This is a genomic window from Prosthecobacter fluviatilis (assembly GCF_055388355.1).
Genome location: NZ_AP043782.1, coordinates 171,172 through 286,514, shown reverse-complemented (window position 1 = coordinate 286,514; position 115,343 = coordinate 171,172). Strand labels below are relative to the sequence as shown.

70 protein-coding genes and 1 pseudogene (2 of these 71 only partly in view) are annotated in these 115,343 nt (G+C 64.2%); 32 read left to right on the top strand and 39 right to left on the bottom strand.

What is annotated here, in order from left to right; all coding sequences use genetic code 11:
* Positions 1 to 312 carry the 5' end (the start) of an AAA-like domain-containing protein gene (locus ACZ5WW_RS01065; protein ID WP_377170282.1) on the bottom strand. The gene continues 6,060 nt to the left of window position 1, outside the view, so 312 of the gene's 6,372 nt are visible here — the first part of the coding sequence; its start codon is at positions 310 to 312; the stop codon falls past the left edge of the window.
* A 75-nt stretch (positions 313 to 387) separates the two neighbouring features.
* On the bottom strand, positions 388 to 2,430 hold the full coding sequence (locus ACZ5WW_RS01060) for an AAA-like domain-containing protein (protein WP_377170284.1): 2,043 nt from the start codon (positions 2,428 to 2,430) through the stop codon (positions 388 to 390).
* Between the two features lie 197 nt (positions 2,431 to 2,627).
* Between ACZ5WW_RS01060 and ACZ5WW_RS01055 the strand changes: the two genes are divergently transcribed.
* Positions 2,628 to 7,460 carry a TIR domain-containing protein gene (locus ACZ5WW_RS01055; RefSeq protein ID WP_377170287.1) on the top strand — a complete coding sequence of 1,611 codons (4,833 nt, stop codon included), beginning with the start codon at positions 2,628 to 2,630 and terminating at the stop codon, positions 7,458 to 7,460.
* A 275-nt stretch (positions 7,461 to 7,735) separates the two neighbouring features.
* On the opposite strand, the gene ACZ5WW_RS01050 is transcribed toward ACZ5WW_RS01055, so the two are convergent.
* Positions 7,736 to 10,327, bottom strand: a complete 2,592-nt coding sequence (locus tag ACZ5WW_RS01050; RefSeq protein ID WP_377170289.1) for a S8 family serine peptidase — start codon at positions 10,325 to 10,327, stop codon at positions 7,736 to 7,738.
* A 206-nt stretch (positions 10,328 to 10,533) separates the two neighbouring features.
* Here ACZ5WW_RS01050 and ACZ5WW_RS01045 point away from each other — a divergent pair, with 206 nt between their 5' ends.
* Entirely contained in the window at positions 10,534 to 13,296 is a 2,763-nt protein-coding gene (locus ACZ5WW_RS01045; protein ID WP_377170291.1) for a toll/interleukin-1 receptor domain-containing protein, read from the top strand.
* 60 nt (positions 13,297 to 13,356) lie between these two features.
* Here ACZ5WW_RS01045 and ACZ5WW_RS01040 read toward each other — a convergent pair whose 3' ends face one another.
* A complete protein-coding gene (locus ACZ5WW_RS01040; protein ID WP_377170293.1) occupies positions 13,357 to 14,832 on the bottom strand; it encodes a type II secretion system protein GspG in 1,476 nt (491 codons plus the stop codon).
* A gap of 323 nt (positions 14,833 to 15,155) precedes the next feature.
* Here ACZ5WW_RS01040 and ACZ5WW_RS01035 point away from each other — a divergent pair, with 323 nt between their 5' ends.
* Positions 15,156 to 19,169, top strand: a complete 4,014-nt coding sequence (locus tag ACZ5WW_RS01035) for a toll/interleukin-1 receptor domain-containing protein (protein WP_377170295.1) — start codon at positions 15,156 to 15,158, stop codon at positions 19,167 to 19,169.
* 75 nt (positions 19,170 to 19,244) lie between these two features.
* Positions 19,245 to 21,980: a TIR domain-containing protein gene (locus ACZ5WW_RS01030; protein ID WP_377170297.1), complete on the top strand. Its 2,736-nt coding sequence runs from the start codon at positions 19,245 to 19,247 to the stop codon at positions 21,978 to 21,980.
* Between the two features lie 1,796 nt (positions 21,981 to 23,776).
* Here the strand turns inward: ACZ5WW_RS01030 and ACZ5WW_RS01025 are convergent.
* A pseudogene (locus ACZ5WW_RS01025) lies at positions 23,777 to 24,058 on the bottom strand (RyR domain-containing protein); the annotation flags it as partial.
* A gap of 255 nt (positions 24,059 to 24,313) precedes the next feature.
* Between ACZ5WW_RS01025 and ACZ5WW_RS01020 the strand changes: the two are divergent.
* Positions 24,314 to 24,919 carry an alpha/beta fold hydrolase gene (locus tag ACZ5WW_RS01020; RefSeq protein ID WP_377170300.1) on the top strand — a complete coding sequence of 202 codons (606 nt, stop codon included), beginning with the start codon at positions 24,314 to 24,316 and terminating at the stop codon, positions 24,917 to 24,919.
* Positions 24,920 to 25,211: 292 nt separating this feature from the next.
* Here ACZ5WW_RS01020 and ACZ5WW_RS01015 read toward each other — a convergent pair whose 3' ends face one another.
* The 4 genes from ACZ5WW_RS01015 to ACZ5WW_RS01000 all read right to left on the bottom strand — a co-directional run bounded on the left by ACZ5WW_RS01015 (position 25,212) and on the right by ACZ5WW_RS01000 (position 28,855).
* Positions 25,212 to 25,883, bottom strand: a complete 672-nt coding sequence (locus ACZ5WW_RS01015; protein WP_377170302.1) for a hypothetical protein — start codon at positions 25,881 to 25,883, stop codon at positions 25,212 to 25,214.
* A 2-nt stretch (positions 25,884 to 25,885) separates the two neighbouring features.
* Positions 25,886 to 27,022, bottom strand: coding sequence for a hypothetical protein (locus tag ACZ5WW_RS01010; RefSeq protein ID WP_377170304.1), 1,137 nt, complete (start codon positions 27,020 to 27,022; stop codon positions 25,886 to 25,888).
* Positions 27,019 to 27,780 (bottom strand): hypothetical protein, encoded by a 762-nt coding sequence (locus ACZ5WW_RS01005; protein WP_377170306.1) that lies wholly within the window; start codon positions 27,778 to 27,780, stop codon positions 27,019 to 27,021. The genes ACZ5WW_RS01010 and ACZ5WW_RS01005 overlap by 4 nt, the downstream gene beginning before the upstream one ends.
* A gap of 223 nt (positions 27,781 to 28,003) precedes the next feature.
* Positions 28,004 to 28,855 (bottom strand): hypothetical protein, encoded by an 852-nt coding sequence (locus tag ACZ5WW_RS01000; protein WP_377170309.1) that lies wholly within the window; start codon positions 28,853 to 28,855, stop codon positions 28,004 to 28,006.
* Positions 28,856 to 29,040: 185 nt separating this feature from the next.
* Between ACZ5WW_RS01000 and ACZ5WW_RS00995 the strand changes: the two genes are divergently transcribed.
* The 4 genes from ACZ5WW_RS00995 (at position 29,041) to ACZ5WW_RS00980 (ending at position 34,517) form a co-directional block, all read left to right on the top strand.
* Entirely contained in the window at positions 29,041 to 29,871 is an 831-nt protein-coding gene (locus tag ACZ5WW_RS00995; protein WP_377170311.1) for an Npun_F0296 family exosortase-dependent surface protein, read from the top strand.
* Between the two features lie 431 nt (positions 29,872 to 30,302).
* Positions 30,303 to 31,730 carry a ParA family protein gene (locus ACZ5WW_RS00990; RefSeq protein WP_377170314.1) on the top strand — a complete coding sequence of 476 codons (1,428 nt, stop codon included), beginning with the start codon at positions 30,303 to 30,305 and terminating at the stop codon, positions 31,728 to 31,730.
* Positions 31,731 to 32,023: 293 nt separating this feature from the next.
* Positions 32,024 to 32,926, top strand: coding sequence for a PGAP-CTERM sorting domain-containing protein (locus ACZ5WW_RS00985; protein ID WP_377170316.1), 903 nt, complete (start codon positions 32,024 to 32,026; stop codon positions 32,924 to 32,926).
* Between the two features lie 25 nt (positions 32,927 to 32,951).
* The gene (locus ACZ5WW_RS00980) at positions 32,952 to 34,517 is read left to right on the top strand and encodes an exosortase/archaeosortase family protein (protein ID WP_377170318.1); all 1,566 of its coding nucleotides are present in this window, start codon (positions 32,952 to 32,954) and stop codon (positions 34,515 to 34,517) included.
* Between the two features lie 101 nt (positions 34,518 to 34,618).
* Here ACZ5WW_RS00980 and ACZ5WW_RS00975 read toward each other — a convergent pair whose 3' ends face one another.
* From ACZ5WW_RS00975 to ACZ5WW_RS00955, 5 genes are all read right to left on the bottom strand, one after another.
* Positions 34,619 to 36,073, bottom strand: a complete 1,455-nt coding sequence (locus ACZ5WW_RS00975; protein ID WP_377170320.1) for a DUF1501 domain-containing protein — start codon at positions 36,071 to 36,073, stop codon at positions 34,619 to 34,621.
* Positions 36,074 to 36,454: 381 nt separating this feature from the next.
* On the bottom strand, positions 36,455 to 37,084 hold the full coding sequence (locus ACZ5WW_RS00970) for a hypothetical protein (protein ID WP_377170322.1): 630 nt from the start codon (positions 37,082 to 37,084) through the stop codon (positions 36,455 to 36,457).
* A 340-nt stretch (positions 37,085 to 37,424) separates the two neighbouring features.
* Complete coding sequence (locus ACZ5WW_RS00965) at positions 37,425 to 38,621, bottom strand: SGNH/GDSL hydrolase family protein (protein WP_377170324.1); 1,197 nt, start codon at positions 38,619 to 38,621, stop codon at positions 37,425 to 37,427.
* Positions 38,622 to 39,092: 471 nt separating this feature from the next.
* Positions 39,093 to 39,230, bottom strand: coding sequence for a hypothetical protein (locus ACZ5WW_RS00960; protein ID WP_377170328.1), 138 nt, complete (start codon positions 39,228 to 39,230; stop codon positions 39,093 to 39,095).
* 17 nt (positions 39,231 to 39,247) lie between these two features.
* Complete coding sequence (locus ACZ5WW_RS00955; protein WP_377170330.1) at positions 39,248 to 39,748, bottom strand: hypothetical protein; 501 nt, start codon at positions 39,746 to 39,748, stop codon at positions 39,248 to 39,250.
* Positions 39,749 to 40,198: 450 nt separating this feature from the next.
* Here ACZ5WW_RS00955 and ACZ5WW_RS00950 point away from each other — a divergent pair, with 450 nt between their 5' ends.
* Complete coding sequence (locus ACZ5WW_RS00950; RefSeq protein WP_377170333.1) at positions 40,199 to 41,206, top strand: efflux RND transporter periplasmic adaptor subunit; 1,008 nt, start codon at positions 40,199 to 40,201, stop codon at positions 41,204 to 41,206.
* Positions 41,207 to 41,595: 389 nt separating this feature from the next.
* Here the strand turns inward: ACZ5WW_RS00950 and ACZ5WW_RS00945 are convergent, their stop codons facing one another.
* The 3 genes from ACZ5WW_RS00945 to ACZ5WW_RS00935 all read right to left on the bottom strand — a co-directional run bounded on the left by ACZ5WW_RS00945 (position 41,596) and on the right by ACZ5WW_RS00935 (position 43,647).
* The gene (locus tag ACZ5WW_RS00945; RefSeq protein WP_377170335.1) at positions 41,596 to 42,048 is read right to left on the bottom strand and encodes an RES family NAD+ phosphorylase; all 453 of its coding nucleotides are present in this window, start codon (positions 42,046 to 42,048) and stop codon (positions 41,596 to 41,598) included.
* The gene (parS, locus tag ACZ5WW_RS00940; RefSeq protein WP_377170337.1) at positions 42,045 to 42,542 is read right to left on the bottom strand and encodes a type II RES/Xre toxin-antitoxin system antitoxin; all 498 of its coding nucleotides are present in this window, start codon (positions 42,540 to 42,542) and stop codon (positions 42,045 to 42,047) included. Before parS ends, ACZ5WW_RS00945 begins: the two co-directional genes overlap by 4 nt.
* A 73-nt stretch (positions 42,543 to 42,615) precedes the next feature.
* Positions 42,616 to 43,647 carry a lipid A deacylase LpxR family protein gene (locus ACZ5WW_RS00935; RefSeq protein ID WP_377170339.1) on the bottom strand — a complete coding sequence of 344 codons (1,032 nt, stop codon included), beginning with the start codon at positions 43,645 to 43,647 and terminating at the stop codon, positions 42,616 to 42,618.
* 254 nt (positions 43,648 to 43,901) lie between these two features.
* Here ACZ5WW_RS00935 and ACZ5WW_RS00930 point away from each other — a divergent pair, with 254 nt between their 5' ends.
* Both ACZ5WW_RS00930 and ACZ5WW_RS00925 read left to right on the top strand, forming a co-directional pair.
* Positions 43,902 to 45,284, top strand: a complete 1,383-nt coding sequence (locus ACZ5WW_RS00930; protein WP_377170341.1) for a tetratricopeptide repeat protein — start codon at positions 43,902 to 43,904, stop codon at positions 45,282 to 45,284.
* A 37-nt stretch (positions 45,285 to 45,321) separates the two neighbouring features.
* Positions 45,322 to 47,280, top strand: coding sequence for a tetratricopeptide repeat protein (locus tag ACZ5WW_RS00925; protein ID WP_377170343.1), 1,959 nt, complete (start codon positions 45,322 to 45,324; stop codon positions 47,278 to 47,280).
* A gap of 725 nt (positions 47,281 to 48,005) precedes the next feature.
* Here the strand turns inward: ACZ5WW_RS00925 and ACZ5WW_RS00920 are convergent.
* From ACZ5WW_RS00920 to ACZ5WW_RS00895, 6 genes are all read right to left on the bottom strand, one after another.
* The gene (locus tag ACZ5WW_RS00920; RefSeq protein ID WP_377170345.1) at positions 48,006 to 48,686 is read right to left on the bottom strand and encodes a response regulator; all 681 of its coding nucleotides are present in this window, start codon (positions 48,684 to 48,686) and stop codon (positions 48,006 to 48,008) included.
* A gap of 17 nt (positions 48,687 to 48,703) precedes the next feature.
* Positions 48,704 to 49,381, bottom strand: coding sequence for a hypothetical protein (locus ACZ5WW_RS00915; RefSeq protein ID WP_377170347.1), 678 nt, complete (start codon positions 49,379 to 49,381; stop codon positions 48,704 to 48,706).
* 513 nt (positions 49,382 to 49,894) lie between these two features.
* Positions 49,895 to 50,608: a LuxR C-terminal-related transcriptional regulator gene (locus ACZ5WW_RS00910; RefSeq protein ID WP_464694203.1), complete on the bottom strand. Its 714-nt coding sequence runs from the start codon at positions 50,606 to 50,608 to the stop codon at positions 49,895 to 49,897.
* Between the two features lie 132 nt (positions 50,609 to 50,740).
* Positions 50,741 to 51,193, bottom strand: a complete 453-nt coding sequence (locus ACZ5WW_RS00905; RefSeq protein WP_377170351.1) for a hypothetical protein — start codon at positions 51,191 to 51,193, stop codon at positions 50,741 to 50,743.
* Between the two features lie 1,236 nt (positions 51,194 to 52,429).
* Positions 52,430 to 57,535, bottom strand: coding sequence for a PAS domain-containing protein (locus tag ACZ5WW_RS00900; RefSeq protein WP_377170353.1), 5,106 nt, complete (start codon positions 57,533 to 57,535; stop codon positions 52,430 to 52,432).
* Positions 57,532 to 58,089, bottom strand: a complete 558-nt coding sequence (locus ACZ5WW_RS00895; protein WP_377170355.1) for a heme NO-binding domain-containing protein — start codon at positions 58,087 to 58,089, stop codon at positions 57,532 to 57,534. The genes ACZ5WW_RS00900 and ACZ5WW_RS00895 overlap by 4 nt, the downstream gene beginning before the upstream one ends.
* Positions 58,090 to 58,329: 240 nt before the next feature.
* Between ACZ5WW_RS00895 and ACZ5WW_RS00890 the strand changes: the two genes are divergently transcribed.
* Positions 58,330 to 58,689, top strand: a complete 360-nt coding sequence (locus ACZ5WW_RS00890; RefSeq protein WP_377170357.1) for a nuclear transport factor 2 family protein — start codon at positions 58,330 to 58,332, stop codon at positions 58,687 to 58,689.
* A gap of 187 nt (positions 58,690 to 58,876) precedes the next feature.
* Positions 58,877 to 59,431, top strand: a complete 555-nt coding sequence (locus ACZ5WW_RS00885) for a hypothetical protein (protein WP_377170359.1) — start codon at positions 58,877 to 58,879, stop codon at positions 59,429 to 59,431.
* A gap of 109 nt (positions 59,432 to 59,540) precedes the next feature.
* On the opposite strand, the gene ACZ5WW_RS00880 is transcribed toward ACZ5WW_RS00885, so the two are convergent.
* Positions 59,541 to 59,807, bottom strand: coding sequence for a hypothetical protein (locus ACZ5WW_RS00880; RefSeq protein ID WP_377170362.1), 267 nt, complete (start codon positions 59,805 to 59,807; stop codon positions 59,541 to 59,543).
* Between the two features lie 298 nt (positions 59,808 to 60,105).
* Between ACZ5WW_RS00880 and ACZ5WW_RS00875 the strand changes: the two genes are divergently transcribed.
* The 7 genes from ACZ5WW_RS00875 (at position 60,106) to ACZ5WW_RS00845 (ending at position 71,148) form a co-directional block, all read left to right on the top strand.
* Positions 60,106 to 64,902: a hypothetical protein gene (locus tag ACZ5WW_RS00875; RefSeq protein WP_377170364.1), complete on the top strand. Its 4,797-nt coding sequence runs from the start codon at positions 60,106 to 60,108 to the stop codon at positions 64,900 to 64,902.
* 8 nt (positions 64,903 to 64,910) lie between these two features.
* Positions 64,911 to 65,156 carry a hypothetical protein gene (locus tag ACZ5WW_RS00870; RefSeq protein ID WP_377170366.1) on the top strand — a complete coding sequence of 82 codons (246 nt, stop codon included), beginning with the start codon at positions 64,911 to 64,913 and terminating at the stop codon, positions 65,154 to 65,156.
* Positions 65,157 to 65,377: 221 nt separating this feature from the next.
* Positions 65,378 to 65,620, top strand: a complete 243-nt coding sequence (locus tag ACZ5WW_RS00865; RefSeq protein WP_377170368.1) for a hypothetical protein — start codon at positions 65,378 to 65,380, stop codon at positions 65,618 to 65,620.
* Positions 65,621 to 65,656: 36 nt separating this feature from the next.
* The gene (locus ACZ5WW_RS00860) at positions 65,657 to 66,448 is read left to right on the top strand and encodes a hypothetical protein (RefSeq protein WP_377170371.1); all 792 of its coding nucleotides are present in this window, start codon (positions 65,657 to 65,659) and stop codon (positions 66,446 to 66,448) included.
* A gap of 514 nt (positions 66,449 to 66,962) precedes the next feature.
* A complete protein-coding gene (locus ACZ5WW_RS00855) occupies positions 66,963 to 68,591 on the top strand; it encodes a hypothetical protein (protein ID WP_377170373.1) in 1,629 nt (542 codons plus the stop codon).
* Between the two features lie 56 nt (positions 68,592 to 68,647).
* Positions 68,648 to 70,924 (top strand): hypothetical protein, encoded by a 2,277-nt coding sequence (locus ACZ5WW_RS00850; RefSeq protein ID WP_377170375.1) that lies wholly within the window; start codon positions 68,648 to 68,650, stop codon positions 70,922 to 70,924.
* Positions 70,921 to 71,148, top strand: a complete 228-nt coding sequence (locus tag ACZ5WW_RS00845) for a hypothetical protein (protein ID WP_377170377.1) — start codon at positions 70,921 to 70,923, stop codon at positions 71,146 to 71,148. Before ACZ5WW_RS00850 ends, ACZ5WW_RS00845 begins: the two co-directional genes overlap by 4 nt.
* Here the strand turns inward: ACZ5WW_RS00845 and ACZ5WW_RS00840 are convergent.
* Positions 71,139 to 73,133: an acyltransferase family protein gene (locus ACZ5WW_RS00840; protein WP_377170379.1), complete on the bottom strand. Its 1,995-nt coding sequence runs from the start codon at positions 73,131 to 73,133 to the stop codon at positions 71,139 to 71,141. The two genes, ACZ5WW_RS00845 and ACZ5WW_RS00840, sit on opposite strands and share 10 nt — an antisense overlap.
* Before the next feature lie 329 nt (positions 73,134 to 73,462).
* On the opposite strand from ACZ5WW_RS00840, the gene ACZ5WW_RS00835 reads away from it, so the two are divergent.
* From ACZ5WW_RS00835 to ACZ5WW_RS00825, 3 genes are read left to right on the top strand one after another with little or no spacing between them, the layout of a single operon-like run.
* Positions 73,463 to 78,133, top strand: coding sequence for a hypothetical protein (locus tag ACZ5WW_RS00835; RefSeq protein ID WP_377170381.1), 4,671 nt, complete (start codon positions 73,463 to 73,465; stop codon positions 78,131 to 78,133).
* Between the two features lie 16 nt (positions 78,134 to 78,149).
* On the top strand, positions 78,150 to 78,395 hold the full coding sequence (locus ACZ5WW_RS00830; RefSeq protein ID WP_377170383.1) for a hypothetical protein: 246 nt from the start codon (positions 78,150 to 78,152) through the stop codon (positions 78,393 to 78,395).
* A gap of 43 nt (positions 78,396 to 78,438) precedes the next feature.
* On the top strand, positions 78,439 to 78,618 hold the full coding sequence (locus tag ACZ5WW_RS00825) for a hypothetical protein (RefSeq protein ID WP_377170385.1): 180 nt from the start codon (positions 78,439 to 78,441) through the stop codon (positions 78,616 to 78,618).
* A gap of 417 nt (positions 78,619 to 79,035) precedes the next feature.
* Here ACZ5WW_RS00825 and ACZ5WW_RS00820 read toward each other — a convergent pair whose 3' ends face one another.
* From ACZ5WW_RS00820 to ACZ5WW_RS00795, 6 genes are all read right to left on the bottom strand, one after another.
* Positions 79,036 to 79,425, bottom strand: coding sequence for a hypothetical protein (locus tag ACZ5WW_RS00820; RefSeq protein ID WP_377170388.1), 390 nt, complete (start codon positions 79,423 to 79,425; stop codon positions 79,036 to 79,038).
* Between the two features lie 811 nt (positions 79,426 to 80,236).
* Positions 80,237 to 80,812, bottom strand: coding sequence for an RNA polymerase sigma factor (locus tag ACZ5WW_RS00815; RefSeq protein WP_377170390.1), 576 nt, complete (start codon positions 80,810 to 80,812; stop codon positions 80,237 to 80,239).
* Positions 80,809 to 81,285, bottom strand: coding sequence for a hypothetical protein (locus ACZ5WW_RS00810; RefSeq protein ID WP_377170392.1), 477 nt, complete (start codon positions 81,283 to 81,285; stop codon positions 80,809 to 80,811). Before ACZ5WW_RS00810 ends, ACZ5WW_RS00815 begins: the two co-directional genes overlap by 4 nt.
* Entirely contained in the window at positions 81,282 to 81,599 is a 318-nt protein-coding gene (locus ACZ5WW_RS00805; RefSeq protein ID WP_377170394.1) for a hypothetical protein, read from the bottom strand. The genes ACZ5WW_RS00810 and ACZ5WW_RS00805 overlap by 4 nt, the downstream gene beginning before the upstream one ends.
* A gap of 55 nt (positions 81,600 to 81,654) precedes the next feature.
* Positions 81,655 to 81,888, bottom strand: coding sequence for a hypothetical protein (locus ACZ5WW_RS00800; RefSeq protein WP_377170396.1), 234 nt, complete (start codon positions 81,886 to 81,888; stop codon positions 81,655 to 81,657).
* A 909-nt stretch (positions 81,889 to 82,797) separates the two neighbouring features.
* Positions 82,798 to 83,454 (bottom strand): transposase, encoded by a 657-nt coding sequence (locus ACZ5WW_RS00795; protein WP_377170398.1) that lies wholly within the window; start codon positions 83,452 to 83,454, stop codon positions 82,798 to 82,800.
* A gap of 642 nt (positions 83,455 to 84,096) precedes the next feature.
* Between ACZ5WW_RS00795 and ACZ5WW_RS00790 the strand changes: the two genes are divergently transcribed.
* From ACZ5WW_RS00790 to ACZ5WW_RS00770, 5 genes are all read left to right on the top strand, one after another.
* The gene (locus ACZ5WW_RS00790; protein ID WP_377170400.1) at positions 84,097 to 87,000 is read left to right on the top strand and encodes a tetratricopeptide repeat protein; all 2,904 of its coding nucleotides are present in this window, start codon (positions 84,097 to 84,099) and stop codon (positions 86,998 to 87,000) included.
* Positions 87,001 to 87,099: 99 nt separating this feature from the next.
* On the top strand, positions 87,100 to 87,393 hold the full coding sequence (locus ACZ5WW_RS00785; protein WP_377170402.1) for a hypothetical protein: 294 nt from the start codon (positions 87,100 to 87,102) through the stop codon (positions 87,391 to 87,393).
* Positions 87,371 to 87,829 carry a hypothetical protein gene (locus tag ACZ5WW_RS00780; RefSeq protein WP_377170404.1) on the top strand — a complete coding sequence of 153 codons (459 nt, stop codon included), beginning with the start codon at positions 87,371 to 87,373 and terminating at the stop codon, positions 87,827 to 87,829. The genes ACZ5WW_RS00785 and ACZ5WW_RS00780 overlap by 23 nt, the downstream gene beginning before the upstream one ends.
* A gap of 535 nt (positions 87,830 to 88,364) precedes the next feature.
* Entirely contained in the window at positions 88,365 to 89,561 is a 1,197-nt protein-coding gene (locus ACZ5WW_RS00775; protein WP_377170406.1) for an SGNH/GDSL hydrolase family protein, read from the top strand.
* Between the two features lie 66 nt (positions 89,562 to 89,627).
* A complete protein-coding gene (locus tag ACZ5WW_RS00770; RefSeq protein WP_377170408.1) occupies positions 89,628 to 93,869 on the top strand; it encodes a hypothetical protein in 4,242 nt (1,413 codons plus the stop codon).
* 489 nt (positions 93,870 to 94,358) lie between these two features.
* On the opposite strand, the gene ACZ5WW_RS00765 is transcribed toward ACZ5WW_RS00770, so the two are convergent.
* A complete protein-coding gene (locus ACZ5WW_RS00765; protein WP_377170410.1) occupies positions 94,359 to 95,723 on the bottom strand; it encodes a DUF1501 domain-containing protein in 1,365 nt (454 codons plus the stop codon).
* Positions 95,724 to 95,910: 187 nt separating this feature from the next.
* Here ACZ5WW_RS00765 and ACZ5WW_RS00760 point away from each other — a divergent pair, with 187 nt between their 5' ends.
* Positions 95,911 to 98,259, top strand: coding sequence for a hypothetical protein (locus tag ACZ5WW_RS00760; RefSeq protein ID WP_377170412.1), 2,349 nt, complete (start codon positions 95,911 to 95,913; stop codon positions 98,257 to 98,259).
* A 166-nt stretch (positions 98,260 to 98,425) separates the two neighbouring features.
* On the top strand, positions 98,426 to 100,111 hold the full coding sequence (locus ACZ5WW_RS00755) for a hypothetical protein (protein ID WP_377170414.1): 1,686 nt from the start codon (positions 98,426 to 98,428) through the stop codon (positions 100,109 to 100,111).
* A 1,615-nt stretch (positions 100,112 to 101,726) separates the two neighbouring features.
* Here ACZ5WW_RS00755 and ACZ5WW_RS00750 read toward each other — a convergent pair.
* The 7 genes from ACZ5WW_RS00750 to ACZ5WW_RS00720 form a co-directional block, all read right to left on the bottom strand.
* Positions 101,727 to 106,142 carry a DUF2610 domain-containing protein gene (locus ACZ5WW_RS00750; RefSeq protein WP_377170416.1) on the bottom strand — a complete coding sequence of 1,472 codons (4,416 nt, stop codon included), beginning with the start codon at positions 106,140 to 106,142 and terminating at the stop codon, positions 101,727 to 101,729.
* Positions 106,139 to 107,527 carry a toll/interleukin-1 receptor domain-containing protein gene (locus ACZ5WW_RS00745; protein ID WP_377170418.1) on the bottom strand — a complete coding sequence of 463 codons (1,389 nt, stop codon included), beginning with the start codon at positions 107,525 to 107,527 and terminating at the stop codon, positions 106,139 to 106,141. The genes ACZ5WW_RS00750 and ACZ5WW_RS00745 overlap by 4 nt, the downstream gene beginning before the upstream one ends.
* Before the next feature lie 823 nt (positions 107,528 to 108,350).
* Positions 108,351 to 109,280: a hypothetical protein gene (locus ACZ5WW_RS00740; protein WP_377170420.1), complete on the bottom strand. Its 930-nt coding sequence runs from the start codon at positions 109,278 to 109,280 to the stop codon at positions 108,351 to 108,353.
* Complete coding sequence (locus tag ACZ5WW_RS00735; protein WP_377170422.1) at positions 109,277 to 109,606, bottom strand: co-chaperone GroES family protein; 330 nt, start codon at positions 109,604 to 109,606, stop codon at positions 109,277 to 109,279. The genes ACZ5WW_RS00740 and ACZ5WW_RS00735 overlap by 4 nt, the downstream gene beginning before the upstream one ends.
* Positions 109,607 to 109,823: 217 nt before the next feature.
* On the bottom strand, positions 109,824 to 110,627 hold the full coding sequence (locus tag ACZ5WW_RS00730) for a hypothetical protein (protein ID WP_377170424.1): 804 nt from the start codon (positions 110,625 to 110,627) through the stop codon (positions 109,824 to 109,826).
* A gap of 357 nt (positions 110,628 to 110,984) precedes the next feature.
* Positions 110,985 to 112,592, bottom strand: a complete 1,608-nt coding sequence (locus ACZ5WW_RS00725) for a hypothetical protein (protein WP_377170426.1) — start codon at positions 112,590 to 112,592, stop codon at positions 110,985 to 110,987.
* 148 nt (positions 112,593 to 112,740) lie between these two features.
* Positions 112,741 to 113,946 carry a hypothetical protein gene (locus ACZ5WW_RS00720; RefSeq protein WP_377170428.1) on the bottom strand — a complete coding sequence of 402 codons (1,206 nt, stop codon included), beginning with the start codon at positions 113,944 to 113,946 and terminating at the stop codon, positions 112,741 to 112,743.
* Positions 113,947 to 114,599: 653 nt separating this feature from the next.
* Here ACZ5WW_RS00720 and ACZ5WW_RS00715 point away from each other — a divergent pair.
* Positions 114,600 to 115,343, top strand: partial view of a hypothetical protein gene (locus ACZ5WW_RS00715; RefSeq protein WP_377170430.1) — the 5' portion only. It continues 84 nt past the right edge of the window; only the first 744 of its 828 coding nucleotides appear in the window; the start codon lies at positions 114,600 to 114,602; its stop codon lies off the right edge, out of view.

Below are 115,343 nucleotides of genomic sequence, written 5' to 3'. Positions count from 1 at the left end.
GAAGTCGTCGCCGAGGCGCTCGAGCATGCCGTCGAACCACTGATGGGCGGTGAGGTTTTTGCCGAGGCCGGAGAGGTCGATGAAGCCGAAGCGGAAGCCTTCGCTGCGGAGGCTGCCGGCGGCGCGGGAGACGAGGGAGGACTTGCCCATCTGCCGGGAGGTGAGGACGTAGCAGAAGTCTCCGGCCTTGATGGCGTCAAAGAGCTCCTGGTCGGCGCGCCGCTCGATGTAGGAGCGGTTCATGGGGGGCATGGTGCCGCCGGTCCAGTAGTAGCGTGCGGTGGCGGGCTGCTTGCCGGGCTCTGTGCTCATGGGTGTGCGGGTGTGGAAGGTGCGTGCGGGGTCCCCCTGCCCCGCTGGGCGGCTGCTGCTGAGGTGGTGCGGTGGCTAGACGAGGTGGTCTTCGAGGTAGCGGCGGTAGATGCCGCAGCGTACCTGGGCCTCCTGGCGGATCTCTCCGACGATGAGGCCGGCGCTGCGGAGGCGGAGGAAGGAGTCGGGGTCGAGCTCCCTGCCCTGCTTGATGAAGCCGCGCACGGCGGCTTCGAGCTCGGGGTCGCGATGGAGGGCGATGAAGAAGCGGCGGAGGTGGTCGCCGAAGACGCCGCTGTCGCGGCTGGCATTGGCGATGAGTTTTTCGAATTCGGCGTTGGGGTCGCTCTCGGTGCGCTCGATGGTGAGGGCGTAGAGGCTGCGGCGCACGAGGAAGGGCTGGCCGCCGACGGCCTCCATGAGGCGGCGGATCTGCTCGTCATTGGCCAGGGGGTGGCCGTAGCGGGCATTGAGGTCTTTGACTTCCTCAAAGGTGAAATCCGCCAGGGTGACGCGGGTGCCGACATTGAAGGGGGACTGATTGACGTCTTTGATGAAGAGGGTGGCCTCGGTGGCGAAGCCGATCACGAGGGAGAGCTGGCTCCAGACGCTGGCGGGATTGAGCTGGCGGGCATTGTGCCAGGAGCGGAAGAGGCCGAAGACTTCGGTGCTGAAGCCGCAGGGGAAGAGGCGGTCCACCTCATCGAGGGCCCAGACGATGGGGGTCTGGGCGTCGCCGATGATGCGGCGCTTGACGAAGCGCTCGAAGCGCACATTGGGCGCGCGGCCTTCGGAGCCGGGCTCGTCGTAGGTGGCGTCGATGTCGAGCTGCTCGGCAAGCTGGTAGGCGAGGGCGCGGTAGAAGGTGTCGAGGGTGGCGAAGTCGCTCTCGTTGAGGGTCTGGAAGTCGATGATGACGACGCGGCTGCCGTTTTTGCGGGCGCGCTGGAGGCCGCGGGCGATGAGGGAGGTCTTGCCCATCTGGCGCGCGCCTTTGACGAGGACGATGCTGTCGCAGTGGTCGATGCCGGCCTCAAAGACGGCGTCTGAATTGCGCACGACGTAGAAGGGCGAGGTGAGGGGGACGGCGCCGACGGGGTTTTCCCGCTGCTGGGCCTGGGTGGCGGGCGGGGGCTGGGGGCGCTCGACGGCTTCGGTGATGGACTGGAGGAGGGCCTCATCGTCCTCGGGGCCGTGCCAGAGCTGGTACTGGAGGTGCTGGAGGGCGTGGGCCATGCCGGGGGGGAGCTCTCCCTCATAGGCGACGCGCACGGGGAGGATGCGCGGGGTGCCGCCGGGCGGGGTGTTCTGCCGGCGCTGGGCGATCTCGATCTCCTCTTCGAGCATTTCACTGCCGATGGAGAACATGGAGAGGAGCGGGATGACGATGTCTGCGGTCTCGACTTTCTCGCGGATGACGCGGCGCCAGTCTGAGCCGACTTCGAGATTTTTGTCCACAAAGACGCGGTGGCCGCGCTGCTGGAGGCGCTCGTAGATGAGGCCGAGGAGGCGCTCGTCTTCGACGACGTTGCGGCGGTAGAGGATGGCGACGGAGGATTTGTCTGCGGCGAGCGGTGGCTGGGCGGGTGCGGATGGAGATGCGGGCGCGGGTGCAGGCACAGGAGCGGGTGCCTGTGCGGGTACGGGCCGGGGCTTGGCTGCGGCGGCGGGCTGCTGGGCTTCGGACTTGAGCTGGCGGAGCTTGAGCTCGCCGATGAGCTGGCGGATCTGCACGGCGGCGCTTTCGAGCTTTTCGATGAGCGGCGGGGTGCTGGCGTCGAAGTGCTGGGTGGTGGCGAGGAGGAACTCGAAGACGCGGCAGGTGTCCGGCGCGGCGACGTAGAGGGGGACGACGGGGACTTTGTATTTGTCTGCGACGAGGAGCTCGCGCCGCTGCTCGTCGGGCTTGAGCACGGTGTTGTCGCTGATGAGGATGCACATGAGGAGGCTGTTGCAGATGGCCTGGGAGATGGAGTCGTCCCAGCGTGAGGCGAGGGCGATGCCTTCCTGGTCGATCCAGCAGCGCAGGCCATTGGCCTCAAGGACGGTGCGGAAGTTGTCTGCGCAGTCGCGGTCGCTGCTGCGGTAGCTGATAAAGACGTCGTGCTTTTTCATCATGCTCATATTTGAATGGCGGAGAGACGATCAGGGGTGAGGTGCAGTGCCTGCGCATTTCAGCGCGTTTTGCATGCCTGCGTCAAGCATTGGGAACGGATAAAGTCTTGCCATTTTCAAGAAATCTCAATAGTAGCTGCCGGGATGCCAGGTTAGCTCTCCGCCTGCCGAAGCCCAGACTTTATTTAATTGAACCATTGATGAGTGCTTCATCCACCTCCCACAATGAGGCAGGCCAGCGACATTACGCGGTCTTCATCTCCTACCGGCATGCGGACAACAAGGAGTCGGGCCGCCAGTGGGCAAACTGGCTGCACGACACGCTGGAGGGCTACGTGGTGCCGCCGGAGCTGGTGGGCACGGCGAATCTGCGCGGGGGCCAGGTGCCGGCCTCGCTGTACCCGGTTTTTCGGGATGAGGCGGAGCTGCCGGCGGATGCGGACCTGAGCAACAACATCAAGCTGGCGCTGGAGCGGAGCGATCTGCTGGTGGTGCTGTGCTCGCCACGGGCGGTACAGTCGCGCTATGTGGCGGAGGAGATCCGCTACTTCAAGGAGCTGGGGCGGTCCAGCCGCGTGCTGGCGCTGATGATCGACGGTGAGCCGAATGTGACGGATGATGCGGGAAAGTCCGGCCTGGAGTGCCTGCCGGAGCCGCTGCGCTACGGGGCGGCGCGGGAGGATGGCAGCGTGGACTGGAGCGTGCGGGTGGAGCCGATCGCGGCGGATGTGCGGCCGCAAGGGAGGCCGGAGCAGGGCTGGACGAGCGCGGCGCTCTACGGCCGTGAGCTGAAAAAACGGCAGCCCGCGCTGGGCAGCCGCGAGGTGCGGGAGGCGGTGGTGGAATATGAGAAGCGGCTGAACGAGGCGGTGCTGAAGATCGTGGCAGGGGGCCTTGGCGTGCCGTTTGGCGTGCTGACACAGCGCGACCAGGTGCGTGCGCTGGCGGCGGCGCGGCGGCGCGGGCGTGTGCTGATGCGGCTGGCGGCGGGCTTTGCCCTGCTGGCACTGGCGGCGGCGGTGGCGGGCGTGGTGGCGTGGCAGATGCGGGGGAAGGCGGAGCGCAGCGAGCTGACAGTGCGGCAGAATGCGGGCAGGTCTGAGTTTACGACGGCCACGGACTGGATGCGGCAGGGCGTGGGGGACAAGGCGCTGGCGCATTACGCGAAGTCGTTGAGGCTGGATCCGCACAACTCCTCCTCCGCCTTCTGCATCCTGACTCTGCTGGGGCGCAAGAGCTGGCCGGTGCTGCTGCGTGAGTTTGCCGGGCCTCACATGGTGCGCCGCATGCGCCTGCTGCCGGATGAAAAGCGCCTGGTGACTGCGCGGGCGCTGGATGCCTACAGCGTGATGGGCAAAGCAAGCCTGCAGGTGTGGGACTGGCGGACGAGCCAGCTGCTGACGAGGCCGCTGGAGGTGGGGCGCCGTGAGGTGGTGGACATGCGGGTGAATGCCGCTGGCACGAAGGCGCACCTCACGCTGGTGCACAAGGGCATCGATGAAACCCATGTCACGCCGCTGCCAGCGGGAGCCCTGCACCCGTTTTCTTTTGCGAAGGATGACGAGGCGCACGCGAAGCCACTGCAGTGGCTGAGTGCCGACGAGCCGCTGCCGCTGAACAAGGACATCGTGCCGGCGGGAGATCAGCGCGTGCTTTTCAAGACGGCGGCGACGGGGCTGCGCCTCTGCGAAAACTTCAGGCACGAGAGCGCGGTGACCGCGCAGGATGCGCTGCACGGCCATCTTTTCGCCACGGGAACGGCTCTGGGATTTGCGCGGGTGTGGACGCGCACGGACGCGCCATGGCCCACGGTGGCTGTGGCGGCCCGGAAGCCTGCCCAGGCCGGAAACACCGAGCCTGTGCCGCCGGGGCCGTTTCAGAGCGACTCGAACACCGAGGGGCAGGACGAGCTCTTTGCCACCGCTCCGGATGGCAAAACAAAAGTGTGGGGCAGGCGTGATGGCAGCCGCCGGAAGCCCTACCTGGAGCTGGACGGCAAAAAGGTGCCGCTCGACATCACCACCTATGGCGGAATGTATGTGGCCAATTTTTCCAACGACGGACGTCTGCTGGCGCTGCGCACCGCCTCCGGTCTCCTGGGGAGCTCAGCCTCCCTGAGCGGCCTTTATAACGACGGTGCCTCGCTCTACGATGCGCGGACGGGTGCGGTGCTGCGCTCCAAGCTGCCGCATGACGGCTGCTCGTGGACGGGTTTTGACCACAGCGGGCGCTGGCTCATCACGCTGGGGAATGGCAGCATCCAGTGCTGGGACAGCACCACGGGAGAGCGCAGCGGCCCGGCTTTCCAGCACCCCGGCGTCTCATGGATGGCGACGGACCCGAAGCGCCCGAACCGCCTGCTGAGCTTCAGCGAGCACGGGCAGCTGCGCATCTGGGACGTGGAGAAAGGTGTGATGCTTTACGAGTCCGACTGGCCGGCAGGTGACAGCGCCAAGGCGGTGCCCGGCGCGGAGGCACTGCACAGCGCGGCGCTGGACCCGGAGCGCCCCTGGTTCATCCAGCGGGAGCCCGGCGGCATGGTGTTTCGGAGTCTGGAGACGGGAGATCCGCTCACGGATGTGCTGCCGCATGTGTCGCTGGAAATGAATCCCGGCTACGAGCAACTGGTGCGCCTGCTGGGATGGGACGCAGTGCTGGCAAAGGACTTCTCTGCCGCTGCTGAAGCGCTGGCCACCGCCGCCGAGGCTGTCGCGGGCCTTTACGTGAACGACTTCGGCATCATAGCCCCGCTGCGTGACACCGCCGCGGCTTTCCAGAGGGTCGAAGAGCTTTTGAAGCCCGCACAGCCGGGTGAGAGCACCGCCGTGCATGCGCTGCTGGGAAAACTCACCGGCCAGCCGCAGCTGCGCCCGCTGCTGGAGACGCCGGCGGCAAAGCTCGCGGAAAATGCCGCGGAGGGCCGGGCGGTGATGATTCTGCAAAAAGCGGTGGAGGAGTCGGCCATGCAGCATTGGGAGGACCACACGGCGGAGCTGCGCTGGGCGGTGGACCAGGAGCGCATGCAGAACATGCGTGAAATCTTCCAGGAGGCACGGCGCGCCGCACCTGCGCCTGCGGAGCGCCTGATCCGCGAACTGCAGGCGCTGTGGGCTGAGCGCACAGATGCCATGGCCCTCTTTCTGCGTGTGGATGAAGGTGACCGCAGTCCCGAGGTGCTGGCGCAGGCGATGGAGTTGCTGGTGGAGTACCAGACGCTGCTGGATGCGGATGAAAGAACTCCTTTCAACTACGCCGCCCCCGAAGACCTGCGTGACAGGCGGCTGCGCTATGAGGAGCTGCAGCGCAGTGCTGAAGTGTGGAAGCTGCCCCTTCCCTCCGGTCCTTACGCTTCGGCGAAAACGGGCGGTCTGCTCGCGACGGGAGAGGAGCAGGTCTATCACGCACTGGACAAGGTGCTAAACACCCAGCCCTTCCCGAAACTGGACGTGGCCACGCTGCGCTCCTGGTATGAGCCGCTGCTGAAGGAGGCTGTGCTGCAGCCGGACCGGCGGGCGTCCAGCCGCTATTTCCGTGCAGAGCCGCTGCTGGAGTGGCTGGCACGGCCGGACGAGAAACCCGGCGCGGAGATGCTGGAGCGCCGCCTCGCCTTTGCGGAAAGCCTGATTGGCGATTTTACACGCCATTACCAGGCGCTGCTGCTTATCAAGGAAGGTGTGCGCCCGCATGTGTCTGCCAAGGAGCCGCTGGGAAAGCGTGCGCTGAGATCGCAGATCTGGATTTCGCGCCGCATCGCGCGGCAGGAGGGCTGGAGCGAGAGCGCCGCAGTCATGGACTCCATCTTTCCGCTCGTCTCCGAGTACCTGGGCAGCGGGGGCGCGTTTGAAGAGATCGTGAATGGCAGCACGGACGCTTTCGAGCAGAGCCTGGTCAGGAACCTGGTGGCGGACGTGAGATTCCCCTTTGAGCAGCTGCCCGCAGGACTCCAGACGAAGTATGCGGGCCTTCTGGCGCGCTATGGGGAGGACAGCCTGCAGCCCAGGGCCGCAGCCCTTCTGCAAGCCGCGATGAAAGCAGGCCCGCTCGTGCCGGAGCAGGTGGCTGCGCTGGGCTCCGCGCTCTACCGCGAGAAAAAATACGCCGAAGCCGCCCCGCTGCTGCGACAGGCGGCGGAGACGCTGCCCAAAAGCGGTGGCCTTTTCGAGCTCGCCCCCATCCTCTACCGCGAGTGCTACGCCTGGCTGCACACCGGCGCTGACAATCTGGTGGAGGCAGAGGCTGCGGCGAAGAGGCATGTGGCGGCATTTCCCGCCAAACCGGAGGGGCATTACTTCATGGGCCAGGTCCTGGAAAAGCGCGGGCTGCACGCCGCGCAGATGGCGGAGTTCGTTCTGGCGGTGAAGGCTGCGATCCGAGGCGGGCCTTCCTACTCCGACTATGTGGTGGATGTGCTGGGCAAGATTGACTCCGCCTGCACCAAGGCGGGCACACCGGCTGAAGCGGAGGCTGTTGCGAATCAGCTCATCGCTGAATTCCCGAAAAATCCCGAGGGTCATCGCTTCCTCGGAGGCATTCTGCAAGGTCGCGAACAGCCTGCCAAAGCGGCGGCGGCCTTTGCCTACGCCGTGAAATTTGCCCAGGAACAAGGCACGTACGCCTACCCTCTCACCTACGTGACCGGCGTGCTGCGCCAGCTGGGCACCGCGCTGGGCAAGGCGGGAAACCTTGCCGATGCTGAAAAAGCCTTTGACCATGCCACCGGCCTCCTGCCGCAGGATGGCGGAGTGGCGCGGCAATGCGGCTGGGCGGCCTTCAACGTGGGGCTCCACGCCAAGGCCCTGAGCTACTGGCAGACAGCCCACAAACTGCTGGGTGAAAAAAATGAGGATGCGATGGCAGGCGTGGCCGTGGGCCACTGGTCCACAGGAGACAAACCTGCGGCGGTGGCTGCGTACCAAAAGCTCATCGCGCTGAATGCGGACTACGGCAAAGCCGACTACGTGGCGAAGCTGGACTGGACAAAAGCGGAGGTCGCCGTCATGACGGAGATCCTGGCGGCGCTGCCGAAGCCGTGAGGCGCAGATTGCGCATGCACCAAGCTCATTCAGCGGGGCTGCCGCCCACATCCTGCGGCACGGCGCTCCCGGCTGAGATACCACGATCTATGGGAAACGGGTGTGAGCAGGCTTGTGCACGAGCAGCCTGGATGTCTGGACTGCAGGTCGGCCGTGTTTGGCGTCGAAGGCGTATTGCAACGAATGGCGGCATGGCAAGCTTTAGACCAGATGCCACTGGATCGTGCTATGAAGCGGCTTGCTGCTGGCGCGGGTCGTGCGCGGCGTGAGCGCTCTCAGTTTTTCCCGCGCCACTGCTCCTGCACCCAGGCGTCGTCCCAGGCGGTGCCGGGGCTGGGGGTTTGCCTGTCCAGGCTGGTATTTTGTGTCATGACGACGACCCAGTGGCTGTCGTACCCGGTGCAGTGGGTGATGCGGTAGCCTTTCTTTTCGTGCTCGGTGATCCACTCCTGCGGCCAGGGGCCGGGGCCGGTGAGGACCTGCTCTCCATACGCGGTGCCCTGGGTCATGATGACGGACCAGGTGTCCTGGCTGCGGTCTTTGCTGTACTCGTCTCCGGCGAGGCTGGTGATGCGGTAGCCGGCTTTCATGTTTTGGGAGATCCACCGGCTGCGCTCTTCATTCCAGGGGCCGGGGAGGTGGTAGCGCTGGTCCTTCCAGCCGGTGCCGGCGGTGAGGACGAAGACCCAGGAGGTGCTGAAGCCGGCGTGGCTGGTGATGTGGTAGCCGATGCTGCGGAGCTGGTCGATGGAGGAGGGGTCGAAGTCGAGGCCGAGGAGCTTTTGCTCGCGTGCTGTGCGGCCGGTGGCGGACATGACGACGCGCCATTTTTCGTTTTCGCCGCCGAGGCTGGTGATCTCCCAGCCGTCCTGCCACTTCTGCTTGATCCAGTCGAGCGGGAGCTTGCCGACGGGGTGGGCGGCCTGCTGGGTGAAGCCGGTGCCGGTGGAGGTAATGATGCGCCACTGAGTGGCGAAGCCGCCGATGGCGCTGATGCGCGCGCCTTTGTCTGCGGGGGTGGTGGTGAGGGCTTCGTCGTCGGTGTGGTCGGGGGTCTCGGGCTCCGGGGGGGCTTCGTCGCTTTTTTCTTCGGCGGCCTGACGTGGCGGGGTGAGGGCGGCGAGGGTGAGGTCGGCACGGGAGCCGGGCTGCCACTGCGCGGCGAGGGCGAGTGCGGCCTGCGGATTGACGACGCCACTGGTGGCGACCGCTTCCTGCAGGGACTCGAGCGCGGTGACGGAGCGCTCGAGGATGAGGCGCACATCCACGGCGGTGAGCTGCGGGTGCTCGGTGCGGATGCGTGCGGCGAGCCCGGCGACGGCGGGCGCGGCCATGGAGGTGCCGGACATGAAGCCGGCCTGGTCTGCGAGGAGGAAGGAGAGGATTTTTTCTCCGGGGGCGGCGACCTGGACGCTGGCGGTGCCGTAATTGGAGAAGTCGGAGAGCTTGTTCTCTGCACTCACGGAGGCGACGGTGATGACGTTGGGGAAGAAGCGGGAGAGGTAGGCGGGGGACGGGTAGCCGGCGTCGTTGTCTTCGCTGTCATTTCCGGCGGCGAGGACGAAGAGGACATCGGGGTTTTGATGGATCATGAGGGCGAGCTCGGCGGCGGCATTGACGAGGAGCTCCAGGCCGAGGTCTCCGCAGAGGTCGAGCCCGATGGGGCAGGTGTAGTTTTCGATGGAGTCGGGGTCCATGCCGTGCTCCTGGTAGATGTCCTTGATGTCTGAGGCGACGCCGGTGAACCATTTGCGCGACTGCATCCAGCTGAGGTTTGCGACGCCGGCGCCGGTGCTGCGGAGGTAGGCGCTGCGGCGTGCGCCGTGCTTCAAGGCGTCTGAGAGGAGGGTCTTGCGGAGCTGCATGACGAACTGCTCGTAGGTGACGGTGCGGGGGGCGAGGCGGTGCGCGAGGGCGATGAGGTCTGTGACGGCTTCCTTGGGGGTCTGAAAGCGGCCGTGGATCATGCCGTGGACCTGGGCGGTGCTGTTGCTGGCTTTGAGGACGATGCCTGCGACGTGGGTGCCGTGGGAGGCGCTGACGAGCATGTTGGTGAAGGTGAGGTCGTCGATGTCCACGCCTTCGTCCATCAGGGTGTCGAGGCCGAGCTGGCGCACGAGGGGGTTCTCATAGCCTTTGCGGAGGTCGTCGAGTTTCAGGCCTTTCCATTCGGTGCTGCCGGTGTCGTAGGACTCGACTTCGCTGCGATTGTAGAGGGTGACGAATTTGCGCAGGAGGGTGGCGCTGGAGCCGTCTGCCATGTTGGCCATGAGGGGGGCGCGGAGGGGCTCGTCTGCGGCGGCGTTCCAGCCGTAGATGTCGTCGATGAAGCCGTTGCGGTCGTCGTCGAGGCCGGGCTTGCCGGTGGCTTCGGCGGTGTTGGTCCAGTAGCGGGGCTTGATGTCCTTGTGGTCGTGATCGATGAAGCAGTCGCTGATCATGACGAGGCCGGGGCGTGTGATTTTTGCGGGGGCTTCGGGGTGCTCCTGCACGAAGGAATAGCAGCGCAGGAGGAGATTGACGGCGGAGAATCCGGCGGCGTCTTTCTTCAAAAGGTCGCGCGCTTTTTTGCCGGACTTGTCGGTGAGATTGGCATCGGCCCCGGCCCAGAGGAGGGCGCGGCAGATTTCAAAGCTGCCGGCCTTGGCGGCGAGCATGAGGGGCGTCTCGCCGCTGGCATTGCGCACGTCCGGCTTGGCGGAGCTGAGGAGGAGCTGGCGGACGCGGTCGGTGTCTGCCTTTTCGACGGCGGTGAGGAGTGCGGCGGGGTCCCCTGCCCCAGTCTGCGCGCGCAGCGGTTGAATCCAGCTGACTGAAAGGGCCAGGGTGCTCAGGATGACTTTGCCAAGAGAAGGAGAAGGAGCCATGGGTGCGAGTGGAGCATAGGGAGCATGAAGTGACCAGCCCTAAATGACGGGCTTGCATTTAAGCAGAGCGCCTGCTTGATGGCGGGCATGAGCCCGAGAATGAATGAGGGGGAGCGCGGCGCGAGACAGTGCGCGGTTTTCATTTCCTGCCGGCATGCGGACAATGCGGAAACAGGTGCGGTGAACGGACAAACCCATTTCAATCAATGCCTGCCGACACGATGAGCTGCCAGTACTTTGCCTTCATCAGCTACAGCCGGAGGGACAGCCGGGTGGCGGCGTGGCTGCAGAAGCGGCTGGAGTGGTTTCGCTTTCCGGTGAAGCTGGTGCCGGTGGAGCGGAGGCCGCCGCATGAGCGCTATGTGCGGCCGATCTACCGGGACAAGACGAACCTGGAGGTGACGGATGAGCATTACTGGAAAAACATCCGGTGGGCGCTGGAGGAGTCGCGCTACCTCATCGTGCTGTGCTCGCCGCATGCGGCGGGGTCTGAGCCGGTGGACATGGAGGTGAGGCATTTTTTGGAAACGCATGGCGGGGACACGAGCCTGCTGGCGCCGGTGATCGTGAGCGGGAATGTGATGAGCGCGGGCGCGGATGGGGCGCTGTGCCCGGCGCTGCGGGCGCTGGGGGGCACGCTGACGGACCGCAATCTGCCGACGATGGTGGCGGATGCGGCGGGCACGGAGCAGGCGGCGTGGGAGGATGGCTTTGTGTCGCTGATCGCCTACCTGCTGCGGCTGGAGCGCACGGCGGTGGGGGACCACATCCAGCGTGAGACGCGGCGGCAGGCGGCGGTGCTGCGCCGCTGGCTGGTGGCGGTGGGGGTGCTGGCGGTGTGCGCGGTGGGTGCGGGGGTGGTGGCGCTGAAGCAGCGGAGCATGGCGCTGGCGAATGAGCAGAAGGCGCTGGTGCTGCTGTCTGAGACGCTGGTGTCGTCCGCTGGGAGCTCGCTGCTGCAGGGGCTGGCGGGGCGGGCGCGCAGCCAGCTGGATGCGTGCCCGGAGGGGCTGCGGTTTGCGGAATGGCGTAGGGTGGCCGGGCAGGTGCCGCGTACGGAGCTGCGGCTGGAGCATGCGTGGTGGTGCCAGAGGGTGGCGGGGGATGCCGGGTGTGAGAACGTGATCACCGAAAGCCGCGACGATGGTGTGCTGCTGTGGACGAAAAAGAACCGGTACAAGGAGGCTGCGCTGCTGTCTGCGGAGGCGGGGCCGGGCTTTGCGGCGGATGCGGCCTGCGCCCGGGTGCTGACTTTGGCCAAGCCTGCGGCGGTGGTGCTGCATGAGGTGGCGACGCGCCGGGTGCTGCGGCGGATCGCGCTGGACCTGCCGGAGGAGACGAGGCTGATGAGCCTGGTGCTGAGCGCGGATGGCCGGCTCCTGGCCTGGGCCACGGAGGATGAGGTGCATGTGGCTGCGGCGGATGGCGCGGACGCGGCGGTGGTCTCGCGGCGCCCGGGCTTCAAGGTGCGGGAGCTCTCCTTTGGCGGGGCGCGTGGGCGCTGGCTGATGGTGCGTGGCGGGGAGGCTTCTGAGCTGGTGATGGTGGAGGAAGAATCCGCAGCGCTGAAGCTGAAGAGCAAGCCGCTGGCGGGCCGGGCATGGCTGGCGGCAGGGGCGGACAGAGTCGTGGTGGCGGCGGCGCAGGGGGCTGAGGGAAAGTTTTTCGTGCAGGACGGCCCGGGCGCCGACGGGGGGCGGAGCCTGGAGGTGGCGGGGGCCTACGGGGTTTCGGCGCTGAGTCCGAAGGGGGACTTTGCCGCCTTCAGCCTGGGCCCGGGAAAACTGGCGCTGCTGAATGTGGATAAAGGCCAGGTGCTGGTGCAAAATACCATTTCCACAACCCGGACGAACGACGCGATGGCGTTTTCCCAGGCGGGGGATTTGTTTGGGTACGACAAGGGCGGCGGCCGCGTGGAGGTGGTGAAGCTGCCGGGCGGGGAGCGCCTGGGGACGATCTGGACGCATGAGACCGTGATCAATGCGGTGGCGTTTTCCCCCGATGGCCGGCGGCTGCTGACGGGGGGAGATGACGGCCTGGCGCTGATGTGGCCGGTGGAGGCGGTGCGGAACGATGAGGCCATCGCGCTGCCAAAGGATGCGTGCGACATGCAGACGGGCTCGCTGGATCTCTCGCAGGACGGTGCGCGTGCGGTGCTGTGTGATGACGAGCACGGGACGGTGACGGTGTGCGATGTGATGAGCGGGCGCTGCACGACGGTGCCGTGCGCGGGGGTGAAGGCGGTGCAGGCCGGGAATGGCACGGGGGGATTTTGGGCGGCGTGCGACGGGGCAAAGGCGGGGGTGTTTCGTTTTGGCGCGGAGGGACGCACTCCGGTGCGGGTGATCGACGGGAGCGGCTTTTTGTGTCTTTCGGCGGATGAGGGCACTGCCTCCTGTGTTTCGCGGGGCGGGCATCCTGCGTTTTTTGATGCGACCAGCGGCGCGATGATCCGCGAGTATGCGGAGATCGAGGGTGCGCCGCCGCACGGGGCGGTGATGAGTCCGGACGGTGAGCATCTGGTGGTGAACCTGGACTATGCGGACATTCGTGTTTTGCGGCGGTCGCAGCACTCGGTGCTGAAGCTGGCGCTGCCGTCCACGGTGCGGAATCCGGGGATGGCCTTCTCCATGGCGGTGAGCCAGGACTCGACGATGCTGGCGGCGGGCTTTGCGTTTGGGGAGCTGTGGATCTTCCGGCTGAGCGACGGCGCGGTGCTGCACAAGCTGAAGGCGTCTGACTTTCACGTGTCGGGCGTGTGCTTTGCGGATGAGGACCGGCGGCTGATCTCGCTGGGCTCGGCGGGAAATCTGAACTTCTGGGACACGCGCACGGGCCGGGGTGTGCTCTCGGAGATAGCCACGGAGGCGAATGAAGACCCCTGGGTGTGCTACCTCCGGGCGGACAAAAGCCGGCGGTTGCTGGTGACCCTGGACGGGACAGACCTGCGGGTGATCCGCCTGCGCTGACGCCCGCGCCGCCTGCCGTGCGGGATGCGTGAGCGTGCGGCGCAGGCTGGCTGCCGGGAGCTACTGCGCGTTGAAGTTGCCGATGTCGTCGGCGGTGCCGTCGATGCCGTCGGGGCCGGTGCTCCAGAGGTCGTAGGGGTCGGTGGTGGAGCGGCGGGCCGGGGACTCGTAGCGGTAGGGGTGTGACCAGGGGTCCATGGGCAGCTCTTCGAGCAATTTAGTCCAGTAGCGCGGAACGGGCGCGAAGGAGGGTCTGAACAAGAGGGCGTCGAGCCCCTGCTCTGTGGTGGGGGGCTGCCCGCCCCTGGCCTGATACATCGTGAGCGCCATTCCGATCTGCGACATGGCCGCCTCTGCCTTGGTGATCCTGGCCCTGGCGATGTTTTCACCGGCGGAGGCGACCATCATGATGGTGGCGACGATCATGAACAGAATGGGGGAGGCGAGGATGGTGAGCATGAGCGCGAGCGAGCCCCAGAGGCGCTTTGCAGAGGGCGGGCCTGCGGGATTGACCGCGAGGGCATCGAGCCGCTGCCGGCGGGCGCGGCACCAGGCGACGCGGTAAAGATGCAGTGCCTCCAGGCCGAGCAGCCCAAAGCCGAGCATGCGTGCCCAGGGATGGATGAGGTACAACAGGCCGCCGCCTGCGGCGAGAACGAGCTGCTGCAGCAGGGCCTGCACCCAGGCGCGGTCGATGGGGCGCACATCCCAGTTTTCAGGGCCCACTTTGCCATGCACAAAGGCGAGGGCCTCTGGTGTGACCGAGGCTGTGCCCGAGGGGATCTGGGCCAGGAGAAACTGCACCTGCGGGACAAAGGTGGCGGCATCTGCCTGCCAGATGAGCAGCCGGAACTGGGTGCGGTCTGCCCCGAGCTGCTGGTGCAGCGTGTCTTTCCACGCTTCGGGGCTCCGGGTGGTGTCAATGATGAAGAGGGTGCGCTGCGGGCCGAAGACCTGCCAGGCGAGGCGGATCTCATCGAGCACATGGGGGGTGACGTCACGGATGTCGATGAAGACCATGCGTGTCTGGGCAAAGGAGGCGAGGAGGCGGGCCATCCAGTTGTGGTCCGGGGCGACCATCTCAAACTGGCGTGAGCCGAGGTACTTCAGGCCGGTGAAGAGGGGGCTGAGGAGTGTGACCCACAGGGATGTGCGCTCTGCGGGCGGGCGTATGCCGCCGAGATGCCAGTCGGGGCCCATGGCGGCTTTGAGCCAGGCACGCAGCTGGTCCGAGGAGGCGTCTGAACGAAAGGCACGCAGGAAGAGGCAGAGGTCTTTTTTGCCTCCGCTTTCGCTCATGAGGAGCCAGTAGGAGGCGGAGCCCATGAGCTGCAGCATGACCAGTACGGCAACAAAGATGCTGGCGTCTCGGAGATCGGAGGGCTCCATCTGCTGCCGTGCCAGCAGGATGGGCAGGGCAAAGCCCACGACGGCGAGAGCGGTGCTCCATTTGAGGAAGGTGACGGCAAAGCGGACCGAATCCAGCAGCGGACCACAGCGGCGGAGCATGACGGGGACGGGTGGGAGGGAGTTCATATTTTGAGAAGTCCGTTTAAGGGCATGCTGTGACAGCTGGCAGACGGCTGCCAGCCAGCCTGATGAGGCGTCAAAACGTTGGTGCAGGACGTTTTAATCTGCGCCGCAGGAAATTGTCCAAGGTTTTCACGATCCTCCCCCCCTGCTCTTTTCCTTTAACTGTGACGTTGAAAATTGAGGTGGGGCGGTTGAAAGGCGGGGATGGCTGAGATGAGGACACCCACCGCCCACGCCCTGAGAGTGCACGCGCTCCCCCCGTCCCACCTGCCTGCGGTCTGTGTGATGATGAAGCGGCAACCCACCCAAATTTTTTGTCAACCGAAATGACGACGTACAAATACTTCGCCTTCATCAGCTACAGCCGGAAGGACAGCAAGGTGGCTGCGTGGCTGCAGAACCGTCTGGAGTGGTTCCGCTTTCCCGTGAAACTCGTGCCGGAAGACCGACGTCCGCCGCATGAGCGCTACGTCCGCCCGATCTATCGCGACAAGACCAATCTCGAAGTCACTGACGAGCATTACTGGAACAACATCCGCCATGCGCTGGAGGAGTCGCGCTATCTGATTGTGCTGTGCTCGCCGAACTCGGCGGCATCCGACCCGGTGGACATGGAGGTGGCGCACTTTCTGGAGACGCATGCGGGCGATGCCAGCGTGGTGGTGCCGGTCATCGTCAGCGGAAACGTCACGAGCACCGGCGCTGATGCGGCGCTGTGCCCGGCGCTGCGGGCGCTGGGGGGCACGCTGACAGACCGCAATCTGCCGACAATGGTGCCTGATGCGACCACGGCGGAGCAGGATGCGTGGGAGCAGGGCTTTGTCTCACTCATTTCTTACCTGCTGCGGCTGGAGCGCACGGCGCTGGGGGACCACATCCAGCGGGAAACGCGGCGGCAATCCCGCGTGCTGCGGCGCTGGCTGGAGGTGGTGGGTGTGCTCACGCTGGTGGCTTGCTGCGCGGGCGTGCTGGCATACATCAATGGCAAGGAGGCGGTGGACAACCTCGCGGAGGCGCAGCGCAATGCCCTGCTTGCCAAGGAGCAGGAAGGCCTGGCCGTGGCCCGGGGCGTCGAGTCTGAAAAGCATGCGAGTGAGGCACGGGCGAATGCGGAGAAGGCAAGCAAAAATGCGGCGGAGGCGCGCGCGAATGCGGAGAAGGCAAGCCAGAATGCCGCGCAGGCGCAGGCGAATGAGGAAAAAGCCAACAAGAATGCGGCCGAGGCACAGAAGCAGGCGGAGAAGGTGCGGGCGCAGCTCCGGGAGGCGGCGCGCTCAGACTGGGTGGAGGCGGTGAAGCTGCTGGAAAGAGACCGGCAGAGCGAGGCCTTCGCCCATCTGGCACGGGCCCACCGGTATGATCCGGAGTTCATCCTGCCGATATCCACGGCGATGCTGGCGCTGCAGGACTGGCATGTGGCGCAGCCGGCGCTGACGATCCAGGCGGACGGTGGATTCATCAAAGCACTGTTCTTTTTCAACCACGACACGGAGATCCTGACGGTGGACAGCGCAGGCCTGGTGAGGAGGTGGAGCGCCACGGATGGCAAACTGCTGGCTGAATTCCGTGTGGAAGAGGAGGAACTGAGCAGAGCCGTGCTCTCCCCTGACGGGAGGGAGCTGCTGACCTGTGGCGCGAGGAACATCGTGGCGGTGTGGGACATCGCCACTGGCAGGAGCACGACGGAGTTCTCGGCCCACTTTGGGGACATCACCGAGGTGTGCTTCAGTCCGGATGGAAAACACATCGCCACCGCGTCCAAGGATGGCACCGCCATCTTGTTTTTGAACCGGCAGTCAAAGGGGATCGAGCTGGCACGCCGCGGTCAGCCCGGCGAAGGGCCCGGCCTGGAGCTGCCCTATCTCATCCGCCCAAATTTGCAGGGCCGCATGCTGCTGAACGGAGGACCGGCCGTGTACTACGTAGTCTTCAGCCCGGATGGCAAGACGATCGTTACGGGTGACGCAGACGGCTCGATCAAACACTGGAATGCGGCGAACGGGGAATTTCTGCGGGAGGCAACCATGCAGAACGCCATCACCAGCATTGAGTTCAGCGCGGATGGAGCACGCATGGTCACAGCTTCCAGAGACAGGACGGCGAAGGTCTGGAATGCCAAGGACGGGAAGCTGATCTCGACCCTGGCAGGCCATGAGGACATTGTTCACAGAGCGCACTTTCTCATCAGCGGCGCCACCTATCCGGTGGCTACTGCCAGCGGAGACAACACCCTGCGCATTTGGAACGGTGAAAAGGGCCAGCTTGAACTGACCCTTCCACAGCACACCGACCGTGTGCTGGACGCGATTCCCTCTCCTGACCTGGGCCGCGTGGTGCTGAGCCATTCCACGGATGGCAGGGCCATGCTGAGCGACGGCTCGTTTTCCATACGGGGGATGCAAAGACAGACAGCCTGCGAGGCGCATGGTTCGCCGGTTCTCGCCGCAAAATTCAGCCGCGATGGCTCGCACTTCATCACGGCGGGAGGCAATGGCTCGGTAATGCTGTGGGAGCCGACACGCTGCCACTTTTACGCCCGCGAACGCTCGGCTCTGGACCGGACGGAATCGATGCGAGGCGGTGTGGACTTCTCTCTCAATCACGATGGAACGATGGGTCTCACGGTACATGAAAAAGGCGCGCTGGTCCTCTGGGAGACAGCATCCGGGATGATCCGACACTTTGTAAACCTGTTTGAAACCGACCTGTGGGAGCAAGACTACAGCGAGTTTTTTTTGTGGGCGGACTGGAGCCCTGATGGAAAACAGTTCGCGACTTATTCCAGCCGCAACAAGCTGCGACTCTGGGATGCTGGCACCTGCAAGCCTGTGCGCATGCTGCTGGAGGGCACCGCACTCAACCGTGCGACGTGGGCACCGGACGGGAAGTCCATCCTCGTCGCCCGGGAGCGGAGCAGTGAAATGAGGACTGAACTGCTCAACGTGTGGGTGGATGGATCACCGCCCACGGCGATTGTGGAAACCCCCATGCAGGCGGCGCGGTTTCTGGTCTTCAGCCGGGATGGAGCCGTTTTTGCCACTGCGCACCGTGAGCGGAATCCGAATCCTGATTACTCCATCACGGTGTGGGACGCCGTGAAGCGGAAGGCACTGTGGACACTGGACAGCACGGGGGGGGAGATCACTCAGCTGGAGTTTGACCGCGAGCACCGGCAGCTGCTGACGGTGACGGATGATGGTGTGGTGAGCGTTTGGGATATGCAAAGGGGAGAGCTGGCGGCGGAATTCAAATCCGAGGACGCGGAGACCCTCGCCGAATTCAGCACAGACGGTTCACGGCTGCTGATTGCTCATGCGAAATCAGTGCAGGTGATGGACCTTGCGAGCAAATCTGTGGTGTCCACTCTGCGGGCTGATCATCTGGTGCTGATCCAGGCCCTTTTCTCCGAGGAAGGAAAGTTCATCGTGACGCTGGGGTTTGACCGCAGTGTGCGGCTGTGGGATGCCGCCACGGGGTTGCAGGTGGGTAGTTTCGGAAGGACCGGCCTAAACCCCGCGAGCATGGCTTTCAGCAAGGATGGCTCGCGGCTGATCATTGTTCACGCCAATGGAACTGGTACTGTGTGGGACATGCCGCAGATGCCAGAAGTGCTGCCGCCGTGGTGGCCGTCCTTTCTCGAATGCATGGCCAGCAGGGAATTTACCCCGGACGGGGCCATGGAGGTGCTGACACAGCCATCCTGGGCGAAGCTGCGTGCGGAGGTGCTCTCCGCGATCGGAATGGACTCCTCCAGACTGGCTCAGCTGGCGCGCTGGCATCTCTCCTCCCACGCGGAGCGGACGGTGCGCCCCGGGGATGCGCGGAGGCTGGACGAGATGTTTGACGAGATCATCTCCAGCCCAATCCAGCGAAACGTGCTCTTGATTGACGAAATCCAGCCACGGCATCCGCTGGCCTTCATCGCGATGGCTCCCGGACTCGTCGTCTATGAAGGCGGCAGCAAAGCGCAGGACAGCATTCGGCGTGCGGCGGTGGAGTTTTCCGTGAGGCATCTGCCGCCGGACGAGCCGACGTGCCGGCGTGCGTCTGAGATGCTGAAGAAACTCGGCTACGCAGATCTCTCCAAGCAGGCGCTGGCGAAGAGCAGGGCTTCCGTTTCGCTCATTCCGGTGGGTGCGGAGACGCTGCCGAAGAAAGCTGAAACGATGTCTCCCCCTGCCCAAAGCAAACCGCGAGCGCTCGAAAAGGTGAAAGTGAAGGAGGGCGATTCGTTTGTGCCCGTTCCCCTGGTGGAGCCCATGCCGCTCGGGCGGTCCGGCAAGCCTGCACTGCTGCCAGTTCCGCCGGTTCCGACGCCCAACCCCCCAGGCAAGCCCTGATTCGCCCCTGCTCTTTTCCTTTAACTGTGACGTTGAAAATTGAGGTGGGGCGGTTGAAAGGCGGGGATGGCTGAGATGAACTCGAACCCTGCTTCCACCACTTCCCCGCGACAGTACGCGGTCTTCATTTCCTACCGGCATGCGGACAATCTGGAGATGGGGCGCAAGTGGGCGAACTGGCTGCATGAGGCGCTGGAGAGCTATGAGGTTCCGCCCGACTTGATCGGGAAAACGAGTCTGCGGGGCGATCCAGTTCCGGCGTCGCTCTACCCGGTGTTTCGGGATGAGGCGGAGCTGCCAGCGGATGCGGATCTGAGCACGAACATCCGGCGGGCGCTGGAGAACAGCGGGCTGCTGGTGGTGCTGTGCTCGCCACGGGCGGTGCAGTCGCGCTTTGTGGAGGATGAGATCCGGTATTTCAAAGAGCTGGGCAAGAGTGACCGCATGCTGGCGCTGATGCTGGACGGGGAGCCGAACGCGAGTGATGATCCGGGGAAGGTGGCGAGCTTTGGCGCGGAGGCGGAGTGCTTTCCTTATCCGCTGCGGTTTGGCGTGCCGGTGGACGGGGATGCGCGGAAGATCGACTGGAATGCGCGGACGGAGCCGATAGCGGCGGATGTGCGGCCGGGCGGGCACTGCGTGCAGGGCTGGACGACGGCGGCGGCTTACCGTGAGCAGCTGGTGAAGGAGGGGAAGCTGACGGCGCGGCAGATCAATGATGCGGTGCAGGAGTTTGGGGAGCGGCTGGAACTGGCGAAGCTCAAGGTGATCGCGGGCGCTCTTGGCCTGCCGCTGGGGGAGCTGACGCAGCGGGACAAGGCCTTCCAACTGGCGAAGGCGAAGCGGCGGCAGAAGATCATCATGACGGCGGCGGTGGTGTTTGGGGTGCTGGCGGTGCTGGCGGCGGGCGCGGGATGGATCGCGTGGGAGATGCGGGGCCGGGCGACGGCAAAGGCGCATGAGCTGTCTGACACGCTGGGGATTTACTCGTTTTATGAGGGGACGAACCGGCTGACGAATCATGAGACGACGGGGGAGGCGCTGGCCTACCTGGCGCGGGGCGCGCGGGAGTATGGGAACCAAAACTGCGCGGACCGCATCCTGACCTTCATCCAGCAGCGGCCGCTGTGGGTGCTGGTGCCGTCTGACAGGAAACGGCCTGCGGTGGCGGAGCCTGCGGAGGTGCCAGCTTCTGGTATCAAGGGTCCGCCGCTGGAGGGGGTGGAGATGAAGGTGCTGATGACGGCGGCGGGGCCGGAGGGCATGACGGCGGCGGTGTGGGGGGATGAGGACACGTCCATGGGATCGCCCTGCTATTTCCGGGTGTGGGATGCGAAGGGGAAGGCGCTGACGCCGTGGATCGAGCCGAAGTTTGAGGCGATGACCCGGAGCGAGCACGTCTCCCGCATCGACTTTTCTCCGGACGGCCTGTACGTGGCGGTGTGTGTGCAGCGCTGGCGGGAGCCGGAGTTTCTGCAGGTGTTTCATGTGCCGTCTGGCAAGCAGGTGGGGGACACGCTGGAGGCCACGGGGGAGGGCTCCCATGTGCAGAGCGCGAGCTTTACGCATGTGTCCTTCACGCGGAGCCGGGCGCGCGGGGATGAGAAGAACGGGGCGCTGCTGGCGGGGAGCTCCCGCGGGGATGTGTACTGGATGGATCTGACGGTTTCCGCCGAGGGCGAGGCCACCTCCTACAAGGAGGCGCTGGTGCCGCACCACTACGCGGTGTGGGCGGCGACGCTGGTGAAAGATGGGGAGTACAAGGACGGGGATGCGGAGCTGCTGGTGTCCGGCTCCGAGGACGGGCGGATCAATCTGACGCGGGCCGGAGACGGCGCGCGCGGCGTGCAGGCGGGCACTCTGAACGCGGGGGGAAAGGTGGAGGCGGTGTATGTGGATGCGGATGGCGCGGTGGAGGTGGTGGTGGAGGGCGGCAGGCAGATGCGTCTGGTGAAGATCCCCAACCTGGACCTGGGGCTGAAGATGCCGGAGGTGCCTGAGTATGAGGCGGGGGAGTCGAAGCCGGAGGAGAGCGTGATCGCGGCAAAGAAGGGGGCGAAGGTGCAGTTCACCATTCCGGATGGGATTATGGAGGAGCAGATGGGGGTGTTTTCGAGTCCGCGGGTGCAGCCGGTGCCGCTGAGTGTGCGTGTGACGCATGCGGACAAGAGCGTGGCGTGCTACGGGGTGGACGCCTCCTACAAGAGCCGCCTGCTGGCCAAGGGGGCGGGCAGCCTGCTGACGCTGCGGGGCAGTGCGCCGCCGGTGGACGTGGGCAAAGAGATCGCGGACATCACGCCGGGGCCGGACGAGAAGGCGCTGACGGTGGGCTTTGCGGACTTCAGCTACCGGGTGCTTTCAGCCAGCACGGGGGCGCCGCTGAGCGCGCTGATGGATGAGAAGCTGTTCTTTGCGCAGGGCGGGCAGCCGGATGCGGTGGAGTCGATGCTGCTGTCTGCGTCCGGCAAGCGGCTGCTGACGCGGAGCCAGCACTGGGAGCCACCGAATGCCATGCTGAGCTATCTCATGGTATGGGACACCGCGACGGGGGTGCCGATGACGGACCGCCGGATGTACGCGGACGACGGGGGCGATGACCAGCCGTATGAGGGGCGGCTGTACATGGATGATGTGAACGCGACGGCGGACGGGATGCTGCGCCACCACGCGCAAGCGGAGGAGTTTGCGGTGCTGGCGGAGATCGCGGAGAACCTGGCCGGCCTGCGGCTGACGGAGTCGCGGGAGTTTCAGGCGGTGGCGCAGCAGCCGGAGGTGGTGCGGGGGCTGTTTGAGCGGCTGCGGGGGAAGTGATGGGCGTGGTGATGGGGGCTGTGTGCAGGAGCGGCGAGGGACCCGGGGGGCCGCACTCGGGTGTGGGTGGGTGGGCGTGAGTCACCGAGCACGACCAAAGCGGTAGCTGCGGTCGTTCCTCCCTTCGCGACCGCAGTCCAAATGGGGGCGTGCTTGCGGGGTGCTTTTGGAACCGAAGCGCAGCGAAGATAGACAGCCGCAGGCTGCCCGTAGGGTGAGCGTATCGCGCAGATGCACGGCGCAAGCCTGAATCTGAGCTACCGCTTTCGAGGGGTTCACAGCGGGCGTGGGAGCTGGGGCTGGCGAGGGTGCCACTGGCTGCCGCACTCGGGTGTGTGCTGGTAGGCGGAGTCACCGAGCACGGCCAAAGCGGTAGCTGCGCTCATTCTTCGCTCCGCGACCGCAGTCCATATGGGGAGGCGAGCTTGCGGGGCGGACCTACCATCTACCATCTACCATCTACCATCTACCATCTACCATCTACCATCTACCATCTGCCATCTGCCATCCGGCATCGCGGAAGAGTTGGTGTGGCACGTGGGGCCTCACACAAACCACTCGGCTTCCATCTGGAGGCGACACCATTCGCGGTGCTCGTTGTTGAAGAAGTGCTCGCTGTAGGCGATGTGGGCGAGGGTCTGGTTCACGCTGAAGGCGCCGGCTTTGCCGCGGGTGATGTAGTCGCCGATGGCGAGGGCTTTGGCGCGGAAGAGATTGCGGCTGCGCGGGGCCTCAAAGGCGGCGAGCCAGGCGCGGAAACCGAAACCAATGACGGGGAGCACGGCGGCGAGGGCGATGCCGAGGATCTCGAGGGTGAGGGTATTGGCGGCGGGCGCGGTGCTGGTGGCATGGGCGACATCCAAGACGGTGCCGCCGGCGGCGGTGTGGGCGGCCTCCATGGCGTGCCCGCCATGGCCGGCGCTGCCGCTGAGGATGCCGTGAAACAGCGCGTGCCAGACGGTGTGCATGCCGTGAATGAGGACGATGACGACGCTGAGGGCGAAGATCCAGAGGCCGACTTTGAAGTCCACGATCCAGGAACGGCTGTGGGCTTTGCTGGACTGGTGCTCGAAGTAGTGGCGCTGGAATTCGAGGCGCTTGATGCGGTAGTAGATGGAGATGGCCTGGAGGTCCGGGGGGGGGACGGCACAGGTGACGGCTCCGGGGAGCTCGGGGTGGAGGGTCTCTTTTTCCTGGGCCCAGTGGTGGGCGGACTTGGTGTCGATGGTGGTGAGGGCGCGGACTTCGGCTGCGAGGCGGCTCTGCCAGGCGGGGAAGTCTGACCAGAGCTCGGGCCAGGAGAGGGCGGTGAATTTGAGGATGCGGAGGCGCTCGGCGCACTGGCGGTGGGCGAGCCAGCCGTGGTGGAGATGGAAGTAGAAGCCGCCGAGGACGGCGAGCGCGGCGACGGTGACGGAGAAGGTCTCCATGAGGCCGAGCAGCATGGTGTCGCTGCGGTAGGTGAGCTGGATGATGGCGAAGACGATGCCGGCGATGCCGGGCCAGATGGCGATGGCGGCGGTGCGGCGGTGCCACTTTTGCTTTTTGAGGGCGGCGGCGTCTTCTTTCTGCCAGGCGGGGAAGACGGTGGCCTGAAACTCCTGGAGGGCGGCCCGGGCGCGCTGGATCTGGGGAGGGTGCTTTTCGAGCCAGTCGATCTCGGGCTGGTCGTCCATGTCAAAGGTCCAGGAGCGGGGGCCGCCGCTGCGGGCGTCGGTGGCGCACTGGCTGAGGTAGTCGTCCCAGGCGGCGAGGGCCTGGGTGCCTTCGATGGTGAACTGGCCGTCTCCGGGCTCGATGCGGTGGCCGAGCTTCAGGATGGTCTTGAGGGTGCCGACGGCGGTGTGGCGGTCGAACTCCTTTTCGGAGTCGGGGAGCTGCTCGTAGGGGACGAGGCAGGGGTGCTCCTTTTTGGCGTCGTCGCGCTGGGGGCCGTACGTCCAGCCCTGGGCGATGCGCTCCTGGGCCCAGATTTCATGGATGTTTTTCGCGAGCTGCTCATTGAGCCCCGTGAGCTGGTCTGTGAGCACGACATTGGCGGTGTCGAGGGGGGCGGGTGTGTAGGGGCTGGCGGACATGCGTGCGGGGGGCTTCCATGCGAACGGCGCAGGGCAGAATGAGCGAGCGGGGCCGCGATTGGCAAGCGGGATTCTTACAATCTCGGCTGGGATTGGGGGTGCGTACGTAGGCGGCTCCCCTGCCCTGCCTGCTTTGTGCAGGCGGGTGTGGAGGTGCCCCGGACCTGTGGCCCGCAGGCTGAAACGAAGTGCGCTGGGTGGCTTCTTTTGCAGTGGTGTTTGCGGGGGCGCGGCAGCCTGCTTAGGATATGGGGAATGATGAGCGGCGGGGCACAGACTTTTTTTCTTCCGGGTGCGGGTGGCAGTGCGGCTTTCTGGAGGCCGGTGGCGGAGCTGGCGCGGCTGGAGGGGGTGTTCTTTGCGTGGCCGGGTCTGGGCGCCGAGCCTGCGGAGCCGGGGGTGCGTGGGATGGATGATCTGGTGCAGCGTGTGCTGGAGCGGATGAACGCGCCGCCGGTGGATCTGGTGGCGCAGTCGATGGGCGGTGTGGTGGCGCTGAAGGTGGCGCTGGCGGCGCCGGACCGTGTGCGGCGTCTGGTGCTGGCGGTGACCTCCGGCGGGGTGCCGGTGGCGGGTCTGGGCGGGGCGGACTGGCGGCCGGAGTACTTCGCGGCCTTCCCGCAGGCGGCGTCATGGATCGCGGAGCCGGTGGAGGATTTGTCGGAGAAAATCCGCACGCTTCAGGTGCCGACGCTGCTGCTGTGGGGCGGGCGCGATGAGATCAGCCCCGTGGCCGTGGGCGAGCGCCTGCGCGACCTGCTGCCCGATGCGCGGCTCTGTGTGATGCCGGAGGCCGGGCATGACCTGGCGCAGACGCATGCGGAGTGGGTGGCGCGGGAGGTGGTGGGGTTTCTGGGGTAGGGTCAAGCAAGACATCCGTTCTCCCTGCGGCTGTGCCCGAGGATGCGGATGTTATACCATATGCAGTTGGAAACAGGGCCGCCCTTTGGGATGAAGCGTGCGGATCCTAAAAAAGGGCGGACTTTGCGGAGCTGAGGGACCAGGATGCCCCCCTCCTCCAGAGCTTCGCCGCACGAAGTCCTGGCACCTCAAATCCACCCCAGGTTTCTACTTTCCGAAGCGATAGCAGATCGCTTTACAGCGGCTGTAGATATTATGATGCTCGTGGTACGGCAGCACCCGTACCGGCTTTTTACATTTCAGGTTTTAGCAGCGTCTTTTCAAGTCTGTCCACAATAGACCTAAACTTGTCCAATGTGCCTTTGATACGTGCCTGATCCATTTGAACAAGCATTCCTTTTTCCTGCAATTCCTGGGAATCCTTCACATGCTCTGAAACTTGCTCGAGAAGCGCACGGGAAACAAACATCATATCAGGCCAGTGGAGCATATCGGACCACAAGGCACGGTTTTGGTCATTATTAATGGTTACTTTGACCACCGGAAGATACGGCGGCTTTTTTCCCATCAAGAATGGAGTGAATGACACCTCCCCTACTGAGACAACAGCATCACTGTCATTTTTTCCATCAGCCTCGATCAACTGCCTCAAATTTTTACGAGCCTCGTAAAAAGCGGGCAGCGAGGTCAATGAACCGATTTCATCCCTGTAGATTTGATGAATAGCTTCGATAAGCTCATCACTCAGAGGGAGAGGAATCTCTCGTTTCATCAAAACCATGTAATTTGATGCCTCGACAAGGTGCGCAATAATGAGCATCTGAGAAGGCACTTTACCGAGGATCTCCTCGCTCGTGACAGCAGCGTCTTTAGCCACCTGAGCAACCAGCTGAAGCTGTTGCTCATCCTTGATACCAAGAACCTTAAAGACTTCCTTGCGAACTTCCGGTGAAATAGCGCTCATTATTAAAAATTAACCATTTTGGACCGCTGATTTAACACATCAAATTGTGCGCCAGGTCGCCGCCTTGATGGTGGATTGATTGGAAGTTTAATGTCATTCAATGCAGTGGCACGATATGCCTCACGCGAATGTAACATAATCCCACTGTTTTCGTAGTGATGGGTATGGCCAGACAGGTTATTGTAAACTTTGTCATCTCTCGTCATTTTTCTAGTTTGACGCCGCTCAGGTCTAATTATGGTAGAGATAGAATCCTCCGAAGGTACTGCGGGCTGATAATATGCATGACTACACCACCAATCTGCAATAAACATCATCCCCTGCATCAATTGCAGATCCTCATCATAAACCAAAACCTTGCAATTTAAAATAGCTTCAAGATTAAGCACCAAATCCTTGACGCTTTCATTTTTGGAAAGCTCCAACTCTTTGACAGCCTGCTTACCAAGCCCTGCTTGAATGACCAGAGTTGCCAACTGTTCAATGGCCGCCGTATTCGATGGCTCCTTGGAGAGCAGAGCGGCTGTGAGCAAACGAATGTTGGTGGGCCACTTGTCTTGCAGCCTTCTTTTTAGCAGCTCAAGCCAATGCCTGGACATTGTCGTGAAAGATTCAATCTCCAGCAGCCGACGAAATGCCAGCGCAGCGGTCTGAGCTTTTCCAAGGAGTTTGTTCCACAGCACAAGGTCAGGTTCGCCTGTTTCAGAATAACCGGTAGCGGCCGCAGCAATTTCTGGCAACGCAGAATGCGCCAGAACAGGGGCCATTAGACATGCCTCCAAGAGCATTCGGGCATCTTTACGCAACTCTTCTGGTTTTACTGCGCTGATGATCTCCGCCCAATATTTCGCTTTTTCCGTGTGTTGAGGGATGACGATACCTTCCACCCACTCCTCCTGGATAGCGCGACGCACATTTTTCAAAGCTTCGATCACACCGTTTCTTTTCGCTGGTGTGAGAACATCCTGATTCAGGCCGAAAACGGCCGCCACTGCCTCGTGGGGACGCTCAATCTCCTTGCCTTGGTAGAGAAGCGGCATGCCATCCTCTCCATCAAGGCGCTGCTGCACCCAGATGTTTAGCTCCTCAGCTGGCTTGGCAGCCACCACGGAACGAAGTGTATCGGAAGGATGTGTCATGGACTCAGCAGTTTAACGTCAAAATTCATTACGCTGCAACTCTCATGAACGGCTTCCGGAAATCCCGGACCTGAACCTGAGGTCAAAGGCTCCGTAGCACCAAAGGCCACGCTGCAAGGATTTCGGGGCCGAAACTGGTCATTGTCAATGCCATCCAAGGCGCTGGGCACATGCAGCGACACCGTAGAAGGAAGTGACGATCGATCGTATTGAATTTCCACGCAGCAGCCACCTCCCGTGATTTGTGCGTAATGAGCTTTCAGCCCTAATCGATCCATCAAATCTGAAGCCGTGGCCCTGACCGCATCCAACGCTGGAGACTGCTCTGTCACCCAGACTAAAAGTTGAAAATCAACCGAGGCACTCGTGGCAGCCTCATCGAGAAGCTCCTGAATCTGAGTGCTGGTGGCGGAGTCCAAAGCGGCTCGTGTCAGCCCGGTAGAGGCGAGATCCAAAGCTGGGAACATGTCTGGCAGTTTCGTAGGGAGAGTGAAACGCACCAATCTGTCAAAATGACCAGCAGCCACCAGATTTCTCTTTCGATTGAGGCTGGGAGACTGCCAGATGGAATTTCGTGCAGCTTTCCAAGCAGCAGAGGAGTCGGTTGGAGTCCCTGCACTTTCAACTCGTCGCCAAAACTCCTCTTCAGTTGCTGGATCTATGCACGCCTCGTCTTGAAGATTCTGAAGAATTTGCGAAGTCTCAGGGGACGTCTTCATCGCATCTGCCCATTGATTCAAATGTGAGGGGACGATCATGGCTGTAATTGTAACCGGGGAAAGCGATGACTGTTTATCAGGAGAGCGAGCTTTTTTCTTTCAATATTGATCTAATTTAAGTCATTCACCATATGCAAGCATGTCGATGTGAAGACGCCAGCCAATTCGGAAAAGAACGACCATGTGCCATTCTACTTTGCGATGAAGACTCAGACTGTGTCCCCGTTGCGGCGCAACGAAGCTACTTTGCAGTCAACCAGCCTCAAGGCTGACCGGGGGCGGGCGGTGGTGCGGAAGGTGGTGGCGTTGTTTGCGGCGTGGCGGGGGGCTCGGACTTGCGGGCGGCTTCGATTTTTTTGCGGTATTCCAGGGCGCCTTCGGGGCTGAGGGCGCAGAGGGGCTCCGGGCCGATGCCGGTGGCGATGAGATAGACGGTGACGATGGTGTCTGCACTCACGGGGAGGCTGGCGGGCAGGAGGCGCAGGGTGGGGCCGAGGGTGAAGGTCTGATCCGGGACGGGCTGCTCGACGAGCTCGGGCTTGCCCTGCGGGGTGAGCTTGTAGCGCTCGTATTTGCCGCGCCTGGAGGTGAGCCGGACGGGGAGCTTGTCGGTGGGGAGGACGTCGACGAGCAGGGCGTCTTCGCTGCGGCGGACGCTGCGGATGTAGCAGCGCAGGGGGGCGCTGCGGATGCGCTGGAGCTCCTGGGCGTCTGCCTCCTCCTTTTCGCGGAGGGCGGCGGCCTGGGCTTTTTGGTCGGCCTGGGTGATGATGTCCTGGGTGCGCTGGCGCTGGCGCTCCTTGAGGAGGAGGGATTCGTTTTTGGGGTCGTAGCCGAAGAGCTCGCGGAGCTCGGGCTGGAGCTCTGAGAGGGGGACGGTGGCGGCGCCGGCGGCATGGGTGAAGCGGAGCTCGAGGGCGTCAAAGCGGGTGACTTTGACGTCCTTGTACGTGACGCCGCGGGTGGTGGTGAGGGTGGGAAAGCTGAGGGGCTCTGAGGCGCGGACGCAGGCGTGGCCGAGCAGGAGTGCGATGAGCATGACCAGCGCGAGGTGGGCGCGGTGATGACGCTGCCATGCCCCCCTGGAGGCGACGGTGGGCGCTGCGTGCGGCATGGGGCTGTGGCGGTGGGTTTGTACCACGGGCGGAGTGTAACGTGGCTGCGGGTTTTTGGGTAGGGAAAAGTGGGGGCTGGATGCTGGGTGCTGGGGTGTGAGGGGCGGCTCCCGTACCCTGCTTTGCCCCCCTGCATCTGTGGGGGTTTTCGAGTGGGGATGCGGAGGGCAAGGATGGTGGCCTCATGAAATCTACTTTGCTTTCCATCATGCTTCTCACCACGGCGCTGCCTGCGGGGGCGGAGCTCATCGTCACCTACGCGGAAGATCCAAACTTGAACCTCTCCTCGCTGGCCAACACGAATGTGTTCACGTTTGACCAGCTGAAGACGGGGGTGAACAAAAATGTGTCCTGGAGTGGTGTGGGCAGCTTCAACCAGCTGTATGTGAAGGGTGCGGATGTGTACGGCGGCGCGGCGGACGCGGCAAACCCCAACGGCACCAAGTACTCGCTGCAGGGCGCGGGCACGGGGGTGCTGAGCAGCACGCTGACGCTGGAGAAGAGCTCGTCCTACTTTGGCATGTGGTGGTCTGCGGGGGACCCATACAACAAGCTGGACTTTTACCAGGGCTCGCAGCTGGTGGGCTCCTTTACGACGGCGAGCCTGCTGGGCCTGCTGCCGGACACGTATTTTGGCAATCCCAAAGACCGCTCTCTGGATGCGGGCGAGCCGTTTGCGTTCATCAATTTTTTTGGCGATCCGAAGACGGCGTGGGACAAGATCGTGCTCTCGAACAACAACTCCTCGGGCTTTGAGTCTGACAACTACACGACGCGTGTGACGGCGTGGAACCCGCTGGTGGACGGGGCGCTGCCGGGCGTGCCGGTGGCGCTGGTGAGCGGGACGACGACGACGAAGGCGACGAAGGAGTCGCTGGCGGGGACGCCCTGGAGCCTGGGACAGAGCCCGGTGGGCGCGGCTCCCGGCGCGCCTGCGCCGCCGGTGACGCTGCTGGCGGCTTTTGCCGGGGTGCTGGCGCTGCGCCAGGTGCGGGCAAAGCGCCGCACGGCGTGAGTGGCAGAGGGCTGCGAAATGCGGCGTGACTTTGCGTGGCAGGTGCCTCCGGGTGCCTGCCACGTTGTGTCAGGGGCTACCATGATGGGCGAAGCCGGGACGATGGGTGGAGCTGCGGGGCGAGTGATGAGGGGGCTTTCACGCGCAGCCTCTCGACTTGCAGGCTCTGCCCCTTTCTCCAAATCTGAAATCTGAGAAGCCTATCGTGACCAGACGCACGCGTGTAGTGATTAAAACCCGTTTGAAAACGAGCCATGGAGCCGGCTGTCGTTGCAATGGCTGCCATGGAAGGTCGAAACCAGCAGCAAATGTCCATGATGATAATTTAGCACATTCAATTTAATTCATGCACTTAGCTTTTTTGACTTATTTTAAAATTGACATGCTGACATGCAGGAGAGTGACTTGTAAAACCTGGATTGTTTTTCGTTATGCACCTGCTAAAAATTTGTCTCACTCTTTTTGTCATCATAATCCTTGGATCGACAGCCTATTGCCAACAAGCGGCACCTCCGGCTTCGCTTTCAAAAGAGTCTGCCGCAGGACAAGCCGGGACAAACCCGCCAGAATCAGCACAACAGGGGACAAGCATTACCAGCATAATCACCGCCGCCGCTGCGATTTTTGGGATTTTTGCCGGAGCTCTTGGCAACGGATGGTTCAGGGTGATGTTGGATAACAAAAGAACTCGGTTAAAAAAATCGCAGCGTGATGCCAAACGCAAGACGCTAGTGGACCGCCTGCTCATAACTTTGGCAGAGCAGCTGGTCCATGCCAAGGAACCTCCGGATTTTACCAAGCTAAATGAGTATCTGGAAAAAAGGCGGGAAAAGTATCTGGAAAAACATCCGGCACCTTTGCTGCCCCCCGGCAAGGCTCCGGTAAAAATCATTGTCCTGGCCAGCGGCAAAGGAGGCGTTGGCAAATCATCCATCGCGCTCGGCTTGCTGGAGTATTTTTCCGCCAAGGGGCACACAGTGCTGCTGGATTTTGACATGCCAAACAGAGGCCTCACTTCTCTCTTCGGACACCGGCTCAAGTCGCCGGAACACAAAGGGACCACCACTGTATTGAAACAGCTTGAGCACTTTATTCTGTCACAAGACCCTGCCGAAACTGAGTCCGAAAAAAAGCCTCCCAGCAGGCCTGAGCTAAAACTATTTGCGGTGGCTTCGGATGATATGGAGCAAGATCCACCAGCGCGTGACGAAGTTCGTAAAAATCAGCTGGCGATTTTTCGTGAACACGCCTGGTTTATGCCGAGCATAGCCGTGCCAGACATGTTTCTCAGCTCCAGGGTGTTCACTGCGAACGAAATGGAAGTGGAGCAGTTTATCAAACGACTTGCGCTTGAGTTAACCGCAGTGCAGCCGGTCGCTACAGTAATCGTGGACTGTCATGGAGCCCACGATCTGTTCATGGTCGGCGCCATTCAGGCTGCCACTGATCTGATTGTAACCATGACCCCAGAGCCGGGCAGCTTTGACGGTACGTTTGATCTCCTGGCCTATGCAATGAGACCCCCTCTGAATGGGAAACCCGCGGTCAGGCCTCAGACCACAAGTCTCATTGTCAACAATGTTGCTGAATGGCAGCAGGAGGCCGCCCAAAAACTCGAACAGTTTTTTGATGGCTCGAGTGACGAGCCATCAGAAAATTCGTCCCTGATACGGCCCACTTTTGTGAAGGCCATTGAGTCTGATGATGCCATCAGAAATGTGATGGGCGACTATAAACTTGGAGCTGTAAGCCAGACACCACTCTGGAAAACGATCTGCGAGATAGCGAACAAAATCAGTCCGCCACAGGCTTATGTGCCGCGCGCGCAACAGGCTGCCCGCCCAGCCCCCCCCAAGTGAAAGTCCATTTTGTCGGCGTGCAGGGGCACGGACATGGCCAAGCGGGTAACAGGCTCCGCAGGCCGGCTCTCAAACAGGCGAGCAGCGCATGCTGAGCACAAAACGGCGCAGGCTGCCCTTTTAGCTTGGCACTGCTATGTTCACGGGTGACTGCATGTCCCCTGCAGGCTCTGCCAATATACAGACTGTGGCCGTCTGATAAGGGGGGCAATGGCTCGATGCCACCCGCCGTCGCACCCCCTGCATCTGTGGGGGTTTTCCAAAACGCCTACTGAAGCGATGATCGAGGCCTTATGAAACCCACACTGCTGTCTGTCATTCTAATCGCCACAAGCCTGCCATCCTTCGCGGATGACAATGCCTCACTAAAAAACTCCGCCGAGGCTGCTGTGCAGTCCAAGGAGTCGGATGACAAGCAAAAGGCTGAAGAGGTGAAGAAGGCTGAGGAGGCGAAGGCTGAGGCAGCCAAGGCTGAGGATGAGGCGCAGAAGGGCGAGGAGAGCCGGGTCGCGGCGATGAAGGCTGTGGATGACTCCAAGGCGGCGGCTGCAAAGGCGGCGGATGATGCCAGGAAGGCCGAGGAGAACCGGATCTCCGCCACAAAAGCTGCGGATGATGCCAAGCAGGCGGCTGCAAAGGCGGCGGACATCGCCAAGGAAACTGCGTCGAGAGCTGCGGATGACGCCAAGAAGGCCGAAGAAGCCAGGGCCGCGGCAGAGAAGTCCCCAAATGACGCCAAGAAGGCCACCGAGGCCAAGGAGGCGGCAGCCCTGGCTGCAGATGACGCCAAGAAGGCCGATGAGGCGAAGATCGCCGCTGGTCAGGCTGCGGACAATGCGAAGAAGGCCGAGGACGCCCGGGGCGCGGCGACGAAGGCGGCGGACGACGCCAAGGCGGCGGTCTCCAGGGCTGAGGACGCCGTCAAGGTGGCGTCCGCGAAGGCTGAGGATGCGGCCCGGCGTGCCTACGAGCTGAAGCTGGCTGCCACGAAGGCGGAGGAGTACGCCGGGCAGATGGCAGCCGCGGCGGGCCTGGGCTATCAGTCAGGCACCGGCGCGGGGGCTGGCTCCGGTGCAACCTCGGGCCTGTCCGCAGTGGGTGCTGCGCCGGGTGCGCCGGCTCCGCCGGTGACGCTGCTGGCGGCCTTTGGCGGTGTGGTCGCGCTGCGCCAGATGCGGGGCAAGCGGAAGAAGTAAGAAGGAAGTGCTCCTGCCCGCTGCCATGATGAATTTCCGACTTTCAGCTTCAAGTGTGCGCACGGCCTTTGCCGCGGCGGTGGTGGCGGGTGCGGTGCACCTGGCGCAGTCGCGGGATGTGGTGGTGGATTTCACCCGGCCTCTGGTGCTGGCGGTGCTGCACTGGCTGGGCATCGCGGCGGCGGACGGCGGCGAGGAGCTGCGAGTGGGCAGGCTGCTGGTGCCGTGGACGCGGGACTGCGCGGGGATAAACCTGCTGCTCATTTTGCTGGCGCTGGCGGTGTGGGTGAACCGCAAGGAGACGCGGGCGTGGCGCTTCTGGCTGTGCCTGGCGGGCATGGTGCCGGCGGCGGCGGTGGCCAATGTGCTGCGGGTGCTGACGCTGCTGGGATACCGCACGCTGGCATATCCTGGTGTGGAGAGCCCGCAGACGCATTACTTCATCGGGTTCATCTGGCTGGTGCCGTTTGTGACGCTGATCATGCCGCGTGACGCGCGGCGGCTGGGGTCGCGGCTGATGGAGACGCTGCATGCGGCGGCGGTGGTGGCGCTGCTGGCGCCGCTGGCGGGCACGCCGAATGCGCTGCTGCTGACGCTGGCGGCGGTGGCGGGCCTGGCGCAGTGCCGCGTGGCGGAGACGCTGAGCCGCGCAGGTGCAGGGCTGCTGGCCGCGTGGGTGGCGGCGGGGGCGTGCATCGCGCTGGTGGGGATGGAGTCTTTCTGGCTGCCGTGGCTGCTGCTGTGCCCGCTGATGGTGCGGCGGGAGTGGGCCATGAGCGTGCCGGGCCTGGCCTGCGTGGCCTGCACACAGTCGGTGCTGGTGATGCAGCCGTGGTCCTGGGCGGTGGCAGCCGCAGGGCTGGCCTGGGCGTGGTATTTTGAGGAGAAGGCGGCGGGTGGGGAGGGTGCGCAGGCTGAGGAGAAGGCGCTGGGTGAAGAGAATAGGTCCTATACGGCCCATACGACCTATGATGGGCGCTCTGAGCAGGCTGCGGGTGGCGCTGAGGCCCATGTGCCTGCGGAAGCTGCTGCACCTGCGCCGCCGGTAAACTGGGGGCGCTGGGGGTGGGTGGCGCAGGGGGCATTTTTTGCGTGCCTGACGCTGCCGTTTCTGGCGTCCACGGTGCTGGCGCTGGGCCGGGTGTCGTGGGAGCCGCCTGCGGGTGTGGTGTCCCGGTGCCTTTCGCCCCACTGCTACGAGGTGCGGCTGCGCGGCCAGCCGGAGGAGATCGGGCTGGCGTGCTACAGCTCTGCCAGCCGCGACCGCCACCACACGCTGGCGGTGTGCCTGAAATATCGCGGCGTGGAGCTGCAGGAGGTGGCGGACTGCCCGCAGGTGATGACGGACGGGAAGAACTGGTTTCGCGAATTTTTCATGCAGGAGGGCCAGATGCTGGGCAGCTACGCGGCCTACGTGCGCAGCACCTTCTACCCCTGGCGCGATCCGGGCGTACACCTGATCTTTGTCTGCCCCTGCAAGGCCCGGAGCGCGGCGGATTTCAACGCGGCGTGCGAGGGCCTGTCGCGGGAGTTTGATGCGGAGGTGAAGAGCAGCGACGCGGCGCGGGTGGCGGTGGTGCGGGGAGAGTGAAAAGGGGTAAGTAAAAAGGAAAAAGGGAGGCAGCAGTGTGGGCGCTGTAATTTTGTCAATAATTTGCACACTGACCCCGTTTTTCCGAACTCCGCATCCGCTCAAAACAACTCACGGATCGCCCGGCCGCCGTCGGACAGGGGCACGGCGACGCCGTTGGGCCTTGCGAGGCGCTGGTTCTCGCTGAAACCGAGTTTGCGGTAGATCGTTTCGGCGTAGTCGTAGGGCGTGTAGAGGGCATCGGTCACATCGCCGCCTTCGCGGTCGGTGGCGCCGATGACGGCACCGCCGGGACAGCCGGCACCGGCAAAAGCGATGGACATGGCACGCGCCCAGTGATCCCGCCCGCCGTTCTTGTTCATGCGCGGGGTGCGGCCCATCTCGGTGACGAAACACACGAGCGTTTCGGCCAGCAGGCCGCGCTCGTGCATGTCTTCGATCAGCGCGCTGAAGGAGCGGTCCAGGCTGGGCATCATGACCGGATGCGGCAGGCCGTAGCGCTCCTGATTGCTGCTGCCCTGCGGGCCGCCGCAGGGGCCGTTGTTGTAGATGCCTTCGTGATGATCCCAGTTGAGGAACACACCGCCCGGCTGGCCGATGCCGGGGCGCTTCACGTGCTCCGGCGGCTGGATGCACGTGACGGTGACAAAGCGCACGCCGGACTCGATCAACCGCCGCCCGAGCAGGTAGCAGCTGCCGCGATGATCGCGCCCGTAGCGGTCGCGTGTTTTGGCGGACTCGCGCGAAAGATCAAACGCGTGCTTCGCTTCATCGCTCGTGAGCAGATCCAGCGCATGCTTGGTGTGCCCCTTCATCAGCTGCCCGGCGGTCGATTGCGCAATGGCACCGTCATCGAGCGACTCCAGCAGGCGGAAGCGCTCGAGCAGCCGTTCGCGCCCCAGCCCTGCCTGCAGCTCCAGGGAGCGCACCTTCCACGCGGGATCGCTGAGGTCTTCGCCGAGCTGCTTGGTGCCCAGCTTCCACGGCGCGCGGCTGGCGGGCAGAAAGCCGGTGCTGGTGACGGCATTGGGCATGTTGATGCCGGGGCAAAAGATGTAGCCCGGCATCTCGGGCCGCTCCGTGCCCATGAGCTCCGTGACCACCGCGCCGATGTCGGGAAAGTCGAAGGCGTTGGTGTTGCGGTAGCCTTTGAAAAACTCCTGGCAGCACTCCTTGTGCCCCGCCGTGGGTGCGGAGGTCATCGAGCGCACGACGGCGAGCCGATGCGCCTGCTTGGCCGTGAGCGGCATGAGCTCGGAGAAATGCGTGCCCGGCACGCTCGTGGGGATCGGCTTGAAGGGCGAACGGTGATCCAGCAGCGCGTCGGGTTTCGGATCAAACGAGTCCATCTGGCTGATGCCGCCCTCCTCATAGATGACGAGCACGCGCTTCGCCTGCCCGGGCTGCACGGCGCCGCTCGCATTGCCCGCCCTCGCCTGCAAAGCCAGCCACTCCGGCAGCCCCAGCCCGAGGACGCCCGCCGACATCGACTTCAAAAGCCGCCGCCGATCGGGACTGAGCACCGGAGCGCTGCGCTGCTGCAACCAGAGGTTCATGGTGGGAGATCTACAGCGGCAGAGCGGGGGTTGTTGCAAAACGGGGACGGATTTCGTGGTGGGAAGGAAGCGGGTGAGTGATGCGCGGGCGTGGGGAGGTGCGTGGGGAGTGGGGGGGGGGCAGATCTGTGGGTGAAGAAAGAGGTGCGAGGTGTGAATGGCCGTTGGTTAAGCGCGTGGGGGCGTTCGTTTTTGCGCCTCCTGCAGGGTCCTTTGAGTTCTGCTAAAGAAGGCGCTCCAAGGACTCGTTGGCCTGCCGCGCTCATTTCTCGACCCGCTCCCTTCAATGTGTGCCATGCGTGGCAGGCACGAATGGCACTTGGATCGGTGAGCCTGCGACAGTGTGACCGGAGGCGCATTTCACTCCGGGAGCCTAGCCGGTCACTTGCGTGGCTGCGGCGGCAAAAAGCTGACTCTCCCGGGAAACTCTTGGGCGGCGATCTTTTCAATAAAATCCTGCTTCACTTCTTCGACATCTTCCCCATGCACCACTTTCCACCACGTTTTCGCCAACAGGCTCTCGCGCGCCCAATAGTTGTCCGGCTTAAAGACAGAAAGCACCTCCACGTCTTGGTCATGCAGCCAGAGGTTTTGAATGGCGAGCTTGAGCGGGTAAGCGTGAGGCTCGATCTCCTGCAGCGTTTCACCGTCTTTTCCACTGTAGAACCTGATCACAATCTCTCTGGGAATATGGGTTCGATCCAGCGAGATGGCATACCACCGCTGCTCGCGGAACTGCACGGTGAAGACGCGTTCGTCGCGAATGGATTTCCAATGACTGCGATGCCCATCAAGACGAAAGGTTCCGGCACAAGAGATGGTCCCACCTCCAAAAGAAATGATATGAGGGTGCCCCCAGAAACGCCACTCAAAGTACGTGAAACGAGCCGTTCCAAGCCTGCCATCTTCAATGGTGAATTCCTCGTCCCAGGCTGTTCGATCAAAACAGGCCCATAGCAACAGCCCCACCGGCAGGAAGAGGAGCAGGCTGTATTTGATCCATTTGTTCATACTTTCATTTGGACGGCTCGATTAAGTGCCATTCATCCCTGGCAAGAATGGCACTCAGTTAAGAGCATGCATCTCGAATTGAAGCGTTGCAGGCGGAAAGATTCCTAGAGCGCAGACCTCCTGAGTCCGCAGCTGGCCGCCTGCACGCAGCGTGTGTGGTTGAAGTCAGAACAGCGGAATCACGAGCGCTTTGGGAATGAGCGAGCGATGGCGTCAGGGACGATTCATAATCGCGTGTGCTTGCGGCGTGCTGCGGGCTCGGAGGCCCGCGCTCCTGAAGCGTTTTCTTTGGCAGAACACGATTGGCCTTTCGGGAGGCGCAAATCACGATGCAGGTTGGTCACTTCCCCACCTTCTCCATCTGCTTGGCCAGTCGTTCTGCCATCTGGGCGAAGCCTTGGTCGTTGGGGTGGACGGCGACGGAGTCGAAGAGCTTGGGGTCGTGGTCGATGAGGGCGGGGCCTTCGATGAGGTGCATATTCGGGTCCTGGCGCGAGGCGACGAGGTCGCGGGCGGCCTGGCGGTAGGCTTCGAGATCGGTGGTGGCGGTCTTGGGGCTCCAGGAAGGGGGCACGTAAAGAGTGGTGATGAAGTAGATGGGCACGGTGGGCTGCACGGCGCGGATGGCATCGAAGAAGCCGCTCATGTTTTTGCGGTAGCGCTCCACGGGGCCGCCGCCCTGCCAGTCGTTCACGCCCATGAGCACGTTGATGACGTCGGCCTTGAGGGTTTTGAGGACGTGGGCGTCCACCACGTTGGAGGCGCGGCCGCCGAGGCCGAGATTGATGAGCTGCCAGCCCATCTTTTGAGCTACCAGATACGGGTAGGTTTTGTCGATGGCGCTGGCGGTGAAGCCGTGCGTGACGGAGTCGCCATAGGCGACGTAGCGCACGGCGGGTGGCGCGGGCGGTGGCTGCATCTGGGCGGTAAGATTGACATCCGCGCTCAGGAACTCGACCGAGTCGCCGTAGGGGAGGACGATCTCGTAGTCGTGGAATCCGGGAGTGGTGGGGGCGGGCATCTGAATCCCCACGTATTCGACGCCGCGCTTGGGCGTGGTGGCCTTCGTTTTGAAGGTCCAGCCCGGCTGGGTGACACCATCGATGAGGTAGATGCCGTTGCTGTTGCGGGCGCTGGCGGAGGTGTGGAGCTCATTGAAGCGGAGCAGCGCCCCGACGCGGGTGGCATCGGTGCGGAAGCGGATGCGCGCGCCGGGATTATCCCAGCGGTAGCCTTTGCCCGGGATGTCGAGCAGGCGGTCAAAGCGGGCGAACTTGGTGGTGCGCGGCTCCGCACCCGCCAGCCCAAACTCTCTCAACTCAGTCGATATGAGCTCCATGTGAACGTAGCCGGAGTAGCCGATGCTGGGATCATCTGCCGCGATGACGCGTGAAGTGTCCGTCTCCGCCTGCACGGCCGGCGGCGCGCTGAGGAGGCTGAGGGAAACGAGGAGGCAGGTGCAGCGAAAGAGATGGCACAGGGAGAAACGGGAGAGGCGGCGGCGTGGCTGGAATGCGGGAGGCTGGAGGCTGGTCATGGGCTGAAGGGTTGGCTGCTGAAGGGTGGCGTCAACATGCAGATGCAAGCCGCCGTGATACGCCGGGACGAAGGCCGCAGCCGTCATGCCGGGGAGAGGCTGCTTGTCTCCCCTGCCCCAAGGCGGGTGGTGCGGGGAGGTCCCGCGTACGGGTGAGGACGAGGAGGGAGCCAGCGAGGACGGCACCCCAGACGGTGGCGAAAAGGAAGACGGGCGGCGGTCAGCGGAGGTGTTTGAAAAGGTACACCGCACAGACTCCGATGACGAGGATGGGAGCGAGGCATCGGGCAGCCATGAAGAGCAGCCAGCAACCCGCGCTTTGATGACGGCGGCTCACGAATGGCATGGCGAGGACATCGCCAAGGAACATGATCAAAACAGCGGGCGCGCTGAGCACGAAAAACAAGCAGGTCCACAGGCGCAGCGGCTGCGAAGGTGGCGCCGATGGCTTGGGCCTGGGCGTACGCGGTGTCATTTCAGCCGGTGAAGCACGAGGGCGGTGAGCACGCTGATGACCAGGATCTGGATGACGGTGGCGACGATGTCCTCCAGCGGCACGCCTCCTTTGGGAGGTCTGTATTCCGGGGGCTGGCGCGGGGTGTCCGGCATGGTGGTGGAGCGCCGCCTCACTTCTGCGGCTGCATGGCGTTGACGAAGAGGTCCACATTCAGGCGGGGGCCGGCGTCGGTAATGCTGAGGTCGGAGCGGTTGATCTTGCCGGTGACGGTGATCTCCTTGCCTTCCTTGAGCTTGGGCATGACGCCATCGGGGTCGGTGTAAACATGCACCCAGGCCCAGACGAGGATGGTGTCTCCGCCGCGCTTGAAGGTGTCCTGCAGCGCAAGGCGCCAGCCGGTGATGCCGCGCTCCGGAAAGGGCCAGACTTCGATGCTGGTGATCTTGCCTTTGTAGGTGCCGTCCTTGCCGTGCTCCTTGAGCGTGAGCTTCTGGGAGATCTCCTTGGCGACTTCCAGTTTCTTGGTGCCGGAGAGCTTGAGGATGTCCTTGGAGGGGATGTCCTTGAGCATGTCTTTGAACTCGCGCACGCCGCCAGGGGCATCTGCAGCACGGGTGGCGGCGGCAGTCAGGCAGAGCAGCGAAATGAGAAGGAGGAGGCTGTGTTTCATGGCGGGGTGGTGCTGGGAGGTGCGGTCTGAACAACCAATACGGCAGGACGGACTTCGGCACATTCGCATTCTTAAACCGATGTCGCCACCTGTATTAATGACGGCTTTTAATGAAAAACAAAGACACAGGCAAGCCAAGAAACCGGACCGGCTGACACTCAAAAGCAGAGACACCCTGCCCACGCCACGCCATGCGCCTATGGCTACTAAAGGATTTGGCAGATGCCAGCCACCTGTGAAAAGGCATCGGCCGCGTGGGCAGCAGCGCAAACGCCTAGCGTGAGTGAACTCTTCAGCATGTCCGACATAGGCCATGGACTTACCCTATGCGTCTTGTTATTCCAGTTATAGAACCACTTACTCTCAACCCTGCCATTTTGCCTATTTTGAGGCCTGCACACTTTGTGCATTTTACTTTGGAGTTATCCGTCACAGTATCCTGTCTCTATCATGAGATACACAGACCACTCCACCATGAGCCGTCGTTTGGGAGATGCCAGGGTCCGGAGGGTGAAAGGGTGGTGCGGGATGAATGCCGGGGCCCCTGCCCTGTGTGCGGGACTGCTGGCAGCAGTGCTGCTGTGCAGCTGCGACCACGCGGAGCCGAAGCTGGTGCTGAGCAAGCCCCTCGTGCAGGACACGGTGATCACGCGCACTTATGCAGGCCAGGTCAAGTCCGGCAGGCGGATGGAGATACGCGCCGAGTCACGCGGCTACCTGGAGGTGGTGAATGCACGCGAGGGGCAGAACCTGAAAAAGGGAGAGCCGATGTTCAAGATCGTGCAGCATGCGCCGGGCGCGGCGAAAAGCACGGAGCCGGAGGCCGCGGTGATCGCAGCCCCCTTTGACGGACGGATGAGCCTGCTCCGTAAAAACGGCGGCAGCCCGGTGCGCGAGGGAGACCTGCTGACGACGCTGTCTGACAACCGAGAGATGGAGGTGGACTTCAACATGCCGGAGGCGCAGTACCAGGAATACGCAGCCGCCACGCCCGCAGGAGAGCGGCTGAGCGTGAGACTGCTGCTGGCAAATGGCCGGCTGTTTGAACCGGCAGGCCAGATGAAGCTGGAAAAAACGGAGCTGAACACCCGCACGGGCACGCTGCCGCAGCATGCGGTGTTTCCCAATCCGGGCGATCTGCTGCGGCACGGAGAGTCTGGCAACGTGCAGCTGCGGGAGACGATCAAGAACGCCGTGCTGGTGCCGCGGCAGGCCACGCTGGAGATCGCAGAGCACCGCTATGTGCACGTGGTGGCCAAGGATGGCATGGTGCGCCAGCGTCGGGTCAGCATCTCCAACGAACTGCAGGATTTCTACGTGGTGACAGAGGGCGTGGGCGCAGATGAAACGATCGTCTTTGAAGGCACTGAGCAAGTGCATGACGGAGACAAGGCCTGGACCGGCGTGTTTGAAGAACCCGCCAAGGCCTATGCAAACCTGAAGCACAAGGCGGAGTAAGCCAGCATGGCAGCGGAGGGAACCGCAGTCCGCTGCCGCCCCCCCCTGCCCCTCCACTCTTTACAGACCGCCAAACCAGCGCTCGATGGTTTTGTCCCGGGCAAGGGCCGCAGTCAGGACCATGCAAAGGCCAAACACCCCCACAAAAAGGCGGGACAAAAAGTCGAGCTCTATTCGGACAAATGCTGAGCACAAAATAAACATAGCACCCATGACACCACCGATTATTCGTAGTATAATCACGCTGCAAAATGAATCATTTTGCTAAATTGAGCAAACCTTTTTAACACCCCACCCCCACAAATCAGCGCCAGGCGCAGGCCTGCAGGAAGGCGCGCAAGTGCCCACGCAGCAGGGCCGCCGACGCCGGAAAAAGGCCGCCGCGGCCATCAGAGCAAACGGGGATCAAACGCAAAAGGCTCGGCCACACCGAAGGAGATGGCCGCGAAGTCAGGATGCGCAGGATTGAGCAGGAAGTTGGACTCCCCAGGAATGATGGCGCTGGGCACCTCCAGCACTGCGGAGCGCCGCTGCGCTGCCCAGAGATCTCCCAGCCCCCGCGTGGACGGCGGAGCCGGCATGTCATTCCACCCCGGAGGAAGGGCGGAAACCTTTTCCACCAGCGCCGCGTCAAACCCCACCGAAATGATGACGTAGGAAAAGAGCACCGGAGGATTGAGGTGCACGAGAGACTCCAGCGCCGCCAGCGCCTTCGAGCCGCTGGTGTACACGAGGCTCACCCCGGCGGAATTCCACCGCCCGCCGTAGAGCCGCGCCCCCTCGCCGCTGAAGGCAGAGGCGGCATGCTTTGCCTTCACAATGCGCCAGGCCTGCAGCTTCATGAGTAAACACCGTATTCAATGCGGCCCAGCAGGTCCTCCACTTCACGGGCACCCACCTCCGTCTCCGCATACTCCAGAGGCACCGCCCCGCCCAGCCCCCGCTGCGGCGCACTCAGCCAGGCACGCGCATTCTCCCGGGACTCCATCACCTCCACCGCCTTGCCCAGCAGCCGGGCAAACCGCACCACACGGTCAGACTCCGCCGGGTCCAGCCTGCCCGCCGCCATGCGCCGGTGCAGCGTGGCCTTGGAGATCCCCAGCATGGGCACCAGCCGCTCCATCGGGAGATCCAGGCTGCTGCGCAAATCATGCAGCTCCTGCACCGGCAGGCCGCATTTCAGAGACTGGATGAGCCCCGCCGTCGTGAACTCCCGCGACACACGCCTTTCCTCAGGCCCCTGCACCAGGTAGGCCACGACGCCCCCCCTGCGTGTGTCCACCCCGCTGCGGTAAGTCGCAGCCACCTCCCGGACGATGTTTTCTTCTATTCTCATATGAGACTATCATTCATCTCATTTGAAACAAGTCAAGGCCAAAGTCCCTCATCCCGTTGATTGCAGCCAGGCGCTAAAACGTCCAGTTCAGCGACACCGTGCCAAAGACCTGGGGCGCGATCTGCGCGCTGAACTCCTTGGTGCGGTAGACCAGGGCATAGGCCAGCTTGGTGTTGCGCCAGTTGATCACAAACCCAGCGCTGAGATCCGCCACAAACACATTGTGCCCCACCGAAGGGCTGCTGCCAAAAGTGTTGCCATCGAGAAAAATGTTGTGCGCCACAGCCCGGCCATCCACCCGGGCAAACAGGTGAAACCCCAGTGGAAACCACCCGCGGTCAGCCCCCAGCGCACCATCGACAGGCGTGGCAGCCGCAGAAGACGGGCCGATGCTCGGCGTCCCATAGTCATCCGGCAGATTCAGCCCGATGCGGAACTCCCCGCCCACATTGGCGTAGTCCTTCACATTCCCCGCCGTCGCACCCGCATGCGGCAGCAGCTCCCACTCCAGGCCGCTGCGCTTCACCAGGTGCGGCCAGCGCCACACGCGCTCGTAAGCCAGCGTGATGCCGATCTCATTGTGCAGCTGGTTGTCCCAGCCGTTGGGGTGGTCAAAGCCGCGCACGTCATGCACATAGCGCTGCGCCTCCTGCGCCAGGGACCAGGAGCCCACCACCCCGATGTCCATCACCAAAATGTTGCGCACACGGTCCGTCTTCCATACGACCCCGTTGGAAACATAAAGCCAGCCGGCGTAGGGGCGGTCTGTGGGCGAGGGCGTGAAAGTCTCCGTGTCGTCCGGCGTGTAAATGTCCTGCCCGATGGAGTGGATGACGTTCTTCTGGTAGTTTGTGTCATGGACGCCCGGCAGCAGGTCAAAAAGCGGCAGCAGCATGCTGGCGTGCGGCGTGCCGCTGAGGTGCGAGAGATCCCGCGAGGTCCAGCTGATCTTCACACCGCTGGTGTAGTAGCGGTCCGTGCCGGCAAAGGCGTCGTTTTCGACGTAGATGCCCAGGGTGCCCGCAGTCGTGGGAGCCTCCGCGCGGCCCCGAGCCGGAGCCAGCAGCAGCAGAGCGGTGGAGAGCGTGGAAAAAATGAGTTTCATGAGTGGTGCGTGAGATGAGCGTGCGGAGCCGGCACAGAGCCGGAGCTCACCGCCTCCCTTATCCAGTCAGAGAATCTGCCAAAGCCCGGTACAGTCACTCAGACGGCAGATTTGCCAAGAACAAAGCGCGGCCCGGCACCAGCGCCCCTCGGAGAGCAGCGGGGCCATGGGAGGCGCTTTCCGCAGAATGCGACTTGCCACGGGCCTGAGTCCTTCATTTAATCCCGGTGCCTACCACGCACCGCGCGCCCGCCATGAAGCCCACCCTGCCCTGTCTCCTGCTGCTGGCCACCCTGAGCACGTGGGCGCTGGCGGCGGAGGCCGACGCCCGCACCTATGCGGCAGTGCTGGCGCTGCGCGAGGCGGGCCGCCATGCCGAGGCGGAGCAGGCCGCGCTGGCCCTGGTGCAGGCGGCGGCCCGGGCCCACGGCGCGGAGGCACGGGAGACGCTGCGCGCACGGCTGCTGCAGGCGGAGATCATCCGCAAGCTGGCGCGGGACGCCGAGGCGGAGACGCTGCTGCAAAAGCTGCTGCCGGAGGTGCGGCGTGTCCTGGGCGCGGAGGACCGCGAGACGCTGCGCTGCGAGTCGGCACTGATCGCGGCGCGCGGCAGCCAGGGACAGTTTGCGCAGGCGGCGGAAAAGCTGCTGCCGCTGATCGCCACGGAGACGCGGGTGCTCGGCGCGGAGGATGCGGAGACGCTGCTGTCGCGCCGGCGGCTGGGCGCGGCGCTGCTCAGCCTGGGAAAGCTGCCCGAGGCGGAAAAGGAAAACCGCGCGGTGCTGGAGCTCTGCACGCGCGTGCACGGCGCCGCACACCGCGAGACGCTGGAGACCCGGCTGGCGGTGGCAGAGGTGCTGCTGCGCCAGGGCCGGGACGCGGAGTGCCAGGCCATGCTGCAAACGCTGCTGCCCGAGCTCACACGCGTGTGCGGTGCGGGAGACAGGTACACGCTGCGCTGCGGCACGGGCATCGTACATACCATGATCTCCCAGGACCACATGGCCGAGGCGGAGGCGCTCACGCGCAGCCTGCTGCCCGAGCTCACACGGCACCTGGGACCCGAGAACGACCAGACCCTGTGGCTGCGCAGCACGCTGACCGTCATCCTGGCGCGCCAGGCAAAGTGGGCGGAGGCCGAGGCGGGCCTGCGCGAGCTGCTGCCGGTGATGACGCGGGTGCGGGGCGCGGAGCACGCAGACACGCTGCGCTGCCAGAACGACCTCATCGGGGCGCAGATCGCGCAGGAAAAATACACCGCGGTGGAGGAGCCGCTGCGCCAGATCATCGCGCTGCAGACACGGGTGTCCGGCGCGGAGACGGAGGCCACGCTGGCCTCGCGCATTTCCCTGGCCGTGCTGCTTTCCCGCCTGGAGAGGCATGAGGATGCCGAAAAAGAGTACCTGCAGGTGCTGCCAGCGTGCGAGCGCACGTTTGGCGCGCAGGCCGCCAACACGCTGATGACCTGCCACAATCTGGCCCAGTGCCTGATGCAGCAGGACAAGATACCCGAGGCGCTGAGCTACGCACGACGAGCACACGCCGGCTACCTCAAGACGCTGGGCAAGGACGCGCCGGCCACGGAGGCCGCAGGAAACCTCGTCAAACACCTGGCGGCGCTGGGCACCAAAGCCTGAGCCTGCCCTCCCCTTTTTTTCACTCCTCCGCCCTGCCATGAAGCCGCTCCTCGTCTGCCTGCTGCTGCTGTCCACCGCGCCCGGCCATGCGGCGCAGAAGGCGCAGGAGATCGGGAAAAAGGGCCGCGAGCCGCTGCCGCTGCTGAAGGAGGAAGGCCCGGTGCTGGAGGGGGAAAAGGCGGCGCAGGCGCTGGTGGAGACACGCACCCAAACCCTTGGGCCGGAGGACAAGGAGACGCTGCGCGCACGCCTCAAGCTGGCGGAGGTGATCCTGGAGCAGGACCGCGCCGCCGAGGCGGAGGCCCGGCTGCAGGAGCTGCTGCCGGTGGCCGTGCGTGTCTTTGGCGCAGAGCAGCGCGAGGCGCTGGCCTGCGAGGCGGCCCTGCTCTCCGCACGCGCGGCCGCCGGAAAAAACGCGGAGACGGAGCCGGACTACCAGCGGCTGGCAGCCACGGCGCAGCGTGTGCTGGGCGCGGCGGATGCGCTGACGCTGCAGGTGCGCTGGCGCTTTTCCGGCGTGCTCTACGCCCTGGGAAAAAGCACGGAGGCGGCCAGGGAACACCGCGAGGCGCTGAACCTCAGCCAGGGCAAGGTGCCCCTGAAGGACCGCAAGCCCCTGGACACCCAGACGGCCAAGGCGCTGAAGACGCGGATGGACAAAAAATACGGCGAGGCCGGGCTGCTGTGGCAGAAGATCCTGCCCATCCAGACGCGCCTCTTTGGCCCCGAGCACCCGGAGACGCTGAAGGCGCGCGTGGAACTGGCGGAAAATGTGGAGGCGCAGGGCTGGGGCCCGGAGGCGGAGCAGCGGCTGCGCGCCGTGCTGCCCGTGCAGCAGCGCGTGCTGGGCGCGCTGCACCCGGACACCCTGGGCACCTGCGGCATCCTGGCCGCATGCCTGCGGGCGCAGAACCGCCCGCAGGAGGCGCTGCCCTACGCGCGGCGCGCGCAGGAGGGCTTTCAGCGGCTGTTTGGCCCGGAGCACATGGACACCCGGCTCTACCAGCAGCTGGTAGACTCCCTGACACGGGCCGCGCCCAAGGATGCCCCCTTCAAAGACCGCCCGGTGGCCACGGTGGACGGCGTGCCCATCCTGGCCACAGACGTGCACATGATGATCAAGACCGGCGTGGCGGAGTTTCAGCAGCTGCACCCCGGCGAGCCCGAAAAGCTGGAGGCTGAGACGCAGAAGCTCAAACGCACGGCGCTGGACACGCTCATCGACCAGCAGCTGCTGGCCAGCGAGCTGGCCCACGTGGGCGTGACGGTGAACCCCACGCTGCTGGAGCAGGACTTCAAGGCCATGGTCAAAAACTCCGCGCAGGGAGACAGCGCCGCCTTTGAGGCGGAGCTGGCGCGCGACGGCCTGACGCTGGAGAAGCTGCGCGTGGCACGCCAGCGCATGATCTACAGCACCGCCATGCGCGTGCACATCGCCAGCATGGTGAAGGCGACGGACGAGGAGGTGCGCGCCTTTTATGAGAAAAACCGCACGCTGTGGGACAGCCCGGAGGAGGTGAAGCTGTACTCGCTGACCATCCCCGAAACGCTGCACCAGAGCGATGCGGCCACGCGCGCACGCATCGAGGCGCTGCGCGAAAAGATCGCCAAAGGGGCGAGCTTTCCCGTGATCGCGCGTGCGGAGAGCAAGGACAGCCATGCCGAGGACGGCGGCGCCTGGGGCTGGACGCCCGTGACGAGCCTGAGCCCGAAGGTGCGCGCCGCTGTGGCGAAGATGAAAAAGGGCTCGATCAGCCCCATCATCGAAGAGCCGGGGCTGTTCATCCTCATCGGCGTGGAGGAGCGCCGCACGCCACCGCCACCGCCGTTTGAAAAAGTCAAAGAGCAGGTGGCCGCACGCCTGAAGAACGACCTGACGAACGAGCGGATCGCCAAGACGCTGGTGCGCCTGCGTGCCGCCGCCGAGATCCAAAAGCTGGAGCCCGTGGCGGAGGCCGGGAAGCCACGCGCCCGCAAGAGCGAAACGAGCCTCTGAGCACCGCCGGGCCGCAGCAGCCAGCGGCGCACACCTGTGCCCGAAGCGTGTGCGCAGGGGCCTATGCCGCCGCGCCCAAGGCCGTGCGTTCCTTGTGCAAACACGCGCCGTGTGCGGGCATCAGGATGATCCCCCCTCCGGCGCTCGATGTGCTCGCAATGCGCAGCGCTTGCGCACTCCCAGCGCCTCCGGCGGAGAGGGATCGTCCCGATCCCTCACGTGCTCGCAGCTTCCAGCGTGTGCACATTGCGCCGAGCCCAAGGCAGTGCGTTCCTTGTGCAAAGACGCGCCGTGTGTGGGGATCAGGATGATCCCCCTCCGGCGCTCGATGTGCTCGCAATGCGCAGCGCTTGCGCACTCCCAGCGCCTCCGGCGGAGAGGGATCGTCCCGATCCCTCGCGTGCTCGCAGCTTCCAGCGTGTGCACATTGCGCCGCGCCCCAGCTCGTGTGTTCATTGTGCAAAGACGCGCTGTGTGCGGGGATCAGGATGATCCCCCTCCGGCGCTCGATGTGCTCGCAATGCGCAGCGCTTGCGCACTCCCAGCGCCTCCGGCGGAGAGGGATCGTCCCGATCCCTCGCGTGCTCGCAGCTTCCAGCGTGTGCACATTGCGCCGCGCCCAAGGCCGTGTGTTCATTGTGCTAAGACGCGCTGTGTGTGGGGATCAGGATGATCCCCCTCCGGCTCCTGGGCTCGCGCATTCCACACGCTCACCGCTCACAGCCCTACTCCGGCTTCATCTGTGCCAGCACTTCCAGGGCCTCGGCCTTTGAATTGACGTGCAGCTTCTGGTAGATCTTTTTCATGTGCACGCGCACGGTCTCGTGGCTGAGGCCCATGATGGCGCCCACCTCCTTGGCGTTGCCGTGTTTGGACATCTGCTGCAGCACCTCGCGCTCCCGCAGCGTGAGGCTGCGCAGCGAGCTCTTCTTGCGCGCCGGCGAAGCGGACGCATGGCGAAATTCAGCCATCAGCATCTGCGCGATCACCGGGCTGAGGCTCACGCCATCCTGGATGATCTGCCTCAGCCGCTCCGCAAACACCCCGGGGTCCGCCGTTTTCACCAGGTAGCCCGAGGCACCGCTGCGGATGGCCGCAAACACATGTTCCGGTGCGCTGGAGGAGGTCAGCATCACACACAGCGGCGGATCGGGGAGCTTGTGCAGGTTCGCGATCAGCTCCACCCCGCTCAGCCCCGGCAGTTCCAGGTCGATAAACATGAGGTCCACCTCCAGAAAGCGCCGGTCCGCCACCATCGCCTCCGCGCTCTCCCAGGCCTGCACCAGCTCCACCTCCGGCGTTTTCTTCAGCAGGCCCGTGAGGTAGGCCCGGTAAACCGGGTCGTCCTCCACCAGCGCGATCCTCATGGGACCGTTGCCTGACCGACGTGTGGCTTTGTTTCTCATGTTATCCTTCCAGAATACTACAGCCCGTTATTCAATACATCAGAATACAGCACGTCCGCGCACTTCTCGCACACTGTGTGGGAGCTGCCGCGCCCCGTCGTCATGAGGCGCAGGTCGTCCCAGTGCATCCAGCCGTGCTGCGCCGTATGCACACGGCGGCAGCAGCTGCACGTCACGGGGTGCGCTCCCGGGCCCGCCATTTCCAGAGACTGTGGCGCGGCAGGCTGGGGCGGTGCGGCAGGTCTCAGCCGGGCCAGGTAGGTCTGCAGGCTGCAGCGCAGCCCGTCCAGCACGCCCGCGCGCCGCTCCGTCATCTCAAAGCCCTGGTCCAGCTGCATGCCCAGCACATACTTGCGGCCGTCCGCCGCCAGGCCAGAGGAAAGCCCCAGAAACAGCAGCACACTGCCTGCCCACGGCACTGTGGCCACACTCTCATGGGAAGCCGCCGCCGCCTGCCGGAGGATGAGCTCCTGCAGCCCGGGGGAGATCTCCATGGTCTGCTCTCTCCGCAGCACGATCTGGCAGCCCCCTGCCGCATGGCTGGCCACCCACGCATGCCTGCAGCCCAGCAGCGAGCAGGCGGTGTCCAGCGCGTAAAGCGCCGCCCATGAAAACACACCGGGCTGGCTGCCAGCATCGGCATGATAAGGCGCAGGCGCCTCGCAGTGGTCGCAGGTGACGGGGGGGGAGATCATAATGGTATTTATATACTTTAGGCCCCGTCCTCCGCGCGCCTGCCGCCTTGGGTTAACCCCATTTTTAGCCCCCGTTGAGTTACCTCAATCCCCTCCTTGGCAGACAGCGCAGACGCACGCCAAGGTGTGCGCATCTCCGCAGCGGCCGTGTTTACCGGTGCGTGAGGCTGTTGGGCTGGCGGTGGTCCGCGATTACCGCCGCCAGCTGTGGCCTCAGGTGGGTTCTGGAAGCCTTTGCCAGCATGCGCGATGTGGGGGGAGGATGGGCACGAAGGCGCCTGTGGCTGTGGAAGAACTCGGCGTGTCTGCGGAGTGCTGCGGACTGAAGTCCGCGCTCCCTTCCGGAGGGATCTGCAAACGTGTGCTGGGTGCGGGGATCAGGATGCTCCGCCTCGGGCTCCCAGCGCTGCCGCGTGCGCAGTCCGCACCGCCCGCCGCATTGGCAGCCTCAAAGACCACAAAATACCACAAGGCAGCGCAATGGCCCGCATCCGCACCTGCTCCACTGCATGTCTAGGCGGCCACCGCCTCAGGCCGGGCCGTCCGCGTCCTGAGCAGGATCTGCTCAGGCCTCAGCTCCAGCATGCCGTGCTCCAGGCAGTAGCGCGCGATTTTCGCCACGGAGTCGATCCCGGTCTTGCGCGCGATGTTGTGCTTGTGCACCGCCACCGTCCCGGCCGAAAGGCCGAGCTCCGTCGCGATCGACTTGATCGGCCTGCCTTCGCCGAGCTTCAAAAAAACCTCCAGCTCCCGGCGGCTGAGAAGGTTCATGGGATCTCCTGTCTGCAAAAAGCTGATGTACTCCATGAACTGCTGCGCAATCTCCGGCGAGAGATGCTTCCTGCCGGCCAGGACGTCCTGGATGGCGGCCACCAGCTCACTCAGGGGCCGGGACTTCGTCACCATGCCCAGCACGCCCTCACTCATGGCCTGGTGCAGCCAGAAGGTGCTCACCTCCGCGGCCAGGATGAGCATCCTGGTCCCCGGCGCATGCTCGCGCACCTCAAGGATCATGGAAAGCCCCGCGCTCTCCAGCCCGGAGATGTCCGCGATCAAAAGGTCAAACGCATGGTGCTTCATGAGCAGCCGGGCTTCATTCAGGCTCGACGCGGTGATGAATGTCATCTCCGGCAGCTCACGCCCGAGAAACGATGTGAGCATTTCCAGAAACATCGTCTGGGAGTCCACCAGGAGCACGCTTTTTGGGGTCATCGGGATCGGGGTCATGATTGGGCACCGCGCCTGGGCTGGCAGGCACATCGGCGCCGCCTGTTTGCCCGAAGTCCCCGCCCAAATAAAGCAGGCTGATGGGTTACCACAACGAAGGCCCGCGCGGCAGCATGCGGCACTGCGCCGCCCTCATCCATGCTCAGGACCCGCCCGGAGGCACTCACGCTGCACCAGCTCCCTGCCACCCAGCATCTGGGAAATGCGCAGCCGCACGAGCCGCCAGAAGCCCATCGGCAGCGGCACCAGCGGCACGCCCGCGTTTCTCACCACGCCCACGGCACGGTCGTCCCACAGCGCGATCATCTGATGATCCTTGCGGTTCGTGATCTCCAGCCTGGGCAGCTGGTAGTACGCGCACCACTCGTGGATGAACCTCTCGCTGACCGGGTCTCCGGCGCGGGCGGTGAAAATTTTGACCTTCCGCCCGGTCTTGATCCAGTAGCGCACGCGCTTCAGCATGGCCGGCACCGCAGGGCCGATGCAGTGCGGGTGCATGCCCGAAGTCGTCCGCGCGAGCGTGCCGTCAAGGTCCACCCCGATCCACCCTTTGCGGGGGTACTTCGGCAGGCGCAGGTCTTCCATGTCTGTTTCTTGCTGTTGCAACATCGCCCACACCTACCAGAGATTTGCGCAGAGGGAGAAACGGGAAAGCGTACTCATTTGGGTTACCACAACATACGCCGATCTGGTATTGACAGAGGCCGCCTCACCGACGCCGCAGCACACCGGCCAAAAAACACCCAAGGAGGGGCCGAAGGAGTCCGCCGGAGGCTGGCTCTGCCTTGCAGCCTCTTGAGCATGGGTGAGGTGGCAAATGCCTGGCATTTTTCCCATGGCATTTTTCCCACACAAGGCGTGTGTTTGCGCCATGAACGTGCGGGGTGAGGTGGTGTGGAATGCGGGGGCTATGGGTGTGGCGGGGGCGTGAGGGATCGGGACGATACCTCTCCGCCGGAGGGCGGAGGCTCTGGAGGAGTGGGACCATCTTGGTCCCACCACGCTCCGCAAAGTCTACGTTGTGGCGTGAGGGAAGCGGTGAGTCAGACCCTGACGCGGGGGCTATGGGTGTGGCGGGGGCCTGAGGGATCGGGACGATCCCTCTCCGCCGGAGGGCGGAGGCTCTGGAGGAGTGGGACCATCTTGATCCCACCACGCTCCGCAAAGTCTACGTTGTGGCGTGAGGGAAGCGGTGAGCCAGACCTGGCGCGGGGGTGGTGTGGAATGTGGGAAGCGCTGGGTGTGGCGGGGGCGTGAGGGATCGGGACGATCCCTCTCCGCCGGAGGGCGGAGGCTCTGGAGGAGTGGGATCATCTTGATCCCACCACGCTCCGCCAAGTCTGCGGCATGGCGTAACGGATGGGGTGAGCCTGACTTGGCGCGGGGGTGGTGTGGAATGTGGGAGCGGTGGGTGTGGCGGGGGCCTGAGGGATCGGGACGATCCCTCTCCGCCGGAGGGCGGAGGCTCTGGAGGAGTGGGACCATCTTGGTCCCACCACGCTCCGCAAAGTCTGCGGTGTGGCGTAAAGGAAGGGGTGAGCCTGACTTGGCGCGGGGGTGGTGTGGAATGTGGGAGCGCTGGGTGTGGCGGGGGCGTGAGGGATCGGGACGATCCCTCTCCGCCGGAGGGCGGAGGCTCTGGAGGAGTGGGACCATCTTGGTCCCACCACGCTCCGCAAAGTCTGCGGTGTGGCGTAAAGGAAGGGGTGAGCCAGACTTGGCGCGGGGGTGGTGTGGAATGTGGGAAGCGGTGGGTGTGGCGGGGGCGTGAGGGATCGGGACGATCCCTCTCCGCCGGAGGGCGGTGGAGACGGAGGGGGCTCAAAGGGCGGCACGCAGGTCTGCGATGGCCTGCTGCACGGAGGTGTGGAGTTTCTGGGCGCAGTCTTTGGGCAGGGCGCGGCTGCGGCGGGAGGCGGTCTCGAGGGTGGTGCAGTTTTCTGAGACGGCGCTCATGCCAAAGAGGGTGCTGGAGCCGCGGAGGGCGTGGGCTTCCCGGGCGGCGGCGGCGGTGTCTGCGTGGTCAAGGGCGTGCTGGAGGCGGGTGAGTCTGCCTGGGGCTTCCTGGAGCCAGAGGGCGGCGATCTGCCGCGCCTCCTGGTGACCGAGCTGTGTGGCGAGGCGGTGGAAGGCGGCGGCGATGGGCGTGGTGGCCTTGGGCGTGGTGGCCTTGGGCGTGGTGGCTTTGGGCGTGGTGGCCTTGGGTGTGGTGGCTTTGGGCTTGGTGGCCTTGGGTGTGGTGGCTTTGGGCGTGGTGGCTTTGGCTCTTTTGGGTGCTTGGGTGGCTGGCGTGGCCGTGGTGGCGGGGGATGTCGCGGCGGCTTCGGCGGTGGGAGCGGGCCCGGCGGCGGACGGCTCAGGGGTGATGCCGGCGAGGAGGGCTTCGAGGGTGTCCTGCTCGAAGGGCTTGGTGAGGTAGTCGTCCATGCCGGAGGCGAGGCAGCGCTCGCGCTCTTCGGGGAGGGCGCTGGCGGTCATGGCGATGATCTTGCAGCGGGGCGGCCTGCCGGGGGTGCTGCGGAGGCGCTCTTCGGCCTGGCGGATTTTGCGGGTGGCGGCGTGGCCGTCCATGATGGGCATCTGGCAGTCCATGAGGATGGCGTCAAAGGGCTGCCTGCGGAAGGCGGCGACGGCTTCGCGGCCGTTGGCGGCGACGGTGTGGGCGCAGCCGAAGGATTCGAGGAGGAGGCAGGCGAGGCGGGCGTTGACGCGGTTGTCTTCCGCCACGAGGACGCGCAGGCCGAGGCTGCGGTGCCGGGGCGCGGTGCCGGGCGTGGCGGCGGGGGTGGCGGAGAGCTGCCAGACGGCGCTGCGGAGGGCGGCACGGCGCAGGGGGAGTGCGACGGCGGGCGGGCCGCCGTCTGCGGCGGTACCGCCGATGAGGATGAGGTGCGGCGGTGCGGGGCTGGCGCGGTGGAGGCGCTGCAGGGCGGGCGTCATCCAGGCGGCGTCCACGAGGAGGACTTCATGGGGGTGACGCGGGGCGGTGAGGTGGGCGCGGAGCTGCCTGCGCGGGAGGGGCTGAAACTCGACGCCGGGGCCGCTGAGGGCGGCGCGGATGCTCGCGCTCTGGCGCGGGGAGGCGTGGGCGATGCGGATGAGGCGGGGCGAGCCGGCACCGGGGGCCGGGGCGGCGGGCGCGGGGCCGGGCTGCAGTGGCACCTCATACCAGAAGGTGGCACCCGGGCCGGGGCGGCTCTCCACGCCGATGCGGCCGTGCATGGCGTCCACGAGCTTTTTGCTGATGGCGAGGCCGAGGCCGGTGCCGCCAAAGCGGCGGGACTGGGAGCCGTCCACCTGGCTGAAGGGCTTGAAGAGGCGCTCCTGCGCGCCTTCGGGGAGGCCGATGCCGGTGTCTTCCACGAGGAAGGCCACCTGCCCTGCCGCGCCGGGCTGCACGCGGATGGTGACGTGGCCGGTGTCGGTGAATTTGACGGCGTTTCCGGCGAGATTGAGCAGCACCTGGCGGAGGCGGCCGGGGTCTCCGAGGATGACTTCGGGGAGCGCGGGGGAGATGTGGGTGGTGAGCTCGAGGCGCTTGGAGGAGGCTTCGTGCTGGAGGAGGTCGGCGACGCCTTCGACGAGGTCGTCGAGGGCGACGGGCTGCACCTGCAGCTCGATCTGCCCGGCCTCGATCTTGGCGAAGTTGAGGATGTCGTCGATGATCTTCATGAGCGCGCCGCCGCTGTGGAGGACGGCCTCGACCATCTCTGACTGCGGGGGGGCGAGCTGGCCGGCGCGGAGGAGGCCGGCCATGCCGAGGATGCCGTTCATGGGGGTGCGGATCTCGTGGGAGATCATGGCGAGGAATTCGCTCTTGGCGCGGCTGGCGGCCTCCGCCTTGTCGCGGGCGGCACGGAGCTCTTCCTCGATCTTGCGGCGGCGCTGCTCCTCGCGGCGGGCGACGATCATGCTGCTGACGGCGGCGAGGAAGGGGTCGAGCTCTTTGACGCCTTCTTCGTCGTAGCCGTCGGGGCGGTTGGCCAGGCCGATGAGGCCGACCATTTCGAGGCCGTTGTAAACAGGGAGGCCGAGGAAGGTGTGGATGGGCGGGTGGCCGGGTGGGAGGCCGCCGCGGCGGGGGTCGTGGGCGGCGTCATTGGCGATGAGCACCTCCCCCGTGACCATGGGGATGCCGAAGAGGGTCTTGAGATTGCGGAACTCCAGGCCCATGGGGCCCATCTGGCGCATGATGCTGCGCGTCTCCTCATTCCAGGCGATGTCGGTGAGGCCGTAGGAGCGGAGGTAGGGGGCGCCGGTGTCGTCGCGGAGGACTTCGCCGACGAAGCCGAAGCCGCTGCGGGTGTGGGAGACGACGACGTCGAGCATCTCGGCAAAGACGGGGGCCACATCCACGGCGCCAATGAAGTGCTCCTGCGCGGCGCGGATGCCGTTGAGCATGTCTGCACGGCGGCGGGCGGCCTCCTCGGACTGCTTGCGCATGTGGATGTCCATCTGCGTGCCGATCATGCGCTCGGGCTTGCCGTCCTTGGTGCGGGCGACGATGCGGCCGACGTCCTGCACCCATTTCCAGGAGCTGTCTTTGCAGCGGAGGCGGTGCTCGCAGATGTAGTCGGGCGTCTCGCCGCTGAGGCATTTGTTCATGGCCTCCATGACGGAGGGGAGGTCGTCCGGGTGCACGCGGGAGGCCCAGCTGTCCACGTGCTGGGGCCACTCTCCGAGCTCGTAGCCGAGCATGCGCTGGATGAGGTCTGTGTAGAGGACGTGGCCGGTGAGGATGTTCCAGTCCCAGACGCCGAGGCCGTTGTTTTGGAGGGCGAACTGCCAGCGCTCCTCCGTCTGCTGGAGGGTGCGCTGGGCGAGGACGAGCTCGGTGATGTCGAGCACGGTGCCGATGACTTCGCGGGCGCGGCCGCCTGCGCCGCGGCCCACCTCGGCGCTGCTGCGGAGGTGGCGCTCTTCGCCGTCCGGGCGGAGGATGCGGTAGGTGGTGGTCATGGGCTGGCCGGTGCGGACGACGGTGTCCACAAAGTGCATGACGGCGTCGAAGTCGTCGGGATGGATGGCGCGGCGGCAGAGGTCCATGTCCACCTCCACGGAACCGGGCTCGTAACCGTAGATGTGGTACTTTTCGTCTGACCAGCGGATGTGGCCGGTGGCGATGTCCATGGTCCAGTTCCCGAGGTGGGCGATGCGCTGGGCCTGGCGGTAGGCGTCCTCCGTGCGGATGAGCTCGGTCATGTCCTGCATGGTTCCGACGAGGCGGCAGGGGGTGCCTTTTTCATCCAGCTCTGCGGCGGCGCGGGTGGTGACGTGGCGGATCTCCCCGGTGGGGCGGGTGATGCGGTAGGCGACCTCCTGGCTGAGGCCGGTGCGGGCCACGGCGTCCAGCGTGCCGAGCAGCTTTTCCAGATCCTCCGGGAGCACGCACTGGCGCACGTGGTCCAGGGTGGGGCTGAAGCTGCGGGGCTCGAAGCCGTGGATGCGAAATTTTTCGTCTGACCAGGAGAGGGCGTTGGTGCGGAGGTCCCACTCCCAGGTGCCGAGGTGGGCGAGGCGCTGGCCCTCATTCATGGCGCGCTCGCTGCGGCGCAGGGCGGCCTCGGCCTCCAGGCGCTTGAGCAGGAGCCCGAGCTGGCTGCCGATGCGGTGGAGCGCCTCCAGGAGGTCGGGGTCGGGGGCGTCGAGGTGGACGCTGAAGAGCTCCACCACGCCGCGGATGTGGCCGTCCACCGGCACGGGAAAGGCGACGGCGCCGGTGATGCCGCACTCTGCTGCCGCGTGGCGGCGGGGGAAGTTTTCGTCCTGGCGGACGTCGGTGATCCAGTGGCTGGTGCGCTCCGCCCAGACGCGGCCGGGCAGCCCCTTGCCGGAGGGAAAGCTCATCTCGCGGGAGGACTGCATGAAGGCCTCCACTTTGGCGCCGCTGCGCTGCCAGGACTCGGAGAGGTGCATGACGTCGCCGCGCACGCCGGGCACCCACCAGTTTCCGACGGTGGCCTGGATCTGGCGGCCCAGCGCCCCGAGCATGGACTGGATGAGGTCTGGGAGGCGGACGCCGCTGGTGATGACCTCGGCGGCGGCGGCTTCGAGCTGGCGGCGCATTTCATTGCGCTTTTTGCCGGAGACGTCGGCCTCGATGGCCATGAAGTGGGTGACCTGGCCTTCGGGGTCAAAGATGGGCTGGACCTCGATGTCCACCCAGTAGGTGGTGCGGTCTTTGCGGTAGTTGAGGATCTCGCAGCGGAAGCTCTCGCCGGCGAGGACGTGGGCGCCCATCTCGCGGGCGGTGCGGAGGTCGGTGCGGGGGCCCTGGAGAAAGGCGCCGGGCTTGAGCCCGCGCACCTCGGCGAGCGGCCAGCCGGTCATGCGCTCGAAGGCTTCATTGACCCACTCGATGCGGCCCTGGCGGTCTGCGAGGATGACGGCATTGTCTGTGCGCTCTGCGACCATGGCGAGCTTGCGGGACTCGGCCTCTTTTTCGATGAGCCTGCTCTGCTTGTGCCGCAGGCGCTCATTGAGGACGAGCAGCTCTTCATTGGCGATGCGGTGCACCTGGGCGACGTGGAGGAGGTCCTGCGCGGAGTCGTGGGTGGCGAAGTCTGCGAGGGTGAGGCCGAGGCGGTCGAGCTCTTCGGGGCTCTGGAGCCATGGGGTGCCGAGAAAGACCTCCAGCCGGGCCTCCTGCAGGTGCATGACCTGGCCGCGGAGCTGGAGGCCGGTGTCCGGGTGGAGGAGGAGGAGGAGGATGCCGCGCGGGGCGGCGGGGCTGAGGGTGCCCTGCGGGCGCTCGAGGCGGAAGGCCTCGTCCACCTGCATGCCGAGGGCGAGGCCGGGGATGACGCGCCGGAGGGAGGGGCCGATGCTGAGGATGCGCCCGGCCTCGTCCCACGCAAAGACGAAGGGGAAGACGGCCTCCACGCCTGCCCAGGGCATGCCGGGCATGGGCTTTTCCCGCGCGCTCATGACTCGGTGGGCTGGGGTTCTTTCCAGGTGATGCGGAAGACGTCGTGGTCCGCGCCGGAGTCGCGGCTGTGCTCCTGGGTGATGTGGGCGGTGACGGCAAACATCTCCGCGAGGCCGTGGAGGAGGCCCATGACAAAGGCGGAGAGCCCCTGGCGGTGGCTGCGGTAGTGCAGGCGGACGTGCCCGGGGGCGACGTCGGTACACTGAAAGTCCGGGGGCTGCAGGGCGGGAAAGATCATCATGATGCGGGTGTGGAAGTTGGGCAGATTTTGGAGAAACTCACCCAGATTCCGCCCGCCGGCGCGGAGGAGAAGGCCGTAGCCGTGGTGGGCGGTCTTGAGCACCCACCAGCGGCCAAACTCATGGAGCACGCGCTGGGCGGGGAGGCCGAGCACCTCTGAGGCGGCACCCATGAGGCGGTAGGTGACCTCGTCCGGGTAGGCCTGGGTGGAGATGAAGATCTCGTCGTCCACCTCCGCGCGGAGTTTGATCTGCTGCCAGACTTCTTCGCCGTGACTGGCGATGATGAGGTCCTGCACCGCTTTGTTGACCATGCCGTACATACGTGCTGAAAAAAGGAGCTGAGGGTGGGGGATGGCCCGGGATAAGCGGGCATGAGAGGGAGGGAACCCAGCGAGGGGGTTAACCCAAAAACTACCCTGCCCTGCCGTGTGTGGAACCACTGCCTTGGGTTAACCCGTTTTTGAAAATGGAGAGGACGCTGAATGCTGAACATGGAATGCGGGGGGGCTTGTCATTTTGCGGGGGCGGGCCACGGTGGGGGGATGTCACCGATGCCTGAGCCGCATGCTTTTGCCGAAGAATGGATCGCCGCGTGGAATGCGCATGATCTGCCGCGCATCCTTTCGCACTACTCGGAGGACCTGGAGTTTGAGTCGCCCTTCATCTCGCGTGTGCTGGGGGCGGGGGCCACGGCGGTGCCGAACCGGCTGGTGGGCAGGGAGGCGGTGGCGGTCTACTGGGGCCAGGCGCTGGCGCGCTACCCGGACCTGCGCTTTGAGCTGCGCGGGGTGCTGGCGGGGGCGCACTCGCTGTGCGTGCTGTACCAGTCGGTGCAAAACCTCCCGGCGGCGGAGTGTTTCTGGTTTGATGACCAGGGGCTGGTGTGCCGCGCTGCGGCGCATTACGCGTGAAATGGCGGCGGCCGGCCGGCGGGATGGCTGGCATGAAATACCAGAGGATTGCGGAGACGCGGGAGGAGGCGGGCACGGGCGCCCACGCGCGTGGAAGCACTCTGCGTGTCTGCGGAGTGCTGCGGACTGAAGCCCGCGCCGCCTGCCGGAAGCCTCTGCCGCCATCACCCAGGTCTTCACCTCCCGCATGCAGCAGCTCGGGCACCTTGGCGGAGACTTCACCAAAGGCGCGCTCAAGGAGAACATCGAAGAAACCGCCGACGGGCTCATCTCAGCCATCGCCAAAGCCGTCGGCACCGGCCACAGCGTGCAGGAGGCGGTGGGAGACTACGTCAAGCAGATCCCTGAAAACGCCATCGTCACCTCCTTGGTCGGCGGAGGCGGAGAGGCCATCCCCGCCGCTGGCGGCTCCACCGTACGCCGTCCTCCGGGGCAGACCGCCGCCACTCCCCCAGCCCCGCAGCAGCACAGCGCCGCCGCCGTGGCCACCCCTGCCTCACAGCATCCCATACCAGATGCTACCACGCCAAACACCACCGGCTCGGCTCAGCAACCGTCCACCACCGCCAACGACCGCCAGCCATCCCAGCCCCTTCCCTCCGGCTCCGGCCAACAACAGACAACCACCACGAACAACAGCCAGCACCGCAAACACCCGCCGCCCTCCCCGTTCCCACGTTTGAGGAAGCCGGCACGGCCAAACAGACCATCGACAAGCTCAAGGCGCAGAAGGGCCCTCTGAGCCCGGAGCAGCAAAAGGAGCTGGATGGGGCGGAGCGGACCTTCGCCAGAAGGACGGAGTACAACATCCTCAATCAGCAGGCCGGCATTGAGAAGCGCGGAGGGAAACTTCACCCCACCACCGCGAAAGCGCTGGAGGACGCCCAGGCCACGCTGGCCCGGCCCCGCGCTGCGGGAAACACGGACAGCGTCGGCACCCCGGGCAAAACCACGTCCTTCACGGCGAGTTCCAGCGGCCCACTCCCACCCGCAGACACCACCACCACCCAGGGCGACGCGCCGCCCGCAGGCACCGCATCCGTGGAAGTGTCGCCACGCGCAGAAACCAGCAGCGCGCCAGCACGCACCCCCGGTTCGCCATCGCAAACCACGGCCACCTCCAGCACGGGCTCATCACAGCCACCGCCAGCAGCCGTCGCTCACCGTCAACCACCGCAAAGCCCCCAGCCGGCTTCCGCCAGCCTTTGACATTCTGCCTGAATTCATCCGCCGCCCCCAGCCCGCCGTTCACGTGATACCACATCGCATTATTTCCTACCTATTCATGCTTTTCTGGTTGCATTTCAGCGACGCGACCCAAGGTTTCAGTCCTGCGGGACTTATTCATGCCCGCGCGACCCGACGCTGTGAAGAACACGGAAGGTGCCACCGCCGCCCTGCGGCCACGCATCCGCCATGTCCTATTCCTTCCAGCTTTCAGACCTCCTCCATCCCGCCGCCGAAGAAGACGAGCAGCAGCAGCCGTTTAAAAAGCAGCGCCCCGCAGGCCCTCCGCAGTCCGCGCCGCAGCCGCAGCCGCAGCCGCAGTCCGCGCAGCCGCAGCCGGTGGGCATCCCCTACCGGCCGCAGCCCGGTGCAGCCACCTCGCGCTGGCTGACGCCCATGCTCGCGCCCTGGGAGCGCCCCAAGGCCGCAGCAGCCGCACCGGCCAGCCCCGTCCCCTACGCAGCTCCGGCGAGACCCGCCGCGCCTCAGCCTCAGCCTCAGCCTCAGCCTCAGCCTCAGCCTCAGCCTCAGCCTCAGCCTCAGCCAGCACGCGCCGCCCAGCCTGCCACGCCGGTGCCCTCCGCAGCCCCGCCTGCGCAGGCGGGCGCCTGGGGCAGGCCTCCCGCGCCCCCTCAGCCCGCCACGCCAAAGCCAGAGCCCTCAGTCATCACGGAAAACCTCAGGCAGCATGAGCTGCGTGGCAGGCAGCGTCAGGAGCAGCTCCTCGGCCAGGGTGCCGAGCAGGTGCGCCAGCAGGCTCAGGAGGAGGCCCGGCTGCAGTCTGCCCAGCAGCGCCTGGAGACCGCACGCCAGACGCACGCAGCCCTCTCGGACGCGCCCGTCCGCTATGAAAACCGCGACGGCAGGCTGGTGCGCCTCCAGTCCGCAGCCGGCGGAGCCGGGCAGGTGCTGCCCGTCGATCCCTCTGACACCCGCGAGATGCAGAAGGGCTCCGACTGGCTGCAGCAGCACGCCGCCGCCACGGCGGAGCTGGCCGCCGCCGAGGCCGCGCATGCGCCTCTGGCCGCAGGCGTCCAGGGCTTCAAAGAGCAGCGCCAGCAGCTGGCCAAAAAACTCGTGGAGGGCCATCGCTGGCAGCAGTCCCTGCAGCAGCACGGGCGGCACAGTGCCTCCGGTGCGGGAGGCCCCCCGCCCCCCTTCATCCCCGCCAGTGCAGACCGCGCGCTCCTCGCCCGGCTGGAGGCGCAGGGGCACCCCCTGGCCGCCGCCGTCAAAGAAGAAATGACACCGCCAGCGGTGCGTCAGCTTCAGGAAAAGCTGGCCCAGGCCGCGCCGGGCACCCCCATGTCCATCCTGGATGCCACCACCGGCGGCACCCCCGGCAGCGGTGCCAAGGCCACGCTGCAGGAGCAAGCCGCCGCACGCGATCTCGCCCTGAAAACCATGGGCGTGTCAGATCCGAAAGCCACCCTCACCCCGCAGCCAGACGGCACGCAGGCCCTGCACTGGCCCCGCTTCGGCGGCACCGCCCCCGTGGCCGTTTACGATCCCACGCAGAAATCCCTGACCGTGCATGCAGAAAATGGCAGCCTCAGCGAGGGCACCCGGCAGATGCTGCAAAACCTCGCCGTGCCGCCCGCACGCCCGGGAGCAAAGGCCAATGCCGACGGCTTGCCCGTTTATTTTGGCAACGGCCGCCGCACCACAGAGGCGGAGCTCAGCTCCCTCATCGAGGCAGGAAAAAAGGCGCACGAGTCCGCCCGCACCCCGGAGGAGCGCGCCGCCGCGCTGGAAAGGCTGGGCCTCTCCCCCGCAGGCCTGAAAAAGCGCTGGGAGTCAGGCACACTCTCTCTCCAGCAGGGACTCGCGCTCAATGGCGTCTTCAACGGCGTCGTCGAGCCAAACACCACCCGCACCGGCACCGACGGCGCCATGCAGGACTGGGGAACCGACCCAAACAACAAGGAACTGGGCCACTGGCTCCACGATGGCACCCCCGAGCAGCGGGCCTATGCCATCAATCAATACTTCAAACAAGCCCGCCAGCGCGCAGAGGGCAGCCTGCTGGCCAATCCGGACCGCATCGATGAGCTCAGGCGCAGCGCGCTCGGGCAGATCAAAGACGGCAATCCCGAATGGGGAAAGCCCGGCGCAGCCTCCCCCGGCAGCCGCACTGAGGACGGGCCCCCGGGCATCGAGCGCATCCCCCTCCAAGGCGGCGGCGCAGCCCACATCCCCAGCGGCACCTGGACCGCCCACGACTACGAGACGCTGGACCAGCACCCCGACATCCTCAAAATGCCCCACGCCGAGCGCGAGGCCGCCGTGGACACCCTCCTGAGCGACTACCACGACCAGCTCGTCCAGCAGCCCGGCGGCCTCACTACCACAGACTACCAGAAGTTTCGCCAGACCGCCCAGGCCCTGCGCGACCGCGTGGCCGCACAGAAGGGTTTGGGCGACTTCGCCGGGCAGGGTGCCGATCTCGTCAAAGAAGCCGCCAAAAGCGAAGTCGGCACCCACGTCGCCGCAGGCGCGGACCTTTCCTTCTTCAACCCCGACGGCAGCCCGCGCATGCCCGGCAGAAATCTCAAGGAGCAAAGCCGCTTCGAGGCGCAAAAGGCCAGGGACACCGCCCAGCGCCTCGCCCAGCCCGCCGCAGAAAAGAAGATCGATGCCGCCCTCGAGGCCATCCATCAGGACATCCGCAATGGCAACTTCCCCGTGGGGGATCCCGAGGCGCAGGAGAGGTGGATAGATGAGGTTTCCGCCAGGCTCAATCCCCAGCGCCAGCAGTGGTTTGACGCCGTGCAGGGCCCCGCCGACCCAAACACCCCCGAGGGCAAAAGGCACCTCGCACACCTGCAGGAGCAAACCCTTGCCAGCGCGGAAAATCGCGCCCTGCTCCAGGAGTACATCCGCACCGGCAACAAGGAGCGGTGGAAGGAGCTGGAGCACAATCTGAAGAAGACGCCGCAGCGCGCCCAGACCGAGGAGGACCAGCAAAACAGCCTCAAAAACGACCCCCTCGTCCGCGGCCTCAGCCATGCCACCGGCGCCGACTTCGGCGAATACATGCAGGGCGCGCCCGGTGCCGTCGCGGGCCACTTCATCCCCGGCATCGGCATCGGCAGCAAAGGCGGCCGCGTGGCCAGGTATGTCCGCAAAGGCGCACGCATCGCCGCAGACATCGGCGGCACCGTGGCGCAAAACACCATCGAAAACCCCGACTCCGACTTCGAGGACCACAAGAACGCCGTCATCGCCGACTACGCCACCTCCTTCGGCATGAAGCCCCTGCACTACACCGTGGGCAGGGCCGGCCAGGTGATCAAAGACCACCGCCCCGGCAAAGGCCAGCCCGACAGCCCGCCCCCGCCCTCCGACGGCCAGACCTTCGAAGAACGCGCCGCCCTTGAGAATGGCAGCATGCCCCTCCCCCCCATGGACACCGCCCAGCCCCAGCAGCAAGGGGCTGCACCCGCCCAGACAGCCCCGCCTTCATCACAGCACCCAATACCAGAGACTACCACACCACCCACCCCAGGCTCCGGCCCCGAAAAACAATCGCAAACCACGGTCAGCAGCAGTCAACCACCGCAGACTCTTCCACCGCCAGCAGCCGATCTCAAAGAAGTCGGCCAGGTGCTCGACAACATCCAGCGCCTCAAAGACAAGGCTAAAGAAGGACCGCTCAGCCTTGAGGAGCAGCGCGAGCTCGATCACAACGAAAAAGTCCTCGCCCACACCCGGGTCAAGAACCTGGAAACAGAACAGGCGGTCATCAGCAGCCTGCCCCAGCCACGCGAGCTAGATCCCGTCAAAGCCAAGGCTCTGGAGACCGAGCGCGCCATCCTGCAAAGACCGGTGCCGGGCGAGGCTCCAGCCGGAGGCGGCGCAGGTGAACCCGTCCCCGTCCCTAGCAACAGCGGCGAGGCTTCTCCATCGCCACTGCCAGGCAATGACGGCCATGGCGGCGGAGCAGCTCCTCCAGAATCACCGCCGGTTCCCTCAGAATCAACTCCCTCGAAGAGCAGCGAATCAAGCTCTACGGACGCAACAAAGAATGTAGCTCCTCCACCGCTGCAGTCATTGGACAGGAAACGGCATCAGGAGCACCGCGAAAAATATGACCGCAAGCGCGCAGAGCCACGCAATGCAGAAGTCCAGGAAGACCTGAAGGCCCGTGAAGCCCCGCTACTGCATCCTGAAACCGGCGTAGATGCCGCACGCAAACGCATCGAGACTACCACTTTTGACATGGTGGAGAACATCGGCGGCACACACGTTAACCAGACCGACCACCTGAAATCACCTGATGGTGTGGAGGTCGTGCACAAACCCAAGGATGGGCAGGTGAAAGAAAAACACCGTGCGGGCATCGAGCCAGAAACCACCGGCCAGCGAGAAGTCGCCGCTTCGAAGGTCGCCCAAGCATTGGGGATTGATCTTGTCCCCCCTACCACCATGATCACCCACAGTGGTCAGCCCGGCTCCGCACAGTATTTTAAAAGGGGCTTGATAACCGGAGACAAGGCCGCCAAGCCACCTTACAATGTTAAGGTCGACCCAAAAACCAAGACACCTGTCAACTTGCCGGACTCCGTCGCTGAAGACTGGCAGCTCACTGATGACCTGCTGATGCACAGCGACCGCTACCAAAAAAATTACATGCTACTCCTCGATGGAGACAAGATTACAGAAGCCGCTCTTATTGACAATGGCTACTCCCTGCCCGCCAATACAGGCGTCGTCGAAAAACGTTTCCCTGGCCCACGCGAAGGAAAACCCATCTCTCCACTCAACCAAGAACGCCTGCACCGCATGCTCGACAACGAAGAATCACTCAGGAAATCTCTATCCAGTCATCTTGACGAGGATGCACTCGACGGCCTATTTGCCCGGGCCAAAGCCTTGCTGGCACGCGGCACCTACGGCAATTTCAAAATAGATGAAATTAATGCCCATCTTTCACCAGCAAAGCAACACATTGAATCTGTGCCTTATTATGATTCCTCCCAATAAACGAAGCCATGAAAGTTGAAATACGCACCTTCTACGAAGATCACAAAAACGGTGAACTGCTCGAGACCTGGAGGTTGGGCAGCAATGGTCATGCCACCTGTGACGATTCATCCAAGCAGGCGGAAGTCGAACAAGATGGCATCATTGGCAAAGGAGGTCGAAAATATTTCCCCAAAGATGGAGAGGCATTTCTGCGCAACTATCCATACGAATATGCCAATAGCAGCTTTACTCGAGCTATCATCATAGAATAGCCCACTCGAAGTGGCGCCCCCTTTCCCCGCTGAATCAAGCACGACTGCACCGAATTCTCGGCAATGAGGATTCACTCAGGCAATCTCTAAAGGATCACCTGAAACCTGAAGCCATGAAGTATGGCAACTTCACCCTGGATGAGATCAACGCGCACCTGCCTCCAGATAAACAACCTTCTCGCGCTGTGCACTGGGGCGATAAGTCCCAATAATCCACCACCATGAAAGTCGAAATATACAGCTATGACATTGGTCAGGATAGACGTAGTCTGCACGAAACCTGGACCTTGGACAAAAACGGCCATGCCGTCTGCGACAGGGCCTTCGAGCAGGATTTTATGGAAATGCACGGGATACCCTACGAGGGAAAAATGCTCTATCCCAAGGACGGGGAAACCTTTCTGCGCAACCTGCCTTGGGAATATGCACACTGCAGCTTGGTTCGTGCTGTCGTTGTAGAGTAACAGTCCGCATCTGCAGATGCCGACTAAATGCCAGGCATGAATGGCACTCAGTTAAGCGCATTCGTCGTGGCATTTAAGCTCAGGGCACCGACGCGAAAAGTAGCACGGGCAATCCTGCCCGTGAAGAGAGCGCTGCTTACGGGCAGGATTGCCCGTGCTACTGCCCTGACTCGTTTTTCACAGACCTCCAACGACCTTTTGTCACAATTGCACACTGACCCCGTTCACAAATCAAACAACTATATAGATATGGACTTCGTGAAGGATATTGAAAATCCACTGCTTTATTGGGTTCAACGAATCGAGGGATCACCCGATGATGGCCTTCGTCTGTGGGGAACATCTCCCGCAGGCACCTTCGGCTTTGGTGGGGAAGAGCGTTCCTACACCGGGGATGTTTTTTTGATCTCAGACAAAGAGCGTCGAGAAGAAAAAGAACTCTCGATCGTGCAGGGGCATACAAACAGCCGGGGCTTCTTTTGGAGCCCTTGGGGAAATCCTCCCCCCCAGTATCCAGAGCCCCCCTTCTTGATAACGAACTACCCTGCATTGCGATTGATACGCAAGCAGGAGATTTCCTTCACTCCCAAGCACAACTGGCGCATGCTCAATGACATGACCATTCCCGTGGAGGGCTTTTGGGTTTGTCGCCCGGACTGGATGGGATGGTTGCAAGTAGACAAGAGGAAGTCCAATCGGCAGGGCATCCTGTGGCTTTTCTCAGACCGCCCAGATGTCACCATTGAACCAGGAACAGAACTGGTGTTTTGCGGCAGCCCAGACGAAACCTTTGTTACCGTGACTAACTATCAGGAGCCCACAAATTGACTTCAAGGATAAAGCTTATAAAAGCCCGTAGATGCCGGCAGCTTTGAAACAATCCAAATCGATTTTCATTTTCAGCCGATAGCCTTCATCACAGCACCCAATACCAGAGACTACCACTAAACGGGCGTCCGACCTTGCGACATTCGGCGCCGCTCAAAACACCATCAAAAAGCTCAAGTCTCAGCCAAGCCCGCTCAGCCCGGACCAGCAGAAGGAACTGGCAGCCGCCGAGCACACCGTCGCCAGCACCATCGAGTACAATCTCCTCAGAAAGCAAGCCGCCATTGAAAAACGCGGCCTCACCCTCCACCCCACCGAAGCCGAGGCGCTGAAGAATGCGCAGGCCACACTGGCACGCCTGGCACCGGCAGGCACCAACGCCCAGCCTTCAAACGGTGCCGAAGCCAGGACCGCGACACCGGGCGCACCCCAGGCATCGGACAGCACCGAAGGCCCACGCCTGCAGTTCAGCCAGGGCGGTGCAAATCCCAAACCCATCGCAGACAGCGACATCGTGGACGCCCACCGGCTCCTGTCTCAGGAGGAAGACGCCTTCCAGCTCGGCAAGAGCAAGCCGGACACTTCCAAGATGGGCACCGACGATGCTCTCAACACACTGGCCCAAAGCTACTCGCAAGATGGAATGGAACTCAAAGTCAGCAGGGCAGGCCCTACCGACCGCGCCTTCCGCATCGAGACGCCCAACGGAGAGGCTGTCGCCACACTGGACCATGACAATAAAACGCTGCGCCTCAACAGCGCCAATCTCGACAGCAACACCACCAAGCGCGGCGGCGGGACCAATGTCTATCAAATGGCCTCTACTTTCGCGCAGCAGCATGGTTATACATTCCTGCCGGATACATCGGTCAAGCCCGTGGCACAAAATCGTCGTATCAGCCAGATGATCTCCTCCGTGCTGCGGCATGGAGGCAGCACAAAACACTTTGATGGAGACGCCACCTTTAAGGGGGCCCAAACCGGCGATCAGATCATTGCGAACGAGACGCCCGTCACCAAAGTCGAGCTGCCCGGCTGGAAGCCTGGCGACGACGAACACAACCTCGCCCTCATGCTGCGTCGTGAGCATGCCGACGTCATGGCTGAGGCCAAGGCACGCGGCATCGACCTCAGTCATTTGACATACGACCCCGACTCACACACCATCATCAATGGCCATACCGGGACCCCCCTTACAGAAGGAGCTCTTAAATCTCTCGTGGACCGATTTGAACCCGGAGATAGTGGAGTCGGCAAGACAACACTTCTTAGGGCCCTTGTCACCGGATCCACGCTACAAGGACGCAGATCCGATGGGAGCATTCAGCCTCTACATGACGATGCGGGAGGAGACCCCGGAGGGCAGGGAACTGGGGCGGCTGACCGGGACATGGTGCGCCTGGCACGGGGTCTTTACTATAGCCGACCATCGGGCGGCGCTGGAGGCGTTCCGACGCGGCGACTGGGTGACGCCGTATCCGAACGGCCCGGTGGGCTCGCCACCGCCGTTGCCAACGTATCCGACCACCTTAAAACCCAGGTCCCCGGACTCCTCAACGACAGAACCCACGTCTTCCACAGCACCGAAGACTTCTTAAACTCCGACTACGCCAAGGAGCATCCGCTTTCCAAGGAGGACCTCGAAAAGCTCCCCTCCGCCGAAGGCTTCCACGATCCCAAGACCGGTCACAACGTCGTCATCGCGGGCAATGTGGAGCTGCGCCCCGGCGAAACCCCGCACGATGCCCTCACCCGCGTCATCCTCCACGAGCGCGTGGGGCACGATGGTTTGCAGGCCCTGCTGGGCTCGCAGGACAGCAAGGCGCAGAAGCATTGGGCGGGCCTGACCCAGCGCATCAAACCGCAGGAGCTGGACGCTATCGCCCATGAGCCTGGATACCAGCATCTGGCAGGAGACCGCAATGCGCTGGCCCACGAATGGTTCGCCCGGCAGGCGGAAAAATCCCCGCACCTGCTCCAGCAGCCCGGCCTGCTACGTGACATGTGGGAGGCCTTCAAAGCCCAGCTCAGGAAAATGAGCAACAACTGGAAGGACACGGACGAAAGCCATCTGGACACCCACCTGCACGAGCTGCTGCGCCATTCGCGGAGGGCGGCTTTGAGACCTGTTTCTTCGCGCTAGCCCCGCCCTCCGACGGCCAGACCTTCGAAGAACGCGCCGCCCTTGAGAATGGCAGCATGCCCCTCCCCCCCATGGACACCGCCCGGCCCCAGCAGCAAGGGGCTGCACCCGGCCAGCCAGCCCCGCCTTCATCACAGCACCCAATACCAGAGACTACCACTAAACGGGCGCCCGACCTTGCGACATTCGGCGCCGCTCAAAACACCATCAAAAAGCTCAAGTCTCAGCCAAGCCCGCTCAGCCCGGACCAGCAGAAGGAACTGGCAGCCGCCGAGCACACCGTCGCCAGCACCATCGAGTACAATCTCCTCAGAAAGCAAGCCGCCATTGAAAAACGCGGCCTCACCCTCCACCCCACCGAAGCCGAGGCGCTGAAGAATGCGCAGGCCACACTGTCACGCCTGGCACCGGCAGGCACCACCGCCACGCCAGCAAACGCTGCCGAAGCCGGGAAACCGACACCGGGCGCGCCCGCAACGCCAGGCGCTCCGCAGCCGCAGAGCAGCGCCGAAGGCCCACGACTGCAGTTCAGCCAGGGCAGTTCAGAGCAAGGAAGCTCAGAGAAGAAAACCGCCGGACAGGTGATGCAAAACCTCGCTGGCGACGAAGGCCGCTTCCGCCGTGGCAAAGCCAGCCAGAGCAAGGACTTCGGGGAAATTGCCAAGGAATACGCGCTGCCTGAAGAGTTGAGCCATGTGCGTGAGCATGAAGATTTTGGCGATGTGCCAACAAAAAAGATCTATCGCATCGACTTGAAAGCTGGTGGCCATGCCTTCCTGCTTCATGGCACAAATGGCAAGGTGTGGGTAGACACTTCCCAGATGCGCAGTCCCGATGGCCAGGCGGTGGAAGGCGGAGACCTCGTCTATCAAGCGGCCATGACTTATGCCCACAACAATGGGCTGAAGTTTGTCGAAGATCCGAATGGGGTGAAGCCAATAGCGAGTTTTCGTCGCATCAGCCAGATGCTTTCCAATGCCATGCGTCATGGCACCACGGAGCACCTCACTCCTTCCAGCGTAGAAAATGCTCCTTCCCTTAACGCCACCATCCCAGGCTGGCGACAGCAGCAAGGCCCCGAGGACACTGCCACTTATGAGCATAACATCAACCAACTCGCTCTCGCGGAGATGAACGAGGTGGAGAAAAAGATGCGTGACTGGCCGGGGTATGTCCAAGTAATGAAGCGGTTTGCCCCCAAGAACAGCAAGCCATTTCCAGAGCCTGGTCCTCTTGGCCACGTGCAGCTCCAAGACTTGAAATGGAACCCTGAAGATGATACGGTCACCCATGTACCTACCGGGCGCAGGCTATCCGAAAGAGATTTTAAACAAATCGTATCAGGACTGGACCCCGGAGGAAGCGGAGTTGGTCCGACGACACTTTCTCGGGCCCTTATTGCACGACAGGCGCTTCTCGGAAATGCCTCTGGGGGCGATAGCGTCCCAAATCTGGGGACTGAGGAACTTGGTGGACGAGGACGAGGAGAAGCTGATGTACATGGCTCAAAATTATTCAGAATACTCGAAGCGGGCCAAAAACTCTTTTACTCGCAGCCCGGGGCATCAGAAAATAGTGGATTGGATGAAGGCAGCCGAGGCGGAGGCAGCGGCCGAAAACTCGCCAGCCACTTCGGCTCCGATCCAAGACAGCTAGCGCAGCAAACGGCGCAGACGGCGGGCATGCTCAACCAGCGTGTGCCCGGCTTGCTCAACGACAAGACCCACGTCTTCCACAGCGTCGAAGACCTCCTCAACTCCGACTACGCCAAGGAGCATCCGCTTTCCAAGGAGGACCTCGACAAGCTCCACTCCGCCGAAGGCTTCCACGATCCCAAGACCGGTCACAACGTCGTCATCGCGGGCAATGTGGAGCTGCGCCATGGCGAAACCCCTCACGACGCCCTCACCCGCGTCATCCTCCACGAGCGCGTGGGTCATGACGGCCTGCAGGCCCTGCTGGGCTCTCAGGACAGCAAGGCGCAGAAGCATTGGGCGGGCCTGACCCAGCGCATCAAACCGCAGGAACTGGACGCCATCGCCGATGAGCCTGGATACCAGCATCTGGCAGGAGACCGCAATGCGCTCGCCCACGAATGGTTTGCCCGGCAGGCGGAAAAATCCCCGCACCTGCTCAAGCAGCCCGGCCTGCTGCGCGACATGTGGGAGGCCTTCAAGGCCCAGCTCCGAAAAGTGAGCAACCACTTGAAGGACACCCCCGAAAGCCATCTGGACACCCACCTGCACGAGCTGCTGCGCCATTCGCGCAAAGCCGCGCTGCGCCCATCTTCCACCAGTCAGGCCGACGCCCAGCCGGGAGCCGCACGCACTTGAATACCCCCAGAGAGTCAAGGATACCTGCCACTTTCGAAGAAGCGTTCGAGGCACGGAATACCGCCGACAAGCTCAAGGCCCAGAAAGCCCCTCTGAGCCCGGAGCAGCAGCAGGCGCTGGGTGCGGGGATCAGGATGATGCCCGTTCCGGCCGGGGGCATGAAGGATGCGACGGTGGCGGGCTACCAGATCCTTTCAGGAAATGGCACGGGGTTTCATTCCTGAAAGAGCGGCTGAAAGAGGGGGGTGAGGAGGGCGGCGCCTTCCACGGTGAGGTGGTTGGTGTCAAAGTAGAGGACTTTTTCGCCTTGGACGACGCGGCAGGTGCCGTGGGGGGTGAGGAAGGCGGGGGCGGGATCGAGCAGGGTGGCGCCCATGCGGGCGATCTCGTCAAAGGTGGACTGCAGGGGAGCCTCGGCGCGGAGGTGCTGCGCGGGGGTGGTGCCGAGGGTGTCGAGGCTCTCACCGTGCAGGGTGCGGAGGGCGACGACGCGGGGCACCTCAAACCCGGGTGCGGGCACGTCTCTGACGAGGTAGACGCGCGCGCCGCCGGCCTGCAGGGTGCGCACGGTGCTGACGAGCGCGGCTTTGAACTCGGCGGTGGGGGGATAGACCTCCCAGCGGGCGGCGAGGATGATGTGCGGGATGCGCTGTGCGGCGGCGTAGGCGACGATGTGGCGGGCGGTCTCGGGCGCGTCCTGATGGAGGGATTTGAGATTGGGGGGGACGTAGCCGAGCACTGGCGCGGTGCCGCCGTAGGCGGAGAGGAGGCCGCGCTGGCGGTGCTGCTGGCAGAGGGTGTGCAGGGCGGGGGCGAGGGCTTTGGCGTGGCTGTCTCCCCAGAGCAGGAGGCGCACGGGCATGCTGCCGCCGGGGCCCGGGGCGGGCGTGCTGCCGCCGCCGCCGGGGGTGACGCCGCTGCTGCTGCTGGCATAGGGGCCCAGCTCGATGTACCGGCCAGCGCGGGCCCGGGGGAGATCGACCTGCTCCTGAAAGGCGCGGCTGGCGCGTGCGGCGGAGAGGGCGAGCACGCGCGGGGGGTAGCGCCCGGGCATGCCTTTGCGGAGGTAAACGAGGGCTGCGAGGAGAAAGAGCAGGGCGCTGGCGAGGCCGGCGGCGAGGAAGAGGCGGCGCGGGCTGCGCAGCACGCGGCGCTGGCGCAGGGGTGTCTCGATGCATTTCCACGTGAGCACGGCGAGCCCAAAGGCGGCGAGCAGCAGGCCGAGGCGCACGGGGACGCCGAGCGGGGCGGGCTGGGTGTGCAGGTAGCGGGCCAGGGCCAGCAGGGGCCAGTGCCAGAGATAGAGCGGGTAGGAGACGAGGCCGATGAGGACGAGCGGCCGCCACGCGAGCAGCCGCCCGACGGGCGTGGGACCCCCTGCGCCGGAGGCGATGATGAGGGCGGCACCGAGGCAGGGCGGCAGCGCGGCCAGCCCGGGAAAGCGTGTGTGCTCCGTGTAGGCAATCACGGGCCAGGCGATGAGGGCGAGCCCGGCGAGGCCGCTGACTGCGCGGCGGGGCCCGCCGGCGGAGAGGCGGCCGCCGCTGCCGGCGAGCAGGGCGCCGAGCAGGAGCTCCCACGCACGCGAGGGCAGCAGGTAAAAGGCGGCGCGAAAGTGGGGCGCGGAGTGCGTGGCCAGCACGCTGAGGCCCAGCGAGACGACGGCGAGGCCGAGGAGCCAGCGCCGCCAGCGGGTGGGGCGGGTGCGGAGCAGCCAGGTGAGCAGGAGGGGAAAGACGAGGTAGAACTGCTCCTCCACCGCGAGGGACCAGGTGTGCAGCAGGGCCTGCGCGTCCGAGCTCATCTCAAAGTACTCGATGCCGCCGCGCCAGAAGAAGAAATTGGCGGCCATGAGGGTCTGCGCGAGGACGGACTTGGCCATGTAGATGAAGTCTTCCGGCAGGTACCAGCGCCAGCCTGCGGCCAGCACGAGCGACACCACGAGGGTGAGGGCGGGCATGATGCGCCGGATGCGGCGCTCCCAGAAACGGCGGAGGCTGAAGGCGCCTGCGGCGTGCTCCCGGAGGATGAGGGAGGTGATGACGTAGCCGGAGATGACAAAGAAGACATCGACCCCGACAAAGCCTCCGGGGCAGCCGAGCCCGGCGTGGCAGAGGATGACGGGGAGCACGGCCAGCGCCCGGAGCCCGTCGATGTCCGGCCGGTAATGCTGCGGCGGGAGTTCGGTGCTGGGGAGGGGGGGCGGCATGGGGCGTGGGGGCGGCTGGGCATGCCGTTGCATTCCTGCCGGGGGTGCGCACGTCTTTTTTTACGGGCTCTGCGGGCGGCCCGCCCCGGCGGCGGGGGGTGGCGGCGGGGCGCGGCCTCCCCTGCCCGGCCGCCGGGCGCGCGCATTTGCACGCGCCCCAGGCATACCATGGGCTACCAGTTTCTTTCTCTTCTTGGTTTTTTGTGTTGCTTTCTAAAATGGTGGCCCAATCTGTTTTGAGGGCGCTGACACGCCCCTCCCCCTGATACAACCGGACGCTGTGAAGAACACGGAAGGTGCCACCGCCGCCCTGCGGCCAAGCCCCTCTCATGCCCTTTTCCTTCCAGCTTTCAGACCTCCTCCATCCCGGCGCCGACGAAGACGAACGGCTCCAAAAGCAGCGCGCCGCTGGTGCCCCGCCTCAGCAGCCTCAGCAGCCTCAGCAGCCTCAGCAGCCCACCCTGCGCATTCCCTACCGGCCGCCGGAGGGGCCCACAGCAGAGACCCGGCCGCAGACAGCCTTGGCCTTCTCGCGCTGGCTCTCGCCCATGCTCCCGCCCTCGGAGCGCGCCAAGACCGCTGCACCGCTCTCACCACTCGCCGTCCAGCCCGCCATGGGGCAGCCTTTGCAGCCGCCGCTCACACCGCCCCAGGGCGGCCCCCTGCCTCCGCAGAAGCCGGTGCCCGCACAGTCGGCGCAGTCGGCGCAGTCGGCACAGCCCGCACAGCCCGCACAGCCCGCACAGCCCGCACAGCCTGCGCAGTCGGCACAGTCGGCACAGTCGGCACAGCCCGCACAGTCGGCACAGTCGGCGCAGCCCGCGCAGCCGACGCCCGCACCCGCACCCGCACCCGCACCTGCTCCTGCTCCTGCTCCTGCTCCTGCTCCTGCTCCTGCCCCACCACCCGCTCAGCCTGTGCCGCCCAATCGCGGGGCAGCGGCACTGGTGCGCCAGCTTGCGGATGCACAGAAGCACGGCGCTGTTATCAAAGACGGCAGGCTCATCCCCCACCCGGATGGCCAAGGCGGCCTGCTGCACCATGAAGGCTTTGTCACCATCCCGGACGCCGCCTCCCCGGCCAAAGCCCCCGCCGTCCCCTATCGCGACGATCCCGCAAAAGGCGTCACCGTTCCCTACCGCGACGACCACGGCAGGCATCACCCCGTTCCTCTGAAGGAGATCACCCGCGTCGCCGGGCCCGATGGCAAGGCGGAATACCACTTCATGGTAGGCGGCAGGCCCGTCCGTGTGCCCGAAGACGGCCGGGCGCCCATCTTCCAGGTGGACCAAGCCGGCAAACGCTACGCCACCGCCGCAGACGGCACCCGGCGCGAGCTGGGGAATGACGCGCGCACCATGGCTGACAACGGCGGAAAACTGCGCGTCGAGGCCGCCGACAAGTCGCTCGATGAAAAGCTCGCCCAGGGCGCGGCGCTCGCCGCGCAGATCCAGGAAAAGCAGGCGCAGGCCGCCGCCGCGCAGCAGCGCCTGGACGCCGCCCGTCTGGCCGTGGCCGCACCCTTTAAAAACACGGGCCCCGACTCCGTGACCCGGCGCATCAGCGCCCAGCCGGAGGTCATCCACGCCGAAGACGCGGTGAGGCAGCGCACCCAGGAGCTGCAGTCCCTCCAGCAGCAGCACGAGGCCCACTACAGCGCCCTCGCCCATGAGCAGCGCGCCCGCCACGCCGAGATCGGCCACTACCAGCGCGGCGCCGCCGCCAGCCCGCACGACGCCCCGTGGCTGAAGGACGCCCGCTCCGCGCTAGGAGATCCCCGCGCCACCAGCCTCCGCCTCATCGCCGCAGTGGAGAAAAAAGACCCCGCCAGCGCCGAGGCCATGCGCCGCGCGCTCGTGCCCCCGCACACCCGGCGCCTCCTTGCCGCCGCAGAGAATGCCTTTGGCAGCGCCCAGCCGCCCGAGGGCCAGAGCATGAATCTGCACGAAATGCTCATGCAGGACCCCGAGCTGCAGACGGACAAGAGCACGCTCAGCCAGGCAGATGCCGCACGCGCCACCGCGCAAAATGCCCTCGGCATCGGCGATCCCGAAAACGTCCGGGCCACCCGCAGCGCAGACGGCAGCATCTCCCTCTCACGCCCGGGCGCAGACGGCAGCGGCACGCACCAGCCCTTTGCCACGCTGGAGCCCAAAACCCGCCGCATCGCCCTCGCCACAGGCGCGGATGGCCGGCTCACGCAGGCCGCCGCCGCCCTGGCCGCCAGCGGCTCCGCTGTCAGCACCCCCATCTACATTCCCGGCGGCCAGCCGCCGCTCAGCGAGGCGCAGGTGAGCGACCTCATCCAGAAAGGCCTCGCCGCCACCACCTCCGCCACCGACCGCAAAACCGCCGACGCCGCCCTCACCCAGGCAGGACTCTCCCCGGAGGGCATCGCGCAGATGGTGAACGAGGGCCGCCTCTCCGTGCAGGACGGCCAGCTTTTAAACAGCAAGTTCAATGGCGGCGTGAGCTCCTATGCCGAGCGCGACAAAGCAGAGGCCGCACCGCAGCAGAAGGCACGTGAAAAACAGGAAGAAGAGACTGCACTCAATGCCCGGCAGGCAGGCTTCAAAGCCGCGCTTGATGATCTTGGCTCCCTCAAAGGCCTCACTCAAAGACGGCAGGATGGGCCGGGAGCCGGCAAAGATGCGCAGCACTTCTTCAAAGGCTACCACGCAGCGTTTGCGGTGCTCTCCAAACATCGTGACCTGATGCAGACGCTGTCTGACACCATCGAGCGCGACATGACCGGCAAAGCGCGGGAAGGCGATTCGGAAGCGCTGGCCAGCGCACGTGAAAAACTCATCGACCTGCCCGACGACGAACGGCGCATCGTACTCGCCGCCCTGCACAACGAGGCGCAGAAGCGCGGCGCGGTAAACGGCGCGGCCAAGGGCGGCACTGGATATGCAGACGCCGCCAAGCAGCTCCTCCATGGCCTTTTTACTGCGGGCATGACCAAGGACGGATCATCCTTCTGGCAGCAGACCGGAGAAGCAGGCTGGCGGCTCCTCGACAGCGGCTTCTCTGGCAACAGCCATGCCAACAGCTTGGATGCGCTCAAGTCCGTGCCGACCACTGGGCGCGTCACCTTTGCCGGAGACATCCGCACAGCGGAAGATGCACGCCGGTTTGTGGAAGCAGAAATGATCCACACCCATGCCGTCAATGCCTCTCTGGCAGGCGATGGGCCCGGCATCCTCCCCCGTGAAGGCCGCGAGATGACGCTGACTCCAGAGCAGACCCGGCTGATTGAAGATGCCAAGAGCCGTGTCGAACGAGAGGTGCGCACCGCGCAGGAGATCAAAGCCCTCGGCTCGGCCGTTGACCCCATTCCAAATCTGTTTGCTTCGACCCTGGGCTCGAGCGCCACCATGATGGGCCTCATGGCTGTCAGCCGGGGGGCAGCGGCCCCGGTGATCTTCAACCTCTACAAAGGGACAGAGTATGAGGACCTGAGCCTAAAGTACCCGGACGCCCCCCATGAGGAGAAGCTCAAAGCCGCCACCCTCTCCGCCGCCCTGCAAACGGCAGGCGATTACGTGGGCGTCAAGGCATTCAGCGGCCTCAACATTGGCAAGCTCCTCGCCAATCCGCAGAAGCTGACGGCTGCGGTCATCGGGCGCGGTCTTGGCAGGGCTGGCCTTTCATACGGCGTGGAAAACGGCGTCGAAGCCGGGCAGGACATCGTCACGCCGGCCATCATTGAAGCGCTGAAGCTCGACTTCCCGGGCTTTGACTGGGAGAAGGAGAAGAAGGACTTCTGGAAAGGCCGCGCGGATGTGGCCGTGGGCATGCTGCCGCTGACACTCCTCGGCCTCGGCGCTGCCTCCGTGAAGGACTACGCCAACGGCAGAGCCCTGCTCAGTGACGCTGCGGCGCTCAGCCGCCTGGGCATCCCGGAAAACGACCGCAAAGAGATCATCGACGCCACCCGGCGCGGCGACACCGACACCGCGCAGCTCATCCTCCAGGAAGGCTTCAAAAAACGCGACCCCGCCATCGCTGCGCAGTCTCAGGCGGCGATGGATGCGGAGACGGAGAAGCTCGAAGGCACGGTCATGCCGGACGGAACCCGAAGAGCCACCCCACCCGCCAAGGTCGATCCAAATAACATGCCTCCACCCACCCCCGAAGAAATCGCGCAGGCCAAAGCCGCCGTGAAGGAAGGATTCGACAAAACATCTGGCACCCAGGCCGCGCGCAAGCAGATGGAGGACATTCAATACACGGAATCGGTGCCAGTGACCACACCAAGCGCCAACCAGCCCCAAATCCTCAAGGCTCCTGACAGCCCATCCGCCTTTTACAAACCCAATTCCGGATTGAATCCGAAAAAAATGCGCGCTGGAATCGACCCTCCCAGCATGGGGCACCGCGAGGTCGCGGCGTCGAAACTCGCCGAAGCCATCGGGAGCAGCATCATTCCACCGACCACACTCAAAACGCACGGCGGAGACATCGGCTCCGCCCAGGTCTTCAAGGAAGGCATGATGAATGGAAAGGAAGCACAACAGAGCGAGCACAAGCTGCTCATCAATGAGGCCACCCAGGCTCCCGCCAATCTGCCCGACAAGCTGGCCGAAGAATGGCAACTCATGGACGACCTGCTCATGCATGTGGACCGCCACAAGAAGAACTATATGCTAATCATCGACGACAAACACGAAGTGGCGGATGTTGCGCTTGTGGACAACGGCCTCTCGCTCCCCGACAATCCAGGCGTCGTTGAAAAACCATTCCCAGGCCCGCGTGAAGGCCAGAACATCTCCCTGGCCAACAAGTTGCGGCTTCAGCATCTGATCGATAACGAAGCCACCATCCGCGAATCTCTCCGCCCTCATCTTCAGGAGGGTGCGCTGGACGGCCTCTTTGCTCGGGCCAAGGCCTTGCTCAAGCGCGGCAAGTATGGCAGCTTCACCTTGGAAGAAATCAAGGAGCACCTCCCCAAAGATTACAACCTCCACTCTCCCGTGCTTTACAACGATACTAACTGACCACCCTTCAAACACTATGAAAGTCGAAATTCGAAGTTACCTCCGAGACCACCAAAACGGGGAAATTGATGAAACTTGGACGCTAGATGAACAAGGCAGCGCGGTTTGCGATGATGCCAGCGAGCAGCGCCGATTCGAAAAAGTTGGAGCCGTTGGAGATCACGGACATATCTATTATCCGCAGGACGGGATACCGTTTCTCCGCAGTTTGCCCGACCAATACGCCAACAGCAGTTTTGTTCGCGCTAAAATCATTGAGTGATTCAGAACAGACATCGGAGGCGAATACTCATATGATACACACCATGGACAAGGGCTGGACAGAAGAACGCATCAAGGCACATCGGGAAGCATTTCTGAAGGGTTTCGGCGAGAGGGAGCTGAAAGAGCTTGCCGAATCTTCGAAGAAGCCGTCCGAAGCGGAAAGTACGAGCCACGAGTCCTCCGACTCCTCGCCCAAGGAAACCCAGAACTCGAAGCGCTAGTGCCGCCTGCGGAGTCCACTAATCCGCCTAAGTAGAGAGTAACTCCGTCGAAGCCGAAATAAAGATGCCGGGCATTATTTGTGTAAGCATCTGGCATCTGACTGATTGACAACGAGCTGGAGCTGCCGTGAAGGCATCGACCATGGCGCGTCATGACAGCTCACCGGCGAGTGCTCCGCCCGCTCCGGAATGGCTTGAGCGGGTTTGGTGGTGATGCCTCCAGAGTCGCCCCAGGTGGTGTCCAACATCGACATTCACGCGCCTGTCGCCAGCAGCAGCGCATTGCCCGCCGCTTTGATTTTCTGCCGGATAGTGCGAGGTCAATCAACTGAATGCCAGGCATTTTGCACACGATTCAAAGCTAACTTGTGAGTTCGCCGCCTTCTGGTCATGCCTTCTGAAAAAGGTGTCATTTGGCTAGTCTGTCGGTGGAACTGCATAGACATGTCTGAAGTAAGTCCGGCTGTCTGGATCGACATATAAAACCTCCAGAATCCCTGCAGGAGCCGAGGCATTTCGGTAGAGATGCATCGGCCTGCCAGTCTGCCTGCTGCGTGGAATAAAACGGTAAGCCCGGAAGATGCCGCCGACCATCGTGGCCAGGCAGGCAACCATTGCAAAGCCCCGCGTCCAGTTCAAGGCAAGCCCTCCGAAAACCGTTGAAACAACGATGACGGCAAACCCTGCCGCAGCGATCCCAACGATACCGTAGCAAGACCACAGGAAGGACCTCCTGCCAGGAGCATCCTCAGTGTAGCCAGCAAGTGACTCGATGCTTATCTCAGGATACTTGGATTCGGGGAGCATCGTGTTGAGTTGGGCGAACGTTTCGGATCAGGCGAAGGCGAGCGCAAAGCGTCGATGACACGACAGATGCCATACAAGCCGTTGCCTGCATCCGTTTTGTTTAACGAAGCCGTTTTGCGGGAGCAGCCATTCTTGAGAGCGTGGGGCGGTCTGTGGAAACGAGTCGGGCAGTGGCACGGGCAATCCTGCCCGTGAAGAGAGCACCGCTTACGGGCAGGAACCGTAGCGAAGCGAAGACAGCCAGCCGCAGGCTGCCCGCAGGGCGGGCGTGACGAGGCATCGCCCGTGCTACTTTTAGCGCTGCATGCCACGAAGAGCGTGCTTAACTGAGTGCCATTCATGCCTGGCATTTTATGGCATGGCATTTTATTTCCAAGCCTGCATCGGAGCTACCGCTTTCGCGGGGGTCACGGCGGGCGTGGGAGCTGGGGCTGGCGGGCGGCTGGTTGGCTGCCGCTTTCGGGTATGTGCTGGTAGGCGTGAGTCACCGGGCACGGCCAAAGCGGTAGCTGCGGTCGTTCCTCCCTTCGCGACCGCAGTCCATATGAGAGGCGCGGCTTGGCGGGGCGCTTTTGGAAAGCGGTGGCTGCGTTTCCCCCTTCGCTAAAGCTACGGAGGACAGGCTGTTCCTCCCTTCGCGACCGCAGTCCATATGAGAGGCGCGGCTTGGCGGGGCGCTTTTGGAAAGCGGTGGCTGCGTTTCCCCCTTCGCTAAAGCTACGGAGGACAGGCTGTTCCTCCCTTCGCGACCGCAGTCCATATGAGAGGCGCGGCTTGGCGGGGCGGGGCTCTCCGGGCTGTTGTGTTTTCTTCAGGCGCTGAGGGCGGTGCCGAGCATTTCGCGCAGGAGCTTGCGGGCGCGGTAGAGGCGCAGCTCGACGGCTTTTTCGGAGGTGCTCTGCACGCGGGCGATCTCGGCGTGGGTCATGCCGTGCCAGACGGAGAGGATGAGCACTTCGCGGAGGTCCTGGGGCAGCTCGCCGACGGCTTTCTGCACGGCGGCGAGGCGCTCGTTCACGGCGGCCTGCTCTGCGGGCGTGGCGGTGGTGCTGGCCAGGGGCATTTCGTGGAGCGCGTGGGGCTCGGTGAGGGCCTCGGGGTGGCGGGAGCGCCAGCGGGCGTGGTTGCGGGCGAGATTGGTGGCGATGGTGAAGAGCCAGGTGGAAAACTTTTGCGCGGCGCGGTACTCAAAGCGGTGCCGGTGCACGCGGACGAAGGTCTCCTGGGCGAGGTCGCAGGCGGTGGCGTGGCTGCCGGCGTGGCGGGTGAGGTAGCTGATGAGGGGCGGGCTCCAGGCGTCCATGAGGCGGTTGAGGGCGAGGTCTTCGCCCTCGGCGAGCTGGCGCATGAGTTCGGCATCGAGGTCGTCTCGCGCGGGGGGGCTCATCGGCGGGTGCTGGAGGGGAGATTCTGGTCGTGCTGGCGGCGCTGCTGCTGCATGACGGGGAGGATGTCCTGCAGGAAGCGCCGACCCTGCGCTGCGGGCATGAGGGCGGCGACCTGCCGGAGGTGCTCGGTGGCGGCTTTTTCGCAGTCGGCGCAGACGCGGTGGTCGCGGGCGAGCTGGGCGTCGAAGTCGCCGGGGGTGCGGGCCTGGTGGCGGGCGCGCCAGAGGAGGGGGCGGTCGGCTTCGTTGATCTGGCGGCACATGTTGTCGCACTGGCGGAAGTAGTCGCGGTGCAGGGCGCTGACTTTTTCAAAGGTGGCGGTGTCGAGGTGGTACTCGTCTTTGAGCCAGCGGAGGCCGATTTCCTGGGGGGTCTCGCGTGGGCGTAGGGTCTCGCGGGTGGCCCAGAGCGCGGCGGCGGCGGCGGCGGCGGTGAGGAGCACGAAGGCGGCGATGCGTCCGGCGGGTGTCATGGGTAGCGGCCGTTGGTGTGGTGGGGGTCAAACGGGCTGACGGACATGACGTAGGCGTCATGCGGGGTGAACTCGGGCTGGGGGGGGTGGGTGATGCCCCAGAGGATGGCGAGGGCGGTGACGGTGGCGATGACGAGGAGCTCGCGCTTGGGGCGGAGGAGCCACCAGGCGAGCTTTTCGACCCAGCCGGGCTCGGTGGCGGTGGCGGAGATGCGCCGCCAGACCTCGCGACGGAAGTCTGGCGGCGGCTGGGCCTGCGGGAGCTGCCATTGCTGGAGGAGATCGTCGAGGGGATCGGGATCGTCGGGTGTCATGGCAGGTGCGGGCGTGGGTTTTGGGGGGGGGAAGATGGCGCGGCGGTGGCGGGGATCAACGCTGGCCGTAAACGTCGATCCAGGCGAGGCCGCTTTTGACGCCCTGGGGCTGGAAGTAACGGCGGCCGAGGTAGACGCCGTCCACGGGGCGCATGGAGCCACCCTGCGGATGGCTGGCGCGGGTGAGCACGGGCTTGCCATTGTAGGTCTGTGTGAGGCTCGGCACGGAGGGCGCGTTGCAGGAGACGAGCGTGGTGGCGGCGAGGATCGCGATCAGGGTGGTTTTCATGGTTGGGTGTCGGTTGGGTTTGGGTTGGGGTTGGTTGAGCAGGGTTGGTTGGTCGTGCTCATGGGGTGCTACCCCGCCGCGTTTGGGATCCCTCAAAAAAAGGTGATTTTTCTTTTTTTAGGGGGAGGAGGGGGACGGGGAACTTTGAACATTGAATGAGGGGGCGCTGGGTGGGGCGGGTGCGGTGGGGTGATGTGGAATGCGGGGGGCGCTGGGTGTGGCGTGGGCGTGAGGGATCGGGACGATCCCTCTCCGCCGGAGGGCGGAGGCTCTGGCGGAGTGGGACCATCTTGGTCCCACCACGCTCCGCAAAGTCTGCGGCATGGCGTAACGGATGGGGTGAGCCAGACCTGGCGCGGGGGTCGTGGGTGTGGCGAGGGCGTTAGGGATCGGGACGATCCCTCTCCGCCGGAAGTCGGAGGCTCTGGCGGAGTGGGACCATCTTGGTCCCACCACGCTCCGCAAAGTCTGCAGCATGGCGTAAAGGAAGGGGTGGTGTGGAATGTGGGAGCGGTGGGTGTGGCGAGGGCGTGAGGGATCGGGACGATCCCTCTCCGCCGGAGGGCGGAGGCTCTGGAGGAGTGGGATCATCTTGATCCCACCACGCTCCGCAAAGTCTGCGGCATGGCGTAAAGGAAGAGGTGATGTGAAATGCGGGAGCGGTGGCTGTGGCGGGGGCGTGAGGGATCGGGACGATCCCTCTCCGCCGGAGGGCGGAGGCTCTGGCGGAGTGGGACCATCTTGATCCCACCACGCTCCGCAAAGTCTGCGGCATGGCGTAACGGATGGGGTGAGCCAGACCTGGCGCGGGGGTCGTGGGTGTGGCGAGGGCGTTAGGGATCGGGACGATCCCTCTCCGCCGGAGGGCGGGGGGTTTTAGAATGTTTGTCGGCTTCTTTGTGCGGAGGCCTAGGGCGCTCCTGCGGCTGGCGGTGCCCAGCGGCGACAAAGATCGCTTTCCCACATGGCGTATGCACCTAGCTGGAGCCGGGCTTTGAGTGGATTGCGCCTGATGTAGCGGACGCAGCGGACGAAATGATCGTCATCTCTCACCATCCGGTCAAAGTAGTCTTCCTGCCAGAATGCGCCGGCGAGCCCAAGCAGGTCGTTCATCTGCTTTGCTGTGTAGCTTTTCCAGCTCGAGACGATCTTGCCGAGATGCTCCCCTTCCGCCAGGGAGAGCAGGACGTGCACGTGATTGGGCATGATGACCCAGGAGTGCAGATGATAGCGCTGCGCTTCGAAGAACTGCAGGGCCAGTGTCAGGATGTGCTGACAGTCTGTGCGCCGCAGCACACAGGTTCCGTGGCCTGCATCGAGCCAGCGTTCAATGCGAGTGGTGAACCTTTGCTGATACTCTTCAATCTCTTCCGGGCCATGGGGTTTGGGGTGCGTTTCCAGCCACTGATCCCGCTCCTGCGCCCACTCCTGCCTGAGGGACGCAGGGATGGAGTCTGCCATGCGAAAGGTGATGAAGTAGCAGCGTCCCGGCTGCTCCCAGTGCGGGAGGTGATTGGACGACTTCACCACATCCTTCAGCGGATTGAGAAACCGGGGTGTGTCCATGCAGGCTTAAGCTTGGCGCTGCCTGGAGCCTTTGCATCCGCAAAGGCAGTTCGTGAATCGATTTTGTGTTCTCGGAGGGACAGGAGGCGACGGAGGGGGATCATCTTGATCCCCACACATCGCGTGTGTTTGCGCCATGAACGTGCGGGGTGGGGGTGATGTGGAATGCGGGGGCAGTGGGTGTGGCGGGAGCGTGAGGGATCGGGACGATCCCTCTCCGCCGGAAGTCGGAGGCTCTGGCGGAGTGGGACCATCTTGGTCCCACCACGCTCCGCAAAGTCTGCGGTGTGGCGTAAAGGAAGGGGTGATGTGGAATGCGGGGGCGGTGGGTGTGGCGAGGGCGTGAGGGATCGGGACGATCCCTCTCCGCCGGAGGGCGGAGGCTCTGGCGGAGTGGGACCATCTTGGTCCCACCACGCTCCGCAAAGTCTGCGGCATGGCGTAACGGATGGGGTGGTGTGGAATGCGGGGGCTGTGGGTGTGGCGGGAGCGTGAGGGATCGGGACGATCCCTCTCCGCCAGAGGGGCGGCGTGTTGCTCTCTGCTGGTGGTGTGGTTTGCGGAAGGAGCGGGCGGGCTGGGATGATGGAAAATCTCGGCTGACACGGGGGCTTTTCTTGCTTTTCTTGCGGTTTTACCCCTATGACGACTGCTGAAGCTCTGCGTATCCTGGATCTAACCGCCCCGATCAGCCGGTCGCAACTGACGCAGGCGTACCAGGAGGCGCTGCTGACGTGGTGCGTGGGGAGGTTTGAGGGGGATGCGAAGATGATCGCGAAGGCGAATGCGAAGAGCGCGGTGATCAAGGCGGCGCATGCGGCGCTGCTGGCGCTGCCGGAGGGGGAGTTTCCCTACGCGGCGGCGGCGGGCTCGGTGGCGGCTTCCTCCCCGGAGGCTGCGGGGGGGCGCGGGGGGCTGCCGCCGCGCGAGAGGTTTGCGCGGCACTCGCCCTCCTCGGCGCCGCTGCCGGGGCCGAAGCGGCCGTTTGAAAATGCGCGGGGGCGTCAGGAGCCGGCACTGCCGCAGGCTCAGGAGCAGGCGGCTGGGGCAGAACCGCCGCCGCCACCGCTGATGCCGTGGGTGCCGCCTGCGACTGCGGGAGGGAATTCTGGACGTGGTGGTGATGCTGGGGCCGCTGGTGCTGGGGCTGGCGCTGGGCGTGGTGATGCTGAGGCGCTGCCGCGGGCGGTGCGCCCGCGCCCGGGGGCGGCGCAGGCGGGGGCTGGCTCTGCGCCGGGGGCGCAGGCTGAGGGGGCTGCGGCGCGAAAGAGGGGCGGGGTGGCGCTGCTGGCGGCCGGGCTGGGACTGGCGCTGCTGGCGGCGGCGGCGGCGTTTTTTTTCCTGCGGGAGCCAGCGCCTGCGGGGGGCGGGGCGGGCACGTCTTTAACGACAACGGCGAAGGGGGCGAGCCCGCAGGGGGCAGCGGCGGTGCCTGAGGCTGCGACTCCAGCGACGGGGGGGCCTGACTCCCCTGCCCCGGTGCCGCCGGCTCCGGCAGTGCTGGACGATGCGACGCCGCTGCCGCAGCTGCGCGCGCTGGCGGAGCAGGGGCTGGCGGAGGCGCAGCGGGTGCTGGGCCGCCGGCTGCTGTTTGGCACGGCGGCGCCGAAGGACGAGGCGCAGGCGGTGACGTGGCTGCGCAAGGCGGCAGACCAGGGAGACGGCCTGGCGCAGCACACGCTGGGGGGCGCGTACCTGAAGGGCTGGGGGGTGGCGAAGGACGAGATCGCCGCGCTGACGTGGATCCGCAAGGCGGCGGCGCAGGGGCTGGCGGACGCGCAGTTTGACCTGGGGGAGTTTTACCTGCAGGGCGTGGGGGTGGTGAAGGACTTTGCGGAGGCGGTGCGCTGGATGCGCCTGGCGGCGGACCAGGGCCTGAAGGAGGCGGAGTATGAGATGGGCCGCTGCCACCTGACGGGCGAGGGCGTGGAAAAGAACACCACGCTGGCGGCGGGCTGGCTGCGCAAGGCGGCGGCAAAGGGCGAGGCAAACGCGCAGCACTGCCTGGGCAGCCTGTACCAAAAGGGCGACGGGGTGCCGCAGGATGCCGCTGTGGCGGTGGAGTGGTTTCTCAAGGCGGCCGCGCAGGGCTACGCCTACGCGCAGCATGAGATGGGGCTGGCCTGCCAGGAGGGCAAGGGCACGCCGCAGGATGACACGGCGGCGGTGCAGTGGTTCCGCAAGGCGGCGGAGCAGGGCCTGGCGGAGGCGCAGACGAGTCTGGCGCTGTGCCTGGCGGAGGGCCGCGGCGAGGACCAGGACGCCGCGGAGTCGGTGCGCTGGCTGCGCAAGGCGGCGGACCAGGGCGATGCGCAGGCGCAGTACGAGCTGGGCACCTGCCTCTTTGCAGGGGCGGGCGTGACCAAGGACGAGGCGGAGGCGGTGCGCCTCTACCGCCTGGCGGCGGACCAGGACCACACGGAGGCGATGCTGAACCTGGGGAGCTGCTACCTGAACGGCACCGGGGTGGCGCGGGATGCGAAGGAGGCGCTGCGGCTCTTCCGCATCGCGGCGGAGCGCGGGCATGCGGTGGCGCATTACAACATCGGCCTCTGCTACGCAAACGGCTACGGCGTGGTGCAAAATGACGCGGAGGCCATCGACTGGCTCATGAAGGCGGCGGACATGGGCGATGCCATGGCCATGATGGCGCTGGGCCGCGCCCGGCTGGAGGGCACCGGCGTGCCCAAGGACGCCGACGCTGCCCGGCGGTGGATTTACAAGGCGGCATGCCTGAACCACGCGGAGGCGCAGTACCGCCTGGCCCTGCTGTGCCAGACGGACCGGCCGCCAAACAAGCTGGAGTCGCTGGCCTGGCTGACGCTGGCCGCTGTGCAGGGCCACGCGGAGGCGACCGAGCTGCTGCGGGTGATGGCCGCAGGCCTGGACCTGGAGCAGGTGGCCGCCGTGGAAAAGCTGGCGGTGCAGATGGTGCCGCAGGCGGCAGACGCGCTGAAGGTGGCACCGGCGGCGAAACCTGCGAGCAGCGGCGCGGGCCCCATCGTGATCCCGCCCGCGGTCCCCGGCACCACGTCTGCGGTGCCGGGCATGCCCCCTGCCCCGCCGGCCGGCACGCCGGCTGAAAAGCCGGAGGAGGGCCTGGAGCACCGCCCCACGGATGAGCGCCTGGCCTCCGGCACCATCCTCAAGGACCACCTCAAGGACCTCGGCGGTCAGGGCACGCTGATCGTCAACAACGAACGCCCGGAGGATGCGCTGATCAAGGTGATCTCCGGCAAGCGGCTGGTGGCCTCCTTTTACGTGCGCGGGGTGCAGAAGTTCACCTTTGACCATGTGCCGGACGGCTCCTACGAGATTCTGTACTGCACGGGCTACGGGTGGCTGGGCTCTGTGGCGGACTTTTCGCGCGGGCGCCGTGCGAAGCGCTTTGACTCTGAGCTGAAGTTTGCCGTCGTCACCCAGACCGAGGGCGGCACCACGACCCGCCTGGCGGACATCATGACGCTGACGCTGAAAAAAGACCACAGCGGCCTGGGCAACGCCCCCACCACGGAGATCCCGCTGGAGGAGTTTGACCGCTACTGAGCTGCGCCGCGTGCTTCGGCATTTGGCATTTGGCATTGGCCCCCCAGCTCGAACTCGATCCTCGCCCCCCCCCGCGCAAAGAAGCAGCCACACATGCACATGAGCAGCATCAGCCCGCATGCCTTCATCGTCTTCCTCGTGGTGTACTGCCCGCTGCTGATCATCGCAGGAAACATCGCGGCCAAAGGCGGGCAGCACGGGCTCTGCACGCTGTCGCAGTTTCTCTCGTGCGTCGTGCTCGCCCTGCTGGGGCAGCAGGAAGCCCTGCCCGTGGGCCTCGGCGTCGCAGTCCTCATCGCCAACATGCTCCTCCTCATCCGCCTGGCACGCAACGCAGCGCGCCTCGAAAAAACACCCGACACCAGCGACCATGAATCCCAGCCCCGTGATTGACACCGCCACCGCACCCTCGCCCGCCACACCGCGCATGCACAGGGTGTGGATGGTGCTCTTCATCAGCTACGCGCTCGTCAGCTTCTGGCTCAGGACGCACCCCACCGCGCCGCCGCCACCGCCCACGCCCGCGCCCCTGCACATTTACTTCGGCCATCAGTATCGCGGCCAGTTCATGTCCCTCAGCCTGGATGATCAGATGGTCTTCACCGGCCTGCTCCAGACTGACGCGACCACCCCGCGCGCCGCCACCCTCCACTTCCCGCCGCCCGGCGAACACTTCCTCCTCGAAGCCACCGTCACCTCCGCCAAAGCCCCCGCCATCACCCAGACGGAAAAGATCCATCTCGCCAAAGGCCGCCACCTCCTCATCGTCCTCACCAGCGACTCCCGCCTCAACATCTTCCAGTCTGAGAAGGCGCCTGATTTTTTCTAAGTCCCCATCGTGCGCTTTCGAACTTGGGCGCACGAAGCCACGCGGCAGCGTCTTTTTTGGACTGCGGTCGCGCAGATGCACGGCGCAGGCCTGCATCGGAGCTGCCGCTTTCGAGGGGTTCACGGCGGGCGTGGGAGCTGGGGCTGGCGAGGGCGTCACCGGCTGCCGCTTTCGGGTGTGTGCTGGTAGGCGGGAGTCACCGAGCACGGGGAAAGCGGTAGCTGCGCTCATTCTTCGCTCCGCGACCGCAGTCCATATGGGCGGTGCGGCTTGGCGGGGCGCTTTTGGAACCGAAGCGCAGCGGAGGTAGACAGCCGCAGGCTGCCCGTAGGGTGAGCTTAGCGAATCAATGCGGTCGCGCAGATGCACGGCGCAGGCCTGCATCGGAGCTGCCGCTTTCGAGGGGTATGGAACGCTATCCGTCCTCAGCCCATCGTCCAGCCCGCGAAAGCGACGCCTCACCCAGCGTTTGCCCGCCTTCCGCACACAAAGCCCGCATGCAAACCCCTCCGCGCTGCGTAATCACCCCACCACCATGAAGCACCATTTCATACTCGCCGCCGCCCTGCTCCTCTCACCGCTGGCCGCACTGCACGCGGCGAACCCCGTCACCGTCTCCGTCGATTCCCCCGCTGTCGTCTTCTCTCCCGGCAACTGGACGGGCGATGCGGGGCGCGGCGGCAAAGTCTTCCGCCAGAGCTGGAATGCCGGTGCGTACTTCCGCGTCACCTGGGAAACCACGAACGCCAAACCCACCGCCAGGCTCCTGCTCGACACCTCCACCTTTCCGCCCGGCTTCAACGGACCGCAGATCGCGTATTGCATCGATGGCGTGTGGAAATCCAAGATCCCCTGCGCGAATGAAATCGTGATCGAGGATCTCCAGCGCGCCGGGCCGCATGAGCTCTGCGTCGTGCTGCAGTCCTCGCAGCAGAAAGAGCGCTGGGGCAGCCCCGGAAAAAGCGGCCTCAATGTGCTGCGCGTGACCGGCCTGCAGCTCGATGCCGAAAGCCGCCCCGTGCCCGCCGCACCCGCGGCGAAGTGGGCCATGATCATCGGCGACAGCATCACCGAAGGCATCGGCGCCACCGAGCTCTCACCGTACTCCCAGCTCCTCGGCCAGGCGCTGCAAACCCAGGGCTACGAATACTGCATCAACGCCTGCGGCTGGAGCGGCTGGATCAATCCCGGCGACAACCCGCCCGGCGATGTCCCCGGCTACTACGTGATCAGGAACTCCACCCACGGCACCGGCGGCCAGTATGACGACGCCGCCAGCCGCTGGAACAAGATCGACGGCAACCGCCACTCCCTGCTCGACTCCCAGGGCCACCTCAGCGCCGACGGCCAGCCCGGCCACGAGCCCGCCCTCATCCTCATCAATTACGGCACCAACGACGCCCTCCACAAGTCCAACCCGAGCGACACCCAGGCCAGCATCATCCAAGCCCTCGCCGCCCTCCGCCGCAGCGCGCCGGAGGCCCAGATCATCCTCCTCATCCCCTTCGGCCAGTACTACGCCAAAGAGCTGAAGCACGCCGTGGCCGCGCATCGGCAGACGCATCCGGCGGAGAAGAAGCTCGCCCTCATCGACCTCGGCCCCGGCGTGGCCCGATCCTTGGCCGTGAAAAACGGCGTGCTGGGCGGCCTGCATCCGAATGACCGCGGGCATGCCGTGTTTGCCGCGAAGATTATTCCGCAGGTGCTGGGGATATTGAATGGGGGGAGGTGAGGCGGGGGGGATCAGCAATTAATAAATTGCCGTTTCCAACTAGTTTAACATGATCGCCACCGAGAAATGAACGCCACTATCGACTTTGCAAATATCAAGCCACACCTTGGAGACAGAAGGTGGGCTTTCGAAGAGCTATGCTTCCTTCTGTTTGCTTCAGAGTTCTCAGGTCAAGGACTTGCCATACGAAGAGAGGGCTCCGGCGGCGACGGTGGGGTTGAGGGATATATCTGCGATTCAAGCGGCAAAGTCAGTGTCGGTTTGCAGGCAAAATATTTCATTGGGGACCAGTTCCGGCGAGATTGGTGGCGGCAAATGACAGAATCAGTGGAGCAAGCATTAAAAGGCAATGCTGCATTAGCTTCACTTCAAAAATATATCGTTTGTACGCCGCGTACGTTCACTCAAAGCCAGCAGAATCAATGGGAAAAGCATCACGCAGAATGGCAACTCAAGGCAATTGCGTTAGGCTACGCATCGCCCCCGTCTTTTGAGCATTGGGATTATTCACGACTCGAAGCGGCACTTTTAAAGTCGGTAAACAGAGGCTTTTTATTGTACTGGTTTGGCTATAAAGATCTGACGGTTGATAGCTGCATTCAACACAATCAAGCAGTGATCGAAGGACTTCATGAACGATTCATGCCAGAACTTCACACCCCTACCTTCACAGAATCGTCAGTGCACTATTTTCTTCGATCAGAATCGGCGTGGCAGGAGTTTATCAGATCGAGTCGCGCCTCACTTTCTGATGCGTTGGGGGGCAAGTGGCCAAAGCAAGATTATCTGCCAACAGTTCTGACCCCGCAAAAACTCAAGTTCGAAGCTGAGCGAACGAGGCTACTTTCTCTCTTGGGCGATGGTTGTCGTTGGCCATCCTCAGTGCGAGAATTGACAGCCTCTGGTAATATGCTGGACAGTGCGGCATATGATCTCCAAACAGCGTATCAAGATCATCTGCGGGGCACGAACGCACCTGAAATTGCAGATCCAAAAGATATCGCCAAATCAATAAGAGAGAAGTGTCGTGCTGACCTTGGCGAGTACCATGGAGTCGGAGGCTGGGCCCACATGTTTCAAGATTGGCGCATGCTGCCCGACGCTCAGTTCCTGCTGTTTTTGGGTGGGCCTGGATCGGGAAAAACCCATACAATTGCGCAGATCGTTGTCGAATATCAGGAGGCGGGCGGACGAGTCTTGTTTTTGGAGGGGCGCGCTTTCACTTCTCTTGAAAACCCATGGCATCAGTTATTGCAATTGATCGGATTTAATGGGAGTCGGGACGACTTTCTGGACTGTTTTTCAGCAATGGCAGACACTTCATCCACGCAGGCGGGCGGTCAGACTCCCGCAGGTCTGATCTGCATTGATGCTCTGAACGAGACTGCGCACCGCGAGATTTGGTTGAACCACCTGGAAGGCTTTGCCGCTGCGATGCGGCGATATCCGAGGTTAAAGTTGATCGTGAGTTGCCGCTCAGACTTTGCTGATCTGGTTGTACCAAAGTCTATTCTAAACCGTGAAGCAACAGGATGGAACGATCTGGAACATTACGGATTTCAAGAATCTGTGTTTGATGCAACTATGCTCTATTTTCGGGCATATCGGGTGCGCGGAGTTAATATGCTATCGCTGATCGGCGAGATGCAAAACCCTCTTTTTCTCAAGACGTTCTGTGAGACCTTCGAGGACGCAGAAGTCCCCTCAGGCATTCATAGCCTACCCCAGTTGCTACGGGCGTTCATCGCGCGCAAGGCTAAGAATATTCAAGATAGAATCGGGTGTTCCGGTTCGATCGTCACCGACAGTCTTCGAACTTTGGCGGACGCGATGAACGACAACAGACACTCGCCATTGCGTGAAAGCTCGGCACGTCGTATTCTTCTTGAATTTCATAGCGAGACGCTTGAACACAAATCACTCTATCGAGGTCTTTGCTCGGAAGGGATCCTAATCGAGAATCGTCAGGTGGACGAACTGGGCGATCAAATTTTTGTTCGTTTCGGCTACGAAAGAATTTGGGACTACCTGCTCACTCTACGGCTACTTCCAGTAGATATTGCGCCTCATAATATCTTGATTCCACATCTTAGCGATAATGACTGGCGCATGAAGAATCGAGGGCTTCTTGGACTATTGGCGTCAAGACTGTCTATTGAGGCGCACAAGGAATTGCATGATGTCGCGGGCATTAAACCATGCACAGACCGTTTTGTGGACGATGCTTTCCTTGAAAGCATCAAGTGGCGAGACAAGGCAAGCGTCTCGGATCGCACTTGTGCCATACATCAGAATCTTATTGAAGCTCGGAGGCTAGGCCAATTATCGATCTTGGCACTTGCTCACTTGCCACAACACCCTTGGAACAGCATTTTCCTTCACGAACACCTTGTACATCTGCCGCTTGCCGAAAGGGATATGACATGGACGAGAAATGTGAACAGTGACCTGCAGCGCCACGCAAATACGGGTGTCGCGGTCACCCTCATAAAACTGGCGGAGAACGCCGCTTTATATGATGTGGGACAGACACAAACAGTATTAGTAGCAATCGCGTTAGCTTGGTTATGTTCCACAACTGTAGTGGCTTATCGCCACCGTGCAGAGCGCGCGCTAGCCCGCTTGCTAACCAATCGCATGAGTGATGCAGCAGATCTCGTCACGAAGTTCAAAGACGTTAACGATTCGCAGGTCTTGGAGGCGGTCATGTTTGGTGCCGCAGGCAGTGCAGTGAACAGCGAAAAATGCAAGTCATCGCTCCATGCCCTTTCGCAGGCTGTCTTTAACACTGTCTTCAAAGGGGCGGAAACACGTCCTCACATTATCATCAGGCATTACGCCAGGATTGTCTTGGAAGAGGCTGCCACGCAGTGCTGTCTTCCTGCAGAAGTAAAACCAGCGAGTTTTCGACCTGTTTATTGCTCTAAATGGCCGGAGATTATTACTATCGAGAGAGAGGAGGAAATCGAGCGGATGAGTCAGAACGGAACCGAATACCAAGCGCTGTCTCGAGTTGTTAACTCATCACGTACTGAGAGCATGGGCAACTATGGCGACTGGGGACGCTACGTAATGGACTCGGCCTTGAGCGGATTCCAAGGGCGGCTCCGATCTGAACCTAGAGCTAAGGATTATCAAGATACTGCTTATCTTTTCCCTGATCGAGAGGCACGGCGATATATTCTTCAACGTGTGATTGAACTCGGATTGAATAGCGTCGGACCAGACAATTCCACAGGTAGCCCAAATCGAGATCGTCCAGAAGTCGAACGTCTTGGAAAGAAATATCAGTGGATAGCCCTTCATGAATTTCTAGCCTATGTTTCGGACCACTATCACCATTGCCTTTCGAATGAAGGCATTGAACAAGAACCGCCAATACGCGACCTGAGACTCCCCGACTTGCTAGATCCAATCCAAGCAAATACAAATCCCAGCGATTATCGAGAGGAACGGCCCTTTACGAAAAAAGGCCCCACATGGTGGAATCCACTACCTCATCCTGCTCCAATGAGATTGGAGCCAACAATCAGAAAACAGCTTCTAGCTGCCAAAGCCACAGCAGAACCAAAGCCAATGATGATATTATCTGACGGCGGCAAATCATGGACCACCCTCGCTGGTTATTGGCAATGGCATGAACCCCGGCCTTGCTGGATCAACTCCGAAGACTATGACACACCTTGGCTGCAGCAGTCTTGGTGGTGCACTTCCTATATAGTGCCTATCAAACAACTGTCAAATTTTGTCAATCGAATGAAACCGAGATGCTTGGGTGGCGACATGGTTCCCAAACCACCGAGTTCACCAAAAGAACGAGAATGGCTGAGAGCTTATCCACGTTCCCCACAAGAATACGATTCAATCTGTGCTTCTACCTACGCACAAATCGACGGGGCATACTTCTCTGCCATGACGCACGATGCTCGAGATACTAACGACCGCTCTCATTCAGGCTTTATTCCCTCGCCGCAGATTGGGCAATTACTCGATCTCAAATGGACAAAGAATGAATTGGATTTCGCAACTCTCAAATCTGGCGATGTCGGCGCTAAATGTATGCGTGATAAGCGAAATAGCGTCTGTGTTGCAGATTCCACTTTGCTCCAAAATGCACTTAGCAACGGTGGCTTGACGTTGGTCTGGAGACTCTATAGCTGGAAGCACTCATTTTCTAGTCATGAACAAAAACTTCCACAGCGTGAATATTGGGCGGTATATGTCTGGGATCTGAAAAAGGGGCCAACATTTAGAAGTGGTGGAACTTGGCTAGATTTTGCAAACCCTGAACCGATTAATTGGGCTTGATTGTAATTTCGATTCTACAAAAATCAATGTTTTCAGCAGACATAAAAAGCCTCTCGGTTAAGCTCCTTCATCATCTTTTGAAGTAAGAATAACTCGTGGACAAGTAGATGCCCTGCCCCCTGCCCCCTGCCCCCTGCCCTCCCTTCGTCAATCATTTGAACCCACCCGCCTCCTGCGGCAGGTGAGCCACCGCTTTCACCTCGATTCCGCTTTCGCCTTCGTCCTGATCCATCCATAAACCACCCAGCCTCCCGCAGTCAGCCTCTGGCTCGTTTTCGATTGAAGTCCGCCCTGCGGGCATCGCAGTGATCAAAGCGGTTGTGCCTGATGAGGATGTTCTTAGCGCGGCCATAGCCGGCCACGTCGCGGTTGTCGCCGATGTTTTCGGCGCTCCCAGGACGGGCTGCGGCGTCGCGCTCTGGGTGGGGCGAGGCAGCAGGGACGTTCGCCCAGAGCCGACAGAATGTCGGCGCTCCCAGGGCTGATGCCTCAGATCAGCTCACGGATGGGCTGCGCGCCGTTTTCCACGAGGTAGTGCGGACGCCCTTTGTTGTCGGTCACGGTCGCGGTGTTCACGTCGATGCCGAGGTTCCGGTACAGCGTGGCAAAGACTTCGGGGAAGGTCACGGGGCGGCTGTCGGCCTCGCCGCCCAGGCGGTCCGTGGAGCCGATGACCTGGCCGTTTGGCATGCCGCCGCCGGCCAGCAGCGCCATGGCCACGCGCGGCCAGTGGTCGCGCCCCACCTGCTTGCTGATGATGGGCGTGCGGCCAAACTCTCCCCACACGAGCACGGTGCAGTCCTTGTCCATGCCGCGCTGGTGCAGGTCTTCGATGAGCGCGGTGATGCCCTGGTCAAAGATGGGAAAGTCCTCGCGCTCGCGGGAGAAAATGTCATTGCCCGGGCCGCCGTGCCAGTCCCACTTGCTGTAGTTCACCGTGACCACGCGCGCGCCGGCCTCCACCAGACGGCGTGCGGTGAGGAAGCTCTGCGGCACGCGCGGCGCGCCGTTTTCATCGATGCGCTTGACCGTGTCTCCCATACCATAACGTGCCACGATGCGCGGGTCCTCCTTGGAGAGGTCGAGCGCATCCGCCAGCTTCGATGAAGTCAGCACGCCCATGGCCTGCTGGGTGAAGGCGTCCATGCCCTCCATGCGGCCGCTGTTGTCCACGTCCCGGCGAAAGCGGTCGATGCTGGAAAGCAGCCGCGCGCGGTCCGCCAGCCGGTCATAGGTGATCCCTTGCAGCGTCAGATCTCCGCGGCTCGGCCCCGTGTGCCGAAAAGCACTGTGCGCAGAGCCCAGCATGCCGGGCCCGGGCTCATTGTAGGGGCCGTGCGTGCAGTCGTAGCACATGCTGACAAACGGCGGCACCGCCGGGTCCACCGCGCCCTGGAGCCTGCCCACGACGCTGCCAAACTGCGGCCATCCTCCCGGCGGAGCCACGCCGGTGGGCACATGCCCGGTGTAGCACTGCGCCGCGTCATGCCCCGCCTGCGCACCCACCAGCGAGCGGATGACGGTGAACTTGTCCATCATCTTCGCCATGCGCGGGAAGAGCTCGCAGATCTCAATGCCCGGCACGTTGGTGCCGATGGGCTTGTGCGGCCCGGCGATCTCGCGCGGCGCGTCTGGCTTGAGGTCAAACATGTCCTGATGCGGCGGCCCGCCCACCAGGTAGATGAGAATGACCGACTTGTGCGAGCTGCCAATGCCCGCCTGCGACTCCAGCGCGAGCAGCTTCGGCAATGAGAGGCCGATCGATCCGAGTCCGCCGATTTTGAGGAAGTTCCGCCGCGACACCCCATCACAGAGCGGACTGGCGTGATCAGCGGGAGCAAGGATTTTGAGCATGCGGGAGAAGCGGGTTGCCGGATGCCTGAGGCGCCGGGAGTGTGCAGAGATACGCCGCCGCCTGGATTTCTCTTTCCCAGCAGGCCAGCCACTCCAGCAACAAAACACCTCACCTTTGATAACTCCCTGCCCGATCCCCTGTTTTTCCAAAATCATTCCTCGCGCCATCCAGCATCCAGCATCCGCCATGCCCTCCCCACCCACACGCCGCTCTCCCCTGCGCCTCGCGCTCGCCCTGGCGCTCGCTTTCACAGCCGCCCCCGCCGCAGAGCCTCTGCGCGTCGAGATCGCGCGCGACACCTGGGTCTCATCCTACCCCACGGAGGTGGAGGGCAGCAACGGTGCCTCTCCCAAGATGAAGTTCAAAGGGGTGCAGGAGCTCGCGCTCATGGACATCGACGCCAGCGCGCTCAAGGGCAGGCGCGTCGTCAAAGCCCAGCTCCATCTGCATGGCGAGGGTGTGGAAGCACTGCAGCGCATGACGGTCTCCACCATCGCCGAGGAGTGGACCGAAGGCACAGGCACCGGCTACCAGAAAATACCCGGCGCCAGCTCCTTCACCTGGGCGCGCACGGGGGAGCAGCGCTGGGGCGGCGACCAGCCGGACATCACCGCCGTCATCAACGGCTCCGGCGGCTCCCTCTGGGGCTTTGCGGACCCCACACCACGCGATGCCAGCGGCTGGCAGGTCATACCCGTGGACCCCGCCGTCGTGCAGGCGCGCATCGAGGGCCGCAGCTTCGGCTTTGCCGTGATGGATGACGTGGGCAGCGAGTACCTGCGCGAGGGGGACAAGTTCACCTACCGCCCCTTCCTGAACCGCTACGTCTCCAGCAAGGACGACAAAAAAAGCACGCGCCCCTACTTCACCCTCTGGCTGGAGGACGGACCGCCCGCCGCTGCGCTACCCCAAGATACCCAACCTGCTCCAGCCAAGCCCGCCACGCTGCCGCCCGCCATCCCGCTGCCAGCCACCGCCAGGCTGCCGGTGGACTGCCGCGATGAGTTTGGCGAGCCCCTCCCCGCGCTCGACTTCTTCGCCGCCAAGGGCGAAACGATCCACTTCACCGTCGCCGCCGGCGCCAGCCTCACGCTGCCGCAGGTGAAGGTGCAGACCTACGCCATGCCGCAGGTGGCGCAGCATTACGACCCCCTCGTGCCCGGCGCCTCCAGCGGGCCCACCTGCATCGAGATCCACGTGCCCAAGGACGCACGCCCCGGCCGCATCGCGGGCCAGCTCACCGTGGGCACGCAGTCGCTGCCATGCACGCTCACCGTGTGGGATTTCACGCTGCCAGACCGGCTCTCCTTCATCCCGCAGATGAATGCGTACAGCCTGCCCGGAAATGAGCGCGCCTTTTACCGCCTGGCACATGAGCACCGCACCACGCTGAATGTGCTGCCCTACCACTGGACGGGCAGGATCGATGCCGGCCCCGTGATCAAGCCCGACGGCCAGTGGGACTGGACTGCGTGGGATGCGGCCTACGGCCCGCTGTTTGACGGCAGCGCCTTCACCGGCCTGCCCCGCAGCGGCGTGCCCATCGAGGCCTTTTACCTCATGCTCAATGAGAACTGGCCCATGGAGCAGGAGCCGTATTTCAAAGGCGGCTACTGGATCGAGACCGCGTATGACGAGGCCTACTGGCAGCAGTTTCGCGAGGCTGCGGCACGCATCGCCCGGCACCTGCGTGACAAAGGCTGGACCGAGCCGATGTTTGAGTTTTACCTGAACAACAAAGTCTCCTTTAAAACGCCCCGGTGGGACCGCTGCTCTGCGCCGTGGATCTTTGACGAGCCCTCCAACACGCAGGACTTCTGGGCGCTGCGCCGCTTTGGCCTGGAGTTTTGGAAAGGCGCAGGCGCACAGCCCGGCCTGCACCTGGCGCACCGTGCGGACATCTCGCGCCCGCAGTGGCAGCGCGATCTGCTGGATGGCGTGGTGAATGCGGAGATCGTCAGCGGCGCGCTGCGCACCTACGGCGCCTCCGTGCGCGAGCGCGCGCGGCGCTTTGGCAATCTCGTTTACATGTACGGCACCTCCAACGCGCTCGGCACTCCCAGCGTCAGCAATGCCGCGTGGTGCGTGGAGGCCTGGGCGCTGGGTGCGGATGGCGTGGTGCCGTGGCAGACCATCGGCAAGGCGGATGCGCTGCAAAAGCCGGATGACCTGGCGCTCTTTTACCCCACGCCCGCCGGCCCGCTGCCCAGCCTGCGGCTCAAAACTTTCCGCGCCGGGCAGCAGCTGGTGGAGTACCTCACCCTCTACACCGCGCTCTCCGGCGAGTCCCGCGAGGGCGTGGCCGCCGCCCTCCTGGCAGAACCTGGTATGCGCGCCGTCACGGTGAAGAAAAACGAGGACGACGCCGGCAAGGCCGCCTTTCCCCCCGAGACGCACGCCTCCCTGACCGCGCTGCGCCTGCGCCTGGGCCACTGGCTCCATGCGAAGTCCCCCGCCCCGCGTGAGCGCTGGCACGACCCCAGGCCAAAGCCGCACAGGCCGGAGGCGGTGAGGGAGATCGAGGTGGTGAGGTAACGTGACGTTTGGCACTTGATGGAGCTGCCCCCCAAACCCAAGCGCCCATGCTTTCGGCAGGCAGCCCGGGCTTCTGCGGCGGCCCAGAGGCGGGGCCGTGCTTTGAGGCGATGTTTTTCCATGCTTGACCATCCGTGCCAGCCCCCCTACTAGCGCGCAGAGTGCCATGACGTCCTCTCCACGTTCCATCATCGACCCAGTCTGGATCATCGGCTTTACCGGGCACCGGCCAGACCCGGCGCGGGGCCGCACACGGGCGGACCTGGAAAAGATACGGCCGCAGGTGCGGGCGGAGCTGCTGCAGCTCAAGACGCTGGCGCAGCAGCAGGGCGGGCGCGCGGAGCTGCTGTGCGGCGTGGCGGCCGGGGCGGACATCATCGCGGCGCAGGAGGCGGAGTCTCTGGGCATGGCGGTGCATGTGATCCTGCCGATGCCGCAGAGCCTCTATGAGCAGGATTTCGAAGGCGCGGACCTGAGTGGTGACCTGCAGGCGGCGCGGCATTTCATCCAGCAGGCCGATGCCGGCAGCAGAGGGGCGACCTTTCGCGTGGCAGGAGGCTCCCACCTGCGAAACGAGTGCTACTACGACCTGGGCCTGGAGATCGCGCATGCCTCGGACGCGCTGCTCGCCGTGTGGGATGGCGCGGAGGCGGAGGCGCTGCATCTGGCTGCGAAGAACGGCACGCTCGCTCCCGGACGCGGCGGCACCCGGGATGTGATGCAGGTGGCCGGCAGCGAGGTGCTGCCCCACGTGAAGCAGGGGCTCTTTGCCCAGGGAATGGCGTGGCTGCCCAAGCCGGTGCGGGTGATCCACCTGCATACGGGAGTGGTGAGCGGCAGCACGGAGGGCTTTGCCGACGTGCAGGATGCGGGGCTGCAGGAGCTGCGTGCGCTGCAGCGCGCCGCCGAGGCGGAGAAGCGGCCGGAGCTGACGCTGGACTCTGTGCAGAGCCTCATGGACTTCACCGACTACCAGGCCATCGACTGGGCGGCAAAGCTGCGCCGGGGCCTGCTGTGCAGCAGCGCGCTGCATTTCACGGCGTCTCTGACCGCCGCCATCTCGGCAGGCATGCAGTCGCATCAGGTGAAGTGGCTGCCGCCGTTTCTCGCCGCCATCGAGCTGGCGCTGGTGAGCGCGGCCATCACCCTCATGCTGTGGTCGCGCTGGAAGCGTGCGCAGGCGCGCTGGCTGGAGCTGCGGCTGGCCACGGAGCTGGTGCGCGGGCTGGTGGACGCCGGGCGGCTGCTGGACCCGCTCTTTCCCGTGTGCCGCGAGGTGCTGCCGGCGTGGCGGCGCTTTTGCCTCTCGGTGGGGCTCACGGTGTGGCGTGACCCCAGGTCACAGCCGGGCGGGCCCGGAGACACCCCTGAGCAGAAGTTTGAAAAATCCCGCGCAGTGTATCTGGAAAAACGCATCCAAAACCAGCTGGAGCATTTCGACAGGAAAGACCCGCACCACAAGCACTGGTGGCACCCGCTGGCGCATTACGCCGCCCCGGCCACGGCCACGCTGGCGGTGGTGTTTGCGGCGCTGGCGCTGTTTCGCAAATGGGAGGTCTCCCTGCTGAGCGAGGCGCCGGAGAGCACCTTTCTGAGCAGCCTGCTCTTCACGCTGCTGCCCATCGCGCTGCCCCTGGCGGCCGGGGTGCTGGCCTCGCTGCAGACCGTCACCGACATGAAACGCCGCGCGCAGGTGTACCCGGAGATGCAGGAGCGCCTCCGGGGCGCACGCGACCTGCTGCCCCACCTGCGCACCGAGGCCTCCGTGCGCCGCTTCGTCCGCCGCACGGAGGAGCTCCTGCTCGACGAACTCGTGGGCTGGTACGCCGCCGCGAAGGGGATCTCGCATTGATGAGGGATAGGGCTGTGCCTGCGCTGAAGTAATACCACGATGCGATGAAAACGGGTCTGAAGGTGGAGGCACGATCCGACGGAGGGGGATCATCTTGATCCCCCCACCTGCAGCGTGTTCGTGGATCTGCGAGAGCGCTGTGCGATGCGGGAACGTGTGGGATCGGGACGATCCCACTCCGCCGGAGCCTTCGCCGCAGCGACGGAGGGGGATCATCTTGATCCCCCCACCTGCAGCGTGTTTGTGGATCTGCGAGAGCGCTGTGCGATGCGGGAACGTGTGGGATCGGGACGATCCCACTCCGCCGGAGGCTTCGCCGCAGCGACGGAGGGGGATCATCTTGATCCCCCCACCTGCGGCGTGTTCGTGGATCTGCGAAGGCGCAGGGCGATGCGGGAGCGTGTGGGATCGGGACGATCCCTCTCCGCCAGAGGCTTCGCCGCAGAGACGGAGGGGGATCATCTTGATCCCCCCACCTGCGGCGTGTTCGTGGATGTGCGAAGGCGCAGGGCGATGCGGGAGCGTGTGGGATCGGGACGATCCCACTCCTCCGGAGGCTTCGCCGCAGCGACGGAGGGGGATCATCTTGATCCCCGCACCTGCGGCGTGTTCGCGGATGTGCGAGGGCGCAGGGCACTACGGGAACGTATGGGATCGGGACGATCCCACTCCGCCGGAGGCTTCGCCGCAGCGACGGAGGGGGATCATCTTGATCCCCCCACCTGCAGCGTGTTCGTGGATGTGCGAGAGCGCAGGGCGATGCGGGAACGTGTGGGATCGGGACGATCCCACTCCGCCTGAGGCTTCGCCGCAGAGACGGAGGGGGATCATCTTGATCCCCCCACCTGCAGCGTGTTCGCGGATGTGCGAAGGCGCAGGGCGATGCGGGAGCGTGTGGGATCGGGACGATCCCTCTCCGCCAGAGGCTTCGCCGCAGAGACGGAGGGGGATCATCTTGATCCCCCCACCTGCGGCGTGTTCGTGGATCTGCGAGGGCGTTGGGCGATGCGTGAGCGTGTGGGATCGGGACGATCCCACTCCGCCGGAGGCTTCGCCGCAGCGACGGAGGGGGATCATCTTGATCCCCCCACCTGCAGCGTGTTCGTGGATCTGCGAGGGCGCTGGGCGATGCGGGAACGTGTGGGATCGGGACGATCCCACTCCGCCGGAGCCTTCGCCGCAGAGACGGAGGGGGATCATCTTGATCCCCCCACCTGCAGCGTGTTCGTGGATGTGCGAGAGCGCAGGGCGATGCGGGAACGTGTGGGATCGGGACGATCCCACTCCGCCAGAGCCTTCGCCGCAGCGACGGAGGGGGATCATCTTGATCCCCCCACCTGCAGCGTGTTCGTGGATCTGCGAGGGCGCTGGGCGATGCGTGAGCGTGTGGGATCGGGACGATCCCACTCCTCCGGTGCGCTGGCTGGCCGCATGGAATGCTGGCTTTCACCCCTGAGACCCGTTTTCAGCTGTGCATGGTATAAACAGTGGCGGCAGCGCCCGGCACCCATGCAGAAACGCCAGAGCGTGGTGCGTGCAGGCCGCCCTTTTCAGGGGCACATCATGCGGAGGCAGTGGGTGCGGCGGAGCGGTGCACGCAGGCCGCAGTCATGGCCTACTGCGGCGAGCCCTTCGCAGGGGCGGGAGCCGCCGCCGCGGGCAGCCCCAGATCCTTCCGCGCCCTCGCCATTTCCTCCCTGCCGATGCCCGCCTTCTCCAGCATGGCAAAGTCCTCGGCCACCCCATCTTTGAAAATGCGTCCGAGCATCGGAGCATCCCAGTGGTCCTTGTACATCTTGATCGCCTCCTCGTATTGGCCCTGGAAAAGCAGCGCATGGGCCAGGTTGCCATAGATGAAGACCATGTCTGCGCGCCTCTTGGGATCGTGGTCAGCTTTGCAGGCAGCGATCAGGTCCAGAGCCTCCCGGCTCCAGGCCACCGCATCCTTGTACCTCTTCTGAAACACAGCCTCAAACGCGCTGTTACCCAGCTGGCTGGCCAGCTCGAACCTCAGCGCGTCTGAAGGAGCTTTCGCCAGCTCAGCGCGTGCTGCTTTGAGCCTGGCCATTTCGGCGTCGAATGAAAGGGAGTCCGGCAATTTAGGGAGGTCAGATGCGGCCTTTTCTCCGGCAACAGCGGGTGGTCCTGCTTTCTTCTTAGCTTTGAGGATTATTGGCGAAGCTGCCTTTTTTGTGACAGAAGCTGATGGTTTTTCATCCCCCTTGGGTTCGATCATACGTGGTTGAGTGGCCTTTTTTGTGCCAGTGCCGGATGGTTTTTCATCCTTCTTGTCCTTGTTATCTGTGGGATAGTTCAGCGCATAAGTGCACAGGTCTGCAAACCCCACATTGTTTTCATGGGCGATGGCAGCCAGCTTGCGAAGAGAGTCACGCACATCGGCCGGAACCTCCACACCTCTTTCTTCTTTAATCCACCGTGCCTGGTCAGCAATGGGGTCGGCGTCCTTTTCTGGAACCGCATTGTTGATGTAAAACTGAACAGGAATCATGACGCCATTCACCTCGCAGGGGATGATAAACATCTTTAATTTGGGCAGCCTGTCTTTTGCCGAGCGCAATTTGGCCAGATTTTCATCAGTAGGTTCCAAAGCAGGATCGAGCAGTTCTGGCTCCTTGAATCCGTAATGAGGAATGGCCAGTTCCTTCAGCCATCGCTGCCACAGGCGCAGCTCGGCCTCCCGATTTCCCAGCTGCTGATAGGACCTCGCCATGCTCCTGAGCAGGTTGGCGAAGGATTGGCGAAGGTAGTAAAGGTAGGGTTTCTCCAGATATGATTTTTCACACAGCTCGACCATCCGCAACTGGAGCTCCATCGCCTTGTCAGGCTTGTTCTCATCGAGATAAAGGTTCGCTCGCCGTTGTGCCAAATCCAGCAGCGTTTGTTTTGAATTCGTGCTGTTGCAATGCGCGACATATGACAGTGCCCCATCCAGGTAGGCGATGCGCGTCTCAACAAGAGGTGCGGGATTTTTCTCCGTCTTGGCCAGTTCAATTAGCGCATCGTCATGGGTGACTGTCCATTGTATGATGTTAGATACATAGTAATCGGTAACTAGTTTTGGCGATGCTGCAAAGCCCTGTTTTAACACGCCAATAGCTTCCTTCAACAGGGGGGCGGCTTTGGCTTTGTCATCTCTTATCGGTTCAAAATTTGCTTGTTTGGAAAGCAGGAGGCCCAGTTCATCCCGCAGTCCCATGTGCTGAGGGTATTTTTCCACAAACTTTTTTCCGGCCATGATCCCACGCTCGCGAATCTGGTGGGCCAATGCTGGGTTGGCAGTGTTTTTTGCGGCCGCTCCTGTGCCTTTGCCGCCTTGCTCAAAGTCCGCAAGCTGGTTTAGAAGGCTGAGCAGCCACTGCCCATACAACGGACGGTCTTCACGCAGTTTTACCAGCTCTTCGAGCAGCGAGATGCCCTCGGAGTACAGTTGCTTCGCTTTCACATAGTCCTGTCTTCGGCTGAGAAAGACGCCATGATTTTTAAGCCCATCCGCCAGCCAGGCGCGGTATAGGGTGACCCGTGGATTGGCCGAGGCTGTGAGGCGATAGGTGGCGGTGGCCTGTTCATACAGCTTTCCTGCCTCGTCAAAGTTGCCCAGTTTGGCCTGGAGTTCGGCTCTCTGTTGCAACCCAATCGCCGCATTGCTGAGAAGTCGTGGAGAGTCCGGCTGTAGAGCGAGCGCCTTTTTTTGGAGTTCATCGGCCTGCGTCATGAGTTCGAGGCCTTTCTTTTGATCCTCCAGAGATTCGCTGATTTGGAGCTGCCGCCCCAGATTGTGTGTGGCGGCAGAAAAGCGGTCCAGCAGCGCGGCATCGGGTTCTCGTTTGCTGAGAAACTCTTTGCCCCAGTCACGTGCACGCGTGTAGTACTTCATCTTTTCCTCACGAACCGAGGTGTGGAGGCCTACGATGTTGTAAGCTCGAACCAGCACCAATCCGGCTCTGGGGTCGTGCTTTTCAGTCGCCAGCGGTTCGATGGCCTTCAGCGCATCCTTCAAAAGAGACTCATCATCGGGAAATCCATTGTCGTCGATGAAAACATCATAATCGATGAAGGTGTTTGCCAGGAGGACGCTGAAGTCGGGTGAAGAGTACAGGCTTTGCGCCTTCCGAAGCCTGGGCACCAGCGTTTCGTACGCCGTCTTGGCCTCCTCCACGGTACCAATCTGGCTGAGAATGTTCGCGCGCGCGGCCTCCATTCTCAGCAGGCCGATCTGGATGGACTGATCATCCGGACGCCGCGAGGCCAGGTACTGATACAGCTCAATGGCCTTCCGTGCCGACTCTTCACGGAAGGGCTGTATCCCGGGGACAAAGGCAAAATCTTCTCCCGCCAGCTTGGCCACCATCTTGTCCGTGGCATCCCGCGCGGCATCAAAGCCGGCATTCGCCTCCGCCTGCTGGCGTTTGGCCTCCGCCTCCTGCCTGCGTGCCACCTCCTCCTGGCGGCGTGCCTGTTCGCGCTGGGTGTTGGCCTCCGCCTCCTGGCGGCGGGCCTCTGCGGCGGCCTCGCGGGCGCGCTGCATGCCCACCCACCCAAACACTGCGGCGATGATGGCGGCGATGGCGCAGGCCGCGGCGGCCAGGGCAAACTTTCGCAGGCGGTTTTTTTCCGCCAGCGCCTTCTGCTTTTCCGCCTCCGCGTGCTCCTGGTCCAGCCGCGCCTTTTCCAGCGCCTCCTTTTCCTTGCGTGCCTCGCGGCTGGCGCGGGCCACGCGGGTGAGCACGTCGTGCGTCAGCTCCAGGCGCTGCACGCCGCCGCGCTCGTCCACGGAGAGCAGCCGGCGCTCCACCAGCAGGGCCAGCACCTTCTTCGCCGTGTCCGCGTCCGCCTTGCCGGAGAGCTCCCACAGCATCGTGTCAAAGGCGATGCTTTCGCGGAAGCCCTCGGCGGACAGCAGGCGGTCCTCGATGAGCCGGCGCAGCGCCTGCAGCGTGGCGCCGCCCAGCGGCACCGCCTCCAGTGCGGCCCCGTACGTGGCGGGGTCAAAGCTGCGCTCGTAAAAGCTGTTCAGGATCTCCGCCCCGCTGCCCTCAAACTGCGACTGGCTGATCTGCTCCAGCCCCAGCGCCTGGCGCTGCGAGTTCAGCTCCGAGCAGATGAGCGAGAGCAGCGGCGGCACGGCGTCGATCTCTCCCAGCGGCACATCCGGCGCCACCCCGGCCACAAAGCGCACGATGGCGCGGCCCACCTCGTCCGGGATGATGGGCGGCTGGCCCGGCCGCTTCTGGCCGGGCCTGACCACGGCCTCAAACGCCTGCGGTCCGGCCAGCAGGCGCAGCTCCATGCGGTTGTCCATCAGGGAGGGCATCTGCTTGCGCCAGCGCTCCAGCAGGTGCAGGAAATCGTAGCGCAGCGCCATCAGCACGCGGTAGCTGCGCGCCTGGTAGTGGACCCTGTCCGCCAGCTCCTCGTCCTGGGCGATGATCTGGCGCACCGCCGCGTTTGGGCGGTTTTCCACCAGCGAGGCCAGCACATCGCGGAAGGCCAGCGTGGCCGCCCGGCGCTCCGGCTTGTCCCCCAGGGTGAACATTTCCTCAAACTGGTCAAAGATGAACACCGGCTGCGGGACGCCGCCGTCCGCGCCCGTGAGGCCAAAGACGGGGTCGTGCAGCAGCAGCCACAGGCTGGCCGTGCCGCCCTGCGCCAGCGTGGCGGAGACGTCTGCTGCGGCCTTTGTGCAGCCGGCGGCGTGCAGGGCCTTGGCCAGGGCGCCGATGACCTGCGCCTCCAGCGAGCCCGCGCCCTCATCGTGCACCAGGCGTATGATCACGGGCAGAAAGCCGTCCTTGCGCAGCTGCGGCACCAGGCCCGCCTGCAGCAGCGAGGTCTTGCCCCAGCCGGACTGGCCAAAGAGGATGGTCAGCGGCTTGTGCAGCACCCGCTCCCGCAGGTCTGCCAGCTCCTTTTCACGGCCAAAGAAATGCGCGGCATCCCCCTCACCGTAGGAGCGTAGTCCGAGCCACGGGGAGTCCGGGGTCACTTCAGAGCTTGCGGGCGTGGGGTTCATGAGGCGGCGAGGTGTTGCTGGCGCTTCTGCTGCAGCGCAAAGACATGGCGGGCAAATTCATCGGTCGCGGCGCCGTTTTTCAGGCGCGTGCACTGCACCCTGGCAAACACCCGCGGCTCGTTCTGCGTGGCCAGCGGCGACTCGTCGATCACCACCGGGATGTAAAACTCATCCGCCGCATGCCCCTGGGAAAAGCCGTCGTAGCGCTCCGCCGCCCAGTTGCGCTCGCGGTGGTAGTAGCCCTCCGGGCTGCTCTCCGTCGTGCGGGAGACCACGGAGACAAACAGCCCGCAGCGGTTCTTCACCTCGTCCTCCAGCTCGCTCGGCCAGTAGGCCCCCGGCTTCAGGCGCTCGCGGTCATACCACACGGTGCAGCCCGCCTCCTGCAGGCCGCCGATCAGGCGCCTCACCGCGTCCTCGTCCTCCCGGGCATAGCTCACAAACACCGCCCCCTTCGGCATCTCCTGGGGGATGGGCTTCAGCGCTGCCGGCGGCTGGCTGGCATCCCGGGGGTGCTCCAAAAGCCACCGGCGCGAAAGCTCCCGGGTGAACTCCTTCGGGCAGCAGCGCACCACGTGCACACTGCGCGTCACCGCCCCGAAAAACATCACCATGTCGCTCGGCAGCATCTTGTCCGGGCTGTCGGCCAGGTAGGCGGGGTGCACCCGCAGCGAGAGCTTTTCCTGCTGCGTGATGCGCAGAAAGAGCCGCACAAGCCAGTCTGAAAAGCTCAGCCCCAGCAGCAGCAGGCCGTGCGCCTTGAGGTCGCGCGAGAGATTGTCCACCGTCCCCGTGCGCTTGAACTGGTCGTGCAGGTCGATCACCGTCTCCAGCATGTCCGCCTCCCACAGTACAAACTCCGGCTGCGGCGAGGCCTTGCCAAACAGGTGGTACACCAGCGCGCCGTTGAGGTCGCGCATGCGTGCCGGCATGTCCTTCCGGTCCAGCCCCTCGCTGTAGGACACCGCCTCCGTGCACGGCTCACCGCCGTAGCGCTCCAGGTTCAGGGCATTCTCCAGCAGCGGGTCCACCGCAGTGCTCAGAAAGAGCTTGAAGGCATCGATCTGCGCCAGCGAGCGCAGCAGGGGGCCCGGCTCAGGGCACTCTTTTTTCAAGATGTTGAACAAGCGCGTGTAGAGCAGATTCGGCTGGTCCTTGCCCCGCAGGTGAAAAGCCGTGGCCACACGGTTCAGGCTCGGCGGCTGGTCCAGCTCTGACTGCGGGATGGAGAGTTTCTCCGCCAGCCGTTCTGCCAGCCACGGGTAGAAAGGCTCGTCCTCCGGCCCAAACGTCACGATCCCCTGACCGATGACGGGGATGACTTTCCCCTCCTCAATAAAAGCGAGCAGGTCTTCCCAGAACAATTCATCCAAATTTAAACTCATTGTATGCGTGAGGGGGGGGGGCAGAGGCTGATGAAAGCATGAAACACATCCGCTGCCCGGGCCCGCAGGGAGCCTGGGCAGGCCGAATCCCTATATCCTAAATTATTTCACGTCCAAGTCGTTTTGATCTTTTCTTAGGCTCTTCCACGGGAATCCTGCACCTGAAATGCCCGGCCGAGCCGCATTGCGTGCCAGACGTGTGCTTGATACCACGCACAGCTGAAAACGGGTCTCATGGGTGAAAGCCAGCATTCCATGCGGCCAGCCAGCGCTCCGGCGGAGTGGGATCGTCCCGATCCCACAGGCTCCCGCATCGCCCTGCATTCTCGTGCCTTCGCAAAGCCGAGCCTCCCTCATCCTCCAGCGCCCTCGCAGATCCACGAACACGCTGCAGGTGGGGGGATCAAGATGATCCCCCTCCGTTTCTGCGGCGAAGCCTCCGGCGGAGTGGGATCGTCCCGATCCCACACGCTCCCGCATCGCCCTGCATTCTCGTGCCTTCGCAAAGCCGAGCTCCCTCATCCTCCAGCGCCCTCGCAGATCCACGAACACGTTGCAGGTGGGGGGATCAAGATGATCCCCCTCCGTTTCTGCGGCGAAGCCTCAGGCGGAGTGGGATCGTCCCGATCCCACAGGCTCCCGCATCGCCCTGCATTCTCGTGCCTTCGCAAAGCCGAGCTCCCTCATCCTCCAGCGCCCTCGCACATCCACGAACACGCTGCAGGTGGGGGGATCAAGATGATCCCCCTCCGTCGGATCGTGCCTCCACCTTCAGACCCGTTTTTATCGCATCGTGTATTTATCTGGTGTTTTACAACATTACCTAATACCTACCCGCCGACCATGCGGGCCAGAGTCCCGTGGGTTTGCGGCCCTGGGGGCGCATGCGCTCGAGCAGGACGAGGGCGGTCTGCGCCTGCTGGCGGATGAGGGCGGGGGCGTCCTGGTTGCGCAGGCTGGGGATGTCGTAGTTGGTGATGGTGGGCTTGGCAAAAAAGGCGTCGAGCGCGAGGGGGAGGAAGATGGACTCGACAAAATTGGCGGGCACGGGGAGCGCCACGCCGGGGTCGGTGTGAGCGGGGTCGTCATTGTACACATCGGCCCGCGTGAGGGTGCGCGGGGCGGTGCGGGCCTGAAACTCCAGCACGGTGTCGGTGCTGACGTAGCCGGAGATCATCATGCGGAGGCGCACGGTGTCGCGGGTGATGGCGGACTCGATGAAGTAGCGGGGCTCTCCGCAACTGCTGCCGGCGAGTTCTTCGCGGCTGCTGGCGGCGGCAAGGCTGCGGCGGCTGCCGCGAAAGCGCACGGGCTCGAGCACGGTGATGATGTCGGGGTCGAGCTCGACGGTGTCCACATGCACGGTGGCGGTGCCGCTGGTGGTGCTGGAGAGGTGGGGAAACTGCAGCGTGGCGGTGCTGCCGCTGAGGGTGAGGATGCGGTTCATGGCGGGGTCTCCGGGGAGGTCCACCCAGCAGCCGGCGGCCCACGCGGGAAAGCTGCCGGTGACGCTGTACGCGCCGTGGCTGAGGCCGCTGACGGCGACGGGCGCGGGGGCGCGAAAGTAGGCGCTGCGCTGCTGCTTGGCGGCAAACAGGGGGCCGAGCGCGGCCATCTGCTGCAGGGCGGCATTGCACGCGGCGAGCGCGTCTGGCAGCGGGTCTTCAAAGTCGGGGCCGCCGGCGTAGGGGATGGCGCGCTGCTCGGTGCGCAGGTAGCTGAGCATGGCGGCGATGGTTTCGCGTACAGTCATGGCTGTGTGGGGGGGCTGGGGGTGGCGGCCGGGCTGTGGCCGGGGGTGTCGAGGGTGGCGATGATGTCTGCCTCCTGCGCGAGGCGGTAGGTGCGGCCGCTGCGCTGGAGCTCGCCGCTGGTGTAACGGCTGACATAGACGGCGGTGCCGCAGCCGAGCGCGGGGTGCGTGCAGCCGGGGCCGCGTGCGACGATGACGGCCTCCATGCGGGTGCTGGCGCCCTGCACGGCGGTGGGGAGGACGAGACCGGCGGCGGTGGTGCGCTCCTGCGGGGTGACATCGAGGAGAAGGTGGCTGCCGAGGGGGTGGATTCCGGGTGGGCTCATGGGGAGTGTGTGCTGGTTTGGGCTTTGTTATGGTGGTTTGTGGTATTTGTGGTCAAAATGTCAGCGCAGTGTTTTCAGCGGACCGTGCTCGTCTCCCGGGCTCCGCAGTCCGCAGCGGCAAGGCGCTGGTGAGCCAGGGGCTCATCGGTCGTGCAGGTCGTATGGGACATGGAGGTCATGGGGTTTGGGCTGTTCGTCATTTCAGGGTGCGCGTCATTCACGCCGTGCGCCGCACCCAGCCGCCGCCGGCCAGCTCCACGCGTGAGTCTGCGTGCGTCAGGGCCTGGCGCAGCGCCTGCTCCGCCACGCCCAGCAGCGCGGCCAGGGCCTTGAGGCGCTTGGGCGGCTCTGCCAGAGCATACGCCGCCGCATGCAGGGGCGTGCCGACGATGAGCGAGGGCGGCAGCGCCTGCACGCTGGTGGCTGCGACCGATGCGGTGGATGAAACGGCTTCCGGGGCTTTGACGTCGGCGGCCTGGGGACAGGCTGCGCCAGCTTCGCGGGGTTGAGTCCCGGGCTGCTGCGTGGCAGCGCCTGCCGCAGGCGGGGCGCTCTCTCCAGGAGCGCCGCAGGTGCCGCCCGGGGTGGGCGCAACGGTCGGCTCTGCACCCGGCCCAACCACGTTTCGGGTGTGTGTGCTCGTGTCCGTTGCGCCCGTCTGGCGGGGAGGGGTCTGCGCCGCGGCGGTGGCGGGAGGGGCGGGCTCCAGCAGCACGACGATGGCGTGCGGGAGGCGGCGCTGGTCCATGAGCTCGTGCGCGAGGCGGCCGCCGCCGGCCTGCCAGAGGTGCAGCGGCACGCGCAGGATGTGCCCCTCCTGCTGCGACTCATGGCGGAAGATGTAGGAGCGCGTGCCTTTGTCGTGAAAGTCATACGGGGCGGCGTTTCCCACGCCGACGAGCTTGACCACCACGAGCGGCTCATCCGCACGGCGGTGCCTGCACAGCAGCGCGGAGTCCACGCGTGCGGGGAGCTTTTGGACGATGGCGAGCGAGGGGCAGGTCTGGGTGGCGGGCTTCATGGCGTGGAAAAAAGTGAACAGGGCTGCTGTGGCGGGTGCGGTGTGGTGCGGTGTGGTGGGGAGGGGTGAAAACGGGGACGGGGCGCGGGTGTCTGGTATCTTTGGGTATTTGATGATAGCTTTCGTTTCCTCTCTGCCTGCGCCGGGTCCTTTTTTTCTGCCCCTCCCCCCCTCCCCTGCCCCGGCGGCGGCTGCGTGCTCCGGGACAGGCGAGGGGGGGCTATGGGATGCTTTGCTGGGTGTCTCTCTCTTTATGGCAGCATGTGGCAGGCTGCTGCCGCGGGTGTTTCTGCGGGTGGTGGGTGGCCCGCGCGGCGCCCCGGATTCAGGGCAGCGCGCGGGCCGTGGTTTGCGGGGTTATGCGCTCAGGGTGGGGACCTCCAGGCCGGGGTGCTGGCCGGCGTGGCGCAGCAGGGAGTAGCCGCTGGTCTTGCCGTCCGTGCGGATGCACGGGGCCTGGCCAAAGATGGTCTCGTAGCCGCCGCCATCGACGAAGGAGTAGTCGTCCTTGTCGCCGACGAGGAGGTCGTCCCCCACGTAGGCGCGCACGGCGGTGTCCTGGCCGAGGATGAGGCTGCACATGTCCACGGCGCCGTTGGCATTGCAGGGGATGATGTAGGCTCCGGCGTCAAACTGCGAGGTCCAGACGAAGTCGGGGGAGCAGTTTGAGCCAGAGCCCGCACCGCCCGGCAGGCGCGCGTAGTCGGTGCCGGCGGTGTTGAGCCCCCAGTTGTCTCCGGTGGCGACGAGGTTGCCCAGGGTGGCGACTCCGAGGCCGGAGGCGTCGGCGGTGTTGTCGGGGTTCAGGATGTGCGTGAGCTTGATCTGGTTGCCGTTGTTGTCCGAGCCCACCCAGCTCACAAAGCCGACGGAGCCGTCGGGATTGAGCACCCACGCGTAATACGTGGCGCTGGTGATGCTGCTGTAAAACGCCGTCCACGCGACGCCTCCGGGCGCGGTGGTGGCGGTGCTGTGGGACTGGCCCTCATACCACTCGTAGGCGTAGCCGCCCATCCACGCCATGTAGGGCGTTTTGAGGTCGGTCTTGGCGGGGGTGGCCGTCGAGTCGCTGCGGAGCACGCAGTCGGCCGCGGGGGAGTCCACACCAAAGCCCATGCCCAGGATGGCGCGCGGGGCCAGGGGGTCGGCGCACTGGTCATTCTCCGGGTCCACGGAGGCGTGCTCAAAGAGGCCCACGCCGTTCCAGTCCAGCAGCTTGCCGGAGAAGAGCGGGTTTTCCTCATTGCTGCGCGCGCCGCCGTGCATGGCGGCCTGCTCGTAGCTGCTGGAGTTTTTGATGCTGGCGATGGCGGCGTCCGGGATGTACACCATGGGCTTGTAAACGGGGCTGCCGTGCCTGCTGGTGACGACGATGCTGCGGCCGCCGAGACGGCGCCACTGCGGGATGGCATTGGTGATGCCGGAGGGCGTCAGGGTGTCCAGCGCATTGAGGCTGGCAAAGGTCTTGCGCGCATTGGGGTAGATGGTGTTGCCCACGCCCTGGAGCTTGAGCGCCATCTTCATGTCGTTCATGCGGCGGCGGCCGAGCTTTTCACGCAGGGCGAGGAGCACGGCGGACTTCACCCCGCCGCCCCCGGCCATGAACTTGAGCTGCTTTTTGGTGAACTTGAAGGCGTCGCGCCAGAAGTCCACCACGCAGCCAAAGGTCTTGAAGTCCACGCTGGACTCATTGCCGCGCAGGGGCTGCTCGCCACGCGCACCGGGGCCGCGCGGCTGGCTCATGACGGTGAATTTGACCTCGTCCCCCGCATGCGCGGAGGCGATGTCCTTGCGGACGATGAAGGGCTTTCCGGAGCCCTCCGCGCCCTCAAACATGGCAAAGTCGTCCACCGAGCGCGCGCCTTTGCGCAGCTGCTGGGAGTAGACCTTTGCGACGACGGAGGGATCTGCCGCGACGGCGGCGGCGAGTGTGGAGACGACGGATTCGGCGTGATATTCGCTCATGGTATGTGTGTCTTTCTGGCTGAGTGTGGGTGTGTTTCGGTGCGGGGGCGGGCGTGTGCGCGCCCCGTGCGCCTTGCTGTATGCTTGTTTATGCTATTTCATGGTATCGGGCATCAGGGGCTGGCATCTGCGAGCCGCGGGGGCCGGGCTAGCGCCGCGCTTTGGCGGAGGTGAGCCGGTCGAGGCTGTGGATGAAGGCGTCCTGCTGCTCGGGTGTCAGCTTGTCGATCTCCGCCATGGCCGTCTGGGGAGACAGCGCGCCGGCGGAGAATCCGGGGCCGACAGGTGAGCCGGGCAGCCGCAGCGTGTGCCGCGGTGCGGGCGGTATGAGTGACGCGCCCTCCGCATGGCCCGGGCTGTGCGCCGCGGCTCCTGCAAAGAACTTGTCGAGCACCCGCCGTCCGATCTTCTCAGGCCAGTCAGGATGATTCAGGATTGGGTCGCTTTTTGCCTCTGCAAGCAAAATTTCATCGTCGCAGTGTGAAACGAAGCCGCAGCCGTCGTCGGCGATGAGGGGTGCATACATCTGCAGGGCGCGGGCGTGGCTTTCAGCCTGGCGGCCCTGCCAGGCGCGGCCCACGGTGGCGGCCTCGCGCTGCGCCTCGCGGAGGTCCATCTTGACGTCGGTGATCTGCTCCAGGAGATCGGTGGCGGCGGGGTCGTAGGAGGCCTTGGCCTGGAGGTACTGCTGCTGCAGGTGGCCGAGGTGCTGCTGCAGCTCCGCCACCTGGGGCGCGGTGCTGTGGGGCTGCGCCGTGGGGGCGTCTGCGCCGTAGGGATCTGCGGCCTCGGCGGCGGCGTCAAACTCGCTGCCGGGGGCGTAGCCGGCGGCCTCGCCCTCGGCGCTGGCGGCGGGGTGGCCAAAGACCTGCGCAAAGGCCGCGGCGGGGCTGTGCCCGGCGCGGATGAGGTCCAGCGCCTGCACGGTGCGTGCGCGGTCTTCGGGCTTGAGCGCCTTGATGGAGATGCGCGAGGGGGCTGCGGTGGCGGAGAGACCGCCGCTGTCCTCCGCAGCGCCGGTGTCGGCCTCGCCCTCGGCCAGTGCGGCGGGCTGCTGCACGGCGGCCAGCGCGGCCTGCACGCGGAGGGGGTCTCCGCTCTCAAAGTCGCGCAGCTGCGCATCCGTCATCTGCGCGAGGTCCGTGCCCGCGAGCGCCTCATCCAGCGAGCCGAGTCCGGGGACCGCAGCGTCCGGGGCCGTGCGGCCATCACCAGCGCCAGCGCCGCCGGAGCCGGAGAGGCTCTCCAGCACCGCGCTGGCGTCTGACTCGGAGAGGCTTTGCAGCACGGCCCCCGCCTCTGCGGCGGCGGAGTCTGCGGCTGGGCTGGCGTGCGGGGCGGCGGGGTCGGTCATGGCAGTGTGTGGTTGTTTGTGGTAGCGTGATTCTCGGGCTCTCTGCGGAAAGGGGTCGTTGCGGCTGCGGCTGGCTGGCGGTGGCGTTGCGGCCCTGCGCGGCATGCGCCACGGGCTGCGGACGGGGCTGTGTGTGTGCGGGGGTAAAAAAAGAACGTCGGAAGCGGCTCACCCGCCCGGCCACCCCGCCCTGCGGTGGTGCCGCGCGGCGCATGCTGTGGTCAGGCAGTGCATGTGAGAAAGCCTTGGCCCCGGATTTCAGGAGTCAAGCGATAAGGTGAAATAATGCTTCATTCCAGCATCTCCTGACTGTTTGAGGTATGAAATACCACTATTACCACCGCTGAGGCACAAGCAACTCATCCCTTTCTGGGTGGAGCGAGGCATCAGGGACGTCCGCCCAGAGGCCGACAAAATGTCGGCGCTCCCAGGACCGACGGCAGCGGCGTCCCGCCCCCCCGCTTTCTCCGTCCACGATCAAGGCTCTTAACTGAAGACCTTTCGCGCCCCATTCGCGCCAGGCATAAGTCCATGCACGCAGGCATGGGCTTAAAAATCAAACCCGCACCGCCCTTAAGAAATCCGTTTCACAATCCTAGCAATTGCATTTGACGCACTTAACCCACCACGGAAAATCGTCTCACCCTCACCGCATGCCCGCCGCCAACCTCGCCCAGCGCCAACAAAACCTCGCTCGTCTGTGTGACGCGCACTCCGCCCATTGCGTGTGTGGCGCGGCCCGGGCGCACGCTTCGAGCACGATGGCGCAGAAGCTGCCGCTGAGCCATGCCGCGCCAGAGGGCGCCATGGGCAAGATTCTCGGCTCAGGAGCCTTGCTCTCGCAGATGGCGGTCAATCCACGCCCAGACAGCGCTGAGGCCACTCTCGGCACGGCGGACGATGTCTTTTTCTATCTCGGCGCGTTCGGCTACCCTTACACCGACTGCGGCTTTCTTTTCCTGCCTGCTCTTGAGGAAGGCCACCAGAGAGACGGAGTCTCCACGCCCTTCGATTCTGGCGCGCTGGTGAGCAAGGTCAGCAACGTCAACCCGCCAGCGAGTTATGCACAAGACATACCCGGCAGAGTCGGTTTCGTGCGCGATCACGAGCTGCCCGTCTCGGGCTATCGAGAGCTGCTGAGCCGGGTGATCACGGACTATTCCCGCGCCTGCGGCATCTACCTGGAGTCCCCGGACGAGTTTAAATGTGAATGCGGGTTCGTGCGAGGGCATCCGTTTGGGCTGGTGGGCGGGGACCGGCGGGCGGCCACCTTTGAGGTGCGCCTCCCCAGGAGCGTACCACTCAGCCCCCCGCATCTGCATGCGGTGTTTGTTCGTACCGGGTTTGAGCCCCGCGAACTGGCCCCCCTGCGCCGCGCCGGGGTCAGGATCGAGACC

Excerpts from the sequence above, each read along its gene's own strand:
- ACZ5WW_RS01060 (WP_377170284.1), bottom strand. The coding sequence starts at position 2,430 with ATGATGAAAAAGCACGACGTCTTTATCAGCTACCGCAGCAGCGACCGC.
- ACZ5WW_RS01055 (WP_377170287.1), top strand. The coding sequence starts at position 2,628 with ATGAGTGCTTCATCCACCTCCCACAATGAGGCAGGCCAGCGACATTAC.
- ACZ5WW_RS01050 (WP_377170289.1), bottom strand. The coding sequence starts at position 10,327 with ATGGCTCCTTCTCCTTCTCTTGGCAAAGTCATCCTGAGCACCCTGGCC.
- ACZ5WW_RS01045 (WP_377170291.1), top strand. The coding sequence starts at position 10,534 with ATGCCTGCCGACACGATGAGCTGCCAGTACTTTGCCTTCATCAGCTAC.
- ACZ5WW_RS01040 (WP_377170293.1), bottom strand. The coding sequence starts at position 14,832 with ATGAACTCCCTCCCACCCGTCCCCGTCATGCTCCGCCGCTGTGGTCCG.
- ACZ5WW_RS01035 (WP_377170295.1), top strand. The coding sequence starts at position 15,156 with ATGACGACGTACAAATACTTCGCCTTCATCAGCTACAGCCGGAAGGAC.
- ACZ5WW_RS01030 (WP_377170297.1), top strand. The coding sequence starts at position 19,245 with ATGAACTCGAACCCTGCTTCCACCACTTCCCCGCGACAGTACGCGGTC.
- ACZ5WW_RS01020 (WP_377170300.1), top strand. The coding sequence starts at position 24,314 with ATGATGAGCGGCGGGGCACAGACTTTTTTTCTTCCGGGTGCGGGTGGC.
- ACZ5WW_RS01015 (WP_377170302.1), bottom strand. The coding sequence starts at position 25,883 with ATGAGCGCTATTTCACCGGAAGTTCGCAAGGAAGTCTTTAAGGTTCTT.
- ACZ5WW_RS01010 (WP_377170304.1), bottom strand. The coding sequence starts at position 27,022 with ATGACACATCCTTCCGATACACTTCGTTCCGTGGTGGCTGCCAAGCCA.
- ACZ5WW_RS01005 (WP_377170306.1), bottom strand. The coding sequence starts at position 27,780 with ATGATCGTCCCCTCACATTTGAATCAATGGGCAGATGCGATGAAGACG.
- ACZ5WW_RS01000 (WP_377170309.1), bottom strand. The coding sequence starts at position 28,855 with ATGCCGCACGCAGCGCCCACCGTCGCCTCCAGGGGGGCATGGCAGCGT.
- ACZ5WW_RS00995 (WP_377170311.1), top strand. The coding sequence starts at position 29,041 with ATGAAATCTACTTTGCTTTCCATCATGCTTCTCACCACGGCGCTGCCT.
- ACZ5WW_RS00990 (WP_377170314.1), top strand. The coding sequence starts at position 30,303 with ATGCACCTGCTAAAAATTTGTCTCACTCTTTTTGTCATCATAATCCTT.
- ACZ5WW_RS00985 (WP_377170316.1), top strand. The coding sequence starts at position 32,024 with ATGAAACCCACACTGCTGTCTGTCATTCTAATCGCCACAAGCCTGCCA.
- ACZ5WW_RS00980 (WP_377170318.1), top strand. The coding sequence starts at position 32,952 with ATGATGAATTTCCGACTTTCAGCTTCAAGTGTGCGCACGGCCTTTGCC.
- ACZ5WW_RS00975 (WP_377170320.1), bottom strand. The coding sequence starts at position 36,073 with ATGAACCTCTGGTTGCAGCAGCGCAGCGCTCCGGTGCTCAGTCCCGAT.
- ACZ5WW_RS00970 (WP_377170322.1), bottom strand. The coding sequence starts at position 37,084 with ATGAACAAATGGATCAAATACAGCCTGCTCCTCTTCCTGCCGGTGGGG.
- ACZ5WW_RS00965 (WP_377170324.1), bottom strand. The coding sequence starts at position 38,621 with ATGACCAGCCTCCAGCCTCCCGCATTCCAGCCACGCCGCCGCCTCTCC.
- ACZ5WW_RS00960 (WP_377170328.1), bottom strand. The coding sequence starts at position 39,230 with ATGCCGGACACCCCGCGCCAGCCCCCGGAATACAGACCTCCCAAAGGA.
- ACZ5WW_RS00955 (WP_377170330.1), bottom strand. The coding sequence starts at position 39,748 with ATGAAACACAGCCTCCTCCTTCTCATTTCGCTGCTCTGCCTGACTGCC.
- ACZ5WW_RS00950 (WP_377170333.1), top strand. The coding sequence starts at position 40,199 with ATGAGATACACAGACCACTCCACCATGAGCCGTCGTTTGGGAGATGCC.
- ACZ5WW_RS00945 (WP_377170335.1), bottom strand. The coding sequence starts at position 42,048 with ATGAAGCTGCAGGCCTGGCGCATTGTGAAGGCAAAGCATGCCGCCTCT.
- parS (WP_377170337.1), bottom strand. The coding sequence starts at position 42,542 with ATGAGAATAGAAGAAAACATCGTCCGGGAGGTGGCTGCGACTTACCGC.
- ACZ5WW_RS00935 (WP_377170339.1), bottom strand. The coding sequence starts at position 43,647 with ATGAAACTCATTTTTTCCACGCTCTCCACCGCTCTGCTGCTGCTGGCT.
- ACZ5WW_RS00930 (WP_377170341.1), top strand. The coding sequence starts at position 43,902 with ATGAAGCCCACCCTGCCCTGTCTCCTGCTGCTGGCCACCCTGAGCACG.
- ACZ5WW_RS00925 (WP_377170343.1), top strand. The coding sequence starts at position 45,322 with ATGAAGCCGCTCCTCGTCTGCCTGCTGCTGCTGTCCACCGCGCCCGGC.
- ACZ5WW_RS00920 (WP_377170345.1), bottom strand. The coding sequence starts at position 48,686 with ATGAGAAACAAAGCCACACGTCGGTCAGGCAACGGTCCCATGAGGATC.
- ACZ5WW_RS00915 (WP_377170347.1), bottom strand. The coding sequence starts at position 49,381 with ATGATCTCCCCCCCCGTCACCTGCGACCACTGCGAGGCGCCTGCGCCT.
- ACZ5WW_RS00910 (WP_464694203.1), bottom strand. The coding sequence starts at position 50,608 with ATGACCCCGATCCCGATGACCCCAAAAAGCGTGCTCCTGGTGGACTCC.
- ACZ5WW_RS00905 (WP_377170351.1), bottom strand. The coding sequence starts at position 51,193 with ATGGAAGACCTGCGCCTGCCGAAGTACCCCCGCAAAGGGTGGATCGGG.
- ACZ5WW_RS00900 (WP_377170353.1), bottom strand. The coding sequence starts at position 57,535 with ATGAGCGCGCGGGAAAAGCCCATGCCCGGCATGCCCTGGGCAGGCGTG.
- ACZ5WW_RS00895 (WP_377170355.1), bottom strand. The coding sequence starts at position 58,089 with ATGGTCAACAAAGCGGTGCAGGACCTCATCATCGCCAGTCACGGCGAA.
- ACZ5WW_RS00890 (WP_377170357.1), top strand. The coding sequence starts at position 58,330 with ATGCCTGAGCCGCATGCTTTTGCCGAAGAATGGATCGCCGCGTGGAAT.
- ACZ5WW_RS00885 (WP_377170359.1), top strand. The coding sequence starts at position 58,877 with ATGCAGCAGCTCGGGCACCTTGGCGGAGACTTCACCAAAGGCGCGCTC.
- ACZ5WW_RS00875 (WP_377170364.1), top strand. The coding sequence starts at position 60,106 with ATGTCCTATTCCTTCCAGCTTTCAGACCTCCTCCATCCCGCCGCCGAA.
- ACZ5WW_RS00870 (WP_377170366.1), top strand. The coding sequence starts at position 64,911 with ATGAAAGTTGAAATACGCACCTTCTACGAAGATCACAAAAACGGTGAA.
- ACZ5WW_RS00865 (WP_377170368.1), top strand. The coding sequence starts at position 65,378 with ATGAAAGTCGAAATATACAGCTATGACATTGGTCAGGATAGACGTAGT.
- ACZ5WW_RS00860 (WP_377170371.1), top strand. The coding sequence starts at position 65,657 with ATGAATGGCACTCAGTTAAGCGCATTCGTCGTGGCATTTAAGCTCAGG.
- ACZ5WW_RS00850 (WP_377170375.1), top strand. The coding sequence starts at position 68,648 with ATGCCCCTCCCCCCCATGGACACCGCCCGGCCCCAGCAGCAAGGGGCT.
- ACZ5WW_RS00840 (WP_377170379.1), bottom strand. The coding sequence starts at position 73,133 with ATGCCGCCCCCCCTCCCCAGCACCGAACTCCCGCCGCAGCATTACCGG.
- ACZ5WW_RS00835 (WP_377170381.1), top strand. The coding sequence starts at position 73,463 with ATGCCCTTTTCCTTCCAGCTTTCAGACCTCCTCCATCCCGGCGCCGAC.
- ACZ5WW_RS00830 (WP_377170383.1), top strand. The coding sequence starts at position 78,150 with ATGAAAGTCGAAATTCGAAGTTACCTCCGAGACCACCAAAACGGGGAA.
- ACZ5WW_RS00825 (WP_377170385.1), top strand. The coding sequence starts at position 78,439 with ATGGACAAGGGCTGGACAGAAGAACGCATCAAGGCACATCGGGAAGCA.
- ACZ5WW_RS00820 (WP_377170388.1), bottom strand. The coding sequence starts at position 79,425 with ATGCTCCCCGAATCCAAGTATCCTGAGATAAGCATCGAGTCACTTGCT.
- ACZ5WW_RS00815 (WP_377170390.1), bottom strand. The coding sequence starts at position 80,812 with ATGAGCCCCCCCGCGCGAGACGACCTCGATGCCGAACTCATGCGCCAG.
- ACZ5WW_RS00810 (WP_377170392.1), bottom strand. The coding sequence starts at position 81,285 with ATGACACCCGCCGGACGCATCGCCGCCTTCGTGCTCCTCACCGCCGCC.
- ACZ5WW_RS00805 (WP_377170394.1), bottom strand. The coding sequence starts at position 81,599 with ATGACACCCGACGATCCCGATCCCCTCGACGATCTCCTCCAGCAATGG.
- ACZ5WW_RS00800 (WP_377170396.1), bottom strand. The coding sequence starts at position 81,888 with ATGAAAACCACCCTGATCGCGATCCTCGCCGCCACCACGCTCGTCTCC.
- ACZ5WW_RS00795 (WP_377170398.1), bottom strand. The coding sequence starts at position 83,454 with ATGGACACACCCCGGTTTCTCAATCCGCTGAAGGATGTGGTGAAGTCG.
- ACZ5WW_RS00790 (WP_377170400.1), top strand. The coding sequence starts at position 84,097 with ATGACGACTGCTGAAGCTCTGCGTATCCTGGATCTAACCGCCCCGATC.
- ACZ5WW_RS00785 (WP_377170402.1), top strand. The coding sequence starts at position 87,100 with ATGAGCAGCATCAGCCCGCATGCCTTCATCGTCTTCCTCGTGGTGTAC.
- ACZ5WW_RS00780 (WP_377170404.1), top strand. The coding sequence starts at position 87,371 with ATGAATCCCAGCCCCGTGATTGACACCGCCACCGCACCCTCGCCCGCC.
- ACZ5WW_RS00775 (WP_377170406.1), top strand. The coding sequence starts at position 88,365 with ATGAAGCACCATTTCATACTCGCCGCCGCCCTGCTCCTCTCACCGCTG.
- ACZ5WW_RS00770 (WP_377170408.1), top strand. The coding sequence starts at position 89,628 with ATGAACGCCACTATCGACTTTGCAAATATCAAGCCACACCTTGGAGAC.
- ACZ5WW_RS00765 (WP_377170410.1), bottom strand. The coding sequence starts at position 95,723 with ATGCTCAAAATCCTTGCTCCCGCTGATCACGCCAGTCCGCTCTGTGAT.
- ACZ5WW_RS00760 (WP_377170412.1), top strand. The coding sequence starts at position 95,911 with ATGCCCTCCCCACCCACACGCCGCTCTCCCCTGCGCCTCGCGCTCGCC.
- ACZ5WW_RS00755 (WP_377170414.1), top strand. The coding sequence starts at position 98,426 with ATGACGTCCTCTCCACGTTCCATCATCGACCCAGTCTGGATCATCGGC.
- ACZ5WW_RS00750 (WP_377170416.1), bottom strand. The coding sequence starts at position 106,142 with ATGAACCCCACGCCCGCAAGCTCTGAAGTGACCCCGGACTCCCCGTGG.
- ACZ5WW_RS00745 (WP_377170418.1), bottom strand. The coding sequence starts at position 107,527 with ATGAGTTTAAATTTGGATGAATTGTTCTGGGAAGACCTGCTCGCTTTT.
- ACZ5WW_RS00740 (WP_377170420.1), bottom strand. The coding sequence starts at position 109,280 with ATGACTGTACGCGAAACCATCGCCGCCATGCTCAGCTACCTGCGCACC.
- ACZ5WW_RS00735 (WP_377170422.1), bottom strand. The coding sequence starts at position 109,606 with ATGAGCCCACCCGGAATCCACCCCCTCGGCAGCCACCTTCTCCTCGAT.
- ACZ5WW_RS00730 (WP_377170424.1), bottom strand. The coding sequence starts at position 110,627 with ATGAAGCCCGCCACCCAGACCTGCCCCTCGCTCGCCATCGTCCAAAAG.
- ACZ5WW_RS00725 (WP_377170426.1), bottom strand. The coding sequence starts at position 112,592 with ATGAGCGAATATCACGCCGAATCCGTCGTCTCCACACTCGCCGCCGCC.
- ACZ5WW_RS00720 (WP_377170428.1), bottom strand. The coding sequence starts at position 113,946 with ATGACCGACCCCGCCGCCCCGCACGCCAGCCCAGCCGCAGACTCCGCC.